87 protein-coding genes, 5 tRNA genes, 8 pseudogenes and 1 riboswitch are annotated in these 98,225 nt (G+C 50.5%); of the genes and pseudogenes, 28 read left to right on the top strand and 72 right to left on the bottom strand.

Annotated features, from left to right (window positions below):
* Positions 1-332: cupin domain-containing protein (locus G614_RS32610; protein ID WP_027641638.1), on the bottom strand; the 332-nt coding region annotated here is incomplete at its 3' end.
* Positions 333-502: 170 nt separating this feature from the next.
* Here G614_RS32610 and G614_RS27110 point away from each other — a divergent pair.
* The 3 genes and pseudogenes from G614_RS27110 to G614_RS0108585 all read left to right on the top strand — a co-directional run bounded on the left by G614_RS27110 (position 503) and on the right by G614_RS0108585 (position 2,456).
* Positions 503-1,408: pseudogene (locus G614_RS27110) on the top strand (hypothetical protein).
* Positions 1,409-1,547: 139 nt separating this feature from the next.
* Positions 1,548-2,252 (top strand): hypothetical protein, encoded by a 705-nt coding sequence (locus G614_RS0108590; RefSeq protein ID WP_022201947.1) that lies wholly within the window; start codon positions 1,548-1,550, stop codon positions 2,250-2,252.
* A gap of 15 nt (positions 2,253-2,267) precedes the next feature.
* Entirely contained in the window at positions 2,268-2,456 is a 189-nt protein-coding gene (locus G614_RS0108585; protein ID WP_027641637.1) for a hypothetical protein, read from the top strand.
* A 43-nt stretch (positions 2,457-2,499) separates the two neighbouring features.
* Here the strand turns inward: G614_RS0108585 and G614_RS0108580 are convergent, their stop codons facing one another.
* On the bottom strand, positions 2,500-3,045 hold the full coding sequence (locus tag G614_RS0108580) for a flavodoxin family protein (RefSeq protein ID WP_027641636.1): 546 nt from the start codon (positions 3,043-3,045) through the stop codon (positions 2,500-2,502).
* A 227-nt stretch (positions 3,046-3,272) separates the two neighbouring features.
* Here G614_RS0108580 and G614_RS29270 point away from each other — a divergent pair, with 227 nt between their 5' ends.
* From G614_RS29270 to G614_RS0108560, 4 genes are all read left to right on the top strand, one after another.
* The gene (locus G614_RS29270) at positions 3,273-4,193 is read left to right on the top strand and encodes a LysR family transcriptional regulator (RefSeq protein ID WP_027641635.1); all 921 of its coding nucleotides are present in this window, start codon (positions 3,273-3,275) and stop codon (positions 4,191-4,193) included.
* A gap of 179 nt (positions 4,194-4,372) precedes the next feature.
* The gene (locus tag G614_RS0108570; RefSeq protein WP_044917502.1) at positions 4,373-5,677 is read left to right on the top strand and encodes an SLC13 family permease; all 1,305 of its coding nucleotides are present in this window, start codon (positions 4,373-4,375) and stop codon (positions 5,675-5,677) included.
* Between the two features lie 71 nt (positions 5,678-5,748).
* Positions 5,749-6,717, top strand: a complete 969-nt coding sequence (locus G614_RS0108565) for an MBL fold metallo-hydrolase (RefSeq protein ID WP_027641633.1) — start codon at positions 5,749-5,751, stop codon at positions 6,715-6,717.
* 132 nt (positions 6,718-6,849) lie between these two features.
* On the top strand, positions 6,850-7,416 hold the full coding sequence (locus G614_RS0108560; protein ID WP_330366789.1) for a DUF4368 domain-containing protein: 567 nt from the start codon (positions 6,850-6,852) through the stop codon (positions 7,414-7,416).
* A gap of 657 nt (positions 7,417-8,073) precedes the next feature.
* On the opposite strand, the gene G614_RS27100 is transcribed toward G614_RS0108560, so the two are convergent.
* Positions 8,074-9,090, bottom strand: coding sequence for a sigma factor (locus G614_RS27100; RefSeq protein ID WP_330366788.1), 1,017 nt, complete (start codon positions 9,088-9,090; stop codon positions 8,074-8,076).
* 16 nt (positions 9,091-9,106) lie between these two features.
* Positions 9,107-10,210, bottom strand: a complete 1,104-nt coding sequence (locus G614_RS0108545) for a DUF6076 domain-containing protein (protein WP_027641630.1) — start codon at positions 10,208-10,210, stop codon at positions 9,107-9,109.
* Positions 10,211-10,562: 352 nt separating this feature from the next.
* On the opposite strand from G614_RS0108545, the gene G614_RS27095 reads away from it, so the two are divergent.
* The 5 genes from G614_RS27095 to G614_RS0108515 all read left to right on the top strand — a co-directional run bounded on the left by G614_RS27095 (position 10,563) and on the right by G614_RS0108515 (position 15,782).
* Positions 10,563-11,630, top strand: coding sequence for a hypothetical protein (locus tag G614_RS27095; RefSeq protein ID WP_242828039.1), 1,068 nt, complete (start codon positions 10,563-10,565; stop codon positions 11,628-11,630).
* 226 nt (positions 11,631-11,856) lie between these two features.
* Positions 11,857-13,107: a phage/plasmid primase, P4 family gene (locus tag G614_RS0108535; protein ID WP_044917509.1), complete on the top strand. Its 1,251-nt coding sequence runs from the start codon at positions 11,857-11,859 to the stop codon at positions 13,105-13,107.
* A gap of 418 nt (positions 13,108-13,525) precedes the next feature.
* Positions 13,526-13,747, top strand: coding sequence for a DUF6471 domain-containing protein (locus tag G614_RS0108525; RefSeq protein ID WP_027641628.1), 222 nt, complete (start codon positions 13,526-13,528; stop codon positions 13,745-13,747).
* Positions 13,748-13,785: 38 nt separating this feature from the next.
* Positions 13,786-14,052, top strand: a complete 267-nt coding sequence (locus G614_RS27090) for a hypothetical protein (RefSeq protein WP_044917508.1) — start codon at positions 13,786-13,788, stop codon at positions 14,050-14,052.
* An 83-nt stretch (positions 14,053-14,135) separates the two neighbouring features.
* A complete protein-coding gene (locus tag G614_RS0108515; RefSeq protein WP_242828038.1) occupies positions 14,136-15,782 on the top strand; it encodes a recombinase family protein in 1,647 nt (548 codons plus the stop codon).
* Between the two features lie 87 nt (positions 15,783-15,869).
* Here the strand turns inward: G614_RS0108515 and G614_RS0108510 are convergent.
* From G614_RS0108510 to G614_RS0108480, 7 genes and pseudogenes are all read right to left on the bottom strand, one after another.
* Positions 15,870-15,952: transfer RNA gene (locus G614_RS0108510), tRNA-Leu, on the bottom strand.
* A 170-nt stretch (positions 15,953-16,122) separates the two neighbouring features.
* On the bottom strand, positions 16,123-17,004 hold the full coding sequence (locus tag G614_RS0108505) for an aldo/keto reductase (RefSeq protein WP_027641626.1): 882 nt from the start codon (positions 17,002-17,004) through the stop codon (positions 16,123-16,125).
* A 13-nt stretch (positions 17,005-17,017) separates the two neighbouring features.
* Positions 17,018-18,022 (bottom strand): ABC transporter permease subunit, encoded by a 1,005-nt coding sequence (locus G614_RS27085; RefSeq protein ID WP_049948055.1) that lies wholly within the window; start codon positions 18,020-18,022, stop codon positions 17,018-17,020.
* A pseudogene (locus G614_RS27080) lies at positions 18,019-19,546 on the bottom strand (sugar ABC transporter ATP-binding protein). Before G614_RS27080 ends, G614_RS27085 begins: the two are co-directional and overlap by 4 nt.
* 18 nt (positions 19,547-19,564) lie before the next feature.
* Positions 19,565-20,713, bottom strand: coding sequence for a galactose ABC transporter substrate-binding protein (locus G614_RS0108490; protein WP_027641625.1), 1,149 nt, complete (start codon positions 20,711-20,713; stop codon positions 19,565-19,567).
* 25 nt (positions 20,714-20,738) lie between these two features.
* Entirely contained in the window at positions 20,739-21,596 is an 858-nt protein-coding gene (locus G614_RS0108485) for a class II fructose-bisphosphate aldolase (protein WP_027641624.1), read from the bottom strand.
* A gap of 15 nt (positions 21,597-21,611) precedes the next feature.
* The gene (locus G614_RS0108480; RefSeq protein ID WP_027641623.1) at positions 21,612-22,559 is read right to left on the bottom strand and encodes a carbohydrate kinase family protein; all 948 of its coding nucleotides are present in this window, start codon (positions 22,557-22,559) and stop codon (positions 21,612-21,614) included.
* A 205-nt stretch (positions 22,560-22,764) separates the two neighbouring features.
* Here G614_RS0108480 and G614_RS0108475 point away from each other — a divergent pair, with 205 nt between their 5' ends.
* Positions 22,765-23,514 carry a GntR family transcriptional regulator gene (locus tag G614_RS0108475; protein WP_027641622.1) on the top strand — a complete coding sequence of 250 codons (750 nt, stop codon included), beginning with the start codon at positions 22,765-22,767 and terminating at the stop codon, positions 23,512-23,514.
* A gap of 74 nt (positions 23,515-23,588) precedes the next feature.
* Here G614_RS0108475 and G614_RS0108470 read toward each other — a convergent pair whose 3' ends face one another.
* The 5 genes from G614_RS0108470 to G614_RS0108435 form a co-directional block, all read right to left on the bottom strand.
* On the bottom strand, positions 23,589-24,668 hold the full coding sequence (locus G614_RS0108470; RefSeq protein ID WP_027641621.1) for a 5'-3' exonuclease: 1,080 nt from the start codon (positions 24,666-24,668) through the stop codon (positions 23,589-23,591).
* Positions 24,669-24,847: 179 nt separating this feature from the next.
* Positions 24,848-25,378 (bottom strand): O-acetyl-ADP-ribose deacetylase, encoded by a 531-nt coding sequence (locus G614_RS0108460; RefSeq protein WP_027641620.1) that lies wholly within the window; start codon positions 25,376-25,378, stop codon positions 24,848-24,850.
* A 30-nt stretch (positions 25,379-25,408) separates the two neighbouring features.
* Entirely contained in the window at positions 25,409-25,615 is a 207-nt protein-coding gene (locus G614_RS0108455) for a hypothetical protein (RefSeq protein ID WP_002564352.1), read from the bottom strand.
* Between the two features lie 374 nt (positions 25,616-25,989).
* On the bottom strand, positions 25,990-26,484 hold the full coding sequence (locus G614_RS0108440; RefSeq protein WP_027641619.1) for a macro domain-containing protein: 495 nt from the start codon (positions 26,482-26,484) through the stop codon (positions 25,990-25,992).
* A gap of 160 nt (positions 26,485-26,644) precedes the next feature.
* The gene (locus G614_RS0108435) at positions 26,645-26,869 is read right to left on the bottom strand and encodes a helix-turn-helix domain-containing protein (RefSeq protein WP_027641618.1); all 225 of its coding nucleotides are present in this window, start codon (positions 26,867-26,869) and stop codon (positions 26,645-26,647) included.
* Positions 26,870-27,057: 188 nt separating this feature from the next.
* Here G614_RS0108435 and G614_RS0108430 point away from each other — a divergent pair, with 188 nt between their 5' ends.
* Both G614_RS0108430 and upp read left to right on the top strand, forming a co-directional pair.
* A complete protein-coding gene (locus tag G614_RS0108430; protein WP_027641617.1) occupies positions 27,058-27,882 on the top strand; it encodes a hypothetical protein in 825 nt (274 codons plus the stop codon).
* Between the two features lie 116 nt (positions 27,883-27,998).
* Positions 27,999-28,628, top strand: coding sequence for a uracil phosphoribosyltransferase (gene upp, locus G614_RS0108425; protein WP_027641616.1), 630 nt, complete (start codon positions 27,999-28,001; stop codon positions 28,626-28,628).
* 127 nt (positions 28,629-28,755) lie between these two features.
* On the opposite strand, the gene G614_RS0108420 is transcribed toward upp, so the two are convergent.
* Together G614_RS0108420 and G614_RS0108415 are read right to left on the bottom strand one after the other, a co-directional pair.
* On the bottom strand, positions 28,756-29,493 hold the full coding sequence (locus G614_RS0108420) for a UDP-N-acetylglucosamine pyrophosphorylase (RefSeq protein WP_027641615.1): 738 nt from the start codon (positions 29,491-29,493) through the stop codon (positions 28,756-28,758).
* Positions 29,494-29,496: 3 nt separating this feature from the next.
* Positions 29,497-31,563 carry a DNA topoisomerase gene (locus G614_RS0108415; protein ID WP_027641614.1) on the bottom strand — a complete coding sequence of 689 codons (2,067 nt, stop codon included), beginning with the start codon at positions 31,561-31,563 and terminating at the stop codon, positions 29,497-29,499.
* A 202-nt stretch (positions 31,564-31,765) separates the two neighbouring features.
* Here G614_RS0108415 and G614_RS0108410 point away from each other — a divergent pair, with 202 nt between their 5' ends.
* Positions 31,766-32,020 (top strand): hypothetical protein, encoded by a 255-nt coding sequence (locus tag G614_RS0108410; protein WP_027641613.1) that lies wholly within the window; start codon positions 31,766-31,768, stop codon positions 32,018-32,020.
* On the opposite strand, the gene G614_RS0108405 is transcribed toward G614_RS0108410, so the two are convergent.
* The 5 genes from G614_RS0108405 to G614_RS0108385 form a co-directional block, all read right to left on the bottom strand.
* Positions 32,007-33,071, bottom strand: a complete 1,065-nt coding sequence (locus G614_RS0108405) for an aldose epimerase family protein (protein ID WP_027641612.1) — start codon at positions 33,069-33,071, stop codon at positions 32,007-32,009. The genes G614_RS0108410 and G614_RS0108405 overlap by 14 nt on opposite strands.
* A 29-nt stretch (positions 33,072-33,100) precedes the next feature.
* Entirely contained in the window at positions 33,101-34,177 is a 1,077-nt protein-coding gene (gene asd / locus G614_RS0108400) for an aspartate-semialdehyde dehydrogenase (RefSeq protein WP_027641611.1), read from the bottom strand.
* A gap of 209 nt (positions 34,178-34,386) precedes the next feature.
* Entirely contained in the window at positions 34,387-35,112 is a 726-nt protein-coding gene (gene deoD / locus G614_RS0108395; RefSeq protein WP_027641610.1) for a purine-nucleoside phosphorylase, read from the bottom strand.
* A 17-nt stretch (positions 35,113-35,129) separates the two neighbouring features.
* Positions 35,130-37,364: a DNA gyrase/topoisomerase IV subunit A gene (locus G614_RS0108390; RefSeq protein WP_027641609.1), complete on the bottom strand. Its 2,235-nt coding sequence runs from the start codon at positions 37,362-37,364 to the stop codon at positions 35,130-35,132.
* Positions 37,365-37,382: 18 nt separating this feature from the next.
* Complete coding sequence (locus G614_RS0108385) at positions 37,383-39,302, bottom strand: DNA gyrase/topoisomerase IV subunit B (RefSeq protein WP_027641608.1); 1,920 nt, start codon at positions 39,300-39,302, stop codon at positions 37,383-37,385.
* 247 nt (positions 39,303-39,549) lie between these two features.
* Between G614_RS0108385 and G614_RS0108380 the strand changes: the two genes are divergently transcribed.
* Positions 39,550-39,620 (top strand) — tRNA-Gly (locus G614_RS0108380).
* A 186-nt stretch (positions 39,621-39,806) separates the two neighbouring features.
* Here the strand turns inward: G614_RS0108380 and G614_RS0108375 are convergent.
* From G614_RS0108375 to G614_RS0108355, 5 genes are all read right to left on the bottom strand, one after another.
* Positions 39,807-40,538 carry an amino acid ABC transporter ATP-binding protein gene (locus G614_RS0108375; protein WP_027641607.1) on the bottom strand — a complete coding sequence of 244 codons (732 nt, stop codon included), beginning with the start codon at positions 40,536-40,538 and terminating at the stop codon, positions 39,807-39,809.
* Positions 40,528-41,208, bottom strand: a complete 681-nt coding sequence (locus tag G614_RS0108370) for an amino acid ABC transporter permease (protein ID WP_027641606.1) — start codon at positions 41,206-41,208, stop codon at positions 40,528-40,530. Before G614_RS0108370 ends, G614_RS0108375 begins: the two co-directional genes overlap by 11 nt.
* 265 nt (positions 41,209-41,473) lie before the next feature.
* Entirely contained in the window at positions 41,474-42,322 is an 849-nt protein-coding gene (locus G614_RS0108365; RefSeq protein ID WP_027641605.1) for a transporter substrate-binding domain-containing protein, read from the bottom strand.
* 249 nt (positions 42,323-42,571) lie between these two features.
* Positions 42,572-44,533 (bottom strand): fructose-bisphosphatase class III, encoded by a 1,962-nt coding sequence (locus G614_RS0108360; RefSeq protein WP_027641604.1) that lies wholly within the window; start codon positions 44,531-44,533, stop codon positions 42,572-42,574.
* Between the two features lie 32 nt (positions 44,534-44,565).
* Entirely contained in the window at positions 44,566-45,813 is a 1,248-nt protein-coding gene (locus tag G614_RS0108355) for an AI-2E family transporter (RefSeq protein WP_027641603.1), read from the bottom strand.
* Positions 45,814-46,016: 203 nt separating this feature from the next.
* On the opposite strand from G614_RS0108355, the gene G614_RS0108350 reads away from it, so the two are divergent.
* Positions 46,017-46,325 carry a DUF3837 family protein gene (locus G614_RS0108350; protein WP_027641602.1) on the top strand — a complete coding sequence of 103 codons (309 nt, stop codon included), beginning with the start codon at positions 46,017-46,019 and terminating at the stop codon, positions 46,323-46,325.
* A gap of 259 nt (positions 46,326-46,584) precedes the next feature.
* On the opposite strand, the gene G614_RS33620 is transcribed toward G614_RS0108350, so the two are convergent.
* The 26 genes from G614_RS33620 to pyrH all read right to left on the bottom strand — a co-directional run bounded on the left by G614_RS33620 (position 46,585) and on the right by pyrH (position 73,450).
* Positions 46,585-46,731, bottom strand: coding sequence for a hypothetical protein (locus G614_RS33620; RefSeq protein ID WP_330366783.1), 147 nt, complete (start codon positions 46,729-46,731; stop codon positions 46,585-46,587).
* A gap of 141 nt (positions 46,732-46,872) precedes the next feature.
* A tRNA-Thr gene (locus G614_RS0108340) sits at positions 46,873-46,945 on the bottom strand.
* A 64-nt stretch (positions 46,946-47,009) separates the two neighbouring features.
* Positions 47,010-47,081, bottom strand: a tRNA-Glu gene (locus G614_RS0108335).
* 11 nt (positions 47,082-47,092) lie between these two features.
* A tRNA-Pro gene (locus G614_RS0108330) sits at positions 47,093-47,166 on the bottom strand.
* A 108-nt stretch (positions 47,167-47,274) separates the two neighbouring features.
* A complete protein-coding gene (locus G614_RS0108325; protein ID WP_027641601.1) occupies positions 47,275-47,469 on the bottom strand; it encodes a heavy-metal-associated domain-containing protein in 195 nt (64 codons plus the stop codon).
* Between the two features lie 100 nt (positions 47,470-47,569).
* The gene (locus G614_RS0108315; protein ID WP_027641600.1) at positions 47,570-48,667 is read right to left on the bottom strand and encodes a hypothetical protein; all 1,098 of its coding nucleotides are present in this window, start codon (positions 48,665-48,667) and stop codon (positions 47,570-47,572) included.
* A 38-nt stretch (positions 48,668-48,705) separates the two neighbouring features.
* On the bottom strand, positions 48,706-50,184 hold the full coding sequence (locus tag G614_RS0108310) for an MBOAT family O-acyltransferase (protein WP_027641599.1): 1,479 nt from the start codon (positions 50,182-50,184) through the stop codon (positions 48,706-48,708).
* A gap of 34 nt (positions 50,185-50,218) precedes the next feature.
* Entirely contained in the window at positions 50,219-50,524 is a 306-nt protein-coding gene (locus G614_RS0108305) for a metal-sensing transcriptional repressor (RefSeq protein WP_027641598.1), read from the bottom strand.
* 89 nt (positions 50,525-50,613) lie between these two features.
* Positions 50,614-52,947: a heavy metal translocating P-type ATPase gene (locus G614_RS27070; RefSeq protein WP_044917498.1), complete on the bottom strand. Its 2,334-nt coding sequence runs from the start codon at positions 52,945-52,947 to the stop codon at positions 50,614-50,616.
* Between the two features lie 273 nt (positions 52,948-53,220).
* On the bottom strand, positions 53,221-54,132 hold the full coding sequence (locus tag G614_RS0108295; RefSeq protein WP_027641597.1) for a TDT family transporter: 912 nt from the start codon (positions 54,130-54,132) through the stop codon (positions 53,221-53,223).
* A 12-nt stretch (positions 54,133-54,144) separates the two neighbouring features.
* On the bottom strand, positions 54,145-54,618 hold the full coding sequence (locus G614_RS0108290) for a C-GCAxxG-C-C family protein (RefSeq protein ID WP_027641596.1): 474 nt from the start codon (positions 54,616-54,618) through the stop codon (positions 54,145-54,147).
* 115 nt (positions 54,619-54,733) lie between these two features.
* Positions 54,734-55,222: a hypothetical protein gene (locus G614_RS0108285; RefSeq protein WP_027641595.1), complete on the bottom strand. Its 489-nt coding sequence runs from the start codon at positions 55,220-55,222 to the stop codon at positions 54,734-54,736.
* A gap of 2 nt (positions 55,223-55,224) precedes the next feature.
* The gene (locus G614_RS0108280) at positions 55,225-55,425 is read right to left on the bottom strand and encodes a helix-turn-helix transcriptional regulator (RefSeq protein ID WP_027641594.1); all 201 of its coding nucleotides are present in this window, start codon (positions 55,423-55,425) and stop codon (positions 55,225-55,227) included.
* 254 nt (positions 55,426-55,679) lie between these two features.
* On the bottom strand, positions 55,680-57,053 hold the full coding sequence (locus G614_RS0108275) for a sodium-dependent transporter (RefSeq protein WP_027641593.1): 1,374 nt from the start codon (positions 57,051-57,053) through the stop codon (positions 55,680-55,682).
* 127 nt (positions 57,054-57,180) lie between these two features.
* A complete protein-coding gene (locus G614_RS0108270; protein WP_027641592.1) occupies positions 57,181-58,134 on the bottom strand; it encodes an ABC transporter permease in 954 nt (317 codons plus the stop codon).
* A complete protein-coding gene (locus tag G614_RS0108265; protein ID WP_027641591.1) occupies positions 58,131-59,231 on the bottom strand; it encodes an ABC transporter permease in 1,101 nt (366 codons plus the stop codon). Before G614_RS0108265 ends, G614_RS0108270 begins: the two co-directional genes overlap by 4 nt.
* On the bottom strand, positions 59,228-60,784 hold the full coding sequence (locus tag G614_RS0108260) for an ABC transporter ATP-binding protein (protein WP_027641590.1): 1,557 nt from the start codon (positions 60,782-60,784) through the stop codon (positions 59,228-59,230). Before G614_RS0108260 ends, G614_RS0108265 begins: the two co-directional genes overlap by 4 nt.
* 177 nt (positions 60,785-60,961) lie before the next feature.
* Positions 60,962-62,164 (bottom strand): BMP family lipoprotein, encoded by a 1,203-nt coding sequence (locus G614_RS0108255; protein ID WP_027641589.1) that lies wholly within the window; start codon positions 62,162-62,164, stop codon positions 60,962-60,964.
* 191 nt (positions 62,165-62,355) lie between these two features.
* Positions 62,356-67,038 carry a PolC-type DNA polymerase III gene (locus G614_RS0108250; protein WP_027641588.1) on the bottom strand — a complete coding sequence of 1,561 codons (4,683 nt, stop codon included), beginning with the start codon at positions 67,036-67,038 and terminating at the stop codon, positions 62,356-62,358.
* A 15-nt stretch (positions 67,039-67,053) separates the two neighbouring features.
* The gene (gene ispG, locus G614_RS0108245) at positions 67,054-68,124 is read right to left on the bottom strand and encodes a flavodoxin-dependent (E)-4-hydroxy-3-methylbut-2-enyl-diphosphate synthase (RefSeq protein ID WP_027641587.1); all 1,071 of its coding nucleotides are present in this window, start codon (positions 68,122-68,124) and stop codon (positions 67,054-67,056) included.
* Between the two features lie 34 nt (positions 68,125-68,158).
* A complete protein-coding gene (rseP, locus tag G614_RS0108240) occupies positions 68,159-69,208 on the bottom strand; it encodes an RIP metalloprotease RseP (protein ID WP_027641586.1) in 1,050 nt (349 codons plus the stop codon).
* A gap of 69 nt (positions 69,209-69,277) precedes the next feature.
* The gene (dxr, locus tag G614_RS0108235; protein WP_027641585.1) at positions 69,278-70,426 is read right to left on the bottom strand and encodes a 1-deoxy-D-xylulose-5-phosphate reductoisomerase; all 1,149 of its coding nucleotides are present in this window, start codon (positions 70,424-70,426) and stop codon (positions 69,278-69,280) included.
* A 46-nt stretch (positions 70,427-70,472) separates the two neighbouring features.
* A complete protein-coding gene (locus G614_RS0108230) occupies positions 70,473-71,273 on the bottom strand; it encodes a phosphatidate cytidylyltransferase (protein WP_027641584.1) in 801 nt (266 codons plus the stop codon).
* A 21-nt stretch (positions 71,274-71,294) separates the two neighbouring features.
* On the bottom strand, positions 71,295-72,014 hold the full coding sequence (locus G614_RS0108225; RefSeq protein ID WP_027641583.1) for an isoprenyl transferase: 720 nt from the start codon (positions 72,012-72,014) through the stop codon (positions 71,295-71,297).
* A gap of 130 nt (positions 72,015-72,144) precedes the next feature.
* A complete protein-coding gene (frr, locus tag G614_RS0108220; protein WP_027641582.1) occupies positions 72,145-72,696 on the bottom strand; it encodes a ribosome recycling factor in 552 nt (183 codons plus the stop codon).
* A 52-nt stretch (positions 72,697-72,748) separates the two neighbouring features.
* Complete coding sequence (gene pyrH, locus G614_RS0108215) at positions 72,749-73,450, bottom strand: UMP kinase (RefSeq protein WP_002564426.1); 702 nt, start codon at positions 73,448-73,450, stop codon at positions 72,749-72,751.
* A gap of 201 nt (positions 73,451-73,651) precedes the next feature.
* On the opposite strand from pyrH, the gene G614_RS0108210 reads away from it, so the two are divergent.
* Positions 73,652-75,031 carry a bifunctional diguanylate cyclase/phosphodiesterase gene (locus G614_RS0108210; protein ID WP_027641581.1) on the top strand — a complete coding sequence of 460 codons (1,380 nt, stop codon included), beginning with the start codon at positions 73,652-73,654 and terminating at the stop codon, positions 75,029-75,031.
* A 191-nt stretch (positions 75,032-75,222) separates the two neighbouring features.
* Here the strand turns inward: G614_RS0108210 and G614_RS0108200 are convergent, their stop codons facing one another.
* The 7 genes from G614_RS0108200 to G614_RS0108175 all read right to left on the bottom strand — a co-directional run bounded on the left by G614_RS0108200 (position 75,223) and on the right by G614_RS0108175 (position 80,471).
* On the bottom strand, positions 75,223-76,194 hold the full coding sequence (locus tag G614_RS0108200) for a Gfo/Idh/MocA family protein (RefSeq protein ID WP_027641580.1): 972 nt from the start codon (positions 76,192-76,194) through the stop codon (positions 75,223-75,225).
* Positions 76,195-76,209: 15 nt separating this feature from the next.
* Positions 76,210-77,046 (bottom strand): mechanosensitive ion channel family protein, encoded by an 837-nt coding sequence (locus G614_RS0108195; protein WP_027641579.1) that lies wholly within the window; start codon positions 77,044-77,046, stop codon positions 76,210-76,212.
* Between the two features lie 159 nt (positions 77,047-77,205).
* Positions 77,206-77,373: a hypothetical protein gene (locus G614_RS31170; protein WP_155245033.1), complete on the bottom strand. Its 168-nt coding sequence runs from the start codon at positions 77,371-77,373 to the stop codon at positions 77,206-77,208.
* 32 nt (positions 77,374-77,405) lie between these two features.
* Entirely contained in the window at positions 77,406-78,026 is a 621-nt protein-coding gene (locus G614_RS0108185; protein ID WP_027641578.1) for a hypothetical protein, read from the bottom strand.
* Positions 78,017-78,163 carry a hypothetical protein gene (locus G614_RS32605; protein WP_242828037.1) on the bottom strand — a complete coding sequence of 49 codons (147 nt, stop codon included), beginning with the start codon at positions 78,161-78,163 and terminating at the stop codon, positions 78,017-78,019. The genes G614_RS0108185 and G614_RS32605 overlap by 10 nt, the downstream gene beginning before the upstream one ends.
* A complete protein-coding gene (locus tag G614_RS27065; RefSeq protein ID WP_242828036.1) occupies positions 78,154-78,531 on the bottom strand; it encodes a hypothetical protein in 378 nt (125 codons plus the stop codon). The genes G614_RS32605 and G614_RS27065 overlap by 10 nt, the downstream gene beginning before the upstream one ends.
* A 53-nt stretch (positions 78,532-78,584) precedes the next feature.
* Positions 78,585-80,471, bottom strand: a complete 1,887-nt coding sequence (locus G614_RS0108175) for an ABC-F family ATP-binding cassette domain-containing protein (RefSeq protein WP_027641577.1) — start codon at positions 80,469-80,471, stop codon at positions 78,585-78,587.
* Between the two features lie 209 nt (positions 80,472-80,680).
* On the opposite strand from G614_RS0108175, the gene G614_RS0108170 reads away from it, so the two are divergent.
* On the top strand, positions 80,681-81,412 hold the full coding sequence (locus G614_RS0108170) for a DUF434 domain-containing protein (protein WP_027641576.1): 732 nt from the start codon (positions 80,681-80,683) through the stop codon (positions 81,410-81,412).
* A gap of 55 nt (positions 81,413-81,467) precedes the next feature.
* Here G614_RS0108170 and G614_RS27060 read toward each other — a convergent pair whose 3' ends face one another.
* The 3 genes and pseudogenes from G614_RS27060 to G614_RS34320 form a co-directional block, all read right to left on the bottom strand.
* Positions 81,468-81,746 (bottom strand): hypothetical protein, encoded by a 279-nt coding sequence (locus G614_RS27060; protein ID WP_242828035.1) that lies wholly within the window; start codon positions 81,744-81,746, stop codon positions 81,468-81,470.
* Positions 81,747-81,884: 138 nt separating this feature from the next.
* On the bottom strand, positions 81,885-83,195 hold the full coding sequence (locus G614_RS0108160; protein ID WP_027641575.1) for a lactate racemase domain-containing protein: 1,311 nt from the start codon (positions 83,193-83,195) through the stop codon (positions 81,885-81,887).
* 293 nt (positions 83,196-83,488) lie between these two features.
* Positions 83,489-83,593 (bottom strand): annotated as a pseudogene (locus G614_RS34320) (transcriptional regulator); the annotation flags it as partial.
* 637 nt (positions 83,594-84,230) lie between these two features.
* On the opposite strand from G614_RS34320, the pseudogene G614_RS29820 reads away from it, so the two are divergent.
* From G614_RS29820 to G614_RS27045, 3 pseudogenes are all read left to right on the top strand, one after another.
* Positions 84,231-84,407 (top strand): annotated as a pseudogene (locus G614_RS29820) (DNA-binding response regulator); the annotation flags it as partial.
* Positions 84,406-84,796: pseudogene (locus tag G614_RS27050) on the top strand (ABC transporter ATP-binding protein); the annotation flags it as partial. The pseudogenes G614_RS29820 and G614_RS27050, both read left to right, overlap by 2 nt.
* 29 nt (positions 84,797-84,825) lie before the next feature.
* Positions 84,826-85,863: pseudogene (locus G614_RS27045) on the top strand (FtsX-like permease family protein); the annotation flags it as partial.
* Positions 85,864-85,871: 8 nt separating this feature from the next.
* On the opposite strand, the pseudogene G614_RS35010 reads toward G614_RS27045, so the two are convergent.
* The 6 genes and pseudogenes from G614_RS35010 to G614_RS0108110 all read right to left on the bottom strand — a co-directional run.
* Positions 85,872-85,992: pseudogene (locus G614_RS35010) on the bottom strand (GNAT family N-acetyltransferase); the annotation flags it as partial.
* A gap of 38 nt (positions 85,993-86,030) precedes the next feature.
* Entirely contained in the window at positions 86,031-87,500 is a 1,470-nt protein-coding gene (locus G614_RS0108130) for a hypothetical protein (protein WP_027641573.1), read from the bottom strand.
* Between the two features lie 4 nt (positions 87,501-87,504).
* On the bottom strand, positions 87,505-87,696 hold the full coding sequence (locus tag G614_RS32590) for a hypothetical protein (protein ID WP_027641572.1): 192 nt from the start codon (positions 87,694-87,696) through the stop codon (positions 87,505-87,507).
* Between the two features lie 169 nt (positions 87,697-87,865).
* Complete coding sequence (locus G614_RS32585) at positions 87,866-88,087, bottom strand: hypothetical protein (protein WP_242828034.1); 222 nt, start codon at positions 88,085-88,087, stop codon at positions 87,866-87,868.
* Positions 88,088-88,740: 653 nt separating this feature from the next.
* Entirely contained in the window at positions 88,741-89,718 is a 978-nt protein-coding gene (bioB, locus tag G614_RS0108115; RefSeq protein WP_027641570.1) for a biotin synthase BioB, read from the bottom strand.
* A gap of 13 nt (positions 89,719-89,731) precedes the next feature.
* Positions 89,732-90,286: a biotin transporter BioY gene (locus tag G614_RS0108110; protein WP_044917495.1), complete on the bottom strand. Its 555-nt coding sequence runs from the start codon at positions 90,284-90,286 to the stop codon at positions 89,732-89,734.
* A 239-nt stretch (positions 90,287-90,525) separates the two neighbouring features.
* Positions 90,526-90,631: riboswitch (TPP riboswitch) on the top strand.
* 217 nt (positions 90,632-90,848) lie between these two features.
* Between G614_RS0108110 and thiW the strand changes: the two genes are divergently transcribed.
* From thiW to G614_RS34315, 3 genes and pseudogenes are all read left to right on the top strand, one after another.
* Positions 90,849-91,577 carry an energy coupling factor transporter S component ThiW gene (gene thiW, locus G614_RS0108100; protein ID WP_027641568.1) on the top strand — a complete coding sequence of 243 codons (729 nt, stop codon included), beginning with the start codon at positions 90,849-90,851 and terminating at the stop codon, positions 91,575-91,577.
* Positions 91,558-92,370, top strand: coding sequence for a hydroxyethylthiazole kinase (gene thiM / locus G614_RS0108095; RefSeq protein WP_027641567.1), 813 nt, complete (start codon positions 91,558-91,560; stop codon positions 92,368-92,370). The genes thiW and thiM overlap by 20 nt, the downstream gene beginning before the upstream one ends.
* Positions 92,371-92,463: 93 nt before the next feature.
* Positions 92,464-92,646 (top strand): annotated as a pseudogene (locus tag G614_RS34315) (thiamine phosphate synthase); the annotation flags it as partial.
* A gap of 181 nt (positions 92,647-92,827) precedes the next feature.
* Here G614_RS34315 and G614_RS32570 read toward each other — a convergent pair.
* Entirely contained in the window at positions 92,828-93,169 is a 342-nt protein-coding gene (locus G614_RS32570; protein ID WP_242828033.1) for a flagellin, read from the bottom strand.
* A gap of 280 nt (positions 93,170-93,449) precedes the next feature.
* The gene (locus tag G614_RS0108075; protein WP_044917494.1) at positions 93,450-94,673 is read right to left on the bottom strand and encodes a helix-turn-helix transcriptional regulator; all 1,224 of its coding nucleotides are present in this window, start codon (positions 94,671-94,673) and stop codon (positions 93,450-93,452) included.
* Between the two features lie 198 nt (positions 94,674-94,871).
* On the opposite strand from G614_RS0108075, the gene G614_RS0108070 reads away from it, so the two are divergent.
* A complete protein-coding gene (locus G614_RS0108070) occupies positions 94,872-96,260 on the top strand; it encodes an MFS transporter (protein WP_027641565.1) in 1,389 nt (462 codons plus the stop codon).
* 4 nt (positions 96,261-96,264) lie between these two features.
* Complete coding sequence (gene uidA, locus G614_RS0108065; protein ID WP_027641564.1) at positions 96,265-98,076, top strand: beta-glucuronidase; 1,812 nt, start codon at positions 96,265-96,267, stop codon at positions 98,074-98,076.
* The last annotated feature ends 149 nt before the right edge of the window (positions 98,077-98,225 follow it).

The following is a 98,225-nucleotide window of genomic DNA, read 5'->3' as shown; positions in this document are numbered from 1 at the left end:
CGTCCCCGCCCGTGAGAATCTTCCAGAGCTGCCGCTACCCCGGATTCCATAAATTTTTGCAGGCAGAGGCGAACCGTAGGAACTGTGATGTCCAGTTTCTCCGCAATAAACTCATTGGAAAGCCTGTGGACCTCAAGAGGCGGAATGATGGTTATATCCCCCGGTTCCAGATAGTAGATGTCCTGGTTGATGAACATTTTACATTTTCCTGATAACAGATAATAAATCTCATAGTAAGAATGATAATGAGGCCGCTTCATCACAAAGCTTGAGGACCTTCTGATACGGCTGACCTGAACGCTTTTATCCTTTAAAATCATGGTGTTGCTCATACGCGGTTCTTCTCCTTCAACTTCTCCTTTATGACCGGACCGTCATGGCAAAAAAACTGTAATTTTCAGAAAATATCCCATAAAATCCGTATTATTCCATCTGTTTTTGTTATACCATAAAGCCAACCAAAGGTAAACAAGGAATTCGACAAGGAAATGGAGGAATGACCATGGCTGAAATGACCATGTTATCCATGGCTGTGATGGCTGCCAATAAAAAAAGCCGCTCCTTTTCGGAAGCAGCAGCCGGGCGGAAGGACCTGTACCTGACGGAAGGACCGGCAGAGGAAGCAGATGTCATATATCTTCCGGATTACAGCAGTCTGGATTTTAGGCAGGTCCGCGAGCTTCTGACAGTGGGAAAACACGTCCTGTTCGGAACCATGGGGGCGGCCGATGCCGGCAGCCTCAATGCGCTGGCGCAGACAGCCGCGGAACACGGCGCAGTGCTGTTGGATCATATCCACCTTGCATTCAATCCATGTATGGCATCATTAAAGACAGCGCTGACATGCCTGGGACCCATTTACCGGATCCGTCTCTATTCATGCGAATATGCCTTCTGCTGCAAGGGAGTCTGTACGGATCCTGTACGTCCCTTCACCCATATTCCTCAGGGAGGCGCATTGTTTCAGCGGGGCTACGACTGCATCTATCCCCTTGTGCATCTCTTCGGCATACCGGAACAGCTGGATATCCAGATGATATTCACGGAAAATGGAATGGATGCAGCCGGAGCTGTCAAGGGAACTCTAGGCAGCGCCCAGGTGGAGATCGTCTATTCCAAGATATCAGGAAGCCATATTCCAAGCCTTATAGAGGGAGAAGGGGGACGCCTGCTAATCCGTGATTTACGGAATTTAAGGGAAGTGACCTATTTCAACCGTTCCGGTGTGGAAAAACCGATGGTTTCTTTTTCCGAAGAGGCCTGCCGCGCCAGGGAACTGGACCGCTCCATGGCCTTTATAAAGGGAAATTGAGACTGGCGCCTCCAGCTTGCATCCTCCTTGCAGGCACTTCAAATGATGGATGAAATCCGGGGTGGTAAAAAGACGAAAGATCTTATATGTTCTTGAAAAATTTTATAAGACATTTAATGTGAATAAGGACAGTTGGGTTTAAATACTCTTCTGTCTTATTTTTAAGATTCATTTCCTATTTATGGCTATTTGTGTTACACTATATATTATTAATATGTAAGGGGGATATATTATCGTGAAAAAACTTCATTTATTTCTCGCAACTATAACAATTTCTTTGTTTTCCTGCATCACATCCTTTGCCGGTCAATGGCAACAAGACAGTTATGGATGGTGGTATCAAACTGATGATGGAACCTACCTAAATAATGGATGGAACTGGGTTGATGGAAAGTGTTATTATTTCTCTCCTGATGGATATTGCTTGCAAAACACACAAACGCCTGATGGATATATGGTGGATGAAAATGGAGCATGGGTTATTGATGGTATAGTTCAAACACAGAATCAACCCCCAATATCAGACACTTATAAAATAGGCAATCTAACTCTTTCTACACCAAATGGATTTTGGTTTTATGAACAAAAGGATACTATCTTTTGTATGTTTGCTTCATATGACCAACAAAGAGCAATAGCAGTATATTGCAGTGATATAGGCGTTGATCCACGCGCAAATAATTACAGTGAAAAATATATCGATTCTGTTCTTGACGCAGCAATGATTAATGAAGGAGGAGCATATGCGACTAAGACATATAAACAACTTTCATCTGGTGCATGGAACTGTTACGGATATTCATCTGCTGAAATTTTAAATGCGCCCGGAACATTAACAGCATATGTTCGTATGGATGGTTCATATATACAACTAATTATGATCGCTGGTAATTTATCTAATACTGATACTGATGGTCTCATGAATGTTCTCATTAAATAATATGATGGGATATAGATGATAACAAATAACAAAAACCGCGAAAACCATTGGCTTTATAGTGATAAGGAACAAGATGAACTTATCAAATGCCGGCTGACGGTTCCGGGTGCAGAAAAGGCTCTCTCTGATCTTCTAGAATCAGAGAGAGCCTTTTTATTATGGCACGGCGATATGCGTTTTGCCTTTTCTGAGAAACTTCCGTGATTCCGGTAGACATAGGGAAGAGCGGATATGGAACAAGCACCTCTCAGATCGCATCGGCCAAAGCCGCCGCTTTTTTGCAGCCGTCGGTTTTGTCGATGTCGCCCACATTCAACACGCCGGGGACGAGGACTTCGCCCACCATCTTCCACTTGTTCAACGCACACATCCGCTCCATAGGAATGCGAACGCCGTCCATGACGGACAGATTGTCTTCCTCACAGCAGCAGATCAGCGCGCACTCCTTGCCGGCGATGTCCTTGCCGCCCACCACCAGAGAGTATATGCGGTCAATGACGCCCTTGATCTGCGCCGGAATGGAATACCAATAGACCGGCATGGTGAATACCAGAACGTCCGCCTCCAGAATAGCCGGGGCGACGGTGTTGAAATCATCGTCAAACGTGCAGGCCTTGCCGGTGGAATAGCAGGTCTCGCAGGCGTGGCAGCCGCCCACCTTCTTGAATGCCGCGTCAAAGCGCGTAACGGTGTGGCCCTTGGCCTGCGCCGCCTGAATGAAAGCGTCCGTCATCGCAAAACTGTTTCCGTTTTTGCGGGGACTGCCGGTGATCACAACGATTTTCTTGCTCATGCGCGTTACCTCCTGTGTTTTGCGGGATTGACCTTTCTCCCGCCTTGCGCTATTATTATAACATAAATAGTGCGGAAAACAAGTACGCACATTAAGATGAGATACTTACCAAAAGTAATAATGTGTTACATTTTGAGAGGCTGCTTTTGAGAAAACGCAGTCTTGAATTGTTTCCGGCGTTCTTAGGCTGTCGCTTGTATGAAATCAAAGATTGGAGGAAATGCCACGTGACGATAGATGATGTCAATAGGTTCGTTGCTGTAGTTGAAACCGGCAGCATTAACAAGGCAGCGGAAAAGTTCTATCTTCCTCAGCCCGCAGTGAGCCGCAGTATCAAGCGCATGGAAGATGAATATGGGATTACCCTGTTTGAACGCTCTCAGGGAAAGAAATCCATCCTCAGCCATGAGGGCCAAATCGTCTATAACGCCGCAAAACAGATCCAATTGATCCACGAGAACCTTTCGCTGCAGCTCCAGCTTCACAAGATGCGCACGGAGAATATGATCGTTTTCGGCATGACGCAGCAGCAGGGGATTACCCTTTTCAGAGAACTGCACCAGTATTTTTACACACATGAACCCAACTATCAGCTGAATATCCGGATGGACAGGGCCCACAATCTCCATATGGGCATCCTGCATGGGGATATCGATGCGGCACTAATCAGCGTGGATCGGAAGTGTGCCGACCTCTATTACGGTGAACGCAAAGCGATGTACACGCATCTGTATCTTGCCAAGGATTCTCCGCTGATCGGAAAGCTGCAAACCAGAGAGGGATTGGACCTGCCGGTGCTGCGTATCCAGGATTTGGAGAATGAGAGCCTGATCGTTGCCCCTAAAGGCGCCGCCAGCAGAAGCTTTCTGGAATCACTCCTGACAAAGTACAACGTCCGTGTTCAGTTGATTGAGGAAGCCGATATGTATCAGCGCATGAGGCTGGCCGACCTCGGAGCGGGTACTTATGTGTTGTCAACATCCAATTCTGACATGAACAGAATCCGTATTGGTGAGCGCACCCGATTCGCCCGGCTTGATCCTGAGCAGGATGTTGGCAACTTCCGATATCTGGTCTGCCGCAATGGTTTTGAGGAATCGGAAAAATACCGTGCGCTGTGCAGGTGCTTTTCTGTCCGCAGCGGCTAAGGCAGGTAACCTATACAAAATATATATAAGTAGCGCGGGTTTTTGAGATTTGTTTTTCCTTTTTTTCATTGCTATACTGACTATAGTCAGATGGATTTCCAATGTTTTCCACTGATGGGCATGGAAAACATGGGGATCACGGACAGTTCATTACGATATAGAGAAAGGAGATCTCAAAAATGACAACGCAAATGTACATCTGTCTTGCCCTGTTTATCCTGCTGATCGCCGGCTATGTCTTCTCGTCGAAGCTGCGCATCAGCACCGGCGTCATTGCGCTGTGCGCCACTCTGCTAACCGTCTGGTTAAAACTCCTCCCCGCAAAGGCAGTTCTATCCAACTTTAGCAACTCCAACGTGCTGCTGATCGCCGGTATGTTTATCGTCTCGGCAGGATTCAACCGCACCCAGGCGGTCAACAAGGTATCCGAAGCGCTGCATAATATTTCCGGCGGAAACTTTACCATCGTCCTGGCCGGTTATCTTGCTGTTTCCTTTTTGCTGGGCAGCCTGCTTCCCAGCGCGGTGGCCGCGATTGCCATCACGGCTCCTCTGCTCGCCGCAAGCTGCTATAAGGCGAATGTCAGTCCTTCCAAGGTGATGTTCTCCCTGGGTCTGGTAGCGATAAGCGCAATGGGCGTGCTCCCCATCGGCGGCGCCGTCACTCAGTTTGCCACCCAGAACGGCTATCTGGAAAGCTACGGTTACATGGAATATCAGATGCAGCTGATCGATCCGTTTAAGGGGCGCTTCATTGGTGCGCTCATCGTCGCCATCTATGCCCTCCTGATCGGACCCAAGCTGGCGCCCGCGCAGCCGAGCGTACCGATCGCGGATGATGAGAAATCCAAGGGCGGCCCCAAGAAGGAACCCCTTGACCCTGTGCGTGAAGTGCTGGGCTATTCTCTGTTCATCCTGACAACCATCGGCCTGATGTTTGCCTCCAAGCTCGGACTGGAAGAGTGGCAGGTTGCCATGACCGGTGCTGCGCTAGTGACTGTCACCGGCGTTATCTCGCCGAAGGAAGCGACCAAGGCGATTCCCTTCCGCGTGCTGCTGATGCTGATCGCTGCCCTGACCGTGGGCAGTGCCATGGTAGAGTGCGGACTGGGCGATCTGATTGGCGATTCCATTGCCAGTGCTATGGGCGGAACGCGCAACGGCTATATTATCGGCGCCGTGTTCTTCGTAATCCCCTTCCTGCTTACTCAGGTGATGCAGAACCGAAGCGTCAAGAACATCTTCACGCCCATCGTGATCCTGACCTGCAAGTCCCTGGGCTGCAACCCAATCGGTCCCTTGCTGCTGCTTGCCTCAGCCTGCCAGGCCGGTTACCTCACGCCTAATGCCAGCGCTACCGTACCCCTGATTATGAGCGTCGGCGGCTACGATCAGAAGGATCTGTTCAAAATGGGCTGGCTGCCCGCCCTGATCATGAGCGTTGCCTCCGTAGTCGTGATCATGAGTATTTTCCCTACGTACTAAATCAACAAAACGGCTGATCTCCGGTCAATCCGGGATCAGCCGGTCTATTCTAAAAACAGGAGTGATTTGACATGAAGAAGTCTGCTGTAATCAATCGAAAAGAACTGGCCGTCAAAGATTGGAACGACCCCTCCCTTCTGTTAAAGGTGCGGTGGAGCGGCGTTAATTTTTACGAATTTGTTCTGCCCAACGGGAAGACCGTTGTGATGGACCCCTATTTTGACGATGCCGAAGACGGTCACAATGAATTCACTTATACCCCCACGGATCTACCTGCCGGAAAATGGGTGAACGGAGCCGACGTCATCGTGCTGACCCATGGCCACTTTGACCATACCGGCATGTTGGGCAGCGTGCTGGAGCGCTATCCGAAAGCTCATATTATCATCCCTGAGCATACCCTCCCCTCCGTACTGGTCGATCAGAATGTCAACTACAGCACGCATTATTTCTCTGAGGCCGGTGCCCATGACAAATTCGAGTTCCCCGGCATGGTGATGGAGACCATCCGCAGCAACCACAATCTGGGGCGCAACAAGCACACACTGGGCGGCCAGGGCGGAAACCTTTACAAAGACGCCGACGGCAATGTGGACTTTTTCAAGCTATGGAAAAGGATCTATGAGCGTGAACTCATCAATCTGAAGATCACGACCGACGAAGGGTTTACGATCCTGATCTGGAATTCCGAGATGCAGCCCGATGGAATTGGCTTTGAAAGCCGCAAGTATTTCTACCGTAATGCCAAGCCGGATCTGTTTATGTATCAGGTGGCGGGAGCCAGCTTCGGCGGCGACCGGCGCAACCCCGACTGTGCGCCTATGGGCAAGTTTATCGCGGAGGTCGAGGCCAAGACTGCCATGCCCGAGCATCAGCAGCACTTCTCTTACGACGAGCTGGATCGCATGGCCGGGCAGTTTGCGGACCACTGCAACGAGGCCGGCACCGACACCGATTTCCTGACTCCCGAGACGGGTGTGTGGTACGGCTACACAAAGGATGCCGACGGTTCGGTGAACATTTGCGTGGTTAAAAAGTGATCATAAACTGCCCACGCCAACAAATTAGCTAGTGGTTGTCTTTGCTGCCACGAGCAAACTTTCCGGATACTTAAAATTCTTGAAGCAGGTCACGCAATAAACCCCGGTTTTCGAGGGTGCCATATACTATCATTGCCCTCCTTGGTTTTCTGTGCCGATTGCGGAGCAAAGATGCGCTACTGCACTACCAAGGACTTTGAGAAGCGGCAAGATCACTTTGTGTGTGCCAACTACCGCAGCAACACCGGCAACTGCACCGCACATTTCATCCGTTCGGTAGTGTTGGAGGAAATGGTCTTACAGCACATGCAGATGGTCATCTCCTATGTGGCGAATCACGAGACGCATTTTCGAGCGGTCATGGAGAAGCATTTGAAGCTGGCGTCTGATGAAGCGATCCGGGTGAGCAAGTCCTATGAGGACGAGCAGGCGCAGCTCATGAAGGACGTAGACGCTCTTGCCACGGAGATAGCCCAGCAGGAGCAGCACGCGAACGATGTGGACCGCTTTGTTGAGCAGACAAAAAAGTATGCTGGCCTGGAAGAGCTGACACCCTACGCCCTGCATGAGATGATAAAAGCGATCTACATAGAGGCTCCGGACAAGAGCAGCGGCAAGCGGCGGCAGAGCATCCACATCTCTTATGATTTTGTGGGCTTCATTCCCATCCACGAGCTTATGAAAGAGGAAATGGCATGACCCGAAAGCCACGCCATTTCCAAAATCCGATATGATACTGTCTTATGCCCCCCGGCCGTCAATGGGGGGAATTTTCTATTTCTGCTACGATGACGTATGCGACATAGAGCTTTCTGACGCTTTAAACAAGCTTGTGTCCATCATTGCAGTCGGGCTGGCAAATGGCACAATCCGAATGAATGAATCCGTCAGGGGAGAGATCCTTGACTGGTATGTGTCACAGCCCAATTTTATACAGTTGATCTGCGGAAAGCAGATGGCGGATGCAGGTCTGCTATCATCCACAGAACATGATGATGGTGAAATGTCAACAGTCGCATAATTTAAGGTTTATTGCCAGTAATTACAAAGCTCTGTATAGCAAAAGCTTATGGGAAGTTTGAGTAGTATAACAAGCAAATGTCCGCAAAAAGTTACACATCAACATTCAATTTATTTTTTCGCCGTGATGTCCAAACTGCCAGCGGCACATGTTCAGCGCCGACTGGAGCGAAGGCATGTCGTCCCCGCTACCGTTCAAACGCAATCAGGGTTTCTTTCGGCAGCTTTCCGCTCCCACAGTTCAGCAGGAAGCGGATTGCCCTATTGGCAAAAATGTTTGTTGTCATCGTGTCCCAATCGGCCAGCCGGACGATCTCCGCCGTGCCGTTCTCAAAGTCAAATTGAATCTCGCCCCACTCGCCGTCGCAGTCTGCCTGATACTCGTAGACTGCGGCGGCGATTTTCTTTTTGCGGCTGGTTTTGGATTTTTGTTTGAGCCGGATCGCGTGAAGCGTACCGCCCTCCACAAAGGACGGTCAGCTTCTCCACTGCCCGCCGGTATGCCCTCTCCGCTCCGCTGGCAGAGCTGCCCTCAAACATCACCGCCAATTCCTCAAAGGTTTTGCGCTGAGATAATGGACTGACCCGTCCGCAGGTCATGCAGACGGCGTTGCGTTCTTCCAGCAGCCGCTGCTCCCGGTAGCTCAGTTTTCCAAATGCTGTCTGCACGGCTTTCGCCTGTATGCCGTTCCATAGGATGGTGGTATAATCCCAGGAATTGTCCCGTGTCACATCCTCGCCGGTTTCCTCTGCGTCCTCGTCCTGCATGGTGGTATAAAACGGGGTCTGACTGCGGTTGAACCGCGCCACGGCCAGGTACTGCTCTGCCGTTTCCTCAGAGCAGCCATCCTGCTCCGCATACCGGGCAACTGCCTTTTTCCTGTCGCCCGATTGGTTGTAGAGCCACGCGATGCCGCGCACATTTTTGTATTCGTCCAGCGAGGAAAAGGAGCCGCTTTCTTCCTTCATGCGGAAGTCGATCAGAGCGTTTCCGATGAAGCGGTGGGCGTAAGTAAGGAACTCCGCCCCCTTGTCCGGGTCGTAGGTTTTCAAACACTCCAGCATGGCGAGGACTATGGTTTGCTTGTAGTCCAGAAACCGCTCCGGGTCGTACCTGTCCAGCCCCTCCCGAAGCAGGAAATTTGTGACACGCCCATTCAGGCGGGGCTCGGTATGGTGCAGGAAGTATGAGAAATATCTGAGATCATCCTGCTCTATCGCCGCAACAATATAGTCATTGACGCGCTCCATACCCGGCGGCTCTGGCGTAAGCTGGTAAGCATGGCTGGCCTCAAACATGGTAAGGCCCCGGGCGTTAATCTGAAAAGGATATTTTGAAAAGTGTCCGCCCATGCCTTACCGCCTCCGCTCATTTCAAATATTTTTGTGCTTCCGCAAGAAGCGCATCCTGCGTCATTTCCGATTCATATGGGCCGTTTGCGTATGCTTGGTCGGAGATGGCGCGTTCCATCTTGTCCTTTGCCAGCCGCTTCATCAGGCTGGCAGTCTTTTCATCAAGCGTCCCCCGGCGCAGCTTCTGAATGATGGTGTTCATGCGGCGCTCATAGATTCTTTTCCACGGGTGGTCGGGGGCAAGCTCCCTCTGTGACCGGCCCCTGATGTTGCCGATCTGCCGGCATGTGCGCCCGTATTTGTCCCCAGGGGCAAGGCCGTTGCAATATTTCGTGTGCCTCGCGTCGGTGGTGAGAAACCAGTTCCCGCAGATAGGGCATTTGCGCGGCGCGTGGCCAACGCACAGCCCCTCGAATAAATCGGAGCGGAACATCCCACCAAAAGAGACATAGTGCATCCGCTTCACAAGCTGGGATATTTTTTTGCCGGGAATGGTCGCAACGGCGTACTGGACTGAAGCGTTCGCAAGAGACATCCAGCCGGGGTTTTCTGATGATAAATCAGGAGCGCCAGAAAAGAACTGACCAAAGCTGGCGGCATAGCCGTCCGGCGTTCTGTCACTCTCATGCAGCTTCTCCGCAAATGGGATCAATTCTCTTTTGAACTCTCCCAACGAGTATCCCATGTGCGCCATGACCGGCAGCACGCGCAGGAGCGTCATGGCCTTTTGGTATTCCGGCGAAACCGCTCCGGCGAGGTTCCCGGACTTTGCAAAGTCCGTTGCATTTTGCAGATAGTCCTCCGTGAAAACAGCATCCACTTTGCTTTTGACATATCCGTAATCCAGAATGGAGAACGGCGGCGTATCGCCCAGAAGCTCCACGATTTGAAATGCGGCGTCCCTCGCCGAATCCATCTGCCCCGTGTTCGCCTGTCCAAGCTGGAGCGCACCCATATATAGGTTGAGCGGCATACAGAGCCGGGACAGCTTTGCTATGACCTCATCAGAGAGATTCAGCGCGGCACAGGCCAGCGTTCCCGTCGGCATGGACTTTCCCTCATAGGTCACATTATCCTGCCAGAAATCCAGTGTCAAGAGAGTGTGTTCAATCAGATTCAAGCGCCCTGGGCCAAGGGTTTCACCCTCTGGACACCGGAGCAGGCAGAAAGTGATGCCCTGCGTCACTTTATACTGGGTTATTATCTGGCGCAAAGCACTCAGATTCTGCGGCTTCGCCGTTCTTTGTCACTCCCGAAAAATCAAAAAATGAATGACAGGAGGAAGATCAAAATGGCAAAAAGACTGACCCGGCAACGGCAGAGCCGGAAAAGACGGTGTTTACAAGGCCACGCACAACGACAGGACTTTCAACACAGAACACGCCGCCCACATTGACAGTGAGCGGATTCAGCGGAACATCTATTGGGATTGTTTCCGGGGCGCGACCTATCCGGCACAGCAGGACGGCGAGGTGTCCTTTGAGGATGTGGAACGGGCGTTTTATCTGAACCGCTACTCGGATTATCTGGACGGGCAGCATGAGCGGAACGCGAAACGCCGACACTCTGAGCGTGACCGGAGCGTGGATGATCTGCTGGGGGATAAACGCTTCTGCCCGGAGGAGACCATTTACCAGATCGGGACGATGGAGGATTCCGTTCCCCCGGATGTGCTTCTGGAGATTGTCGGGGAATTTATGGTGGAGATGGATCGGCGGTTTGGGGAGCACGTCCATGTGATCGATTGGGCGCTCCATCTGGACGAGGCCACGCCCCATATCCATGAACGCCACGTTTTCGACTATGTGAACCGATACGGCGAGGTTGAACCAAAACAGGAAAAGGCGCTGGAGGCGCTCGGCTTTGAACTGCCCGACCCCGAGAAAAAACAGGGGCGCACCAACAACCGCAAGATGGTTTTTGACGCCGCCTGCCGTGTGATGCTTTTCGACATCTGCAAAAAGCATGGCCTGACGCTGGAGGAAGAACCTGACCCCGGCAACCGGGGACGCAGCTATCTGGAGAAGAACGACTATATTATTCGGAAGCAGAAAAAGGTGATCGAGGAACAATCAGCGGCGATTGAGGAAAAATCGCAGGAGCTGGAATCTGTCTCCCTCCGGCTGGAAGATGCCGAAGCGTTGATTGATGAAGTTACGGAGATCGCCTATGACAAGGCGGTGGAGCTTGTGACCGATGCTGTCCGGGCAGAGACACAGCTCCGGGATGAAAAGGCCATTGCCGATTACAAGGAGTGGTGCCTGTCCCCGGAGCGGAGCTATAACCAAACGCAGAAAAACCTGATCGCCAAAGTCTTGGGGAAGGCGCAGGAGCTGATCCGCAAATCGGCGCAGAAGGTGCTGGACAGGGTGCGGGCGGTTTTGAAAAAGCCGGAGGTCAGGACTGCCGCCACAGCAGAAATCAGAAAACAGGCGCGGGAATCCATTCTGGCAAGGCTGAAACAGGATCGGGCTGGGATTGCGAGACGGGATGCGGAACGTCAGGCTGCTCCCCACAAGAAGCACGATGTGGATCGGTAAAGACGGCGGTGGGAATTTCGGCAGCTGCTGCCGAAATTCCCGCTGTCACGTTTTTTGAATCGGGGCTGTCATGCAATCAGCCTGTTTTTTTCAGATTTCCCCATAACCCATACAGAGGGACGCGCAAAACCTCCCTACTACGATTTGAAAGAAGGTGCGAACACTGACACAGGAAATTTATCACGAGGGCTGCCCGGACTGGTTTGACGGGGAACGCATTGACGAGATGATGTTCTGCCAGGACTTCCTGACAAAACACCCTATGAAGTGCGTCCGTGACCGGCTGTTCACCGTGGACGGCGCGGTGGAGGACGAGCGGCAGGTCGGCCAGCTTATTCTGCGGGAGATCAGCGGCTATGTGACCACCGGCCTTGCCAAGCGGGTGGCCAATCTGCTGGCAAGCGTCAAGCTGCTGGCCTACTCGCCGCCGCTCCCCATTGAGACAGACCGCATCCATGTTGCCAACGGGACTTACTTCGTGGACGGGCGGTTCTCCCCGGAGAAGGACTTTTGCAGCAACCGGCTGGCCGTTGCCTACCGCCCCGACGCGCCATCGCCGGAGCGGTGGCTTCGGTTCCTGTCGGAGCTGCTCTACCCGGAGGACATCCCCACCTTGCAGGAATACCTGGGCTACTGCCTGCTCCCCACCACCAGAGGCCAGAAGATGCTGATGCTGATCGGCAAGGGCGGCGAGGGAAAGAGCCGGATCGGGCTGGTGATGCGCTCCATCTTTGGGGACAGCATGAACACCACCAGCATCCAGAAGGTGGAGAACAACCGGTTCAGCCACGCCGATCTGGAGGGCAAGCTCCTGATGGTGGACGATGACATGGATATGAGCGCCCTGCCCAAGACCAACTATATCAAATCTATCGTGACCTCGGAATGCAAAATGGACATGGAGCGCAAGGGCGTCCAGAGCTACCAGAGCCAGCTCTATGTGCGGTTCCTCTGCTTCGGCAACGGGGCCCTGACCGCCCTCCATGACCGGTCCGACGGCTTCTTCCGCCGCCAGATCGTGCTGACGACAAAGGACAAACCGGCAGGAAGGGCGGACGACCCGTTCCTGTCGGACAAGCTGATTGCGGAACGGGAGGGCATCTTCCTCTGGTGTCTGGAGGGGCTTCGCCGCCTGCTGGCAAACAACTACCGCTTCACCATCAGCGACCGGGCCAGAGAGAACATCTCCGTCGTGGTCATGGAGGCCAACAACATCGTGGACTTCCTGACATCAACCGGCTATGTTCAGTTCAAGGCGGACGGCGAGGCCGCTACCCGTGACCTCTACGCCGCCTATAAGGTCTGGTGCGAGGACAACGCGGAGAACCCGCTTTCACCCAAGAGCTTCTCCGGCTTCCTCGCCCAGAACGCCGACGCCTATCGGCTGGAGGCCACCAACAACGTGTATATCGGCAGCGGCAAGAGGTGCCGGGGCTATGTGGGCATCCAGGTCCTGGCAAGACCGATGGCGTTATGAAAAGAGAAATGGAATCATCCGTACATGCGTACACGGGTACACAGAGCGCGGTACGGATGTACGGACGTACAGATGAAATTTAAGTCCTGTTTATTTTATCCTCCGGCGTTGGAGAGGCTCAAAACCGGGGACGGAAAATCGGGGCTTGTGCTTTCCGTGAAAAAGTTCGCCGCAGGGCATACCGGCTGCACCCTTTCGTGATTTACGGAATTGTGCAGCCGGTTTCTTATCTGGCGATCATCCATGCTGTTCCGGCTGTAATCACACGGAACGGTGAAACCGATCCCTGCCGGTTATGGACAGGACATCGCCTGAGAAAATCTGAGCGGCTGTACGCGCCGCTTTGAATTTCATCCGGCAGCAACGCCAGTTCGCTGACCGGGAAACAGACTATATCAGAAAGTGAGGCATGAAAACAATGAAATCCAATTTGAGGAACGAGATCAGGGCGTACATCGTGCGCCAAGGCATGACCATGCAGGAGGTTGTTGACCTTCTCTCTGACGAGTACGGATGGAGCGGCAGCGTGTCCAACCTTTCAAACAAGCTCCAGCGGGAATCCCTGCGGTATACGGAGGCTGTGCAGCTTGCCAACGCGCTGGGCTACGACATCCAATGGGTCAGGAGGAAAGACGGTTGATACAGGAAACAACAAATCTTATAAATGACGGAGGTACTATGGAGAAAAATTTTGAGCTGCTGACATTTGAGGAACTTCTGAAGCTGCCCATCGACATTGAGAGCTGCTTCGACCCCATCTTCGACCCGCCTTTGTATATGCTGGAGGAATGGCGGAGGATGCGGGAAAAGGAAAACCCGTTCCACGGCTACGTGGAGCGGAAGATCGGCAACACATGGTATGTGATTGAGACGGAGTGCGTCGGGAATGAGCCGCTTGCGGGCAAGGTGAGGCGGCTCATTTTTTCGGATAAGGAGGCGGTCTGATGGTGACAAACGAAAAAAGTTATGTTAATATGGAGCCATGCACTATGGGACTGTCAGCTGACCAACACGTAAAGGAGGACGTTATGTTGGATCAGCAAAAAATCACCATTCTGTACTGCCGCCTCAGTAACGAGGATGCGATGGATGGGGAGTCGAATTCGATACAGAACCAAAGGGAGCTATTAACCAGATACGCTCAGGATCATGGCTACACAAACATCAAAGTGCTGGTGGACGACGGTTATACGGGTACAAACTTCAACCGCCCAGCCGTCAAGGAAGGGTTGGAGCTTGTCAAGCAAGGAGAAGTGGGCTGTTGGATCGTAAAGGATATGTCCAGATTTGGCAGGGATTACCTGACTGTCGGGCAGTACACAGAAATCATTTTTCCCAGCTACGACGTGCGCTTCATCGCCGTCAATGACGGTGTGGACAGCAACCGGGGCGACAACGAGGGCATCACCGCGATAAGAAATTTATTCAACGAGTGGTATCCACGGGATACCAGCAAGAAGGTACGGGTCAGCCTGCGGCAGCGAGGCACCAGCGGCAAGCACATGGGCAAGCCGCCCTATGGCTACCGCCGCGACCCGGAGGACAAGGAACAGTGGATACCGGACGAGGACGCCGCGCCGGTGGTGAAGCGGATCTTTGACCTGACCGTCGCGGGGAAAGGCCCCAGCCAGATTGCCCGCATACTGGAGCGGGACGGAGTGCTGACCGCGAGGGCGCTGTACGCCAAGCGGAAGGGAAAGCCGCTGCCCGACCAGCCGTACCATTGGGGCGAGCAGTCCATTGTCGGGATTCTGGAGCGGATGGAGTACACCGGCTGCGTCTGCAACTTCAAGACCTATTCCAAGTCCTACAAGCTGAAGAAGCGTATCCCCAACAAACAGGAAGATATGTTCATTCTGCCGGATACGCAGGAGGCTATCGTATCGCGGGAGCAATGGGACAGGGTGCAGGAGCTGCGGCAGAACAAACGCCGCCCCACGAAAGCGGAACGGCAGGGATTTTTCGCCGGGCTGCTCTACTGCGCGGACTGCGGGAGCAAGCTGCACTTCGCCACAAGCAAGAGCTTTGAGGGAAAGCAGGACCACTATGTATGCGCAAAGTACAAGAGTGGCCGCGGCACCTGTTCGGCGCACTATATCCGGGAAGAAGTGCTGCGGGACGCCGTGCTGGAGCGTATCCGCGCCGTCAACGAGTATATCCGGGAGGATGCCGAGAGCTTTCAGGAGGAATGGCTCCAATGCCGCCGCGCCGATCAGGAGCGGGGCATCCGTGAGGATAAGAAGCGACTGGCACAGGCGAAGAAACGCCTTGCAGACCTCGATGTGCTAATCTCCCGCTGCTATGAGGATTCCGTTCTCGGAAACCTGAGCATGGAGCGGTACAAGAAAATGTCGGCGGACTATGAGGCGGAGCAGGAACGGTTAAAGCTCGAAATTGAAGTTACGGAAGAATGGGTGCAGCAACAGGAGGAAATGGATACCAACCTCGACAGCTTTATCGCGCTGACGGAAAAATATGTGGACGTGCCGGAGCTGACGCAGACGATTGTGAATGAGTATATCAAGAAGATCGTCGTCTTTCCCCCGGACAAGTCCGACGGCAAGCGCAGGCAGAAGATAAAGATTTACTTCAACTTTCTGGACGAGTTTGAAATCCCCGCTCTTGAGCAGTCTGTCACCCTTGAACAGACCTACGGACGCAGAAAGACGGCGTGACACATCGTCACGCCGCCCTCTGCGGCAAAATAGTTACTTGTCACTATTAGTCCTTGATTTTACGTGGTTTTCACGGTTCCAATTTGATGCCGGCAGCGGGACTTGAACCCGCACGCGGTTACCCGCAACAGATTTTGAGTCTGCATCGTCTGCCATTCCGACACGCCGGCTTACAACGCTGATTATTTTATCACAGGATACATATTTTGGCAAGTGTTTTTTGAAAACCTTTGCCATTTTTCTTCAATATTTACTTCAACGTCCATGTGGCCGGACGGCTGGCAAAAGACTGTTAAGGCAGGTATCTGCCCGCCCTTAACAGTCCCTCCGGCCTGTTGTCTTATCTGATTGCCTGCTGGCCGCTGGCCTTATATATTTCGTACCATTCATAGTGCTCCAGACGGATATCCAGGGCCTTAATGGCCGTATCCAGCCTGTCCAGCCTGTTGCTTCCTGAGATAGGGACCGCCCCTGCCGGATGATACATAATCCACGCGTATATGATGGCAGACGGGTCCACGTCATGCTTCTCGGCGATTATGTTTATGGTTTTCATGGCTGCGGCGCACAGACTGTCGCTGGCGTCAAACATTCTTCCCCCTGCCAGAGGCGACCATATCATGGGATGGATTCCGGATGCAGTCAGGTCATCCATCATTCCGGAATTAAAATGTTCAAAGCACACCGGGTTCCACTCAATCTGGTTCGTTACCAGCTGCCCGTTTACAGCTTTGTTAAGACCGTTGAATTTATGAGGGTCAAAGTTGGAGACGCCCATCTCCCCGATTTTTCCTTCCTGCTTAAGCTCTGTCAATGCCTTCGCCGTGGACTCAAAATCAATGCAGGGGTCCTCCCTGTGAATCAGATACAGGTCCAGATGGTCTGTGTGAAGCCGCTTCAGGCTCTCCTCACAGGACTGTTTTACCCTATCATATCTTGTATCATAATATCCAAATCCGCCCTCTTTGAAAATGCCGGTTTTTGATACCAGCTGGATTTTGTTCCTAATGGAGCGATCCTGTTCAAAAGCCTGCCCCATCAGCGTTTCACAGAGCGTGTCTCCGTAGATTTCCGCTGTGTCAAAGGTGGTGACCCCTCTCTCAATGCATTCATTCATGAATCGGGCCAGTTCTTCTGCGGACCAATTCCAGCCATCCAGCCTCCAGAATCCCTGAACCACGGCTGACAATGACAGCCCTTCTGACAATTTAACTTTTTTCACCTTGTTCCTCCTGTTAAGAATTTTTTCTCATATCCAGAGCCACTGCACTGCATATGATAAGTCCCTTTACAATCAGCTGCCAGTTGGAGTTAACGCCTATATAGGCAAGTCCATAGCTGATGAAGGTAAAAATCAGCACACCGATGATGACGCCGGATACCTTTCCCACTCCTCCGCTCAGAGATACGCCTCCCACCACACAGGAGGATATGGCATCAAATTCATATGCATTTCCATAGGCCGAGTTGGCGCCTCCGGTCCTGGCCACTTCCAGGATACCGGCCAGCCCCACAAACATGGATTCAATGATAAACACGGCGATGATCACCTTGCCGACATTGATGCCGGATACCTTGGCTGCTTCCGGGTTGCCTCCCACGATATATATGTTCTTCCCGAACACGGTCTTGTTGAGCAGAAACCATACCCCCACAATGGCAATGATGGCGATGACCACCAAAAAGGAAATCTGGCCAAATACCTTAAAGCTGCTGAGCACGGTCAGAGCATCCCTTATGCCTCCGATGGGCTGGGAATTGTTGGGCTTCTTTGCAAAGTACAGACAGTTAATGCCGTAAATAATGGTGCTCATGCCGAATGTGGCGATAAAAGGCGCCATCTTAAGCTTTGCAATCATAAAGCCGTTGACAGCTCCAATCACGGCAACCAGGGCCAGCGTCATGATAACCGGAATGATGATGGGAAGTTCAGGCAGGCCCGGCCAGAACTTGTTGGAGTAGTCGGCCATCTGGGACAGGGACGCCACCATGACGGCTGCCAGGCCCACCTGACGGCCGCCGGAAAGGTCTGTTCCGCCTAAGAGCAGGGCAAACATCAGACCCAGCGCACATATCATTTTAACGGCAGACTGGGTCAATATGTCTGTCAATACTCTTATCTGCAGAAAAGAAGGTTCGATTATGATGATTCCTATAATCATGAATACCAGCACGATGATAAGAGCTTTATCCATCATGATATTTTTTATGTCTTTTGCTGTCAACTCCTTTATTTTCATACTGACACTCCTTCTTTCGTTTTATCATCAAACTGGGTGGCATACCTCATCACCTCAATCTGGGTAGCCTCCTTCTTGCCAAGGATACCTGTCTGCTTTCCGGCGCACATAATCATGATACGGTCCGACATTCCCAACAACTCCGGCATCTCAGAGGAAACCATAATGATCGCCTTTCCCTTTTTTACCAAATCCTGCATGATCCTGTAAATCTCATATTTAGCGCCCACATCCACGCCCCTGGTAGGTTCGTCCAGCATAATGACATCGCAGTTTGCCAGCAGCCATCTGCCAATCAGCACCTTCTGCTGATTCCCTCCCGACAGGTTCTTGATAAGCGTTTTTGTCCCAGCCATGCGGACATCCAGATCCGTGCACACCTTGTCAACACTGGGGGACAGTTTTTTCGTATGGATGTATCCAAGGACATTGCCTGTCAGTTTCTTATAGGCAACCGCCAGGGTGTTATCCCAGACTGACAGCATGGGAATGATTCCCGTTGCCCTGCGCTCTTCCGTCAGAAGGGCGAATCCGTTTCGTATGGCATCCTGAGGCGAATGGTTGACCACTGTTTTTCCATTGACAGTCAGTTCCCCGCTTGCGATTCTGCGCAGGCCGAATATGGCTTCTATCAGCTCTGTCCTCTGTGCCCCCACCAGTCCGCCTATGCCCAGTATCTCTCCCTTATGCAGGTCGAAGGATACGTTTTTAAAGGAACGCGGGTCTGCGCTGGTAAAGTTCTCTACCCGCAGCATCACCTCATCTGTTCTCACGTCCCCGCACACAGGAAAACGCTCATCCATCTTTCTTCCCACCATCTGCCCGATTAACTGGTCTATGGTAATGTCCTTTATATCCCATGTGCCAATGTACTGGCCGTCCCTCATCACCGTTATCTCGTCCGCTATCTCAAATATCTCCTCCAGCTTGTGGGATATATAGATAATGGAGCGCCCTTCCTTCCTAAGCTTGCCAATGATTTTGAAAAGGTGCTGTGTCTCCGCCACGGTCAGCGAGGAAGTGGGCTCGTCCATAATGATGATTTTTGCATTATATGAAACAGCCTTTGCTATCTCAATTGCCTGCATCTGTGAAACGGAGAGATTCTTTGCAAAGGTTGTCACGTCTATATCAAAATCCAAATCCCGAAGCAGGTTCCTGGTCTTTTCCATCATCTGGTTTTCATCCACCACAATGCCTTTTGTCTGGAACCTGCCCGCCCATATATTGTCCACCACATTCCGGCAAGGAACCGGGTTCAGCTCCTGGTGAATCATGGAAATGCCGCTTTTCAGCGCATCGTTAGGGTCTTTGATATCCATGACCTGTCTCGATTTCAATGGTCCCGCTGTCCGGATGATACAGGCCGAACAGACACTTCATCAAAGTGGATTTGCCGGCCCCGTTCTCGCCAATCAACGCATGTACACTTCCAGGCTTCACCGCAAGCTTAATATTGTCAAGAGCTTTTACTCCGGGGAAGGATTTAGACATATTTGATATCTTCAGTCTGTACTCTTCCATCTGCTTCCTCCAGATTCCTTATTCGGATTGGGCCACTGCCAGCATATCCTCCAGGGTTGCGCTTAAATTGCTTTCATCCACAATCACATACGGTACCCATACATACTTTCCATCAACCGTGCAGTCCACGCCTGCCACGTCCTCTGTGATTTCCGTTCCTGCATGTACTGCCTTAATCACATTGATGATGGCGTCAGACTGGCTCTTTCTGTCATTCAGCACAGTGCCCAGAAGGGAACCTGCCTTCATTGCCTCCAGGGCGTCAATATTGGCATCGATACCCACGATTGGTACAAACTTTTCAGCATCCCCTGAATTGTAGCCATTGTTGATACATGCCTGTACAGCGCCCATGGCCATGGAATCATTGTTGCAGAGGACGCCTTCAATCCCGTCGATTCCGTAAGCGGTAATCCATGCATTCATCTTGTCCAGCGCCTGAGCCTGGTCCCAGTTGGCGGTATCACAGGCAAGAATCTCATAATCGATTCCGTTCTTTTCCAGGGTCTCTTTATACGCATCCGTGCGCAGCGTCACATCCTGCTGTCCGATTTCACCCTGCAGGATGACCAGCTGAAGTTTGCCGTCCCCGTTTTTATCCGCAATGTCTTTTTTGTCATTCCAGTAGTTAATCAGCGCCTGGGCGCACATTTCCCCTGACTGCTTGGCCTGGGCTCCCACATACCAGATGTTGTCGTACCGTTTCATGGTATCTTCCATGGGCTCCATGTTGAAGAATACAGCCGGCACACCGTCGGCATCGCATTTCTTCATCATATTCTCAATGCTCTCCCTGTCAGGCGCGCATATGGCAACCACATCCGTCTTTTTGCTCAGGGCCACCTCTAATTTGGAATTGGCCGTGGATACGTCATTTGCAGCGTCCTGCATATCCAGGGTGATACCGCCCAGCTTCTCAGCCTCATTCTGCATGATAATGCGGAATCCGCTCTGGAACTGGTCGTCAAAGGCCCTCCAGATAACCGTGGCCTTCATCTCTGCCTGGGCCTCTCCCTGCTGGGCTGTGCTCTCTGTATTCCCGGCTGCTTCACTGCCTGAAGGCGCAGCCACCTTAGTCTCCCCCTGACCCCCGGAGCAAGCCGTTAATGTTCCCATCATCACTGCTGCTGTCAACCCACATACGATTCTGTTCATGCTTTTCTTCATAAGTCTTCTTCTCCTTTTTGATATATTAATCCATCAGTGCAAATTCTCTCATTTTCCCCTTAATGAACTCTCTGGCGCAGGCCTGTGAATTGACAAACATGCCCGTGTTATACTTGAAGTCCGGCTTCTGCTTCATATCCTCAAAGGAATTGGCAACCGCAATCAATACATCTGTGGCAATATTGATTTTCCTGATGCCGTTGCGGATTGCCTCCTGCACCTGCTCCTTGGGTGTTCCCGAACCGCCGTGAAGTACAATAGGAACGTCCACCACATCGTGTATCTTTTTAAGCCTTTCAATGTTCAGATGGGGAGCCGCCACATATACGCCGTGCTGCGTCCCGATGCTGACAGCGATGCAGTCAATGCCTGTGCGCTCCACAAATTCCCTTGCCTGCTCCGGGTCTGTCTGGGCAGATTCAGGGTCACCTTCCACCTTAAAGTTTCCTTCCTCTCCCACCAGCTTGCCCAGCTCTCCTTCCACCGTAATTCCGTAACAGTGGGCATAATCAACTACCTTTTTGGTCAGGGCCACGTTTTCCTCAAACGGCAGGGATGAGCCGTCAATCATGACAGAGGAGTATCCGGCCTGTATGGCCTGTACGCATTCCTCATATGTACGGCAGTGGTCCAGATGAAGGGCAACAGGTACGTTACAGCCAGCTGCCTTCATGGCTCTTTTAACGGTATCAACAGTCCCCTCAAAACCGCCCATCAAATCGCAGCAGTCCGTACCCGTGATAAAGATTACCGGAATATCCAACTCCGTACCTGCCTGGATTGCTGCCAAAGCAGTTTCATAGGATACAGTCACATATGCACCATAGGCAATGTTCCTCTCCTCAGCCATCTCCAAAATGTCTTTCATCGGTGATAATTTCATAAGCCTTTTCTCCTTTTATTTTTGATTTTTATGGTGATTGTATAAATACAACTCGTCTTCATAGGGCAGTATGCCGCCGGCCGCCCCCATATGCTGGACACTGTGGGAAGCAACTGAACATCCGAATCCCGCACTTTCAAAAAATGACAGTCCGCTCACCAGACCGGCCATCAGCCCGGCCATAAAGGAATCGCCTGCCCCCGTGGTATCCACGGCCCGAATTCCTTTCGGACATTCTATATACCTCTCCTCGGAAAAATCCGTGACATAGCATCCCTTTGAACCAAGCTTGATTCCAAAATATGTAAGACCCATAGGCTTAAGGGCGCTGCTGATTTCCGGGATCTCCCGGCATCCGGTTATGGCCGATGCCTCCTCGTAGCTTGGGAAAAAAACATCTGTATAGGGCAGGACCTCCTTAAACATATTCATCCAGCAATTGCAGACTGCCCTCTGGTTAAAGGCCGCATCCATGACCGTCATCCTGCCATGTGCCTTGGCCCGTCTCAGGAGCCTGGCAAGGCCTCCCTGGTTCATCCGGTTAAAGCTGCATGCAGAACCAATGTAGACCATATCCGCTCTCTCAATGGCTTTCTCCGGCAGGTCCCTGTCATCCACCTGGTCAAAAATCGATACATCTGACAGGAAATGCCTCTCCCCATTTTCCTCAATCAGCGCAAAACTGGATGCCGTAGCATAAACCGGATCCGTTACCACATGGGAAACATCAATTCCCAGTTTCCTGCATTGGTCCAGAATAAACCTTCCATTCAGGTCATCTCCCACCCGTCCCGCCATTACGGCAGGAATGCCCAGGCGTGACAGTCCGATGGCTGTGTTAAGCGCGTCCCCGCCGCAGGCCTGTACTGGTTTCTCTATCATGGTGCAGTCCCTGCTTAATACATCCCGGTCCACTGGCCTTAAAAGGGTATCGCACACCATCATTCCAAAACTAAGCACCACCTTTTAAACCACCCCTCCTTCATCCATATGTCCGTACATACATATAATTGCACAATGTCTTATATTTGTCAAGTACTTATGGTAAAATTATAATAAAATGTTATTTTTTCAAATTTTCCCTTGCATTTTCCACAACATGCTTTACAATATAATTGATGTTTCGTTTGTACATACATATGTATCTAAACTGAAAGGATTTTAAATTATGACCATGTTTACCAAAGAAATAAATAAAGATGTGCCCATCCCCCTTTATTACCAGTTGAAAAATATCATCAAAACAGACATTGAGAACGGAACTTTAAAGACAGGGGATACCATCCCCACTGAAATGGAAATCATGAGCCACTACAACATCAGTCGTTTTACGGTGCGCCAGGCCATCTCAGAGCTGGTAAATGAAGGTTACCTGGTCAGGAAAACCAGCAAAGGCACCTTTGTCACGGAGCCTAATAAAAAGACCAGCTTCATCAAGTCCTTTGAACCATTCCACCAGCAAATCCAGGAGCTGGGCAAGACACCCCATACAGAGCTGTTAGACATGTCCGTCATGACGCCGGACGATCGGATCAGGGAACTTCTGTGTCTTGGAGCCAATGACAAGGTCATCTCCCTGTTCAGACGGCGTTTTGCGGATGCAACGCCTGTGGTGACAATCCAGAACTACCTTCCCTACAACCTCTGTCACTTTGTGCTGAGCCATGACTTTAAGGACGTTTCACTGTATAATCTCTTTATGTCACGTCCGGAAACCTGCATTGATAACACCCGCACCATTGTTTCCGCCGAGACAGCCACCCCTGAGGATGTTAAGCTGCTGGAGGTAAAGCCCGGCAGTCCCATGCTTTGTTTCAGTAACATTTCCACCACCAGCGACGGAACCATAATTGACTATGCCTATGCCCATTACCGTGGGGATATGAATAAGTTTGAAATTAACGAAAGCCCCAAATAATCCGTCTGCCATATCGCCACATAAAAACAGCGGGACCGGAATGCATATCATCCGGTCCCGCTGCTGCGCTTTCCCTATTCACCTTTCCCAAACACAGAAGCAATCTTAATATCCAGCTTCCCGCACCACTCCCTAAGCACATCCTCCTTGCAGAAGGACACGGAAAAATCCTCCAGTTCAAGGTCCAGAGGTATGTCTGTCTTAATGGTGGCCAATTCCTTAGACAGCCTGGCGGCTGCTTCCCCGCACAGTTCCCCTTCCTCCCCTGTTTTGGTCAGGGATTTGTAGGGGGAACGGCTGATTCCCAGGCTGTTCTTCCAGAAGTCCTGCAGCTTTTTAAGCTGCTTCTTATCCTGCTCCGCCTCATGTATCACCTCATAAATATTCTCCACGGTGCCGTATTCACCCAGCAAAAGAGGGGCCGCGCTGGCAACGCCCCTGACTCCCGGGATATTGTCCGAGGTGTCGCCCCGGATTCCCTTCAGGTCCGTAATCTGCTCCGGCCACACTCCCTCCTCGGAATACACGGTCTCAGCCGTAAACTCAAAGGTCTTTTCCGGCAGGTTCACCGATGCCTTATCCAGGCCGTAAAGCCCGTAATACTTGTCGTAGAGCTCCTCCGTCTTCTCCTGTCTGGCCTGGACCATCCAGGCCCTTACATTGTACTCATCGCTCACAAGCTGCAGATAATCATGGTCCTTGGTCATCACCACCATGGGTACCTGCTCCCTGAATTTATGGACAAGGCTTCCAGCATAGTCATCCGCCTCATACCGGTCGCTGTAGAGCACCTTAAAGCCTGCTTCCTCCAGAATCCGCTCCATCAGCACGAACTGCTGCTTAAGGGGCTCCGGTGTTCTGCTTCTGGTACCCTTATACTCAGGATACAGTTCCCTGCGGAAGGTATCCCTTGTCTTGTCAAACACAAATGCCACGTAGGCCGGCTGCTGCTTTTTCAGCAGGGAAGCAACGGCCTTCAGTACCCCCATGATGCCGTTGGTATAGGTCCCGTCTGATGCGTGGAGTATTTTTCCGTAATGCTTTTCCTTCTCCTCGTCGGTCTTGGCGAACATGATTTCCCTGGGTAACACTGCATAGTAACAGGTTGACAGCAGGGATGAGCCGTCAACAATCACGAATTTTCTTTCTGACATCCTGATTCCATCTCTTTCTTACGTATTCTGTCATTGTGCGGGGCATTATCCTTACCTGCGGTGATGCCTGTCCCAGATTCCGGCAAACAGCAGGGCGGCTACAATGAATACCAGCACTATCAATCGTTCCGTCTGTCCCATATGGCTCCTCCTTCCGGAGACACGACTGTAACGGGAAGTCACAGTTTCCTCAAAACAGTATCATACACCAGTTTTGTCCTGGCGTCAAAGAGAACCCACAGAATCTGTTCCAGTTCACCCGGATGCTCTGCCACAAATTTCCTGGCAGTTCCTATGGCGGTTTCTGCTGCCAGCTCCACCGGGAAATGGTATATGCCGGTGGAGACAGAGGGAAACGCAATCCGCTTCACCCCATTTTCCAGGGCCAGCAAAAGGGAATTCCTGTAGCAGGAGGAAAGCTTCTCCTGCTCACCGCATGTCCCGCCGTTCCACACAGGACCCACGGTGTGGATGATGTACCGGCATTCCAGGTTGTAAGCCTTTGTAATCTTGGCCTGTCCTGTCTTACATCCGCCTAACATCCTGCATTCATGCAGCAGTTCCTTTCCCGCGGCCCTGTGGATTGCCCCGTCCACCCCTCCTCCTCCAAGGAGGGATGAGTTGGCCGCATTGACAATTGCATCCATTCCGGTTATCTTCGTTATATCACCTAATACAGTACCTATGACTGTGTTGTTTTCATTCTTCATAGCTGGCCTCCTCTGATTTCTTTCCTTTAATTATACCATATAACCCCTCAGTCCTGACAGCAGTAATTCACCGATTTTCCCCGCCCCGCTGTCAGCCGCAAAGGTATGGACCAGGCTGGCCTTATCCCTGCCAAGGATGTTCTCCAGCTCTGCAAAGGAAAGCAGGCCTTTGAGATACAGCTTTACGATTTCCATGGGTCCGCTTCCGATTTCCGCCACCAGCTCTAAATGTGTCATGCTTTACCTTCTTTCTGCCTTTTTCAACCTTCCATTAAAAATGCCGGCCTAATAATATATGTAGGCATTTTCCAGAATATTCCTGTTGGCAGCCATATAAATCCTTTGAAATCATGAGAATCTTTCGCTTTCCCTATGGTAAAATTAATCATTCCATTAAAAAAAGTCAGCTTTTTGTAAGAAACATTACGCTTCATTACATTTCACTGACTTTCGTTGCAATTCATCCTGAACTATGGTATATTCACATCAGGTCAGAAATGACGCTAGCCCGGCAGCTTCCACAGCCCCATGTTGTGGAAGCACCGGGCTCCCCCCAAGAATCTTTATCTGAAGAACCCTATCTGAAAAATCTTCATTCGTACCGCTTTTCATCATTCTTCGTATTTCCAGATTTGTACCTCACCAGAATATCCCTCAAACGTACGTTTAATAATATCCTCCACAACATTCCAGTCGCCGCCCGCGCTGCCGCATCCTATCTTATAGGGAAATGCCACTGTTTCGTTTTTGTCCCTGGCTTCCAAAAAGCTCCGGATTTCTCCCATGGCTCTTTCCAATGCATCATAGTCGGTATAGACCATCTTTTTCCTGCCGTAATCATCCTGTCCGTACAGATTGCCAATCAGAAACCAGCGTCCGTCCTTTTCCACAGGCTGGGCAGACACCCGTCCCAGCAGCTTGGAGGTATCCCCGTTTTCCTTTTCAATCCACTGCTTCGTAATCCGTTTATAGGTCTTCTCCACCTCGGGAAACAGCTTCTTAACCTGTCCTGCGATTCCATAGCCGAATGCGCCCTGGCAGTTCACCTGGTGGCACAGAATATCTGCCTTTGAATCAAATATGCTGCCATTGTAATACTGAATCATAAGTTCCTCCTCTATCCTATGTTATCTACTGTATTTCTTATGTTATCTACTGTATTTCTTATGTTATCTACTGTATTTCTTACTCCACATCCACGATTTTTCGCTTCTGTGATTTTCCTGCACAAAACGCACGGTATCTTTCATGATGCTGTCCGCCTGTTTATATCATGTCCCGATTCTCCGTCCGGCCCAGCAGATAGTCCACGGAACAGCCGAAATAGTCCGCCAGCTTTACCAGTGAAACCGCGTTTGGCACGCTCCTTCCGTTTTTCCAGTCGCTGATGTTTCCCATGGATACATCCAGCTCCCTGGATACCTGGCTGGTGCTGCCCTTCCGCCTGATTTCCACAAACAGATTCTTCAAGTCAATCCTGTACTGTACCACATTCCATTCCCCCAATTCCAGTAAAAAGTTGTGTCGAATCTATCATAAATGCCGGGAAGAAAATTGTAAATGAAAATATACACAAAAGTCCTTCAATAATTTGTAAGTATTTCTTCAAATTCCGTCCATGAATATCATGTATAATAGTTACAATTAGGGTATTGCCCGGTATACAAAGGAGGATTGTTATGGATACAAACAAGAAAATATTGATAGGAGCCATTGGCGCTGCCGTTGTCATCGGCGGCGTTGCCATTGGCCTCATACTCAGCAAGACGCCGGAAAAGGCAGACCTGTCCACCATACATACGCAAGCAGCCACGGAAGCTCCCAAGGAGTCCCTTCCCGCCACCACCCAGGCCCCGGAGACTGATGAGACCACAGAGGCCCAGGAGGGCGCTGCTTCCAGTGTTTCCGCTTCCATCGAGACCTATACATCCGGAAAGATATCCATCCAGTATCCTGCGGTGGACCAGCTGGACAGCGCCTCAAAGAAGGACAAAATTAATGAATTGTTAAAGACCAACGCCCTGTCCGTCATAAAGGCCAATGACATCGACGAGGCAAACGATACCCTGGACATCAAGTGCAAGGTGATTTCCGTGGACCGCAAACGTCTCACCGCCACTTACACCGGCACTCTGTCCGCAAAAGGAGCCGCCCATCCGGTTAATCTGTTTTATTCCAACACAGTCAATCTGCTTCAGGCCCAGAACCTGGGACTGGATGATTTTACCGACGCCTACACAATGGCCGGATATGTGCTCAGCGACGATGTGAAGTTTTCAGGCATTTCCTCTGATGTGGAGGCCCAGGTCCTGAGCTACCTCTCTTCCATGGATTTGGATTCCCTGACCGCTGTCTTTAACAGCGCGGATTTCCCTCTGTCGTCAGAGACTCAGTGGCCTGAATCCTTCAGCTATGAAAAACAGGGAACCATCTACTTCTCACTGCCTGTTCCCCATGCCCTGGGAGACTATGTGCTGGTTGCATTTGACCCCACCACCAAATAGTCCTTTTACCGGGATTTGTCTTGTGCCGATTTTAAGACAAGGTCCGGGGTTGATATCATAAGATATTTGATATATAATTATCATTAATTCTAATAGATAAAGGAGCAGCAAAACTTATGGATAACGTAATGGTATTTGACCACCCTTTGATTCAGCACAAGATTTCCATTTTGCGCAATAAAGCCACCGGAACCAATGAATTCCGCGCCCTCATAGAGGAAATTGCCATGCTGATGGGCTATGAGGCCCTCCGTGACCTTCCTCTGGAGGATGTGGAGGTGGAGACACCCATCGAGACATGCATGACTCCCATGATTGCCGGACGCAAGCTGGCCGTAGTTCCGATTCTCAGGGCGGGACTTGGCATGGTAAACGGCATCCTGGCCCTGGTTCCCAGCGCAAAGGTAGGTCATATCGGTTTATACAGGGACGAAGTCACACACGAACCTCATGAATATTACTGCAAGCTTCCAAACCCCATTGAAGAGCGTACCATCATCGTCACAGATCCCATGCTGGCTACTGGCGGATCCGGCGTTTCAGCCGTTGACTTCATCAAGGAACACGGCGGGAAGAAAATCAAATTCATGGCTATCATAGCTGCTCCGGAAGGCCTTAAGCGTCTCCATAACGCCCATCCCGATGTACAGATTTACGTGGGACATCTGGACCGCTGCCTGAATGAGAACGCCTATATCTGCCCCGGACTGGGAGATGCCGGAGACCGTATCTTCGGAACAAAATAACAGGAAATATTACCGGGATATTAAACGCATAAACCGGAAGCCGTTCACTGCATATCGCAAGTCCGGCTTCCGTTTTTTATATGTTCTCTGTCTGTTCCGTCTTTTTATTCTGTCAGTACTGTCTGGCTTATTTTACTACCTTAAGCCCACCCTTTCCCTTCTCAGGTACTTCCTGCTCTGCTTCCACTTCCCTGGCCTCTTTTACAACGATGTTGTCCTGGCCCTTGTAAATGGAGTCAGGGGGAACACATCCACGTACGCTGGACAGCGGGTATACATTGGAATTACGTCCAATGACAGTTCCCGGATTCAGTACGCTGTTGCAGCCAATCTCAGCGTGGTCGCCCAGGATGGCGCCGAATTTCCTGCGTCCTGTCTCCACATCCCCGTCCTCAGCATGAACCTTTACAAGACCCTTGTCAGCCTTCACATTGGAAGTCACTGCGCCGGCTCCCATATGTGCCTTATAGCCCAGGATGGAATCGCCCACATAGTTGAAATGAGGCACCTGCGCCTCGTCAAAGATGATGGAGTTCTTGATTTCACAGGAATTGCCGATGACAACGTGCTGTCCAAGGATAACGCTTCCCCTTAAAAAGGCGCCGTTGCGTATCTGTACCTTTGGTCCGATAATCATAGGTCCGCCCATGGCAGTGGTGGGAGCCATCTGTGCTGTCTTGTGAATCCAGATATTCTTTCCAATCTTCTTGTATTCGTTCTCCGGAAGGCTGGCACCCAGACTTTCGATGAAGCCATTGATGTCACCCAGAACTTCCCATGGATACTCATGGCCCTCAAACAGCTTTTCTGCGATTGTATGGCTTGTGTCTAACAGTTCTTTGATTTTCATCTGTTCCAGTTTCATAAATTAATTCTCCTTTTTTGTTTTATAGAATGCGGCTGCCGCGTCAAAATAACCTCTCATATTGTACTGGTTATTCATGCGGATGACATTGACTGTCCTGCCGGCAACAAAACGATTCAGCTTTTCCATATACTCATCTGAGGTTATGGACCCCTCCGCAACATAGGTGAGTCCCTTTTCCCAGCTGGCTGTCAGCTCCGGATTCAGAAGCTGGCGGATGGACTGGTCCACCACGTCATAGACCATTTCCCCTAAAAGGGATGGCGTAATAACCTGGGTCTTCTTGTTCAGGTTCAGATACTTGATATTAAACAGTTTCTTAAGTATCTCAGCCCTGGTAGCACTGGTGCCTATGCCGCTGCCCTTAATCTGGGCCCGCAGCTCCTCGTCCTCTATGAGCTGGCCCGCATTTTCCATGGCCAGAATCATGGAACCGGAGGTATAGCGCTTGGGAGGCGATGTCTCGCCTTCCTTTATGTTCAGCTCCACCAAAGTAAGTATATCATTTTTTTTCAATTCTGCAAGTATCTGGAGCAATACTGTCCTGTCAACTTTTGGAGAAATGGCGTTTTGGGCACCGTCTTTTGCCTCATCCCTTGCCTCGTCAAAGGACTCCTCCACCCCGTTCTTATTTGCCAGGTTCACATCTGCTACCTTGAGATATCCCGGTTCGGACAGAACCTTAAAATTAGCAAAAAAATGTTCCTTCAGGCGCTCCAGCTCCAGGCTGTATTTCTGATAAACCGCCGGAGGATAAAATATGCTTAAAAACCTTCTGCATATGACCTGATACACCTTTTCAGACAAAGGCGGAAGTCCCCTCAGGTTTCCAAGTCCCTGGCCGGTGGGGACGATGGCATAGTGGTCCGTTATCTGCTTGTCATTGACATAACGTGTCTTGGCAATTCCCTTATAGGAGCCCATATTCAGCACCTCATCCGCAAATGCCGCCATGGGCGCGTAATTCTTAAGGCCGCCGATATTCTTTTGAATCTCTTTGGACACTGCCGTGGACAGGACCCTGGCATCGGTTCTGGGGTAGGTGACCATCTTCTTCTCATACAGCTCCTGCACCACCTTAAGTGTCTCATCCGGGCTGATTTTAAACATCTTGGAACAGTCGTTCTGAAGCTCCGCCAGATTGTAGAGAAGGGGCGGATTCTTGGTCTCCTTTTTCTTCTCCTTGGAGAGCACAGTGGCTGTGAGAGGCGGCTCTTCCGTCAATAAGACTGCCAGCCCCTCTGCCTGCTGCCTGTCCTTAAAGCCGTTGTCCTTATACAGATAGGGGGTTCCGAAATAACGGGAACCTTCCACTGCCTTCCACTCCGCCTCAAAGGGAACCGGCTGGCCGTCCTTGCCTGCCGCCTCAAAGGAGCCAATGACCCTGTAAAAGGGGGTCTTCACAAAACCGCGTATTTCCCGTTCCCTGCGCACAACCATTCCCATGACACAGGTCATGACCCTGCCCACGGACAGAACCGTAAACTTGGTTCCCAGATAATTTGACAGGGCAGGTCCGTATTTGAGGGTCAGCACCCTGGAAAAATTAATTCCCATGAGGTAGTCCTCCTTGGCCCTTAAATAGGCGGAGTCAGACAGGTTGTCATACTCTGTCTCATCTCTGGCCTCGCGGATTCCCCTCAATATCTCTTCCTCTGTCTGGGAGTCAATCCACACCCTTTTCTGCTTCTTATCCTTTACCCCGGCCATCTGGGCCACCAGGCGGTATATGTACTCTCCCTCGCGTCCCGAGTCCGTACACACATAGATGGTATCGATATCGGGCCGGTTCAAAAGACCCTTGACGATTTCAAACTGCTTGGATACATTGCTTATGACTTCGTACTTGAATTCCTTTGGAAGGAATGGCAGTGTCTGAAGGCTCCAGCGCTTAAACTTCATGTCGTAGGCTTCCGGATAACTCATGGTCACCAGATGCCCCACGCACCACGTCACCACTGCCTGCTCAGACTCTATATACCCGTCGCCCCGCCGTCCCCGTATCTTAAGCGCTTCGGCAAACTGCTGGGCCACACTGGGCTTTTCTGCTATGTATAATGATTTTGACATCCAATCCCTCATTTACTTTCTTCATACGCGCCATCCCCCGGATTTGTCCGGCAGATTTCCATGGCGGCAGGGCGCATATTATAATAGTATACCATTAAATTCCCTTTGCCGCAATCAAAAAAACCATGAAGCGCCAACTATGGCAGAACCCTCATGGTTTTCCTGCATAAACTACTATAACGACATTCCAGAGGTGACTTCCATGCCTGGAAGCTGGCAGTATCAGCCTTATCTCACCACATATGATTCATTCATATTTTACAATGCAATCGGGGAACATCCCGATTACTTCTACCGGCCCATAGCCGTGGCAAAACAGGTGGTAAACGGGACCAACTACCGGTTCATGACCATAGCCGAACCGGAGCAGTCAGATCTGACTCCCCATTTTGCCATCGTGGAAATCTATCAGCCCCTTGAAGGCAGGGCCTATGCAACTAAATTTACGCCTGTTTAGCCAAAAATTTATAGACGGTCCTGGTGCTGTACTCGTCCCCTGCTTTCAGTAAGGGGGACGGGAACTGGGGCTTATGGACCGCGTCCGGATAATACTGGGTCTCAAAGCAGAACGCGTGGCGGTAATCATAGCGGGCTCCGCCCTTACCCGGCATCTCATCCTGCAGGAAATTAGCTGTATAAAACTGGATTCCGGGCAGGTCCGTATAGCATTCCAGCACGCGGCCGCTGGCCGGGTCCATGGCCTTTGCAGCCAGGGCCAGTTCTCCTTCTTCCTTATCCAGCACCCAGTTGTGGTCATATCCTTTTCCGAATACAAGGGCCTCAAAATCAGCGCCTATATCCCGTCCAATAGCCTTCATCTCTGTAAAGTCCATGGGAGTGCCTGCCACAGGAGCAATCTCTCCCGTAGGAATGGAGACCTCGTCCGCCGGTGTATAGCGGGACGCGTTAAGCCACACCTCCTGCTTCATCACATCGCCGCTGTCATGTCCTGCCAGGTTAAAATAGCTGTGGTTGGTGAAATTGGCAACCGTATCCTTATCGCAGGCCATATGATAATCCAGCACAAGACTGTCCTCGTCTGTCAGGGTATAGCTCACCGTAATCCTGGCATTGCCCGGATATCCCTGGTCTCCGTCCGGACTCTCCAGATAAAAGTCCAGCCTGCTGCCTGCCTCTGTCTCTGAGGACCTGCAGTCCCAAACCCTGTCGTGGTACAGGTCAGGCCCGCTGTGAAGGTTGTTGGGGCCGTTATTGGCCTCCAGCTTATAATCCTTACCGTCAATGGTGATGACGGCCCCGCCAATCCGGTTGGCATTGCGGCCAATGGGCGCACCGAAGTGGGCAGGATTCCTGCGGTAGCTGTCCAAATCATCGTATCCCAGCACCACATCCGCCATGTTCCCGTCCTTATCAGGCACCACCATGGAGACCCACACGCCTCCCAGAGTGATGAACGAGGCGGATACCCCATTCTTATTGGTCAGTGTATACTTGTAAACCTCTGTACCGTCGGGCATTTTCCCGAATGAATTTTTCTCAATTGCCATGATTTTCTTCACCCCTTCTCCATGCAGTACTAAATATATCCCCTGGCTGTCAAAAGCTCTGCGCAGAGTACGGCTCCGCCTGCCGCTCCTCTTACCGTGTTGTGGGACAAACCGATGAATTTATAATCATACACAGTGTCCTCCCTCAGACGGCCCACGGAAATTCCCATTCCCCTCTCAAAGTCCACGTCTGCCGTTACCTGGGGACGGTTATCCTCCTCAAGGTACTGGATGAACTGTGCCGGGGCGCTGGGAAGCTTAAGCTCCTGGGGAACTCCCTTAAACTCCCTGAGTTTCTGAATCAGCTGTTCCTTTGTCACCTTTTTCCTGAACTTCACAAATACGGCAGCCGTGTGGCCGTTCAGTACCGGTACCCTTACGCACTGGCAGGTGATGACAGGACTTTTTGCCTTGACTATAACGCCGTCCTCAATGGTTCCCCAGAGACGAAGGGGTTCCTGCTCGCTCTTTTCTTCCTCGCCGCCGATATAGGGGATGATGTTGCCTTCCATCTCCGGCCAGTCCTTAAATGTCTTTCCCGCGCCGGAAATAGCCTGATATGTAGTGGCCACCACCTCGTACGGCTCAAATTCCTTCCATGCTGTCAGCACCGGCGCATAGCTCTGGATGGAGCAGTTGGGCTTTACCGCAATAAATCCCCTCTCTGTCCCAAGTCTCTTCTTCTGGAAGGGGATCACGTCAAAATGCTCAGGATTGATCTCCGGCACTACCATGGGAACATCCGGCGTCCAGCGGTGGGCGCTGTTGTTGGATACCACAGGCGTCTCTGTCTTGGCGTATGCCTCCTCGATGGCCTTGATTTCATCCTTTGTCATGTCCACGGCGCTGAATACAAAATCAACTCCCGCCGCAGCCTTCTCCACCTCATTTACATTCATCACAACCAGCTTTTTTACAGCCTCCGGCATGGGGGTAGTCATCTTCCAGCGGTCTCCCACAGCTTCCTCATACGTTTTGCCGGCAGAGCGCGGGCTGGCAGCCACTGTCACTACCTCGAACCACGGATGGTTCTCTAAAAGGGCGATGAAACGCTGCCCTACCATGCCTGTTGCGCCTAATATTCCAACCTTCAGCTTCTTTTCCATAAATCATTCTCCTCATTATCCTGATTTTCCCGCCCTCCGGAACTGTCACTGAACTGTTATGGAACTGTTACATTGAATCCACGGTACGGCGAATCTTTCCCTATCCTATACCAAACAACGGAAAAAATCAAGATTTATTCGCTAGAAAAATACATTTGTGCGTATCACAAAGACATTTCCATTTTTTTGTATGCAACACCACCATTGCATCAGGAAACCAGGGACAATGCCACCTCCATCATCTGGGTAAAGCTGGTCTCCCTTTCCATGGCAGAGGTGGCTTCCCCGGTGACCATGGAATCCGATATGGTCAGCACGGCCAGGGCATTGACACCGGCCGCGGCCGCGTTGGCATAGAGGGCCGCCGCTTCCATCTCCACGGCCAGGACTCCCATGTCCGCCCAGGTCATTCCTCCCTGCACCTGTTTGGGCGGGGCATAGAACATGTCTGAGCTGAGCACATTGCCCACATGGAAGGACAGTCCCCGCTCCCTGGCAGCGGCCACGGCCCGCTCCAACAGGCCGTAGCTGCACACCGGCGAGTAATCGCCCGGCAGTCCGAACAGGCGCACAAAATTGCTGGTGGTGCAGGCCCCCATGGCAAACACCATGTCACGCACATGGACATCCGGCATCAGGGCCCCGGCCGTGCCCACCCGTATCAGGTTCTTACAGCCGTAAAAGTGGATCAGCTCATAGGAATAGATGCCGATGGAGGGACACCCCATCCCGGTGCCCATGACAGATACCGGCCTGCCCTTATAGGTTCCCGTGTATCCAAGCATGTTCCTGGTCCCGTTAAACTGCTTCACATCCTCCAGAAAATGCTCCGCGATATACTTTGCCCTCAGGGGGTCTCCCGGAAGCAGGATTGTCTCGGCGATTTCTCCTTTTTCAGCCCCGATATGGGGCGTGGGTGTATTAGATGATGACATGGCGTATACCTCCTTTTCTACAGCCGCACTTTGCTGCCTTTCCCGTCCCTCTTAGCCAGTTTCAGACGGTTTAAATGGACTTCCTTACCTTTGTAATCCACAATGGGATTCTCACCAATCAGATACAGCTTCTCCAGCTCCTCATTCTTGGACAGCCGGATGCCTCTGACGCCTCTGGATGCCTTTTTTAGCATGGATATTTCCTCCAGGGCAAACCGCAGGAACACGCCTCCTGTTGTCTGGATCACCACCTCGGTCTCGCCCTCCACCGGTATCACGGCCGCCAGTTCATCCCCATCCTGGAGCTTGGTGGCTGCCACCACCCGGTTATTGGTCTCAAATTCCTCCGCAGGCACCTGCTTTACCATGGCCATCCTAGTGGCGAATACAAATATCCTGCCCTTCATGTTCTCCGCGCTGGTCAGGTAAACAATGGTATCCTTGGCGCCGTCGAATTTACTCAGATTTTCAATGGGCGTTCCCTTATCCCTCAGCTTGCCGGCCGGCACATCCATGGCCTTAATCTGGTACAGGCTGCCGCTGGCCGCAAAGAGACAGATTTTGTCCGTGTTCAGACATTTCACCACATGTACCTGCTCATTGTCCACGGTTTCCCGGTTCCGATCATAGGTGGACTTATCTAACAGCTTGCAGTATCCGAACCGGTCCATCACAAAGACCGTCTCCTGGACAGCCACAGCGCTCTCATCGTACACTGCCTCAGGTCCGTCCTCAATCAGGGTGCGCCTGGGGGTGGCGAACTCAGCCTTGATGGCCGCCAGATCTTCCTTGATGACACGGTCCATCTGGACCCTGCTTCCCAGGATTTTCTTATACTCCGCAATCTTCCTTAGGGTTTCCTTGTGCTCCTTTTCCAGGGCCAGGATTTCCAATCCGATTAACTTATAGAGCCGCATTTCCAGAATAGCGGATGCCTGGCGCTCCGTAAAGGAAAGCTTCTTTGCGTCCTCCTCGAAACCCGGCACCTTGAAATGGATGTTGGTAACATCGCCTGTGGTCAGACACGCCCTGGCATCCTTTAAGTTTTTGGATCCCCTCAGGATGGCTATGATCAGGTCAATACAGTCGCAGGCCGCAATAAGTCCTTCCTGTACTTCCTTTTTATCCATTTCCTTCTGGAGAAGGACATTGTATTTGCGCTCCGTGTTCTCATACTGAAAGTTGAGGAAATTTCTCAGGATTCCCTTCAGGTTCAGAGTTTCAGGGCGGCCGTCCGCAATGGCCAGCATATTGACCCCAAAGGTATCCTCCAGCTTTGTCTTCTTATAGAGGATATTTTTTATCTTGTCAATATCCGCATCCTTGCGCAGCTCCAGCACGATGCGGATACCCTCTTTGTTGGACTGGTTGGAGATATCCACCACGTCCGTCAGCTTCTTGCTCTCCACCAGATCGGCCACATCCACCAGAAACTTATTGATTCCGGCGCCAATCATGGTATAGGGAATCTCTGAGATAATCAGCTTATCCTTGTCCGCCTTGCGCTTTCCAAGCTCCACCTCGAACTTGCCCCTGAGCTTGATTTTGCCCATGCCTGTCTCGTAAACTTGCGGCAGCTCGCTCTTATTGGCAATGACGCCGCCAGTGGGAAAATCCGGCCCCGGCATAAACTCCATCAGCTCCTGTGTGGTCACCTCCGGATTATCAATATACGCCTGGACCGCGTCCACCACCTCGCCCAGGTTGTGGGGCGGAATGCTTGTGCTCATGCCCACGGCAATGCCCTCCGCCCCGTTAATCAGCAGGTTTGGGACCCTGACGGGAAGCACCTCCGGTTCCTTTTCCGTCTCGTCGTAGTTGGGCACAAAATTCACGGTTTTATCCAGATCCTTTAAATAGACCTCCTCCGCAAACTTCTCCAGACGCGCCTCCGTATAACGCATGGCGGCTGCCCCGTCTCCTTCTATGGAGCCGAAGTTGCCGTGTCCGTCCACCAGGGCCATGCCCTTCTTGAAATTCTGGCTCATGACCACCAATGTCTCGTAAATGGAGCTGTCGCCGTGGGGATGGTACTTACCCATGGTATCGCCCACGATACGCGCCGATTTCCTGTGGGGCTTATCGTGGTCCAGATGGAGCTCCCTCATATCATAGAGGACCCGGCGCTGTACCGGTTTTAAGCCGTCCCTCGCATCAGGGATAGCCCTTGCAGTGATGACGCTCATGGAATAGTTCATGTAGCTTCTCTGCATTTCCTCACTGTATTCAGTCCGTAATATCTTTTCAGCCATGTTCTAATTGTCTCCTGTCTATGCGTCAATCTCCGCCTCGTCCGCGTGCTCATAAATGAACTGGCGGCGCGGTCCCACCTCGGTGCCCATGAGCATCTCTGTTATCTCCGTAGCCATCCTTGCATCCTCTATCTCCACCCGCTTAAGAACCCGGCGCTCCGGGTCCAGAGTGGTCTCCCACAGCTGTTCCGCGTCCATCTCACCCAGACCTTTATAGCGCTGCAGCGTAAAGTCGCCGGTATGGGTCTTCCTGTAACGCTCCAGCTCCTTTTCATCGTACAGATACTGTTCCTCCCCCCGCTTAGGGATCACCTTAAACAGGGGCGGCATGGCAATATACACATGACCGTCATAAATCAGTTCCGGCATAAAGCGGTAAAGGAAGGTGAGAAGCAGGGTGTCGATGTGGCTGCCGTCCACATCGGCATCGGTCATCAGGATGATTTTGTCATAGCGCAGCTTGGTGATGTCAAAGTCATTGCCGTATCCTTCTGAGAAACCGCAGCCAAAGGTATTGATCATGGTCTTGATTTCCGCATTGGCCAGGACCTTATCCATGGACGCCTTCTCAACGTTGAGGATTTTTCCCCTGATGGGCAGGATGGCCTGGTACTGGCGGTTCCTGGCAGTCTTGGCAGAGCCGCCGGCGGAATCCCCCTCTACAATGAATATCTCACACCTGGAGGCATCCCGGCTCTCGCAGTTTGCCAGCTTACCGTTGCTGTCAAAGGAAAATTTGGACTTGGTCAGCATGTTGGTCTTGGCCTTTTCCTCGGCCCGGCGAATCTTGGCTGATTTTTCCGCACAGCCAATGACTCCCTTTAACACCTCCACATTGCGGTCAAAGTAAAGCTGCAGCTCGTCCCCTGTCACCGTGAAAACGGCCTTGGTAGCGTCGGCGCTGGCCAGCTTTGTCTTTGTCTGTCCCTCAAAGATGGGGTCGGGATGCTTTACCGCGATAACGGCCGTCATGCCGTTCCTGGTATCGGCTCCCGTAAAGTTGGTGTCCTTATCCTTTAAAATGCCGATTTCCCTGGCATAGCTGTTAATCAGCGCCGTGAATTTGGTCTTGAAGCCAGCCAGATGGGTGCCGCCCTCCTGGGTAAAGATGTTGTTGCAGAAGCCCAGTATGTTCTCCTCAAATGTATCCACGAACTGGATGGCGGCCTCCACCTCCACCTTGTCCACGGTCCCTTTAAAGTAAATGGGGTCGTGTACCGGCGTCTTGCCGGAGTTCAGCTCCCGCACATAGGCAACAATGCCCTCCGGCTCATGGAAGGCCACCTTCTCCCCCTCTCCGGGCCGCTTGTTCTCATAATAAAGGGTCAGATTGGGATTTAAGTATGCAGTCTCGTGCAGGCGGCTCTTGAGCCATTCCGCTTTGAAGCGGGTTTTCTCAAATATATCGCCGTCAGGCAGGAAATTGATACAGGTACCGGTCTCCCGCGTCTTTCCAATCACAGGGAGAAGTCCGTTCTCCAGCTTGATGACAGGACGCCCCTTTTCATATTCATCGTGATAGATGAAGCCGTCCCTGTAAACCTTAAGGTCCATATGGGCCGACAGGGCATTAACTACGGAGGAACCCACACCGTGAAGTCCTCCGCTGGTCTTATAAGCGTCGTTATCGAATTTACCGCCTGCATGAAGGGTGGACAGTACGATTCTTGCGGCTGATATGCCCTTTTTGTGAAGCCCGACCGGAATACCGCGTCCGTTATCACGGACCGTACAGGAACCGTCGGCTTCCAATGTCACCCACACACTGCTGCAGAATCCGGCCAGGTGCTCATCCACCGCATTATCAATGATTTCATAAATCAGATGGTTTAACCCCTTGGAGCCCACACCTCCTATATACATACCAGGACGCTTACGGACCGCCTCCAATCCTTCCAGCACCGTAATACTGTCCGCGTTATATTGTTCCTTTGCCATTCTATTCCTCCATATTGCCATGTACAGATGCGTACATATGTTTCGTCTTATAGTATTAAACCATATTTAAATTGTTTTGGCAAGTTCCGGCCATGAGAAATTCCCGTATGCATGCGGATTCCCTTCTGTTTTCGGGATAATACCCGGACCCAATTCATGGAAATACATAGAAATTATTATGGAATTTTACAAAAATAAGAAAATACACTTGAATTTTCCAAAATACATGATATAATATCAGTGTTGTGCAGATGTAGTTCATCGGTAGAACACCAGCTTCCCAAGCTGGGGAGGCGGGTTCGATTCCCGTCATCTGCTCTTAAGGCCTTGCGTGTGCAGGGCTTTTTTGTTGTCCTGAATATGTGTTTTTATCTTCTGCTTTTTTCTTTCCCCAAAACAATAACAGGCCGCCCGGTCCGCTGTGACTGGGTGGCCTGTTATTATTATAATCCTTCTTCTCATTTTTTGCTTTTTCTATTCTTATCCCTCAAGAAATCCGGCTCTTTACAGCACCTTATCCAGAAAGCTCCTGGTCCGTTCCTCCCTGGGATTTCCAAACACTTCATCCGGGGTCCCTTCCTCTACAATGTAGCCGTCATCCATGAACACCACCCGGTCCGCCACCTCCCTGGCAAATCCCATCTCATGGGTAACCACCACCATGGTCATGCCGTCGGCTGCCAGCTGCTTCATGACCTCCAGCACCTCTCCTACCATCTCAGGATCCAGGGCGGATGTGGGCTCGTCAAACAGCATAATGTCCGGATTCATGGCAAGGGAGCGCGCGATGGCCACCCTCTGCTTCTGTCCGCCGGAGAGCTGTCCCGGATAGGCGTCCGCCTTGTCCGCCAGCCCCACGCGGGCCAGCAGCTCAAGGGCCTTCCTGCCGGCTTCCTCTTTTCCCATAAGCTTTAATTCCGTGGGAGCTAACGTAATGTTCTCCTTCACCGTGAGATGAGGGAACAGGTTGAAATGCTGGAACACCATTCCGATGTTTTCCCGCACTTTATTAATGTTGGTGTTAGGGTCGGATATGGGATGGCCGTCCACCACCACATGGCCGGATGTAATCTTCTCAAGTCGGTTCATACACCGCAGAAACGTACTTTTGCCGGAACCGGAGGGGCCTATCATACATACAACTTCCCCCTCTCTTATCTCTATACTGATGTCCTTAAGGACTTCCAGCTTTCCGAAATTCTTTTTCAGGTTATGTACTGAAATCTTATTTTCCATAGGACACTCTCCTCTCCACATACTTGGCAATCCTGGACAGAATCGTGCAGACTACCAGATAAAACAGGGCCACGCAGATCCAGATGGGCATAACCATGGAAGCGGAATTGGCCGCAATAATCTTGCCGTTCTGGGTCAGCTCCCTGGGTCCGATGACAGACACAAGGGATGTGTCCTTCAGGGAGATGATGAACTGGTTGATGATGGAGGGCAGCATGGTCCTGAATGCCTGGGGCAGGATTACCTTGCGCATGGCCTTGCCGTAGGAAAGTCCCAGGCTTCTTGCCGCCTCCATCTGGCCCTTGTCAACAGCCTCGATGCCTCCGCGGATAATTTCCGCCATATAGGCACCAGCGTTAAGGCTCAGGGCCACGCAGCCCGCCGTAAACGCGCCGCCTATATTGCTCCACTGGAAACCATATGGCTTCAGGACGCTTCCCACACCGTACATCATAATCATGACCTGTACCAGCAGGGGCGTGCCACGTATAATGTCAATATAGACATCGGAAATGAGTTTTAATATCTTAAAATCCGAGACCTTGAACAGGCCGAAAATAACACCCAGAACCGTGGCGCAGAGCAGAGATATCACGGTCATCTGCAGGGTGATTCCCAGAGCCTTAAAAAATGATGGGTAATACTGTGTTATGATGTTTACAATCTGCATACTATCATCCTTTTCTAATTATTCGTTGACGTGCGTCATTCCAGGGATATCCTTCCATGCCCATGGAACGTTATAGCCAAATTTAAAGCACTTAAGCAAAACCGCTATGGCCTTAGTGTAATTGCTTTAAATTCATCCATAACCCGCCGGCATTGAAAAGACGGCATTAACGCCGTATGTAAAAGCACCGGCATTGAGGCGCCGGCCCTGCATTCAGCAGGAACCGGCGTCTGGCAGCACTGCCTGGGGTTTTGTCCGGCAGTCCTTATTTTGCAATGTAAGTATTCAATATCTCATCGTATCTGCCGCTTGCCTTGATGTTCTCCAGTCCCTTGTTGAACATCTCCACCAGCTCCGGATTAGCGCCCTTTAAGGTTGCGAAACCATAGGAGGAACCCTTCTCCATGGGTGTGGGAAGTGTGAGGCCCAGTCCCCTGGAGATCTCATAGCCGATAACAGGATAATCCTCAAAGCAGGCAACTGCCTCTCCTGCCAGAACGGCCTGATACATATCAGATGAGCTCTCGTACTGTGTTACCTCAAAACCATACTGCTCCGCAATGGACTCCGCAAAGGTGCAGCCCTCTGTACCAATCTTGGCAGCCACCTTCTGGTCCTTTAACTGGTCATAGGAGGTGATATCGGAATCAGCCAGGACAGCCATGCCTACGCCGGAATCATAGTAGGGCTCTGAGAAGTCATATTTCTGCACCCTCTCATCCGTGATGGACATGCCTGCAATCACGCCGTCGCACTCACCGGCCTCCAGGGCAGTCACTGCCGCGGAGAATCCCACCGGAACAACCTCATATTCAAAGCCCTGGTCCTGGGCAATTGCCTGTAAGATATCCAGGTCAATACCTACCAGCTCTCCCTTCTCATTCTCAAACTCAAAGGGGGCAAAGGTAGTGTCTGTGTTGATGATGTACTTCTTGCCTGAGGCAGCCGCGCTGGTCTCCCCGTCAGCTGCTGTGTCAGCCGCCGTGGTATCTGCTTTTGCCGCAGTCTCTGCTGCCGTTGTGCCGGCTGCTGTAGTCTCCGCCGGCTTGGAGCCGCATCCCGCCACAGTGAATGCCATGATGGCAGCCATGGATAACGCCATAAATTTCTTCATAATTACTTCCTCCTCTACTGTTCTAAATAAAATAAGGGTGACTTTAATACATCCTGTCTCCCTTGACCTGTGATGCGCCTGCATCATTTTAACTACTATATCACAAAGATATGTCAAAGTCAACTTGTTGTGGCAGTTACAATCTAAAAATTGTACCATTTTCACAAAAGCAGGACCGCACTGTCCTTATGCACAATGCGGCCCCTTATATGCCAGACCTTTCCTGCCTTATCTTCGGACCGTATCCCCCTATCTCACAGGAAAACGCTCCACAATCGCGCCTGTATGATAGGCCTCCAAAAGCATTTCAAGGTCTTTAATCTTTGTCTTAAGCTGTTTGCCCACATCCGTGTCTCCCACCAGCTTCCGGCTGGACACACGTTTTACAATGGTGCTCTCCGAGTGTATGTCGCTCTCCTTCTCAATTGCGGCCTCCGTGGACTCAAAGGGCTCGTGGGCCGCCAAAATCAGCCCGTAGGAATTATAGATCAGTGTATATCCTGCGATTCCCGTCTCTTTCTGGTAGGCCCTGGAAAAGCCGCCGTCAATAACCAGCACCTTTCCGCCGCATTTTACAGGATTCTCCCCGTTCTTGGACTTGACCGGCACATGGCCGTTGACAATATGGCCCTCCTGGGGAGACAGGCCGAATTCCTCCAGGATGCGGCCCACCGTATCCTCATCCTCCAGCATGCAGTAATACGGATTCTTTTCCTCCCTGTGTGTCTCCTTGTCCGCCAGAAAATAGCGCTCAAAGGTAGCCATCTTATCCTTGCCGAACAAAGGCGAATCCTGATGAAGCCAGATATACCAGCATATATCCCTGCCCCTTGCCCGCTCCACCGGGTCCACTGCCATGAACGCCTTTCTCACATAACCGTCCAGGCACTCATAGAGGCTTTTTCCCTTATATTTCTGTCCGTATATGTCCACCTCTTTAAAGCTGCCGTCCCTGTTTAAGGGGATACAGCCATGATACAGAAGGTTTCCGTTATATACCTTGTAAAGGCTCCCCTTTGCCAGCAGGAAGCGCATATGCTGCTGAAGCTTTTCACAATTCTGAAACGCGGCCGCAAGGCGTTCCATGATAGCGTTCTCCTCCGCTGTAAGCCTGTAAGGGTCTGCCGGGTCAATGGTGGGAAAATGGCTGTCCAGCATCTCCCGCTCGCCGCCTTCCAGCAGTATGGTCCCCCTGTCCAAATTAATGCGGTGCAGCAGATTCCGGCCATCCAGGCAGAATTCCTGATGTTCCTTTATGATTTGGCCCTCCACCTTGAACTGGATAATGGATATGGCCTTGTGCATCCTGATATTCAGTTCCGTCTCACTGGGGCTGCATGCGTTGGCCCCCTTAAGCTGAAAGCAGGCGCATGGATCGCTTCCATAGGTGTCCAGAGCAAAGGTTGCCAGAGGCAGCAGATTAATGCCGTAACCGTCCTCCAGGATATCCAGATTGCCATATCTGGCACAGATGCGGATTACATTTGCAATACATCCCTTCTGACCGGCAGCCGCACCCATCCACAGCACATCATGGTTCCCCCACTGGATATCCAGGGAATGATAGGTCATCAGCTTGTCCATAATCATGTGGGGCCCCGGACCCCTGTCATATATATCCCCCAGTATATGTAAATGGTCCACAATAAGGCGCTGAATCAGTTCACAGAGAGCCACGATGAACTCCCCTGCCCTTCCTACACGGATAATGGTCTGTATGATGGCATTGTAATAAGACTCCTTGTCCCTCACATCCACCTTTTCCGTAATCAGCTCCTCAATCACATAGGCAAACTCCTGGGGCAGGGCCTTTCGCACCTTGGACCTGGTGTATTTGCTGGCAGCGCGCTTGCTCACCTCGATAAGGCGGTACAGGGTAATCTTGTACCAGTCCTCCTTGTTCTTTACATGTTCCAGTATCTGGGCCATCTTCTCCCTGGGATAATAAATCAGGGTGGCCAGAGTCTGCTTGTCCTGGCTGCTCAGGGTGTTGCCGAACACGTCGTTTACCTTGCGCCGCACAGCCCCCGAACCGTTTCGCAGCACATGGGAAAACGCCTCGTACTCACCGTGGATATCCGTGAGGAAATGTTCCGTCCCCTTGGGCAGGTTCAGGATTGCCTCCAGATTAATCACCTCTGTGGAAGCGGCTGCTATGGTTGGATATAATTCCGCAAGCCGTTCCAGATACCTTGTCTGCATATCACTCATTGCTTTCCTCCCTCAATGCTTATATGTTGTTTTTACTCCTCCCTGTCCCTGTCAACATAATGCTTATTTTCTTCATCAATATAATCCAGGCTCAGATAATCCTCTGTCCTGGCAGATAAATCCTTCTTCCTCAGCGCGCCGCTCACATAGGTGGCAGTCAGTCTGTAAATGACCGCAAACAAGGGCACCGCAATAATCATTCCCACAAATCCGAACAGGCCGCCGAACAGCAGGATGGAAAACAGTACCCAGAAGCTGGGAAGTCCCGTGGAATCCCCCAGGATTTTAGGTCCCAGGATATTGCCGTCAAACTGCTGGAGCACCAGGATGAAGATAAGGAAATACATGCATTTCATAGGGCTTACCAGCAGGATGAGAAATGCGCTGGGCACGGCTCCGATAAAGGGGCCGAAAAAGGGAATCACGTTGGTCACTCCGATAATCACGCTGACCAAAAGCACATAAGGCATCTTTAAAAACTGCATGGCAAAAAAGCACATGATACCAATAATCAGAGAATCCAACAGCTTTCCGGTTATAAAACCTCCGAATACGGAGTGGGCAAAACGCACCTCGCTCACCAGCCGGTTGGCGTCCTTAAGCTTTAGCAGGCTGTAGACTATCTTCTTGCTCTGGGCGGACAGGGTGTCCTTAATATTGAGAAAATATACCATGACGATGACGCCAATCAGTATGTTCTTGACAACGGTAACCACGCTTAAGAGGCCGGTGGAAAGCTCACCGATGATTTTAGACATATTGGGCACCAGGTCCGTGGTCAGCCAGTTCTGGAACTCCGTGGCCGCCTGCTCATAAAATGGCATGATAGTCTGTTCAATGGTGGGATTGTCCTCAAACATCTTCATGAGCCAGAGGCTCAGGTTATTGATATTCTCCCCCAGGCTCTCCTGGAGGCCGATGATACTGGTATAAATCTGCGGAATCACCATCCAGAACAATCCGCAGACAATGGCAATGAGCAGCAGCAGGCTCACCAGTGTCCCGGCCGCCTTTGCCAGGCTGTCTGCCGTGTGTCCGTCCTTAATACAGCGTTTCAGTTTTTCTGCGGTATAGGCCCTGGTCTTGTTATAGATGGGAAGCATCAGATAGGCCAGCACCGCCCCGTAAATAATGGGCATCAGTATGGACACGATTTTTCCCACGGCCCTTGATACGATTTCGAACCGGGACAGGAAAAATCCAAAGGCAACGCTGCAGGCAACCACGGATAACGCAGTGGTTCCCCAGTATATATAATTTTTAAATCTTGGGTTTTTCATACATCTTTACTCCTATGTCTAAAGTATTCCGTCATTTCGGCAAGTCATTCACCCATATATCATATCATAAGCTGAAACTAACAGCAATTAGGTTTTAAATTACAGTGTCTGTTCCGAGAGGATTTTCACGAAATCTTAACAGGGAGGACAAAGCAGGATTTTTGTGGTATGATATTCCTATCTTTGAAAAGAGGTGTTGAGACATGTCTTATATCATAAAAATGGCCCTGGACATCAAAGCCCGTTTTGAGCCTCCGGCTCCCATGACCTCCCCGTTAGAAGCCTACTGTGCCATCGGAACCATTGCCAGGGCAATGAAGCTGGGGATGCCGGAGCGAAGGGATACGCTCTTTGAGATGCGCGACCAGCTGGATGAGGATCTGGGGGGCAATGAGCCTGAGGACAGCCGGATAGCCAAGATACACGCCATCCTTAAAGGCTTCATACGAAATGAGGATACCACGGACCAGATGATGGAGTACGTAACATACGGCTATGAAAATGAGAGGTGACACGAATGAGAGGTGACACGATGGAACATAAAGTGGCCAACGGCCCTGCCGTACTGGGATATGCCCTTAAGCCGGCTTCCATGTTCCCATGCCGTTAAGATACTTATGGATTAACGATACTACTCTCCCATTTTTGATACTTCGTGACAGCACTTCAATCAGCTTACTCTGGCACACGGTATCGAAGAACTTTTCCAAGTCCATGTCTACCACGTACACATATCCGTCATTCACATTTGTCTGGCATTGTTTTAGGGCGTCATCCCAGTTTTCTGAACTCGCCTTTTGGTTCTTTGGGTATCTCTACCCTCCGGACTGGGTTGGGTTTATATTTCCCTTCCTTTATCTGACCGATTAGTTGCTCTTGGTTCTCTCTGAGAAGCGGTAGAAGTTCATCCACGTTCATCCCATCGCCCCCGCCTGCTCCTTTGTTCGATTTTACTTTCTTATAGGCTTTAGGCGGATTAGGTTTCACCCATTAGAAACGTACGCCGCAAGGCGCATAAGAAAAAGAAAAACCCTTGCAGACACAAGGGTTTTTCAATCAAGCCACTGGCCGGACTCGAACCGGCGACCCACGCATTACGAATGCGTTGCGCTACCAACTGCGCTACAGTGGCATCCGAGCAATTGCCATTCCTTTGATGCAACAAGGCTGCTGCCTAAGCAACAGCCTTGCCATCATGACCTGACCGGGAATCGAACCCGGGTTTACGCCGTGAGAGGGCGTCGTCTTAGCCGCTTGACCATCAGGCCTTAAAGGTAAATCGAGGCGACGTGATTCGAACACGCGGCCTCTGCGTCCCGAACGCAGCGCTCTACCAAACTGAGCCACGCCTCGATACCTTTGGTAGTATAATACATTTATTCCAGAAAGTCAACCATAAATTGTCAAAGTTTTTAAAATAATTATGATAATTTCCGAAACCCCCCAGTTACAGGTTCTGTACTACACTTCTACTGCGGTAAATCCAAGGTCGTCTAAAATCTCCACAGCCTTGGCCTCACAGTCCGTATCCCCGTCAATGGTCACTGTCTTGACGGACAATTCCACGGTATTCTTAATACCTGCTCCGTCCAGTCCCTTCTTAATACGATTCACACATCCATCGCACATCATTTCCTCGCACTTATAAGTTTTCATATTCATTCTCCTTTTCTGTTATTATATTAACAGGCCTTCCCTGCCCTCTGACGGCAGGGACGCCACCCTGTCCGCCTGTCATGATTTCCTTAGAAGTTCATCATTCATAGATACTGTCATAATCATAGTTTGCATAAAAATCCGTGATTCTATCAAAATAGCGGTCCACATTATCGTCTGTAAGCATATGCTCTCCTGCCGCCATCCATTCCAGCAGCTGATCACCGATGTCCTCCGAGTAGTGAATCACATCCATATAGTGGTCCAGATTGCAGGTAATGTCAAACTGATCGTCAAACGCAAAGAGACGGATATTTCTGCACTCCAGCAGCATACGGGCCATGAGGCGGTATCCCTCCATCTGCCGTTCAAACTCCCCTTTTACCATCAGCTCGCTGTCCCACCAGCTGATGCTGTAGGGCGGAATAAAGTAGTAAAAGGTGACCTGGGGATTGGCCCTCGCCGTGGCCAGCACATTCTGCTCCAGATTCTCCATGACCATACGGCTGTCTTCTTCGGTAAAAGGGGCTGTTTCATTTTTCTGCGGCTCCCGCTCATATGTCTTTAAGACAGCCTCCCTGCCCCAGTCCCGCTCCGGTGCCCAGTGCATGTATTCGTCAAAGGTGGTGGTCTGCTCACCTGCCCTTGTCCTGGCAAAGACGCCCGGAATGGTACCGAATATCACTTCCTTGTTAAAAATATAATTCACATCATTGAAGGGGTTTCCATCCGTCAGATAAGCCGGGGAAGGGGCTGCCGGATTCCACTGGTCCTTTGGATAAAACAGGAAGCTCCTGTCCAGGCTCCTGCACACCACCCTTACTTGGGGGTTATAGGCAAGGGCCCGGCCCACAGCCTGGTCCACCTCCTTATAATATCCTCCCGCATATGGTATTTTGACAGATGTCACGCCGAAGAGGCTGTCAAACCGGCTGGCCTTGAAATTCTCCATCATGGATGTTCCTGTAAGCACTGCGTCGTATGTAAAATTGCGGCTGATACCGTCATTCTGGTACCGTTCGCTGTCAATGGGATATGCCAGCTGTCCAAGGGGCTTGTGGTAGTGGAAAAAAGGGTCCACGCAGACCACCAGTCCGCCCAGCATAACCAGCATGGCCAGTACGGCTCCCATGGTAAACCACAGCCATCTGCCATACCCCATGTTTTCTGTCCCATTTTCCTGCTTTTGTGTCTCCAATATAATCTCTCCTAGCTGTTTATTCAAAATAAGCCTTATTAAAATTCAAAATAAATGAAGCCGGATATTCCTGCCAGAGACAGGACCGACCAGACCAGAAGGACGGCTGTTCCCGCTCCCCTGAGAAAGGTGGGGCGAAGCTCTGTCTCGCCCATATTCCTGGCGTTCATCACCAGGCAAAGCACGATTCCATACAGCCCCAGCACTGTAAATACCCGGTGTTCTGTCAGCCAGAGCGGCAGTTCCACCATCTTAAAGCTGTCCATGAAGGACGGATTAATCTGCATGTTTCCAAAATCCAGCAGCCGTTTAAAAAACAGCTTTGCCTGGGATATGCTCTCTGACCGGAATATGACCCAGGTCAGGTTGACAAAAAGAAACGTGACCATCCACTGGAAGGCCGTGTGCAGCTTCTCCCACTGCCGTTTAAAGGCACGGTTAAGGACCTGGGCAGCACCGTGAAGCGCCCCCCACAGGATAAAGGTCCAGGCAGCGCCGTGCCAGAAACCGCTTACCAGGAATACCGCCATAATATTGATATAGGTGCGCAAATTTCCCTTCCTGCTTCCTCCCAGAGGAAAATAGATATATTTTCTGAGGAAACGGGTCAGGGTCATGTGCCAGCGCTTCCAGAATTCCACCGGAGACAGCGCCTTATAGGGGGAATTAAAATTAAGGGGCAGTTCCAGGTTAAACATCCTGGAAATTCCCATAGCCATGTCACAGTAACCGCTGAAATCAAAATACAGCTGGAAGGTGTAGGCCAGCATGACCAGGAACGCATCCGTGGAGCTGAGAATCTCCACCTGGGCATACCCCCAGTTTACCGGTCCCGCGAAAAACTCCGCCAGGATGACCTTCTTAAACAGTCCCACGGCCAGTATCATCAGTCCCTGGGCCATATTCCGGGAATCCGCCTTCAGGCGTGAAGGGTCCTTAAGCTGTGGGATAAACTCCCCGTGCAGGAGAATCGGTCCCATGGCTATCTTGGGAAAATACACGGTAAACAGGAAATAATCCCAAAAACTGTAATCTCCTGTCTCCATGCGGAAGGAGTCAACCAGCCACGCAATCTGCTGGAAGGTAAAAAAGCTGATTCCCACAGGAAGGAGAAGCCTTGTAAAGGCAATGTCCTTTCCCAGAAACGCGTTCAGGTTCTCTATAAAGAAATTCGTGTATTTAAAGTAAAAAAGCAGGGCCAGATTGGCGAATATGCCAAATATCAGAAACATCCTCCTGCCAGGCCTGCCGCCCGTCTTGCCATCCGCCTTGCCATCCCCTTTGCCTGTCTCCTTATTTTCTTTCCCTGCCAGCATCCTGGAAACAGCCCAGTTAAACACCGCGCTTCCCACAAGAAGTCCCAGATACCATGGATTCGCGTACGCGAAAAATACCAGGGACATGGCGGCCAAAAATCCTCTTGCCCATGTATGGCGCTTCATCCGGCACAGCCCTAAATATCCTGCCAGCACAGCCGGAAGGAACAATAATAAAAATAAATATGAATTAAACTGCATGTATCTTTCCGTTTCCTTTATCTCAGGTTTCCTGTTATTTCATCATCTTCTGCAGAGTCCTGCAAAGCTCCTCCACCGTGGCATCGCTGTCGCCGCGGCGGATATCATCCACCACGCAGGTCTTGATATGGCGCTCCAGAAGCACCTTGTTAAAGCTGTTGAGCGCTGCCTGGACCGCTGCCACCTGGGTGATGATGTCCACGCAGTAGCGCTCATCCTCCACCATGGACTTGATGCCTCTTATCTGTCCCTCTATCCGGTTCAGCCGGTTCATGAGACCGCGTTCTTCCGACACTTCCCTGTGTTTATGGCGGCAGGTGCAGCCTTCTTCCTTATTCATGTATTCCTCTCCTTTTTACCTTCCTGTTCCCCCTGGGAACCGCCCCTATCCGGGACACGGACGGATACCCGCAGGTGTTTTCAGACACACTACAGCTTCAGATTCCTGAGTCTCAGGGCATTTCCCACCACGCACACTGAGCTAAGAGACATCGCAAATCCTCCCAGCATGGGGCTTAAAAGCGGGCCTCCCAACAGGTACAGCACTCCGGCTGCCACCGGGATGCCCAATGAGTTGTAGAAAAATGCCCAGAACAGATTCTGCTTTATATTGCGGATGGTTGCCTTGCTCAATTTGACAGCCCTGTAGACATCCATCAGGTCAGACTTCATCAGCACCACATCCCCGGACTCCAGGGCAATATCGCTGCCGTTTCCAACGGCGCAGCCCACGTCCGCCTGGACCAGTGCAGGTGCATCGTTGATGCCGTCACCTACCATCATAACTGTTTTTCCCTCATTCTGCAACCGTTTTACGACCTGGGCCTTGTCTTCCGGAAGCACCTCAGCCACTACCTGGTCCACATGGGCCAGCTTACCGATGTACTGGGCCGTTTTCTCATTATCGCCTGTGACCATGTAGACGGCCACACCCAGACCCTTTATCTTTTCCACTGCCTCCACGCTGGTTTCCTTGATGGTATCGGCCACGCACACGATTCCGGCCAGCCGGCCGTCAATCACCACATACATGGGGGTCTTTCCTGTATTGGCGTACTCTGAGGCTGTCTTTTCCGTATCCTGGGATACAGGCACATGCAGGTGGTCCAGGAGACGCCGGTTACCCACCGCCACCTTCCATCCCTTCCAGGTTGTGATGATGCCTGCCCCGGTGATGCTCTCAAATGCTTCGGGCATCGCCAGCTCCATCTGCTTCTCCCTGGCAGCCTGCACAATGGCCTGGCCCAGGGGATGTTCCGACATCTGTTCACAGGAAGCAGCGATTCCCAAAAGATGCTCCTTTTTCTCATCGTCAGAAGCCTGAGGTTCCCTGGTGCTGTCCTTGGAAGCTTTGCCCTCCGGCTTCCACACCTGTTCCACCACAGTGCCGCTGATCACATTTACATCCGTCACCTTGGGTTTTCCCTCTGTGATGGTTCCTGTCTTATCCAGTATGACGGCATCCACCTTATGACAAATCTCCAGGGCCTCACCGCTCTTAATCAGTATGCCGTGTCCGGCTCCAACCCCGGTTCCCACCATGATGGCCGTGGGAGTGGCAAGCCCCAGCGCACATGGGCAGGCAATGACCAGGACGGCCACGAATATGGTCAGCACAAAGGAAAGTTCCTTTCCTCCGAAAATCCACCACAGCAGGGCCGCCACCAGGGCGATTCCCATGACAGCGGGAACAAAGTATCCGGCCACCTTATCCGCCAGCTTGGAGATAGGGGCCTTCTTGCCCTGGGCATCCTCAATCATCTTAATGATTTTGGACAGGGTGGTATCGCTTCCCACATGGGTCACTTTCACTTCCATGGCCCCATTGTAATTCATGCTTCCACCAATCACGCTGTCCCCCGGCTGTTTCTCCACAGGGATGCTCTCCCCGGTAAGCATGGATTCGTCCACGCTGCTGCTGCCCTGTACAAGTATACCATCCAAAGGTATCCGGCTGCCCGGCTTTATGAGGATATGCTGTCCCACAGCCACCAGGGAAGTCTCCACTTCCCGCTCCGTGCCGTTCTCATAGAGAAGGGCTGTGTCCGGCGCCAGCTCCATGAGCTTGCGTATAGCCTCGGATGTCTTTCCCTTGCTGCGACTCTCCATGAACTTGCCCAGCATTACCAGGGTGACCACCACTGCCGCTGACTCATAATACAGCTGGTGGGCCTTCATGTGATCTCCCGGAATGCCCAGGGTCATCACAAGGCTGTAGATAAATGCGCTTCCCGTACCAATGGCCACCAGGGAATCCATGTTGGGATTGCCCTTAAGCAGGGAACGGATGCCCACCAGATAGAACTTACGTCCGCAAATAAGGACCGGTACGGTCAGTATGAGCTGGGCCAGGGCAAAATTAAGCGGATTCTTATCCATCTGCATGAACGCCGGCAAAGGCAGGGTAAAGGGCAGCATATGCCCCATGGAAATGTACAGCAAAGGCACCGCAAAACAGATGGCTGTAATCACCCTGCGCTTCACAGCCTCTAACTGTTCCTCCTGCTGCTTCCATTCCTCTTCTTCCTTTTTCTTGTTCTGTTCTTCCTCCACAATCAGACTGGCGGAAAAACCCGCCTTAGATACCTTCTCACAGATCATTTCAGGCGTCACCCGACTCTCGTCATAGGTAACCACCATGCGGTTGGTCGTCAGGTTCACATTACTGCTCTCCACACCGTTTAACTTTCTCGTAACACGCTCCACTGCGCTGCTGCATGCGGCGCAGGACATTCCGTCTATATGATATTGCTGCGTGATCATATGTTTCACTCCTTCCTTATACCCCACCTGGGTATATTGCAATTATAGACCACTAACTGCATATTGTCAATAGGCAGTATACCCCGGAATGAAAATCTTTACTATTTTTACTAATAAAAAACAGACATATGCACGATGAGGATAATCTTGTATCCTTCAGTGCATCTGCCTGTTTACCTATCTGTTTATCTATCTGTTTCCATTTATATCAGGAAAGCTCTGGCCTGTGGGTTCCTTTCTGCCCAATCCGTATTTCAAATCCAGCCCCGGCTGTCAATGCCCCCGGCCCAGCACAGCCATACCATACCTCACCAGCGCATAGATGGTAAGGACGGCTGCTATGATGGTTTCCCCGTCCACAGCGTATGACAGGGCAGGCACTGGATGCCCCATATTGCCAAGACAGGCCATGGCCATCTTAAGCCCAATGGCTGTGATGACAAATGGGAAAGTGAATGCTGCATAACTGGGATAAAACTTCATCTTCAGGTATGCCGGCGTCTTTATAAGCACTGCAATGTAAATGACTGAGCTGAGAATCAGCATAAACAGGACCAGCCCCAGTGACTTTGGCTGCACGGACTGGATATATCCGGCCAGACAAAGGCTGACAGGCGCCGTATAGATGCAAAACAGCGGCTGTGCCGGTTCCGGAACCTGCTTAAAGTTCACATAGCGGTATGTAACCAATGCCAACAGTATAAGGGCTGCCGCAAAGCCGAACCAGAAGGCTGCTGTTCCCACTGCCAGTTTATCAAAGGCCGGAGCCGTGACGCCGGCCACTGCGATTCCCACATAAACAATATAATAGCTGGCAAATACCTGCTGCATTTTAAGGTGAATCAAGAATCTGGCTGTAAAATACACTATGAGGGCAATGTGCAGCCCAATGCCGGCATACCAGATTATCACGGCGCTGCTTCCCATGAAGGGCTTGGCATATCCTGCCAGAAGCATGACTGCCATGGAAAAGGTTCCTGAAACACTGGCCATGATGGGATTCTTCATGTCCTCAGCAAACTGCCCGGGGTATAATAAGATTTTGACCACAATCAGAATCCCCAGAATCAGGGATACAGCCCCGCACAGAAGGCGAACTCCTTCAGAATAAGGCTGGAGCAGATTTCCCAGGGCAGCCATGCCCAGCATGACGCCTGTGGCCGGAAGAGGTATTTTCTTTATCATCAGCGTACGCTCCTATTCGTCAATATTCGTAAGTCCCTTTTCCCTTATAATCATCTCGGCTACCTTGCCTGCCACCAGACCCGTAAAATGGATACACTGTTCCTTATGCTCCCCAGCTCCCATGTCAAATTCCTTTGTGAGAATCCGGCAGCACAGCGCATTCTTACCGTTGGCCTCCTTGAACCAGTCGTGAAGCTCCTTGGACAGGGCCAAAGTCTGTTCCACCTGGGGATCCTTCTGGACCGTGCGGCCGAATACAAGACCAATGGCCATGACGCCGCCAGACACGGCTCCGCACAGGCACTTGGAGCGCCCGATTCCAATGGGGAATCCGGATGCCATGGCAATGACCTCCTCCGGTACATCCATCTCAAAATTGCTGCGGATGGAACAGACAACTGCCTCTGAACAGAAGAAACCTCCGCGGAATAAATCTTCTACATCCTTTGCTATTTTGGCCACACTCACTTCTTTCTTTAAATTCATGTTTACCCTCCTTTAAGATTTTCTCTTTTGTTCCTTCATTTTACATGAATCGACGTGGTGTGTCCCATTGTTTTTAATGATACAAAACCATATGCAATAGAGAAATGCAATGTCCTTACATGGCCTTCTCCAAAAGCCGTTTGAACACCAATAAAAGTACTGCAAAAAGTGCCGCCACGAATATCAGTGTCTTTGCCACTGTCATGCTGATGAACCCGCTTACCAGGACGCCTATATAGAGCATGAACATCATGGTATATCCTGTATAGGCCCAGCACCGCAGACCCAGCATACGGTTTCTCTCATCGGTCTCATATATTCTGCGTTTCTCTTTAAGCTCCGGATTCCTCAGATACTGCAGGTTGCGGATAATGGATATGATACCTGCTGCAGCCAGGCCAAAGCCGGTCCCGACGTAAAATTCCGGCATGAATTCCCGGTATCCCTGCTCCAGATACATCGCCATGGCACGGTTCCTGACTGCAAAGGACAGCCCTATGGCCGCTGCGCCCAACAGGATAAAACATATCCCAAACACAATCCTGTTCCTGCACCTCTTCTCAAAATCAATGGGGTTTTCAATAAATAACTGATTCAGCCACATATTCACTCCTCCTCTTCAAATAAAAATATATCCTCTATGCTCTTTCCGAAAAATCTTGAAATCCTAAAAGCCAGCTGCAGGGAAGCATTGTACTTCCCGTTTTCAAGGGATATTATGGTCTGCCTGGTCACGCCCAGAGCTAAAGCCAGCTCCTCCTGGGTGACCTTGTTCTGTTTCCTTAGTTCCTGTATCCTGGTCTTCAATCACACCACCCTTTCCTCTTTTCGTATTGACCTTAAATCTTCTCTGCTTTTTGTCATCGCCTGCTCCGCCTTTTTTAGTACAGTTTGCTTTACATTTTTAGTATAGTCCGCTTTACACAAAATGTCAAGGTTATTTTACATTTTTTTTAATCCATTGCAAAAGCCTGCAGGCAAAAAGCCGCCCCCGGGGATTCCGGTTACAGGGAATCCCCAGGGGCAGATCTTTGCATTCATTATGATTTATCAAAAAACTCTTAATTACCCATGAACTTGGAGGCATATCCCTGAATGAATATGATAAGTACAATCAAAGGCAGGATATAGCTCACATAAATCCTGGCCCATGCAGGAAAATGAATTCCCTCGCCTTCATTGGCCTCTGCCATAAATTTCTTAAAGCCCCATCCATAACGGCTGGTGCAAAACAGCAGATAAAGCATGCTGCCGATAGGCAGAAGGTTGTTGCTGAGGATGAAATCCTCCAGATCCAGAACCGTACTTCCCTCTCCCAGTGGAGCAAAGCCGCTCCAGAGATTAAAGCCCAGCACGCATGGAACAGACAGAATGATGATGGCGGCTATGTTGCAGAGGACCGCCTTCTTAAGGGTGCAACCCGTCAAATCCGTTGCAAAGGAAATGATGTTCTGGAACACCGCAATGATGGTGGAAAAAGCCGCAAAGGACATGAACAGGAAAAACAGTGTCCCCCAGATTCTGCCGCCTGCCATATGGTTAAATACATTGGGCAAGGTAATGAAAATCAGGGACGGCCCTGCTGTGGACTCAATGTTGTAGGCAAAGCAGGCCGGGAATATGATGAGTCCGGCCATGAAAGCCACCAGGGTGTCCAGCAGGGTGACGCTGACCGCTTCCCCTGTCAGCGTTCTCTCCTTGCCGATATAGCTTCCGAAGATTGCCAGGGCCCCGATACCGATGCTCAGGGTGAAAAAGGATTGTCCCAGGGCAGCGAACACGGCTTCGCCGATACCCGCCTCCGCCATTTTCTCAAAGTCAGGCTTCAGATAAAACTCCAGCCCGGGACCGCCTCCCGGCAAAACCATGGAATGTACGGCCAGCACTACCATCAGCACCAGCAGACACACCATCATAACCTTTGTAATACGCTCCACGCCCTTCTGAAGACCCATGGCGCAGACCCCAAAGCACAGGAGGACCACGATGACCATGAACCCTCCCATCAGTGCGGGATTAGCCAGCATACTGCCGAATTCACCGGCCACTGCCTCTGAATCCATGCCGCCAAAATCCCCCTTAAGGGTCTTGAAGAAATAAAGCATCATCCATCCGCCCACTGTTGTGTAGAACATCATCAGAATATAGTTGCCTGCCATGGCAATGTACTTGGTCAGATGCCATTTGCTTCCCTTTGGCTCCAGCAGGTCAAAGGACAAGGCAGCGCTTTTCCGGCTGGCCCTTCCCACTGCAAATTCCATAACTACGATGGGAAGTCCCAGTATCAGCAGGAACACCAGGTATACCAGCACAAAAGCGGCCCCTCCGTATTCGCCTACTATATAAGGGAACCGCCACACATTGCCCAGACCAATGGCGCATCCTGCGCTTATAAGGATGAAGCCCAGCCTTGACGAGAATTTTTCGCGTTCCATCTATATATCCCCCGATTCGTAAATATATCATGAGTTACCGGCCTTTTCAGACAGCCGGACTCAATAAAAGAGCCCTTAATCCTAAGGACTCTTTCATATACTACCATATTATTGAATAAATATCAACCTATCTCTGTCCTTTGTCATAGGGAACGCCGGAGGCCCTGGGAGCCTGGGAGTTCCTGGATGTAAACACAAGGACAATCAGGGTGGCCAGATAGGGTATCATCTTGTACACATAGCTTGGAATCCCTGTTGCCGCCAGGAACGGTATGCCGGAATAGGCTGCCGCCACCGCCTTCATGAGACCGAAGAACAGGGAGGCCCACATGATTTTCACCGGCTTCCACTGTCCGAAGATAAGGACCGCCAGGGCCAGGAATCCATATCCGGCCACATCCGCGTTAAAGTTAGTGGATGTGGGCACCACGAACACCAGCCCCCCTAAACCGCCCAGGACCCCGGATATCAGGACGCCTGCATACTGCATGCGGCTGACATTGATTCCCGCTGCGTCTGCTGCCTGGGGATGCTCGCCGCAGGAGCGCAGCCTCAGGCCGAACCTGGTCCGGTAAAGCACCACGGTGGACAGAATCAAAATGACGACGCCCAGATACGTGGTTATGTATGTGTTCTGGAATAACAAGGGGCCGAAAAACGGGATATTTCCCAGCAGGGGAACGGATTCAATCCGGAAGGTATTGCTGAACTGAATCTGCTGCACTCCCTGGATGACCCTGGCCACAAATATGGCAAAGGCCGGGGCAAACATGTTGAGGGCGGTTCCGCTGATGGTCTGGTTTGCCTTCATGTTGATGGATGCGTAGGCATGGAAAAAGGCAAAGACAGCTCCTGTGGCCGTGGATATAAGGATGGCCAGAATCAGCTGCATCTGTCCGCTCATCCTGCCTCCAGTCATGTTCAGGAACAGGATGCCCGTAAAGGCTCCCATGGTCATGATTCCCTCCAGAGCAATGTTGACTACGCCGCTCCGCTCGGAAAACATGCCTCCCAGGGCCACAATCATCAGGGGAATGGTAAAAAGCATGGTCTGCTGGAATATAAAATAAATCACACTCATGTCTGGCCGCCTCCTTTCTCCCGTTTTCGGTTCATCCGGGTCAGGATGGTCTTCACTATCAGGGCAAAGGCGCTGAAATAAATGATTACCGCCACAATGATGTCAATGATTTCCGTGGAGAATTCAAAGAGCTGCAGGTAAAATCCCCCGGCTGTCAGATAAGCGATGAACAGCCCGGAAAACAGAACCCCGATAGGATGGCTCAGTCCCAGCAGCGCCACGGAGATACCGGTAAAGCCTTCCGGCGCAAGCACATCCTTTATCTCAATGTGCTTGCCGGTACCTGCCAGGTAGAGAAGCCCCCCTGCCATGCCTGCTATGGCTCCTGCTATAACCATGCTCATGATAATGTTCCTTTTCTCATTGATGCCCGCGTACCTGCTGGCGTCCCTGTTAAAGCCCACCGCCTTAAGCTCATAGCCAAAGGTGGTCTTATTGAGGATAACCCATATGAGCAGCACGGCAGCAATGGCCAGAAGGATTCCGCCGCCCACGCTGGACTCCGGAAACAGCTTATCCATTCCCATCTTGGGGATCTGCGCAGTGGCAGCCACATTCCTGGATTCATTGCGCAGGTTGTTAAAGAGAGGCTTGTAGCTCTTTACAATCCAGTTCACCATATACATGCCGATATAGTTCATCATGATGGAGGCAATGACCTCATTCACATTAAAGCAGGCTTTCAGAAACCCTGGGACAATTCCCCACAGAGCCCCGCCCAGAATAGCTGCCAGCAGGGCCACGGCCCACTGAATCCTCCCAAGCCCGGTCCACATAATTCCCACATAGACAGCCGCAAAGGCACCCACGATGAACTGCCCCGGCGTACCGATATTGAACAGGCCCGTCTTAAAGGCAAAGCCAACGGAAAGGCCGGTCAGTATGATGGGGGTTGCATAGTAAAACACCTGTCCCACGCCCTTCAGACCGTGGGTAAAGGCTCCTGTCAGGATAGTTACAAATCCCGGCAGTGCCTGGGACGGATTGCATATCAGGAGTATGACGAATCCTACCAGCAGTCCGATGACAATGGCAAACACCGATGACAGCACACCTACATAATCCCTTTTTCTCCCTGTCCTGTTGTTTAGGCTCACGACGTCTCACCTGCCTTTCCTTTTGGCTCCTGGCGTTTGGAGCCAGCCATGTATAGACCCAGCTCCTTTACCGTCACTTCCCGCGGATTCAAGTCAGCCACAATGGTTCCCTCAAACATGACCAGGATTCTGTCGCTGAGATTCATCACCTCGTCCAATTCCAGGGATATGAGCAGAATGGCCGTGCCCGCGTCCCTCTGCTTCACCAGTTCCCTGTGGATGTACTCGATGGCGCCCACATCCAGCCCTCTGGTGGGCTGGACCGCCAGCAGGATGTCATGGTCCCTGGATATCTCCCTTGCCACGATTGCCTTCTGCTGGTTGCCTCCGGACATGCTGCGCGTGATTGTATCCGCTCCCTCGCCGCTTCGTATATCAAAGTCCTCAATCAGCCTGTTGGCATACTTATAAATCTCCTCATTCTTAAGGAAACCCCAGTGCTGGAACCCAGGCTCAAAATACTGCTGCAGCACCAGGTTATAGGCCAGGTTATAATCCAGCACCAGGCCATGCTTGTGCCGGTCCTCCGGTATATGGCTGAGCCCATGGGTATTGCGGGTGCGTATGCTCTTTTTTGTCACATCCCGGCCGTTTATCAGGATTCTTCCCCCGGCGGTTTCCCCCAGGCCGGTAACGGCGTTCACCAGCTCCGTCTGTCCGTTGCCGTCAATTCCGGCAATGCAGACAATCTCACCGCTCCTTACCTGAAAGCTCACGTCATTTACCACCAGCTTGGAATGTCCTTCCATATGGGATTTTACAGAAACATGCTCTGCCTCCAGCACAGTCCTGCCCGGCGCTGCCGGAGTCTTTTCAACAGACAGGCTCACCTTGCGGCCCACCATCATCTCCGACATTTCCTCCTTGGTGATGGAAGCCACATCCACGGTGCCTATGTATTTTCCCCGCCGCAGAACAGAACACCGGTCTGACACTGCCTTGATTTCATCCAGCTTGTGGGTGATGAAAAGAATGGACTTGCCCTCTGCCACCAGACTTCTCATGATTTCCATGAGCTCGTCGATTTCCTGGGGCGTCAGCACCGCTGTGGGCTCGTCAAATATCATGATTTCATTGTCCCGGTAGAGCATCTTAAGTATCTCCACCCGCTGCTGCATCCCCACCGTGATATCCTGAATCAGCGCGTCCGGGTCAATGTACAGGCCGTAGCGCTCGCTGAGCTCCACCACCTTCTTCCTGGCATTGTCCATCTTCAGGAAGCCATGACTGACCGTCTCCATGCCCAGTACTATGTTCTGGAGCACAGTAAAATTATGTACCAGCTTGAAATGCTGGTGCACCATACCGATTCCAAGGGCATTGGCATCCAGTGGCCCCTTAATCTTCACTTCCCGGCCCCTGACCTTTATGATTCCCTTCTCCGGCTGATAAAGGCCGAACAGAACGCTCATCAGCGTGGATTTCCCGGCACCGTTCTCACCTAACAGTGCATGGATTTCCCCCTTTTTCAGCTGAAGGGTGATGTTGTCGTTGGCAATGATACCGGGAAATTCTTTTGTAATGCCTAACATCTCAATAATGTAATCATCCATACGGTTCCCCCTCATATAAAACCGTCCCGGCAGCATACTCCGGCAGCCCCCGCCGCCCGGCGGGATGAGGCGTACCGGTATAACGGCAGGGTGCCGGACATGCCGGCACCCTCTGTGTCATGACTATCTGCCGCAGGTCATTTCAGGCCCTTGTACAGCCCGTATTTCTGCCAGTCCCTACTCCACAAAGGCAACCTTTGTATTGGCCAAATCGGTCAAATCCTTCGTTGGGTCATTATTGTCCGCCGAGAACTGCACCAGCGTAATCTCTCCGTCAGCCAGTTTCTTGTAAATGGCATCATACTGCTCCTGAGAAAACTTCCTAAACTTGGAGGTATCCATGGGAAGTCCCACGCCGTTGTTGGCAACGGTGAACACGGATGTCCTGCCTCCCGGGAAGCTGCCGTCATAGAAATCCTTGACCCCGTCATACACGGAGTTGGAAAGAAGCTTCATGGCAGACGTGATGACTGTCTCGGATTCAGCACTCTGGTCCACATCCACGCCAATTACCTTTGCGTCCTTTTCCTGCGCGGCCGCCATCACGGAATTGCCTACCGCGCCGCCGCATCCGAAGATTACCTCTGTGCCGTTCTGATACCAGGAGGCAGCCATGGACTGCGCCTCCGGTGTGGCTGAAAATGCGCCTGTGTAATTATACATGATTTCCAGGTCCGTAACTGCGTCCTCCTCAGCGGCAAACGCTGCGCCCTGGACAAAACCATATCCGAAACGAATAACTGCCGGCACTGCCATGCCCCCCATGAATCCAAGCTTCGTGTATCCGTCCTTTACAGCCGCATAGCCTGCCAGGAAACCTGCCTGGTCCTCCTGGAACAGAATGGGCATTACATTATCATTTGTCTTATAATTGTAATCTGCATCATGGGGCTCCCCGTCCAGCAGGATGAAGTGCACATCCGGGTACTTGTCCTGAGCCATGTAGATGGGTTCCTCAAACAGGTATCCGGGGCATACTACCAGCTTAGCACCTCCCTCAATGGCCAGGCCGATGGTTTCCAAAAAGGAATCCGTAGTGCCTTCCTGGGGCTGGTAATATTTATAGGAGATGCTGTTCTCATCCGCATACTTCTTAAGGCCCTCCCATGCGCCCTGGTTAAAGGACTTATCGTCTATGGTCCCCAGGTCGGTGACCAGGGCAAGCTCATAGCCTTCGGAGCCTCCCTTGGACGAGGCTGTCTTTGCGGCATCTCCTTCCTCTGCCTTGGACTCTTCCTTTGCTTCTGATTTGCTGTCTGAAACCGGAGCCTCTGTTTCTGCGGGTGCGGCCTTGGTGTCTGTTCCTGATGACCCTGAGCAGGCTGTCAGGGAACCGGCCATGACCGCTGCCAGGGCAAGTGCCAGTATCCGTTTTTTCATAAGCATAATTCCTCCTCTTCAAATATGATTGTGTAACATCTAAGTACAACTCTAACTTATCATAGATTACAATTTATTACAACCTTTTCGCCGTATTTTTGTCATACTCGTCAAAAATTGCTTTCTGCCTGTCACACTTTGTGGGAGATTTGGCCCAAGTGAACGCGGCGTAGCGGGCTACGTTAAGTTTCCTATAAATCAAACAGGGATAACTGATTGGATTTTGGAAGGTCCTTGAGCAGCCCCAGGTCCGACATAAGGGAGCAGAGGGTGCCGTTTACCTTGGAACGGGTGCTGAAATCCTCGATGGACAGGAAAGGTCCGTCCTTGACCGCATCCACCACAGCCTCAGCAGCCTTCTCACCCAGGCCGTCGATGCTGCTGAGGGAAGGCATCAGCTTGCCGTCTATGATTTGGAAATGCCGTGCCTTGGCCCGGTAGATATCAATGGGCGTAAAATCAAAGCCTCTTGCATACATTTCCTGTACAATACGCATGTCCCTCAGGGTATCCTGTTCCTTCTTGGACAGGGTGTCCGCCCTTTTCTTATAATCAGCCAGATAGTATTCCAGCTTATCCCTTCCCTGGCACATGATTTCATAGGAAAACGCGCTGGCGCGGATACTGAAGAATGCGGCGTAATAGGCCAGGGGATAAAATATCTTACAGTAAGCAATGCGCCATGCCATCATAACGTAGGCAGCCGCATGGGCCTTTGGGAACATGTACTTGATTTTCTTGCAGGACCAGATATACCAGTCCGGAACACCGTGGGCCTTCATCTCCTCCTCCCACTCCGGCTTTAATCCCTTTCCCTTTCGCACGCTCTCCATGATGGTGAAGGAAAGTCCCTGCTCCAATCCCTGGGCAATCAGGTAAATCATGATGTCGTCCCGGGTACAGATGGCTGTCTGAATGGTGGCCTTTCCCTCCTGAATCAGTGTCTGGGCATTGCCCAGCCACACATCCGTACCATGGGCCAGACCGGCGATACGCACCAGGTCGGAAAAATACTTGGGCTTGGTGTCAAGAAGCATCTGCATGGCAAAGTCCGTACCGAACTCAGGCACGCCCAGGGCGCCCAGGGGACAGCCGCCGATATCGTCCGGCATGATTCCAAGGGCAGATGTGTCCTGGAACAGGCTCATGACCTCCCGGCTGTCCAGTGGAATATCCTTTACAGGGTCAATGCCAATCAGATCCTGAAGCATACGAATCATGGTGGGATCATCGTGTCCCAGTATATCCAGCTTCAGCAGGTTGTGGTCAATGGAATGGTAGTCAAAATGGGTAGTGACCGTGGAGGTGGTCATATCGTTTGCAGGGTGCTGCACCGGGGTAAAGGAATAGATTTCCTCACCCAGGGGAAGCACGATAATGCCTCCGGGGTGCTGTCCTGTTGTCCTTCTCACTCCCACGCAGCCCTGCACGATGCGGTTAATCTCACAGTTTCGCTTCCTGGTTCCCCTTTCCTCGTAGTATTTCTTCACATATCCAAAAGCCGTCTTATCCGCCAGGGTGCCGATGGTTCCCGCGCGGAAGGTCTGTCCCTTTCCAAAGATAACCTCCGTATAATCATGGGCCTTACTCTGGTATTCGCCGGAGAAGTTAAGGTCGATATCCGGCTCCTTGTCTCCCTTGAATCCCAGGAATGTCTCAAAGGGGATGTCAAACCCATCCTTTTCCAGGGGTGTTCCGCACACAGGGCATTCCCTGTCCGGCATATCGCATCCGGCCATACCGGAGAACTGCTTCACTTCTTCGGAATCAAAATCATAGTAACGGCACTTGGGGCAATGGTAATGGGGGCTCAGCGGGTTTACCTCAGTGATACCGGACATGGTGGCCACGAAGGAGGAGCCTACGGAACCACGGGACCCCACCAGATATCCGTCCTCATTGGACTTCCACACCAGCTTCTGGGCAATGATGTACATAACCGCGAACCCGTTGGTGATAATGGAATGAAGCTCCCGCTCCAGGCGGTCCACTACGATTTTAGGCAGGTCCTCCCCGTACATCTCATGGGCCCTGTCATAACATATTTTGGTCAGCGTCTTATCGGAATCCTCGATGACAGGAGGACACTTGTCCGGCCGCACCGGGGCAATCTTATCACACATGTCGGCAATCTTCCTGGTGTTGGTGATCACCACCTCGTGGGCCTTATCCGGTCCCAGGTAGGAAAATTCCTCCAGCATCTCCTCTGTTGTCCTCAGATACAGGGGAGCCTGGTCGTCCGAGTCCTTAAATCCCTGGCCTGCCATGATGATTCTGCGGTATACCTCGTCCTGGGGGTCCAGGAAGTGGACGTCGCAGGTGGCGCAGACAAGCTTGTTAAACTGCATTCCCAGTTCCACTATCTTTTTATTAATATCAATCAAATCCTCCTGGGACTTAACCGTGCTCTTCTCGTCCCGAAGCATAAACGCGTTGTTTCCCAGAGGCTGGATTTCCAGGTAATCGTAGAAATTCACAAGCCTGGCAATCTCCGTATCCGGCGCGCCGCGAAGCAGGGCCTGATACAATTCCCCGGCCTCGCAGGCTGAACCGATGATCAGTCCCTCCCGGTATTTCTCCAGCAGGCTTTTGGGAATTCTGGGCCTTCTGGCATAGTACTCCAGGTGGGACCAGCTCACCAGACGGTACATGTTCACACGCCCGATGTCGTTCTTGGCCAGAATGATGACATGGTGGGTGGGCAGCTTGCGTATGGTATCCGTGTCCATGGTGCTGAGGGCATTGAGCTGGTCTAAATCATTTACATCCCGGTCCCGCAGCATCTTCACAAAGGCCGCAAATATCTCCGCCGTGGCTCCTGCGTCGTCCACCGCCCTGTGGTGGTTCTGGAGCGATATATTCAGGGCCTTGGCAACAGTGTCCAGCTTAAAACGGTTCAGATTGGGCAGAAGAAGCCTAGCTATGGCAACGGTGTCCAGCACTGTGGGGTTGAAAGGCAGCTCCAGTTCCTCCGCAAAATGGTGTATAAATCCCACATCGAAGCCTGCATTGTGGGCTACAAGAACCGCATCCCCCACAAACTCCAGAAATTGCGGCAAAATTACGTCGATTTTTGGGTATGAAAGCACCATGGAATCGTTGATGCCTGTCAGCTTCTCTATGTCAAAGGGAATGGGCACGTCCGGATTCACAAAGGATGAGAATTTATCCGTAATCCTGCCGTCCACCACCTTCACTGCGCCAATCTCAATGATTTTGTTCTTCTTAGGGCTGAAGCCTGTTGTCTCGATATCGAATACCACAAAGGTATCCTCAAAATCCTGGCCTCTGGAATTCTCTACCAGCTGTTTGGTATCGTCCACCAGGTATCCCTCCACCCCATAGAGGATTTTAAAGGTATCCCCCTTGTCCAGGGCATGGTTGGCATCCGGGAAGGCCTGGACACAGCCATGGTCCGTGACAGCCACGGCAGGCATGCCCCACTGCCTGGCCCTCTTGATGATGCTTTTCACCTCGGATACGCCGTCCATATCGCTCATCTTGGTATGGCAGTGCAGCTCCACACGTTTCTCCAGGCTGGAATCCATGCGCTTGCTGGTAAAATCGTCCGCTTTCTTGATTCCCACGATGGATCCAAGTGTCAGCTCACCGTCAAATTTGTCAATGGTGGTGACGCCCTTCACCTTTATGAACATGCCCGGCTTGATAACGGATTTTACATCGTCAAATATCTCCGGACGGATAAACATTTTTACCGTAATGGTATCCGTAAAATCCGACACATCAAAGGTAAGAATGAATTTGCCGCTTCGAAGCTCCCGGTTCTCACAGGTCAGTACCTTTCCTCTTAAGGTAACCTCACCGATTTCCCCGTCGATCTTCTCAATCTCCACGGGCTCGTCCTCAAAGTCCCGTCCGTAGAGCACATCCGGGTTGTTGGAACGCTTGACCGAGTATTTCCTGTCGTCGCCAAAGCCGCTGTCCTTATCCCTTCCCCAGCCCTTGCGCCCTTTGCCAGGCTGAGGCTTAACTCCCTTAAAGCCCTGCTTCTGGCCGCTGCCCTGGCCTGACTGGCCCGGTTGGCCTGGCTGGGCCGCGCTGCCGGATGAGCCAGGCGCGCCTGACTGGCTCCCGTTGTCTCCCGGTGCGCCCCCGTCTCCCACGTCCCCGGAGGCAGCCTGGGCCATAAGCGCATCCCACGGAGCGCCCTCCGGTCCCTGGCCGGCGTCAAAAAAGGAATCCTGGTCTGACTTGCCGCCCTTTCCCGCCAGCAGCTCCTGGCCTTCCAGTACCTGGGCGGAGAAGGAGGCTCCCATTGCTTCCAGCTCTTCCTTGTGGTTCTGCCAGTATATGGCCTGGGCCTCCCGCTCCATCTTAAGCTCAATCTGTTTTCTGCGGTCGCTGCCCTGAGGCTCCACATAGGCAAAGCGCACCTCCACAGGCAGTCCGCACCGCTCTGCAAAGACCTTCTCTATGACGCGCTTTAACTCCCCTGTCCTGTCCCGGTTCACCATGGTGTCCTCCACGGTTAAAACCATGATATCCTCCTTCTCAAATGTAATCCGGGCTTTGCGGAACATGGTGTACTCGATGATGCTGTAATTTTTAAGTTCCAGAAGAAGACTGTCCTTATATACATCCAAAAGCTTTTTGGGCGTATACTGGTCTGACAGCCTGTATTTTTCCTGAATCTTGATGACCACCTGCTTATCAGGGAACAGCTGGTCCCTGATGCCCCGCTCCAGGTCGTATATATTCTGTTTATGTATCAGCCTTGCGCTCTTTAAATAAATGCGGATAGAGCTTCTATCCCTGGTGGTGGTCACCTTCTCCACCTGGGCCAGGCCTAAAAGCTCCTTCAGGGATTCCGCTATATTGAGGGTTGGAAATACTTCCAGAAAATTCTTTGCCATATATCCGTCTTCCTTCTATGCCTGGCGTTCCCGGCTCATGGCCAGCAGTTCTTCCCGCAGTACTGCCAGAAGCTCAGACTCAGGCACCTTGCGGATGATTTCGCCCCTTCGTATCAGCAGGCCTTCGCCCACGCCGCCTGCGATGCCGATGTCCGCCTCCCTGGCTTCACCGGGTCCGTTGACAACACAGCCCATGACAGCCACCTTCACATCCAAATCGTCAAACTCCGTCACCATGTTCTCCACCTGGTTTGCCAGGCCAATCAGATCAATCCGCGTACGCCCGCAGGTGGGACAGGACACCACCTCAATGCCGCCCTTTCTCAGTCCCAGGGTCCGCAGAATCAGCTTGGCGCTCTTTATCTCCTCCACCGGTTCTCCGGTCAGCGACACACGGATGGTATCCCCGATGCCCTCATGAAGGATGATACCCAGCCCCACTGAGGACTTGATGTTGCCGGACATCAGGGTGCCGGACTCCGTGATTCCCACATGGAGAGGATAATGGGTCTGCATGGCAATCAGCTCATGGGCCTTTACGCACATGAGCACATCCGAGGATTTGATGCTGATGACCAGATTGTCATAACCCATATCCTCGATGAGCTTCACCTTATCCAGTGCGCTCTCCACGATGCCTTCCGCTGTTACGCCCCCGTATTTTTCCAGCAGCGGCTTCTCCAGGGAGCCGCTGTTGACACCCACGCGGATGGGCACCCCGTATTCCCTTGCCCGGTCCACCACTGCCTGCACCTTGTGTCGGTCACCGATGTTGCCGGGATTGATGCGGATTTTGTCCGCCCCGTTCTCCATGGCGGCAATGGCCAGACGGTAATCAAAGTGGATGTCTGCCACCAGCGGAATATGAATCTCCTTTTTGATGTCAGCCAGCGCTGAGGCGGCTTCCATGGTAGGCACCGCCACGCGGATAATGTCGCAGCCGGCCTGCTCCAGCCTGCGGATCTGAGCCACCGTGGCCCGCACATCCTCGGTCTTTGTATTGCACATGGACTGAATCAGGACAGGGTTTCCCCCGCCGATGACCCGGTCCCCAATCTGAATCACTTTTGTATCTTTCCTGGTCATATATACCTCTCTTTTCTGATATGAAACAAAGCCGTTAAAATAATTTCCGGACATCGTTAAACAGGATAAGCACCATAAGGGCCAGAAGGACCATCATTCCCGCCATGTGGACCATGCCCTCCTTTTCCTTGTCAATGGGCTTTCCCCTTACGGCCTCTATAACGAGGAACACAAGGCGCCCGCCGTCCAGAGCCGGAATGGGCAGCAGGTTCATGACGCCCAGGTTGGCGCTTAAGAGTATGGTAAAATTAATCAGCATGAGCACCACGGCCGACAGGCCATAGGGCGCTGTTTCATCCACCGTGGTGTCAATGGCGTTCACAATCCCCACCGGACCGCTGATATCGTTGACAGACACCATGCCGTGGAACATCATGTAAAAGGTGTCAAACACATAGTGAATCCAGTACTGTACCTCATAGGCGCTGTGTACCAGAAGCTGCCCTATGTTCTCCACCGTGTTGGGGACCGGGTTAAACTGGACCCCCATCATATACTGGTTGTTCTCCGCGGAAAAGACAGGCTTCAGCTCTGTGCTGAAGCGTTCCGTCCCTCCCCCTTCTTCCGTCCTCTCCCAGGTGACCTTAAGAGATTTCTGCGGGTGGGTGAACAGGTACCAGTTTATGTCCCTGTAGGAATGGACCTTTCTGCCGTTTACGGATTTAATCACATCGCCGGCCTCCATGCCGGCAGCCTGGGCCGGATATCCGTCCACAACCCCTGCCAGGCGGGTGGTGTCATACCCCGTAATGCCGATGAGCACCATGGAAAGACCGAAGGCCAGGATAAAATTAAACACAGGCCCGGCTGCCACCACGGAAATCCTGGCCCATACGGACTTGTTGTTAAACGCGCTTTCGTCTGTTATCCCCTCGTCTTCCCCCAGCATCATGCAGGAGCCGCCAAACGGCAGTATCTTAAAGGAATACCGGGTGCCGCCCTTTTCAAAGCTGAACAGCCTTGGCCCCATGCCAAGGGAAAATTCAATGACACCTATCCCATTTAACTTTGCAAACAAAAAGTGGCCGAATTCGTGAATCATGATAATGATTCCCAGCATCAGCATCGCAATAATCAAGCTCATCCGGCTCTCACCTGTCCATCCGGCGCACCGCCGCCCTTTTTTGTGCGCAGCGTGCGCCTCCTTTCTGTCTTAATTCCATTTTGATTTTATATAGTCGTATGTTTCCTGTTCTGCCTCCAGAATCTGCGCCACATCCGGGGAGGGCTTCACACAGTGATGCTCCATGGCTCCCTCAATCATATCCACGATGGTGAGGTAGTTGATTTTTTTCTCAAGGAACATGGCAACTGCCATCTCGTTGGCCGCGTTGAACACCGTTGGCAGGGTACCTCCCCTGCGTCCCGCCTCATAGGCCAGCTTAAGGCCCCTGAATGTCTCCATATTCGGCACCTCAAAGGCAATCTGCGCAAGCTTCGCGAAATCCAGCCGGTCTCCCGGAAGGAAACGGCGCTCCGGATAATAGAGCGCATACTGAATCGGCAGCTTCATATCGGGTGTGCCTAACTGGGCTATGACGGCCCCATCCTCAAATTCAACCATGGAGTGGATGATGCTGGCCGGCTGTACCACCACCTGAACCTGGTCCATCTCCACCCCGAACAGCCAGTGGGCCTCCATGACCTCCAGCCCCTTGTTGACCATAGTGGAGGAGTCTATGGTGATTTTATGCCCCATGGACCAGTTGGGATGCTTTAACGCGTCCTCCAGCCGGACCTTTTCCAGCTGCTCCCTGGTAAATCCGCGGAACGGACCGCCTGAGGCAGTGAGCAGTATCTTGCGAAGGGGATTGCCGGCCGCGCCCTGTAAGCACTGAAATATGGCAGAGTGCTCCGAATCCACCGGCAGCAGCTTCACGCCCTTTTCCCTGGCAAGGGGCATGATGATATGACCGGCAGTCACCAGGGTTTCCTTGTTGGCCAGGGCAATATCCTTCCCGGCTTCCATGGCTGCAATGGTGGGACGAATTCCAATCATCCCCACCACGGCCGTCACCACCAGGTCTGCTTCCGGCGACCTGGCTGCCTCCATCAGTCCCTCCATGCCGCTTGCCACCTTCACATCCAGGTCAGCTACCGCGGCCCGCAGTTCCTTTGCCTTCTCTTCATCCCAGAGACAGGCCAGCCTGGGCTTAAACTCACGGATTTGTTCCTCCATCAGCTTTACATTGCTGCCGGCGGCAAGGGCTGTCACCTGGATATCCTTATTGTATCTCACCACTTCCAATGTCTGGGTGCCGATGGAACCCGTGGAACCCAGAATTGTAATCTTCTTCATCATAACTTATATTCTCCCTATCCTGAAGAAATACTCAAAAAGCCCATCCTTATTTTAAAAATGTGAGGGCAAAATAAATGGCGGGGGCCGTGAATATCATACTGTCAAACCGGTCCAGGATACCTCCGTGGCCCGGAATCAGATGGCCGTAATCCTTTATATTGTGGTTTCTCTTAATAGCGGAAGCCGCCAAATCTCCTATCTGGGAAATAACTGCCGCAATGGCGCAGGCAATGGCGCAGGCCGCCTGGGGATTATCAAGCTCCGCCATGTTGCCTCCGAAAAGGGATGCGTAGATAAAGCCCAGAAGGGCCGCGCCGGCCACGCCTCCCACAGCCCCCTCTATGGATTTCTTGGGGCTCAGGACAGGGGCCAGCTTATGCCTGCCCAAAAGCATGCCTGTACAGTAGGCAAAGGTATCGCAGCCCCATGAGCTTAAAAATATAAGCCACACCAGGTATGCCCCGTCGTTCATAACCCTTGTCTGGTACAGGAATGACAGCATGATGGGCACATAGCATACGCCAAAGAACGCGCCCGTCACCTCCTCTGTCTTATACTCAGGGAAGGTAAGCACATAAAGGGCCATCATCGCCATCAGGCAGGCGATAATCATAAGCGTCACATAGCGCTGTCCCTCAAACCACAAAAGTCCATAATAGGAGCAGGCCGTCACATAGCCCACAACAGCCAGGGAACGCCGCTGCATTCCCAGAGCCCTGTAAAGCTCAAATAAACCGATGATGGATATAAGGGCCGTAACGGCATACAGCAGGATTCCTCCCTGCCCAACAATGACAATGGACAGAAGCACCAGTATGATACCGCTGATTAACCGGGTCGTAAACATGGCCTTCTCCTTTCCCTCTCCTTACTTTACAGCGCCGAACCGCCGCTCTCTCTTATTATACTGCACTATGGCTTTTTCTAATTCCTCCTGGCCAAAATCCGGCCAAAGACAATCCGTCACCACGATTTCCGTGTAAGCCAGCTGCCACAGCAGGTAATTGGACAGCCTCAGCTCTCCGCTTGTGCGGATTAAAAGGTCCGGGTCCGGCATTCCTGCCGTATCCAGATAGGATGCAAACAGAGCTTCGTCCACCTGGTCCGGGTCCGCCTTTCCCTGGGCGCAGTCCCTGGCCAGCCTGGCGGCCGCCCTGCGGATCTCGTCCCTGCCTCCGTAATTCACTGCAATGACAAAGGTAAGCCCTGTGTTATCCTGTGTCTCTGACTCCAGCCGGTTGATGCCTTCTATGATATCCCTGTCAAAGCGGCTTCTGTCGCCAATCATCTTTACCCGTACATTATTGGCAGACGCAATCTTTAAAAGCCGCACCATATAGTAGCGGAACAGCTGCATCAGCGCCCCCACTTCCTCCGCGGAACGTTTCCAGTTCTCGGTGGAGAACCCATAGACAGTCAGATACCTGATTCCCATTCTGGCTGCAATCTCAACGGTTTTCTCCACGGTGACACAGCCTTCCTTGTGCCCCATGGTGCGGGGAAGCCCACGTTTTTTGGCCCAGCGGCCATTTCCGTCCAGTATCAGGGCCACGTGCTCCGGTATAATCATATCCTTATCTAATGCCATTCTTTTTCTGCCTTTCTTGTCTAAATGTAACTTTCCCAAATAATATCTTTATCATGTTATATCTTTCCGGAATCAAAAACAAATTAAGAGGCAGGAGTCACTCCTGCCTCCCATATTCATTTATCACGGATTACACGGTCATGATTTCCTTGGTCTTTTCTTCCACTGCCTTGTCAACCTTCTCCACCATCTTATCCGTAAGCTTCTGCATCTTCTCTGTCATCTGGGTCAGATCATCCTCAGAAATATCCCCTGCCTTCTCTGCCTTCTTAAAGGCCTCGTTTGCGTCACGGCGGATATTGCGCAGGGCTACCTTTGCGTTGTCGCCCTTTTTCTTTACATCCTTGGAAACTTCCCTTCTGCGCTCCTCTGTCATCTCAGGGAACACCAGACGGATACAGTTTCCGTCGTTGGTGGGATTGATGCCCAGCTCAGATGTGAGGATGGCTTTCTCAATTGGCTTAAGAAGGCTCTTCTCCCATGGCTGAATCACAATCATGCGGGCTTCCGGAACAGAAACATTGCCAACCTGCTGGAGGGGTGTAGGCGTGCCGTAATAGTCCACCTTAATCTTGTCCAGCACATGGGGATTGGCACGTCCTGCGCGGATGGTGCCGTAATCAGACAGCAATACATCCAGTGTCTTATTCATCTTGTCCTCATAAACTTTTAATTCTTCCATAAGTTCCTCCTGTTAATGCAGCCTTCCCTGCTGCTTAATAATGTTCGCTTTATTACGCAGTAACGATGGTCCCGTTAATCCGGCCCTGCATGGCGTTTGCAATCCCGTCCTTCTCATTGAGACTGAACACCGCCATGGGCATCTTATGCTCCATACACATAATAGACGCAGTCAAATCCACCACAGCCAGCTGCCTGTCAATGACTTCCTGTATGGAAATGGTGTCATACTTCTTTGCCTCTGGGTTCAGCTTTGGATCGCTGTCATACACTCCGTCAATGGCCTTGGCTAACAGGATGCAGTCGGCTTCCATCTCAATGGCCCTGAGGGCAATTCCCGTATCCGTGGAAAAATAGGGATGTCCTGTCCCGCCTGCAAAGAATACTACCATGCCCTTTTCAAAATACTTATTCGCCCTGTCCTTGGAAAACAGCTTGGTCATGGAGCCGCACTCGAAGGGCGTAAGAATCTGCGTCATCATGCCTGCATTTCTGAAAATCTCAGAAACATAAATACAGTTCATAACAGTGGCCAGCATACCAATCTGGTCTGCCTTGGTCCTGTCAATGGCCTCACTGGTACGGCCTCTCCAGAAATTACCCCCGCCAATGACGATTCCCACCTGTATACCTGCATCTACAGAGAGCTTTACCTGCCTGGCAACTTCCTTCACCGTGTCCTCGTCAAACCCGGTTTTCTTAGGGCCTGCAAGGGCCTCTCCGCTTAACTTTAAGAATACACGTTTCATCTTCATAAAGGTTTTATCTCCTTGTTGCAATATCTGTGGCTATTATAGCATAGTTAAGTCAATTTGCAAAGAAAAAGAAATTATTTATCATTTTTTCCATTTCGTCTAACATTTCATAAATAAAAATTGAGATTTTCTGGCTTTTATATTATAATAAAGGAAATGCGATTGCAGACAACCGCTTACATGACAAAGGAGGAAACAATCATGAGTTTGTTTCACCATAAAAAAGAAAAAGGGGCAGCAGAGCTTCCGCCTTCACCGCCCGTCTTTACCCCGACTGAACCGGATGCTGCCAGCGAGGGCCGCGCAGCCTGCATGAACAGGCTGGAATCCGTACTGGGCACCCCCTCGTCCAAGGGTGTGGTTCTAAAGCTCTATCTGGAGAATTTCAAGAGTCTGAATAAGACGTTCGGATATGATTACTGTGAGGACCTTCTGTCCCAGATAAAAAGCTATTTGATGGAAGTGGCTGAGGGCAATATCTACCGTTACATAGGCGTGGAATTCATTATCATATTGGAACAGTTATCAGAAGGGCAGGCTTGTGACCTGGCTGATGAGATTCTGGAACGCTTCGGAAATGTTTGGAAAATACGCGGCGTGGACTGTCTGTGTTCCGCACAGATAGGCCTCTGCTCCTATCCCGGTCATGCAACCAACACGGATGAGCTGCTTAAGCGCCTGGACCTGGCTGTGTCGGCTTCCTCCGACTGCGGACCGAACCAGATGGCTGTATATGACAGCAGCATGCATACCCAGTTCGTCCGCCGCCAGGCTGTTGCCATGTACCTTCAGACAGCCCTGGAAAAGAATGAGCTGGAAGTCCGCTACCGTCCCACCTATAACCTGAAGGAAGGCCGTTTTACAAGGGCTGATTCCTACATGAGAATCTTCATTCAGGGCATCGGACTGGTGGGCGCCGCTGAGTTTATGTCCATAGCAGAGGATTCCGGTCAGATTAGGGCCATTGGATACTACGCCCTGGACCATGCCGGAAAATGCATAAGCCAACTGATGAATACCGGAAGGGTATTTGACTCCATCTGTATCCCTGTTTCGCCGGTGCTTCTGGTTCAGGAAGATTTCCTGGAGCAGGTCACAAAGGTCCTTGAGACCTACCGGATACCCAAAGGCAAGCTGGCCCTGGAGGTAGATGACAGCGCCCTGTCCAATGTATATCTGAATGTAAACATCACCATGCAGGAACTCTCCGACATGGGTGTGGAGCTGGTGCTCAACAACTTCGGCTCCGGATGCGCTCCTGTCAGCAGTATCCTGGACCTTCCCATCAACACAGTGAAGCTGGAGCGCATGTTTGTATGGCAGCTGGAGACCAATCCCAAATCGGCTTCCATAGCAGGCGGCCTGATTCAGATTGCCAGGGAACTGGGCATCCATATCATCGCGGAGGGCGTGGAGACAGAGAACCAGCTGAATGCCCTGAACAGCTATCAGTGCGAGTATCAGCAGGGCTTCTACTACGCTCCCACCATGGAGCAGGATGTACTCATAAAGGTCATGGGAACTACCCTGGATGAGTCCAGAGTTACTATTGAGGAAGAGAAGCTCAAGATGAAGATGTAAAACCAGAAAAAATAACAGAAAATATCAGAAAACGCAGGTTTCGTTTAGAGCGGTTCCTGCGTTTTCTGTATTGTTATCATTTTCAAATATCAAATTACGGCTTCCACTGGGCATAAATGGATTCATTGATTTCTCTTCCTATGTTGGTATAGACATGATTTCCGTAATTTTTCATAATTTCCGGTGATTTTTTACTTCTCCGTCGGATAAACCAATCCCCACTGTCTGCGAAGCTCATCCATCCATCCCATCATCCGCAGCGTTTCCTCATGAGGCATTTCAGGGCACTCCAAAGCTCCCTCTTCAATCGCCCGCAGGCAGGCCTCCACCTCATATTCATACCCGCTGATCTGCTTAGGGGTATCGTAGGATGCAATCATATTCCTGGAGCGGTCATAGACCCTGATACCCTCACAGTTGTTGATGTTCTCCACTTCAATGAATCCATTGTCACCATAGATGATGCCCCGGCGGTCGCTGAGTCCCATTGCGCTGCTGCATAGAACGGCCATCCTGCCATCCTTATAGGTGATGGTGATGCTGTTCTGAGCGTCCACACCGGTCTCCGTCATCACCGCGGTACCGGTGATAGAATCCACCTCATCCCCAAACACCATGGACGCAAAATTGAGCGGGTAAATTCCCACATCCAAAAGGGCTCCTCCTGCCAGCTCAGGGCGCATGATACGCTCTTTTCCGCTGATGATATAGCCCAGGTTGGCCGTAAGCATATAGGGCCTGCCTATAACGCCGCTTAGCAGCACGTCGTCCAGGGTTTTCCTCATGGGCATATACCGGGTCCAGATAGCCTCTGTCAGAAGCAGCTTCTTTTCCCTGGCCAGTTCAAGCACTTCCCTGGCCTGTGACTCATTGACCGTAAAGGACTTTTCGCACAGTACATGCTTTCCGTGGTTCAGGCATAATTTAATATGCTCATAATGGTGCGAATGAGGCGTGGCAATGTATACAAGCTCTACCCCGGCATCCTCCACCAGTTCCTTATAAGAGCCATAGGCTTTCTCAAAACCATACTTTTGTGCAAATTCAGCTGCCCTCCCGTAGTCCCTGGCAGCCACCGCATAATTTTGTGCGCAGTCCATCTCTTTGATGGTATCTGCCATGGTACCGGCAATTGACCCGGCTCCAATAATACCTACCTTCATATTAGTAACCCTCCTTTATCCCTGTATTATTCCATTTTCTTCCAATTCTTTTCCTGCATTTCCGGTAACCACATGGACATGCCTGTATGGAATGGAAATACCCACGGCATCGAAATTTTTCTTAATGAGCCGGCGTATGTCGCTGCAGGCAGTGAAATTGTCATCAATGTTCTTGGTCCAGACCGTGGATTTAAGGATGATTCCGTCATCCCCCAGTTCCTTTACCGCCACATTGACCTTATTTCCCTCTGACGGGTCCGGACGGATGTCCACCACCAGCGGATAGGAGGCAATGGTTTCCCGCATTACTTCGATTGCCTGTTCCAGGTTGCTTTCATAGCTGATCGAGACTTCCATGTAATTGCCTATATAATCATTGTTATAGTTGCTGTTTTCCACAATTGCCTTATTGATGACACTGTTGGGAATAATCATGCGGCTGTTGTGGTAGGTCCGGATTACGGTATGGCGCACTGTCATATCCTCCACGATTCCGGAGATACCCAAACTGCTTATATTCACTTTCTCGCCCAGATTAAAGGGGCGGGACCAGCTGAGCATGACGCCGCTTATGACGTCCGCCAGAACCTGCTGCGCCGCAAAACCAACGATAGCTACTAACAGAGAGGAGCTGGTAAGCAGTGTAGCGCTCAGCGCCTTTGTGGTATTGAAAAGTCCGCTGATACAGATAAAAGCTATGATTGTCAGCACGACCTTTGACATGCTCCGGAGGAACTTAATATGAATCTGTTCCTTCCGCTTCAGAATCATCCCGAATATCTTGTTGAGCGCGAACATTCCCCCGCTCCAGAATACAACAATTACCGCTATCTTAATCAATAAAATCTGCATTCAAATATATCCTTTCATAATTATGTCGTTCCTATTAAGCCGTTCCTTCTACGTACCATGCATGTTATGTACCACGTACTGCAATAGTAGTCTACCATACCGCCCCGTTTATTGCAATCTCCATATTCTGAACGTCTCCCTTGTCCGTATCTCTAACCCCTATCCCTTTTCTACATTCCTCTTTCCCTGCCGCCTCTCTCCGCCATCCTTAATCTCCATGATTACCTCCCTGTTCAGCCCCGTTCCCGCGAGTACCCGCTTAATGAAAGCAGCCTGCTTCCGGTCCACCCTTGCATAGAGACTTCTGACCCTCAGTGCTCCCAACATTTTATCCCTGTATTCCCTCAGAGAGTCATCCTTCAGCAGGTATTCAGATAGGGCAGGCGGTCCCAGGAATTCTCCTGTATGAGAAGGAGTATCAGGTATCTTCTGACATATATGGAATACGGGCATTTTCCCGCAGTCTCATCGGATCCCCTCCATTTTTCCTGTTCCCCGTAAAGCAGTCCGGCCCCTGGATGTATCTCATTTTTCCTGATGCACACATAAGCTGCCTTGGATATACAGGGTCTGGTATCAAGAAGATACTTCCAGTAGATTCCTTCTCCTTCTGCCCCCATCAGCATACCTGCGGTTTCCAGGGCGCTTCTGACCACCTTTTCAGATTCGTGTTCCAAAAACGGAAAAACAAGGTCCGTCAGTCCATGCCTGTCGTCCAGCTCCCTTCCCTGCTCCCCGATTCCCAAAACAGCTGTCACCGGGTCAGGATCCTTCAGATGTTTCTCATAGAACGCAAGGACATCCAGCTGGCTGTGTTTTCTAACTATGTAGGCAGCCAGATCCCGCATGCCGTAATTGACATCCAGCAGCAAATTCTCCACGCCCGGCCAGGCGCATTTGAGGACATGGTATTTATACTCCAGGGCCTTTCGCCTGATACAGGAACTGCGGTGCAGCAAATAACAGTCAATCATTTCCATGGAACACTGGCAGAGGGCACTGACAGGGAACCTGCCTCCTGGTCCAGCCGTTCCCCCATGATTTCCCCAATGTGTTCCACGGTCCGGTCATCCCTTCTCCCGGAGCGTTTTACCTTATCCAGGGCCATCATGGCCATAAACAATTCATCCAGGGGACATATCTCCAGGCAGGCTGATACTGCCCGGGCAGCAGACAGGCCTGGCGGTAATAGCCGTTGGGATGAAAGCTTCCCAGAGCCAATACCCAGAAGTAATCCCTATCTGACCGGAACCAGTCCTTTTTCTCCCTTATATTCAGTTTTTTCCAGTCAATGCTCCATTCCATGGAGGTATACTGCCGGAAATGTTCGCTGAGCCGTATCACCTGCCTCATGGTTATATGCTCTGCACAGTACACCTGGGAAAGACTGGACATATCCATTTTTTCCAGTCTGGATATGGCTTGGGACAGCTTCGCATGATATGCCCTTTTCAGCCGTTCCTTCTCGTATTTTTCCCAAAACATGGAAAACCTCCCTTCTGCCTGACAAAGAATTCCTTATCCTGCATTGCCCCTGACTATAGAACCTCCATCTCCTGAGCCTTATCCAGCCATTCCATACAGGCCCTGTGCCATTCCTCCCAGGCCTGTTTCAGGCGCAGGCACTGGTTCTCATATTCATCCATCCGATCCCAGACTCCGCCATTCCAGTACTCTCCGGATCCCTGCCATATGGCCTTAAGATCCCTCACCTGTTCTGTCAGATATTCCACCGCATTCCCGGCAGGCTCCAGACGTTCGGCCGCCAGGCGCATGTTCCATTCCCGGTATGCCTCATCCTCCGGTATTTCCCTTAACCGGTGGCGTTCTGCCTTTGGCACTGCGCGCATACCCGCTATCAGCGCCTGCTCCTCTGCTTTTATCTGTGCTGCCATGGAACCGCCCTGGTTCTCCCTGGCCTTCCGCTCCAGATAATGCTCATATCCAAAGGGATAATACATCACGGATTGATGTTCAAATATCATCACCGCATCTGCCACCTGCCGGATAAAATACCTGTCATGGGACACAAACAGAATAGTCCCCTTATAGGCCCGGAATGCGGATTCCAGCGTTTCCTTTGCCCGGATATCCATATGGTTGGTGGGCTCGTCCAGAACCAGGAAATTGGGACGGCTCTGCAAAAGCTCTGCCAGCACCAGCCTTGCCTTCTCTCCGCCGGAAAGAGAGCTGACCTTCTTCTGCGCGTCCCTTCCACCAAACAGATATGCGCCAAGGATGCTTCTGGCCGCCTTCTCTGTCAGGGCAGGAAATTGGGCCGTAAAATGCTCCAGAACGGTCTGCTCCGACTGGATGGCCCCGCTGTGCTGGTCGAAATACCCAATGGTGGTCTGATTTCCGAGGGAATAGATCCCTTCCAGAGGGGGCAGGAAACCGGCTATGGTCTTTAAAAACGTGGTCTTACCCGCTCCATTTGGTCCCAAAAGAGCAATCTTCTGTCCGCGCCGTATACGCATGGTAATTTCAAGCAGCGGTCTTTCATATCCGATTTTCAGGTGTTCTGAAGTGAATACCCACTTGCTGCCAGGCAGCAGAGGATTAATCTCACCCGTAAAGATATGAACGTCATCCTCCTGAGGTTTTTCCACACGCTCCATGTGGTCCATTGTCTTCCGCTTTGCCCTGGCAAATGCAGCCTTATTTGGTTTGTGCTTAAAGCGTTCCACAAGACTTTCCAGGCGGGCCAGCTCCTCCTGCTGGCGCTCATATGCCTTTTTTTGAAGCTGAATCTGTTTCAGCTTTTCTTCCCGGTAATGGGTATAATTGCCCGGATACCGTCTCAATACTTTTCCGGACAGCTCATAGACAACATCCGCAGCCTGGTCCAGGAAAAAGCGGTCGTGGGAAACCATTACCACCGCGTTTTTGTAATGTTTCATATACTGTTCCAGCCACCCGGCTGTCTCCATATCCAGATGGTTGGTGGGCTCGTCCAAGAGCAGTATATCCGGCTTTTCAAGGAGCAGGCGTATTAAGGCTATCTTGGTCTGTTCCCCGCCGGAAAACTGGCTTATCCGCTTTTTCTTATCTTCCTTTGGAAATCCGAAACCGGTAAAGAGAGTGTCGTACTCACGCTCGTATTCAAAGCGTTCCCTCTCAAAGGTATCCCGGCAGGGACATGCCTCCAGAAGTTCCTCCTCCACGGTCCTGTTCCCATCCTTAAATGCCTGCTGGGAAAGCATCCCAACTGTGAGCCGGCGTGAACATCGTATTCCCGCCCCTTCGCGTCTGTCATCCCGGTCCAGAGAAAGTTCCCCTGCCACAAGTTTTAACAGGGTGGTCTTGCCTGCTCCGTTCTTACCCACCACTGCTATCTTTTCATTGCCGCGAATCTCAAAATCAATGTGGGAGAGAATCAGCTCGCCGCCCACTGATACGGTTCCGTTTGAAATTTGGTATAACATGACTGTGTCCTCTGTCTGTGATAATATATTTTTTATCTTTCTGGTGATATGATTTTCCTGTACTTTTCCTGCCATGCTTCTATCTGGCTGTTATCTGTATTATATCATGCCGCGCCCGATTGTAGTATAAAATACTTTAGATTGTAATTCCTTTCCAATTATCTTATACTATAAACAGTTTGTATCAACTGCCAAAAAGGAGAACACACATGGAACAGGTCAGACGCGGTTATGTGCCGGAGGATGAGGCGTTTTTTTACAGGGAGGACAGCCTGGAGAAGCTGTGCCAGGCACAAAGGGACCTTCTATACCTGATTGAACGGGGATACCCCATGAAAAATGCCTCTGTATTTACAGGAAATCACTATCTGCTGTCCGAACGGCAGCGCCTGGCGCTGGTCCGGGCAACCTCCTCCCGCCAGGCAATCGCCTTACGCAGGAAGCGGGAAGTCATTGGTCCTGTTCCGGGAAAGGAAGCGCACATAGACGGCTTCAATATTATCATCACTCTGGAAATCGCCCTTTCAGGCTCCACGCTCCTTAGGTGTATGGATGGCACAATCCGGGATTTGGCAGGGCTTCGCGGAACATACCGAATCATCGGCAAGACCCATGAGGCCATCCGCCTTCTGCTGTGCCGGCTGAAGGAGCTGGAGGCTGAAAGAGCTGTATTTTATCTGGACAGCCCTGTGTCAAATTCAGGACGGCTGAAGGGCCTGATTCTGGAAACAGCCCAGAAAGAAGCCATGGATTGCCAGGTACACCTGGTCCCCAATGCAGATTCGGTCCTCAAAGAAAGGGAATATGTCATCACCAGCGATGCCATTATTCTGGACCGCTGCAAAAGCTGGCTGAATCTCCTTCCCGGCCTTCTGTCATCTTCCCTTCCCGGACTGCGCTTTGTGGATTTGACCATGCAGGGCCCAGAGACCATGTCTTGATTCAAAAAAGAGAGGTCAGGCAAGCCTTCCTCTCTTTGTCCGTAATATCAGCTGGTTATTTCTTTTTATCTCTGTCATTGAATGATTTAAGGACCATCTGTGCCGGATAACAATAGGCATAAATACAGCTTTTCATAAGCTCCTGCTCCTGCTGGTTCTTACATACGCTGAGAATCATCTCTTTCTCATCCGCCTGCAGGTATGCTTCCTCGCTGTTGCCTCCGATTTCCCGGATCTCCTTATAAATCCGATATTTCCTGTAGTAATCCAGACCGCCGAAATACTTTGCCTTAACCGGCTCAGGTACAATGTTCAGTTTATACCTGTCAGACATCCTCACAGTTTTCCCTGGTGCTGTTCAAATCAGGCATGCAATACAAATAGTCCATATAGAACCCCTTCTTAAGTAAACAAATTCTGATAATTTTATGACAGATTTTTCCTTTGTATGCAAGGGGTTTTTTAAGCCGCATTAAGGCAGCATTGGCGTAATCAGATTCTCCTGCGGGTCAAACCGCAGTTCTTCAGGTTCCGACACAGCTGTCACTCCTTTGTATCTTCCCCTTACCACATCCTCATAGTATGCCTGTGAAAGCATGATCTCTCCCACATGCAGCGTATTCTTTATTCTTACTATCCGGCAATTGTCCCGGTCAATCTGGTTAGCCGTGCGGATACATGCCTGGATTGCCTCCTTGTCCGTGGCAACCACCGGCGGCATCATGCCGGAGCGTAGTACTGTGCTGGTAAAGCAGTTGGGATAAATCACTTCCGGATCCAGCTTTTCATAGAGCCTGGCGGTAATGATGTCCGCCAATCCCATTCCATTGGCATTGCCGTGGGAACAGTCTGTCAGATCCAGGAAACAGGTTCGTTTTACCTTTAGTCCCCCCTTGCCAAACTCCGTTGACCAGGTCCCGGAAATATTAGGGTCCACTCCGGTGCCGCTGAAGTTTTTCCCCATCTCATTAACCACCAGAACATCTGCTTCTCCCACCAGGATACTGGGCATGTTGGAAAACGCGGTTTTCAGAAGTTCCGGCTCCCTGTCCATGATTTCTTCCCTGGGAATGGCTTCTATTATGGATGTCTCATCGTATGCATTTTCCACACAGGGAATGGCAAACAGAATATTGGAACGGTCCAGCGCCACCCGGGCATTGGCCGGCAGGTTCCTGGCCATGTTTCCAAGGCCGTCGCTGTGAACGCTCTCCGCGCCCATCTGCTTTCCCAGTCCCACCACCATCATTTTGCACACACCGCTCTCATAGGGACCGCGGAAGGCATTGTGTGGTTTGATACGGCAGGAAATGATGATTCCGTCAGCTTCATGGGCATATTTATCCTGATACACGGGCTTTCCATATTGGGAATATCCCAGGAGTACGGTTTCCATGGAAGATTTAATGGGACATCCCATGGATTCCTCTGTTATATCATACCCTGCCAGAAGCTCCTTCTGTCCCTCTGCCAGGGCTCCTCCATGACTTCCCATGGCCGGTACAATGAAGGGATGTGCTCCCTTTTCCTTGCAGAAATCCACAATTGATCTGGTAATCACATTCACGTTTGCCACTCCCCGGCTTCCTGCCGTAACAGCAACGGTCATCCCCGGCTTAATGGTCTCTCCAATCCCCGGCTTTGACAGTTCCCTGTACACAACCGCCGGAATATCCTCAGGAGCAATCTTTGCATCGGCAAACGACTGCTTTGCGTGAAACATTTTCGGAATACTTATGCCATCTAACAGGCGTGAAACATTTCCTCCCTTTACAAACTTCATTTCACCCACCTCTCTTCCTTTCCTTTAATTGTAAGGATGTGGAATCATGAAGTCAAATTACTCATATTAATTGTTACTCTCAATTTAACTTATAGTTTATATTCTATCGTTTGGCCGCATTGCGCTCTGTTCAACACCCCTGGAAACAGGAATTTTTCTACTCCATTCTCCATATCTGTCTTATTGACAAAGTCCATGTGATATAATTTCTCCCAATGGTTCTTATTTCAGCGTTCTTGGGATCAAGCACCCAGCCCAGCACCCAAATGCATTGTCTGAACACACAGACCCTACTCAATGGTTAAAAATTCTGCTGATGAACAATCTGCTTTTTTCTTTTTTGCTGCTGTCTCCTTTGCCCAATCGAAATCTTTTTTTGTAACAAAGTCTGGTAATCGACGACTCAGCCCGTCCGGCCAAGTTGTCCGGCATGAGGATGAGGAACTGGTTCAGGGCATTGAACATGATCGTGGGGACATAGTCCACACAGAGCCGGAGCCTCGCATGAATGCCCAGGTCCGGCTTCGCTGGTACTGTGAGGCTCACCTTATTCGCCTTAACCCCGGCCTCCAATTTCTATCGGATGCCGGACTCTTATTTCCGAAAAAATTCCATTAACACTGCACCAGAAAAGAGGTATACTCTATTACATAATGAAGATGATGGCATGTGGCAGTTCCTATGCGGAGAAGTACACCAAACAGATGACGCGATGACTTCCTGTTTATGGGTTCGGCCCGTAATCCAAAGAGAAAAGCGCTGTCCTCATGCTCCCTCTCTCTTGTTGATTTTATTCGGCTTACCGTATACAATTAGATAAACGATATTTGAGAGGGCATGAATTTAAGATGTTAAAATACATTTCCACACCGGAAGCAGCGAAAAAACGGAACATTTCAGAAAGACGGGCACAGAATTCATATGGAGAAAACCGCATACCCGGTACGGCAAGGTTCAGCCGTATGCGGCTGATAATGAAAGACGCAGAAAAGCCGATTGACGGCGGGACAATAAAGGAAAGGAACAGGATAACAGATGAAAAGACTTTTTTTACTGGAAGATGATTTGAGCTTAATCAGCGGGCTTTCTTTTGCTGTAAAAAAGCAGGGATATGAAATAGAAGCTGCCCGTACCACACTGGAAGCTGATACCTTATGGACAAATGGAACATACGATTTGGCTATTCTGGACGTATCGCTCCCCGATGGTTCCCACGTCCGGTAAAGTAATGATTGGCGGCAAAGATATCTTTTCCATGAGCGACCGCAAACTTACCATTTTCCGCCGAAGAAATATTGGTTTCATCTTTCAGGCGTTCAACCTTATCCCCGAACTGACAGTTGAGCAGAATATCATCTTTCCGGTGCTGCTTGATTATCAGAAACCTGACGAACGGTATTTAGAAGAACTGCTTGCAATACTTAATCTGAAAGAACGCCGCAATCACTTGCCGAGCCAGTTATCCGGCGGGCAGCAGCAGCGCGTCGCAATCGGACGCGCCCGGTGATTCTTGCTGACGAGCCAACCGGAAATCTATTATGATCACTCATAGCCGCAGCATTACGCAAACCTCAGACAGGGTATTGCAGGTATCGGACTGAGTACTTACCGATTTGGGGAGGTGCCGCCAATGAAAAGCTACCTTAGCCTTATCCCGATTTCCGCAAAGGTTCGGAGACGGCAAAACGTCATGACACTTTTATGTATCGTATTTGCTGTCTTTCTGGTAACGGCTGTTTTCAGTATGGCGGATATGGGTGTCAAAATGGAGCAGACCAGATTGTTAGAGAAACATGGCAGTCTGACGCTACAGGACCTGCTTAATAATACAATGGCGCAAACACTTTTTCTGGCAGCAGCTGTATTATTCGTGTTGATATTGACAGCGGCCGTATTGATGATTTCAAGCAGCATAAACAGTAATGTCGCTCAAAGGACAAAGTTCTTCGGAATGATGCGCTGTCTTGGAATGAGCCGGCAGCAAATTATCCGTTTTGTGAGATTAGAAGCCCTGAACTGGTGTAAGACTGCTATTCCTGTAGGCGTTGCGCTTGGAATTGTAGTCACATGGTACCTGTGCGCTGCTCTGCGGTTTATTGTCGGCGAAGAATTCTCCAACATTCCTCTTTTTGGCATCAGCATGGCCGGCATTATCAGCGGAATCGTTGTGGGTATCGTTACGGTATTACTTGCCGCAGGAGCCCCCGCAAAACGGGCTGCAAAAGTATCTCCTGTTACAGCAGTTTCAGGTAATTCACAAAGTGAGGGAAACGCACACCGTACAGTAAATACACACCTGTTCAAAGTTGAGACAGCGCTTGGCATTCATCATGCACTATCAGCAACAAAAAACCTACTACTTATGACGGGTTCATTCGCTCTAGCATTATTTTATTCTTGGGTTTTTCTGTATATTATCGTAAACAGTATTTCCATGAGCGTATCCTCAAGAATAAGATCATACGGAGCAATGCGGGCGGTTGGGATGGACGGACATCAGATTACTAAAATGATTGCTGCCGAAGCGTTTACCTATGCTTTATCCGGCGGCATTGTGGGCTGTGCAGTCGGTTTGCTGATTTACAAGCTGCTCTATGACATTCTCATAATTGCTCACTTCAGCTATGCTGTTTGGAGTTTACCGGCTACCCTCTTACTGATAATCCTTATGTAATATTAATTTTTTATTTGGTAGGATTGAAGGCTCCTCTGACACCCATTTTTTCATAGAATGTTCCAGTCCCGGCTGTGCGCCAAAATATAGCATAGTTGGTGTATTGTTCTTGGCAAGTTGGAGTTAAAGTAATATTCATTACAAAATTATTGCAATAATTTTTATGAAAATATCGCATCTATCTCAGAGGACTTTACAGCCCTCCTCATATGGGCACTTCTCATCAATTTTTTATAGTCAGTTTCATCTCCTCTATCCCTTGCATCCTGTAACAGAAGTATAAAAAACGAAGTCAGATCTTCCTTACACTCACCGACTGCAAGCCTGGCAATTTCAATAGCTTTATTATAATCTGAATCTCTATAATAATCTATCACAATCTCATACGCTTCCTTCTGCTTTCCAAGATGTTTTTCAAAATACTCAGCGCACTTTCTCTCTTCTCCAAGTTCTCTGTACAACTTTGCCGCATCACTGCCAAGATACCCGCTCCCGGCATTCATCATAATTTCAGCACGCTTCAGGTTCTCTTCTCTGGTAGCGCAGATCGCCTCAGCCAAATCATGCATGGGATCATAAACACCATAGTAATCAAAGAAATCGTTATCGTAGATTTCTTTAAGAATCTTTTCTTTCATTTCCCATGGTTCCATATCAAAGCCACCACGCTTAATCAATGCTTCTACAATATTCCATATTTCTTCTATCTCCATCTGATCATCAATATAAGGCTCATTCATCAGAGCACGAATCAGTCCCTTGATCTGCGACCAGGTACCTCTTAAGAAGGATTCCTTCGGTTTTTGCTTCTTTTCTCCGATAATTCCGAAATATTCAATCAACTCCTTTATACGCCTCATGCGCTCCTGAGCACGGTACTGTCCCCAATAATACTCATCCTGCCTGCTCTTTTCATCATAATCCTTCCGCACAGCCTCCAGATCTTTTTCCAGCATATTCTTTATATCACCCAGCAGCGGCTCCCTGGCGGTCAATGTGATACAGGTATATGGCTTACAATCCCTAAACAATTCCATCTCAAAGGCTGATGTGATCTTCCTGGCTGCTTCTTTTCCAACCTTCGCTGATTTTCTGCATGCTTCAATATAATCCCGAAGCACGTCTTCCCGATCTATGGATAGCATTCCTTCCCTTACAGCCTGTGCAAGATCAAGGAACTCATCTTCACAGGCATCATCGGTATCCGGATGGTTTTCTATGGTAAATTGCAGCCCCATCAGTTCATCCAAAATCTCAAATGCCTGTTCATATTCTTCCAGAATAACCAGATCATGACATCCGTGAAACACCGATGACAGAAAAATCATAGCTCCGGACGGATCATGAAAATCATGTTCCCAGTCATCATGAAAATGTCCGTAATCATCAAATTCCACATAATGAGTTTCATACTCTACAACGATATCACCATCTTTTACCTTTTCACAAAACTCGTCAATTTCCGTTCTCTCCGGCATATTTATAACCTTCTTCGTCCCGCAGATACTCTTGTAAATATCCTCCTGCTTCCACTCAGGTGTAATCTTTGCCTGGGAAATAATCCATTCATCCTTTTCTTTCTCAGACATGAGCTTCAACCGTTTTTGTATTTTATCAATAAAATGATCCATTTTTCTATTCCTCCTCAAGGGCAATCCCCAACAATTCTGATGCTACCTGGACTGATTTAATCCTCATCAAATTATCCCTGGCATCTTCCTTGCCGAGGAGATTCATTCCACCATGCCAAACAAGCTCATCATCTATGACGGCAAAGTACTCTGCCACTTCTTCTTTTATGATTACCCGAATACCGTTTTCCTGCATGGTATCAATAAGTCTCTGACAAAACTCCGGACTGCCATAAGCAATATTCTGCGGTTCTGTTGTTATGACGGTAACCTTGCAGCCGGCTTCCTGTCTTGCTTACACAAGGTATATAAACCGTTCTTTCTTATTCCTGGTAATCTCCGGACTTGACACAATAATCTGCTTCTCAGATTCTACTATATGATTCTACTATATCCTGTTCAAACACATCCGTATAGCTGCCGCTGTCATAAATTGCATTTACGTTCTGCTTTGCCAAAATACCATTTGTGATCAGTTCAAAGCCTATTCTTTTGTATGTACGAAGTCTCTTGGCATACATATTGTCAAAAACTCGGATATGGGAATCAATATAGTTGCAGAACCGGCATGCTGGCATTCGTCCCAATTAGCCAAATCCGGTCAATAATGCCATCGACATCAGGGTCGGAGTATATTTTTTCATATTCTCGGCGCATCTTTAATGCCTGCTGTGCGGAGTAAAGCAGAATTGAATCTATATCATTCTTTCTCTCTATTCCAAACTCCAATCCGACATTTTTTTAAAGGACAATAAAAAATCTCTTTCCCCCACGGCATTATCACACTCAATAATCTGTCAGTATATCAGAGAACTTAAATGGGCCATCATCCGTTATTTCTATTTCCCATTCATTGATAGGACAGACATGAAAGCCGCATCGTTTTGTATAGAATGATATGTTTTCAGTTTTGTCCGCAGGGGTAACTAATGAAATCCACATGGGTGCCGGACTTGACGGGGAATTTGAAGGACTGAATGAGACACTCCAGCATAGGATTTCCCCAGTCAAACACAGTTTTAGACAGTTCCACTGAGCCTTCCGGGATGCCGCCCCAATAGGGGCTGTCATTGTTCAGCGAATGCGAGAGTTCAATCCACCGGCAGCTTTTCAGCCGGTTCAGTTCTTCCTAAAGTTTATACATAGCTCTTACCTCCTGATTATTTGGCTTGATGGACTTATTATACTTACATCCACCGAAAATCACAACTGCTTTCTCGGATGCGATCTGTTCCACCTCTTATTTCTGATAGTCTGGTGTGACATCTCTTCCGAGCCTTTGCAGCATCTGCTTATCGCTGCGGATTGTTGCGCAGGCAGCCGTGGTCAGCATGTTACCAGTAATTGAAGCGGACGCACCTGCCTTGAAAGCCAGCTCGCCGTCATTTGTCAGTAGCACTCGTCCGGCCGCAAGGCGGATATTGGCTTCCGGATTGATGTACCGGAAAAATGCAATGGTCCTCAAAATCTCTTCTTCCGTCAGCTGCGGCTGATTTTCCAGTGGTGTGCCGGGAATCGGCATCAGGGCATTGATTGGAATGGAATCAATGCCGAGTTCAGCCAGACTGACCGCCATGTCCAGCCGATCCTCCCAGTTTTCGCCCATGCCAATGATACCGCCGGAACAGGCACACATTCCCTCTGCTTTGACCATTTTCAAAGTCTCTATCTTCTGCTCGTAGGTATGTGTCGTACAGATATTCGGGAAATTGCGCCGTGAAGTTTCAATATTATGGTGATAACTGGTCACCCCCGCTTCATGGAGCTGATGTAGCTGCTCCGCAGTCAGAAATCCCATGGATGCACAAAGATCGATTTTGCACTCCTTATGCATGGTTTCAAACGCATGGATCGCTTTCTGAAAGTCCGCACCGGTCAGTATACGGCCGGCAGTCACGATGGAGAAGCGGTCCACGCCTTCATTTTCATGCATTCTGCAAGCCTCCACAATGGTTTCCTCCGGAAGAAAATCATACACTTCACAGTTTGTGTGGTGGTGTGCGGACTGTGCACAATATTTGCAGTCTTCCGGACAACGGCCGCTACGGCCATTGATGATGGAGCAAAGATCTACCTTCTTGCCGATAAAATAAGCGCGGATCCGATCTGCTCCTTCACAAAGTTCTTTTATATCACAGGTCAGAAACATATTCAGGTCATCCTGCCGATTGATGCGGCGGCCTGCAATGATCTCATCTGCCAATTTAACCATATTCATATGGAGTACCTCCTTAATTCTGTGCTGGCAACAGATTTGATTTTGTCAACGCCGCACGAACTCTTTGGCCAAGCGTGGCTGCAGCCAGAATCTTTGCAAGATCAACAAGTATAAAAGGAAATACACAAACAGTCAATGCGTACCACACCCCACACTGCATCTGCAAAACAAACCAGATGGTGCCAAAGAAATAATCAACCAACGTGGCAGCAATCATGCCAAGAATTGTGATGACTGTATTTCCCTTGCTCTTTTCCATAACAAAGCCGCAGATCAGCGCCATAATAATAAAGCCGATCAGATAACCACCGGTCGGACCGACAAGCTTTCCGGGACCGCCAGTATAACCAGAAAAGACAGGCATTCCCATCGCACCTAAAAGCAGATAGACAACGTAACTGCTCGCGGCGCCCCTCATGCCAAGCACGTAGACGGCCAGATAAATGACAAAATTCGTAAAGGAAATCGGAATCGGTCCGATCTGGATGGACATAGGACCAAGCACACACATCAATGTGGTCATCAGTGCACAGGTGGCCAGTTGATAAATCGTTGAGCTTTTTTTCATAACACACTCCTCCAATTCTTTTTTCACACATTAGAATACACACTTGTTCTTCATTTGTCAACCAAAATATATATGATGGTTTACATTTATTGGTAGCATCTCATGTGCAGAGCAGTTGGAGCACTTTGTAATGGGTCTTTCCCGTCATCATGATTTTTATTGTTAATTATTGTTAATTTAGCTCTAAAAAAAAATTTCCCTTGCAATCTCACCCAGTCAGGCGTATAATACGACCATCAACTTAACAGACGGGAGCTTGTATTACAGGCTGAGAGGAAGGTATGACCTTCGACCGATAACCTGATTTGGATAATGCCAACGTAGGGATGCCGATATTGTTTTTTGCGGAAGTTACCCGGATCAGGGATAGCTTCCGTTTTGTATTTTCTGAAAGAAAGGATGTGGATGACCTATCCCGGGTGGTTACGGGCAGATAGAAGGGGAGCGCCTTGTGTCTTGTAATTTGCGATGGGAACCCGTGTTTCGGGGTGAGAGGAGAAAATGGATTCTCGACCGAGCGAAGCATGCTGCTTCGTATCAAATATGAAAAGAGGCAATATAAATGAAAAACTCAAAAAGTATTCTGAAGTTGACCATGCTCTCTATGCTCATTGCGCTCGGCGTTGTTATTTCACCGGTCCTTCGTGTCGAGGGTATGTGTCCCATGGCGCATTTCATCAACATTGTCTGCTCGGTCTTTCTGGGTCCATGGTACTCTTTGCTTTGCGCGACCCTGATTGGCATTATCCGTATGGCTACCATGGGCATTCCACCTCTCGCACTCACCGGCGCAATTTTCGGTGCATTCCTGTCCGGTGTCTTTTACCGCCTGTCCAGGGGCAAAATCGTCTGTGCTGTTGTGGGTGAGATTATCGGCACCGGTATTATCGGCGCCATCATCTCCTACCCTGTCATGACACTACTGTGGGGCAAGGAGGGACTGAGCTGGCTGTTTTATGTACCCTCCTTTATCTGCGGCACTCTGATTGGCGGCAGCATCGCCTATGTATTCCTGCGCAAATTCGCTGCCAATGGTATGTTGGCCGAGATTCAGTCCAGGCTGGATTCCCGAAGCTACACAGACAAGAGTACTGTTCTCTCCGATGCGCTGACCATCGCAGCATTCGGCGCAATTCTCTTTGTTGTGATCGAGCTTGCTTCAAACATTTTTGAGCTGACAAGTCCCATTTGGGGACCACTTTCCTATGTGGCCCTGGCTGTGTGTGTGGCTGCGGCAATGATTTACTATATCGTCAGGAAGGTGAAAACAAATGCTACAAAACATTCATGATATACGAAACCGTGTAAAGGAGCTTCATCCTCTGATCCACTGCATCACCAATCCCATCTCCATTAACCAGTGTGCCAATGCGGTCCTTGCCATCAACGCCCGGCCCATCATGGCAGAGCACCCGAAAGAGGTTAAGGAGATCACAGACACATCCAGAGCCCTGATGCTCAATCTTGGAAATATCACCGATGCACGAATGGCTTCCATGCGGATTTCTGCACAGGCGGCAAAAAACAGGCAGATTCCCATCCTTCTGGATGCAGTGGGAATTGCCTGCTCGAGGATGCGCCGGGACTATGCCTGTGAACTGTTAAAGACTGCTATGCCCACGGTTATTAAGGGAAACTACTCTGAGATCAATGCCTTGTACCACGAGGCCTATCGTTCTTCCGGTGTTGATGCGGATGCAGCACTGGATGTGCAGATGCTGGACCGGGTTGCTGTCAGATTGGCGCGTGCCTACCATACGGTCATTCTTGCCAGCGGAAAGATGGATATCGTTACGGACGGTACACGCCTGGTCCATATCAAAAACGGTACACCGCAGCTATCCGGTATTACCGGTACGGGCTGTATGCTCGGTGCGCTGGCTGCGTCCTATCTGTCTGCCAAGCCTGACATGGATGCTGCGATTACCGCCTGTGCCATGATGGGCATCTGCGGCCAGCTCTCCGAGACAAGCCGAGGCTCCGGCAGCTTTATGGTGAATCTGATGGATACGCTTTCTGCCGTGACGGACGCAGATATGGAACAATACTTGGATATGGAGGAAATCGAAATTGAAAGACTTTGATACCAGCCTGTACTTCATTACTGGCAGCACAGGATTCAGTGAAGAGGAATTTCTGAAAAGAACGGAGGCAGCGCTTCAGGGCGGCGTTACTTTTTGCAGATTCGGGAAAAGGAAAAATCCACCCGCGAATACCTTTCTCTCGCCCGAAAGGTACACGGGTTGAGTCAACGCTACGGCATTCCCCTGATCATCGACGACCGGCTGGGTATCACAATGGCTGTTGACGCTGAGGGCGTCCATCTGGGCCGGAGCGACATGCCCATTGATCTTGCCAGAAGTATCTTAGGAGAAAACAAGATCATCGGTGCAACAACAAAAACGGTGGAGCAAGGCATTCCCATTGCAGGAATCTGTCTCCGTCTTATCAAGAAGAAGCTCCTTGCTTCCTATGTAAAACCGGGCCACATCCAGGGTCTCTGTCTCTGCGGCGCCAATCTGCAGGGTAATCTCATTATTTTTATCCGGGGGTGTCCAGCCAGCCGGGATATTGACAGCCTGAGAAAAGGAGGGGAACTCCACCGAAATCCGTGGAACCGATGCGGTCGATCTCCGCCAGCAGTTCCTTCCGCTCCATTTCCAGATTCTCCCTGGCCGCTGTGTGGTAGGTTTCGTTGGCCGCCTCCACCGCCAATGTTTGCATGCGGTGGAGCATGTCATGAACTTCCGCCAGCGCACCCTCACCTACATTAGTAAGACTGATCCCGTCGTCAATGTTGCTCATAGCCTGATTCAAACCGTTGATGCGGCTGCGCATGGACTCTGAAATAGCCAAGCCCGCCGCGTCGTCCCCGGCTCTCACAATCCGATACCCGGAGGACAGCTTTTCCAGAGATTTCTTTCACTTTCCCTTCGCGATCCCCTGGTTGCGGGATGCGTTCATGGACGGCAGATTGTTCTGTATCTGCATAATAAATCACCTTCCTTCATTGCCCGTCATTTCTTATAACGCCCATTTTTGTCTTCTTATAAGCCACGCCTTCTATATTTGCCTTCTTCTCTCGTTTACTAAAATGCTCCTTTTGCTGCTTCATCCTCGCTTTTCATATTCATTCGCAGAACAGGATCGCGGAAATCCCCAATTAAAATGGCTGTTTGATCATTTCCCGATACTGGGTTGGTGTCATGCCTTTTTTACGGCGGAAGATCTTGGTGAAGTAACTCAAATCAGGGATGCCGCAGGCAGAAGCGATTTCCTGAACCGGTTCGCTGGTGGTATTCAGCAGGTAAATGGCATGGCTGATTCGGCGATCTGTCACAAAATCAGTGAGTGTTGTGCCGGTTTCCCGCTTAAAAAGAGTGGAAAGGTAACTCTTATGTACAGAAAGCTGGTCTGACAGTGCGCTCAGGCTCAGGTCGTCTTTGAGGTTTAGACAGATGAAATCAACCGCTTTCTGAATCAGCGGAGAGTAGGACCGTGTGGAGCGATTCTGAACCAGAAGACTGTATTTGTAAACCATTTCTCCCTGAATGGCATTCAGGCGGGACATGTTGTGCATGGTTTCCAACTGGATGGCAAAACGGGAGGAAAGCTCGTCCAAGTAGACTGGATGAACCCTGCCATACTGGGCTGCTTTCCGGCATAATGTATTGAAAATAATGAGATAATTCTTTTTGTCACGGATGGTGTCGGCAAGCCGCTGCTCCAGACCATAAGAATCCATCTGATTCAAGCATTCTTTTGCAGCAGCATAATCTCCCCGGGAAATGGCTTCCATCAGATTCTGCTCGCCTTGATACCGCTGTTCGATGCTTTTGGACACTTCATGATTTTGCCCCAGAGAATCAATGGTATCATATTGCAGAGGCGGCGTTCCTTTCCATTCCTGGGTTAGAATACGGTAAGGTCCGTCATAAAGGCGGTTGCAAAGACAGATAAGCATGCTTCGCATACAGCTTTTGTCCCGAAGCACCGGAAGCGAGGTATGGTATTGGGACAAAAAAGAAAAATGAGTGTCAGGGATCTGCAGCTGTTCCGTCAGGGACCGCACAAGGCCGAGGGTGGCATCTTCTGTGGCGAAAGGGCCAATGAAAAGCACCCGCTTCTGTCCGGCATTTGGAACTGGGATGCACAGATAATGACACCAGAACAGGTCCTTGATAAAATAAACAAGATGCTTTTCATGAAAGTGTTCTTCAGGCTGAAAAAATGTGGATGCCACATCTTCATCGTATTTGAGGAGTGTGTGGCGAAGATTTAAGTCAAAGGCATCGTCCCAGGGATAGGGTGCGTCAATCAGCCGCGTATGGATACGCATTTCTTCAAAAAAATTTCTGACAAAGTCCAATAATTCATTCTGCTCCATAAAAGCCTCCTGTTTGCTGCAAAACACCAATTAGTAGAATATTTATATATATTAGTATAATATACGCTTTAAACAAAAACAATCTAAATATTATATTATAAATAACAAATATTATTATGGATAAAAGCGGTAAAAAAACGTAAACTGAGTCACAGATAAAAGAATTGACAAGCAATCGACAAGAATCAGGAGGGTGACATGAAAAGTCAGAAAACAAGAGAAATTCCCTTTGGAATGAGGGACCGTCTGGGATACATGTTTGGTGATTTTGGAAATGATTTTACATTTTTACTTTCATCCATGTTCCTTATGAAATTTTACACAGATGTTATGGGTGTATCGGCGGCCCTGGTAGGCGCCATGATGATGATCGCCAGAATCGTGGATGCATTTACGGATGTGACCATGGGACAGATCTGCGACAGAAGCCGGCCGGGTAAAAAAGGAAAATTCACTCCGTGGCTGCGTCGGATGTGCGGCCCTGTGGCATTGGCTTCCTTCTTAATGTATGCTGTGTGGTTTAAGGACATGCCCATGGGCTTTAAGGTATTCTGGATGTTCTTTACATATCTGCTCTGGGGCAGCATCTGCTATACGGGAATCAATATTCCATACGGTTCCATGGCATCTGCCATTACTGCGGATCCGAAAGAAAGAACTTCCCTTTCCAGTTTCCGCACCATCGGGGCAACGCTGGCCAATACGGTAATCGGTGTGGTTCTCCCGCTGATCGTTTACTATGAGGATGCTCAGGGAAATACGATTTTTTCCGGTGAACGAATGATGATTGCAGCTCTGCTTTGCTCCATTGGAGCGGTGATCTGTTACCTGCTTTGCTACCATATGACAACAGAACGTGTAAAATTGGAAAAAACGACAGAGAAGTTTTCTTTTGGGGAACTGATTCGTACAACGGTTTCCAACCGGGCCCTGGTGGGAATTGTGGCAGCAGCTCTTCTTCTTTTACTGGCGCAGCTGACACTGGCTGGTATGGGCAATTACATATATCCGAATTATTTTGGCAACCGTGAAGCAATGTCTACCGCAAACCTGGGTACGACCATCATTACACTGGCTCTCTCTATGGTGATCGTAAAAATTTCCGGAAAATACGGAAGAAAGGAACTCGCCGGAGCCGGAGCAGTGGTCGGAGCTGTTGCCCTGATTGCTGCATTTATTCTGCACACAGACAATGTCTGGGTTTTCGTAGGATTGTATCTGGTATCTTCTTTAGGTACTGCTATTTTTAACCTGGTATGCTGGGCAATGATTACCGACGTTATAGATGATGCGGAAGTTCGCACCGGAAAACGGTCTGACGGAACCATTTATGCAGTCTATTCCTTTGCAAGAAAATTAGGACAGGCAGCTTCCTCCGGATTGACTGGCGGTTTGCTGACCTTAGTAGGCTACTCTGCAGTCACAACCTTTGATCCGAAGGTGGTTGACGGAATTTACAATATTACCTGTCTGGTACCCGCGGCGGGATTCCTTCTGCTGGCGCTGGCATTAAAATTCCTCTATCCGCTGGATAGAAAGAAAGTAGAAGAAAATACAAGAATTTTGAAAGAAAAGAGAGGAGAATAAACGTATGCTGTACCCTGTATTAACATCATCCCGATTATTAAGTGACCTGAGTGGAGTTTGGGATTTCAAACTGGATCACGGAAAAGGCTTTGAGGAGGAATGGTTCCAGAAGCCATTAGAGAATCCCATGACGATGCCGGTTCCGGCTGCTTACAATGACCTGAAAGAAGGGATTGACTTCAGAGATCACTATGGATGGGTATTTTATCAGAGAACCTTTTCCGTACCGGAATTTATGAAGGATCAGAGAGTAATGCTCCGTTTTGACGCAGTTGCTCATGAAGCGAAGATTTATGTGAATGGAGACCTGATCTGTACCCATAAAGGCGGATTCCTTCCATTTGAGGTGGAGATCACGGATCTGGCCGGAAAGGGAGAATGTCTGCTGACCGTAGCTGTAAACAACATCATTGATTATACCACACTGCCGGTAGGCGGAAAAAACAATATTTTAAGCGGCGGACTGCCTGGATTTGAGTCCAAGGGACCTCAGAAACCAGTGAATAATCCAAACTTTGACTTCTTTAACTACTGCGGTATCATTCGTCCGGTAAGAATTTACACCACACCAAAGTCTTACATCAGCGACATTACCGTAACAGCAGAAGTAAACGGAGCAAATGCAGCTCTGAATTACAAGATTGATACCATAGGAACCGGGGAATGTCTGGTAGAGGTATTTGACCGGGAAGGCAATAAAGTGACAGAAGCAGCCGGATGCGAAGGTGTATTAAAGATTGAACAAGTTAAACTGTGGCAGCCGTTAAATGCTTATCTTTATGATATCCGCGTGACCTTTGGCGAAGACGTTTATACACTTCCATATGGCGTCCGTACGGTTCGCATTGACGGAACAAAATTCCTGATCAATGAAAAACCATTTTATTTCAAAGGATATGGCAAACATGAGGATACCTTCCCGAATGGCCGCGGCATCAATCTGCCGATGAATACCAAAGACATTTCCCTGATGAAATGGCAGGGAGCCAACAGTTTCCGCACCAGCCATTATCCGTACAGCGAGGAAATGATGCGGCTGTGCGATCAGGAGGGGATCGTTGTCATTGACGAGACCACAGCAGTGGGTGTGAACCTGGAATTTGGCGGCGGCGCTAACTTCAATGGTCAGAAGATCAGCACCTTTGATAAAGAACATGGCGTGCAGACACAGGAACACCACAAAGAAGTGATCCGTGACCTGATCGCAAGGGATAAAAATCATGCCTGTGTAGTGATGTGGAGCATTGCAAATGAACCGGATTCTTATTCTGAGGGAGCTTATGAATATTTCGCACCTCTGTACGAACTGGCTCGCAGCCTGGATCCGCAGAAACGCCCATGTACTCTGGTCAGTGTCCAGATGGGCGGCGGTCCTGCAACGGATGTATCCGCAAAACTCAGTGATGTGATCTGCTTAAACCGCTACTATGGCTGGTATTTCGGAGCACCGGATCTGCAGGGACCGGAACTGGCCCTTCGTGAAGAACTGGATCAGTGGGCAGAATATGGTCTTCCGGTTATTTTCACAGAATACGGTGCAGATACAGTCATGGGATTCCATGATACAACTCCGGTGATGTATACTGAGGAATATCAGGTGGATTACTACAAGATGAATCACAGAGTATTCGATGACTACGATTTTGTTGTGGGAGAACAGGCATGGAACTTTGCAGACTTTGCAACCAGCCAGGGGCTTCTCCGTGTACAGGGCAACAAGAAAGGGTTATTCACCAGGGATAGAAAACCGAAACTGGCTGCCCATTACTTCAAAGAAAGATGGCATCAGATTCCGGATTTTGAATATAAGAAATAATAAAATGGTGGGGGCGCTGGGGTTTGTCAAGTTAAATGTGTAAGTTTTTCTAAAAATATTTCAGAGAGAGATCTGAGGGGATGGGGGAGAGTCCATGAGCCTGGTTATCAGGATACTTTTAGAGGGTTCTTCTCCACCTTTGTTTTAGG

Source organism: [Clostridium] clostridioforme AGR2157 (assembly GCF_000424325.1).
Taxonomy (GTDB): Bacteria; Bacillota; Clostridia; order Lachnospirales; family Lachnospiraceae; genus Enterocloster; species Enterocloster clostridioformis_A.
The sequence above is the reverse complement of the archived record's forward strand: the minus strand, read 5'-3'. Positions and strand labels throughout refer to the sequence as shown.

What these genes read in the sequence shown, in the direction of transcription:
- G614_RS0108585 (WP_027641637.1), top strand. Translation starts at nt 2,268, where the DNA reads ATGATAACAAATAACAAAAACCGCGAAAACCATTGGCTTTATAGTGAT.
- G614_RS0108580 (WP_027641636.1), bottom strand. Translation starts at nt 3,045, where the DNA reads ATGAGCAAGAAAATCGTTGTGATCACCGGCAGTCCCCGCAAAAACGGA.
- G614_RS0108570 (WP_044917502.1), top strand. Translation starts at nt 4,373, where the DNA reads ATGACAACGCAAATGTACATCTGTCTTGCCCTGTTTATCCTGCTGATC.
- G614_RS0108565 (WP_027641633.1), top strand. Translation starts at nt 5,749, where the DNA reads ATGAAGAAGTCTGCTGTAATCAATCGAAAAGAACTGGCCGTCAAAGAT.
- G614_RS27100 (WP_330366788.1), bottom strand. Translation starts at nt 9,090, where the DNA reads ATGGGCGGACACTTTTCAAAATATCCTTTTCAGATTAACGCCCGGGGC.
- G614_RS0108535 (WP_044917509.1), top strand. Translation starts at nt 11,857, where the DNA reads ATGATGTTCTGCCAGGACTTCCTGACAAAACACCCTATGAAGTGCGTC.
- G614_RS0108525 (WP_027641628.1), top strand. Translation starts at nt 13,526, where the DNA reads ATGAAATCCAATTTGAGGAACGAGATCAGGGCGTACATCGTGCGCCAA.
- G614_RS27090 (WP_044917508.1), top strand. Translation starts at nt 13,786, where the DNA reads ATGGAGAAAAATTTTGAGCTGCTGACATTTGAGGAACTTCTGAAGCTG.
- G614_RS0108515 (WP_242828038.1), top strand. Translation starts at nt 14,136, where the DNA reads ATGTTGGATCAGCAAAAAATCACCATTCTGTACTGCCGCCTCAGTAAC.
- G614_RS27085 (WP_049948055.1), bottom strand. Translation starts at nt 18,022, where the DNA reads ATGAAAATAAAGGAGTTGACAGCAAAAGACATAAAAAATATCATGATG.
- G614_RS0108490 (WP_027641625.1), bottom strand. Translation starts at nt 20,713, where the DNA reads ATGAAGAAAAGCATGAACAGAATCGTATGTGGGTTGACAGCAGCAGTG.
- G614_RS0108485 (WP_027641624.1), bottom strand. Translation starts at nt 21,596, where the DNA reads ATGAAATTATCACCGATGAAAGACATTTTGGAGATGGCTGAGGAGAGG.
- G614_RS0108475 (WP_027641622.1), top strand. Translation starts at nt 22,765, where the DNA reads ATGACCATGTTTACCAAAGAAATAAATAAAGATGTGCCCATCCCCCTT.
- G614_RS0108470 (WP_027641621.1), bottom strand. Translation starts at nt 24,668, where the DNA reads ATGTCAGAAAGAAAATTCGTGATTGTTGACGGCTCATCCCTGCTGTCA.
- G614_RS0108460 (WP_027641620.1), bottom strand. Translation starts at nt 25,378, where the DNA reads ATGAAGAATGAAAACAACACAGTCATAGGTACTGTATTAGGTGATATA.
- G614_RS0108455 (WP_002564352.1), bottom strand. Translation starts at nt 25,615, where the DNA reads ATGACACATTTAGAGCTGGTGGCGGAAATCGGAAGCGGACCCATGGAA.
- G614_RS0108440 (WP_027641619.1), bottom strand. Translation starts at nt 26,484, where the DNA reads ATGATTCAGTATTACAATGGCAGCATATTTGATTCAAAGGCAGATATT.
- G614_RS0108430 (WP_027641617.1), top strand. Translation starts at nt 27,058, where the DNA reads ATGGATACAAACAAGAAAATATTGATAGGAGCCATTGGCGCTGCCGTT.
- upp (WP_027641616.1), top strand. Translation starts at nt 27,999, where the DNA reads ATGGATAACGTAATGGTATTTGACCACCCTTTGATTCAGCACAAGATT.
- G614_RS0108420 (WP_027641615.1), bottom strand. Translation starts at nt 29,493, where the DNA reads ATGAAACTGGAACAGATGAAAATCAAAGAACTGTTAGACACAAGCCAT.
- G614_RS0108415 (WP_027641614.1), bottom strand. Translation starts at nt 31,563, where the DNA reads ATGTCAAAATCATTATACATAGCAGAAAAGCCCAGTGTGGCCCAGCAG.
- G614_RS0108410 (WP_027641613.1), top strand. Translation starts at nt 31,766, where the DNA reads ATGCCTGGAAGCTGGCAGTATCAGCCTTATCTCACCACATATGATTCA.
- G614_RS0108405 (WP_027641612.1), bottom strand. Translation starts at nt 33,071, where the DNA reads ATGGCAATTGAGAAAAATTCATTCGGGAAAATGCCCGACGGTACAGAG.
- asd (WP_027641611.1), bottom strand. Translation starts at nt 34,177, where the DNA reads ATGGAAAAGAAGCTGAAGGTTGGAATATTAGGCGCAACAGGCATGGTA.
- deoD (WP_027641610.1), bottom strand. Translation starts at nt 35,112, where the DNA reads ATGTCATCATCTAATACACCCACGCCCCATATCGGGGCTGAAAAAGGA.
- G614_RS0108390 (WP_027641609.1), bottom strand. Translation starts at nt 37,364, where the DNA reads ATGGCTGAAAAGATATTACGGACTGAATACAGTGAGGAAATGCAGAGA.
- G614_RS0108385 (WP_027641608.1), bottom strand. Translation starts at nt 39,302, where the DNA reads ATGGCAAAGGAACAATATAACGCGGACAGTATTACGGTGCTGGAAGGA.
- G614_RS0108375 (WP_027641607.1), bottom strand. Translation starts at nt 40,538, where the DNA reads ATGGAAAATAAGATTTCAGTACATAACCTGAAAAAGAATTTCGGAAAG.
- G614_RS0108370 (WP_027641606.1), bottom strand. Translation starts at nt 41,208, where the DNA reads ATGCAGATTGTAAACATCATAACACAGTATTACCCATCATTTTTTAAG.
- G614_RS0108365 (WP_027641605.1), bottom strand. Translation starts at nt 42,322, where the DNA reads ATGAAGAAATTTATGGCGTTATCCATGGCTGCCATCATGGCATTCACT.
- G614_RS0108360 (WP_027641604.1), bottom strand. Translation starts at nt 44,533, where the DNA reads ATGAGTGATATGCAGACAAGGTATCTGGAACGGCTTGCGGAATTATAT.
- G614_RS0108355 (WP_027641603.1), bottom strand. Translation starts at nt 45,813, where the DNA reads ATGAAAAACCCAAGATTTAAAAATTATATATACTGGGGAACCACTGCG.
- G614_RS0108350 (WP_027641602.1), top strand. Translation starts at nt 46,017, where the DNA reads ATGTCTTATATCATAAAAATGGCCCTGGACATCAAAGCCCGTTTTGAG.
- G614_RS33620 (WP_330366783.1), bottom strand. Translation starts at nt 46,731, where the DNA reads ATGAACGTGGATGAACTTCTACCGCTTCTCAGAGAGAACCAAGAGCAA.
- G614_RS0108325 (WP_027641601.1), bottom strand. Translation starts at nt 47,469, where the DNA reads ATGAAAACTTATAAGTGCGAGGAAATGATGTGCGATGGATGTGTGAAT.
- G614_RS0108310 (WP_027641599.1), bottom strand. Translation starts at nt 50,184, where the DNA reads ATGCAGTTTAATTCATATTTATTTTTATTATTGTTCCTTCCGGCTGTG.
- G614_RS0108305 (WP_027641598.1), bottom strand. Translation starts at nt 50,524, where the DNA reads ATGAATAAGGAAGAAGGCTGCACCTGCCGCCATAAACACAGGGAAGTG.
- G614_RS27070 (WP_044917498.1), bottom strand. Translation starts at nt 52,947, where the DNA reads ATGATCACGCAGCAATATCATATAGACGGAATGTCCTGCGCCGCATGC.
- G614_RS0108295 (WP_027641597.1), bottom strand. Translation starts at nt 54,132, where the DNA reads ATGATAAAGAAAATACCTCTTCCGGCCACAGGCGTCATGCTGGGCATG.
- G614_RS0108290 (WP_027641596.1), bottom strand. Translation starts at nt 54,618, where the DNA reads ATGAATTTAAAGAAAGAAGTGAGTGTGGCCAAAATAGCAAAGGATGTA.
- G614_RS0108285 (WP_027641595.1), bottom strand. Translation starts at nt 55,222, where the DNA reads ATGTGGCTGAATCAGTTATTTATTGAAAACCCCATTGATTTTGAGAAG.
- G614_RS0108275 (WP_027641593.1), bottom strand. Translation starts at nt 57,053, where the DNA reads ATGGAACGCGAAAAATTCTCGTCAAGGCTGGGCTTCATCCTTATAAGC.
- G614_RS0108270 (WP_027641592.1), bottom strand. Translation starts at nt 58,134, where the DNA reads ATGAGTGTGATTTATTTTATATTCCAGCAGACCATGCTTTTTACCATT.
- G614_RS0108260 (WP_027641590.1), bottom strand. Translation starts at nt 60,784, where the DNA reads ATGGATGATTACATTATTGAGATGTTAGGCATTACAAAAGAATTTCCC.
- G614_RS0108255 (WP_027641589.1), bottom strand. Translation starts at nt 62,164, where the DNA reads ATGAAAAAACGGATACTGGCACTTGCCCTGGCAGCGGTCATGGCCGGT.
- G614_RS0108250 (WP_027641588.1), bottom strand. Translation starts at nt 67,038, where the DNA reads ATGGCAAAGAATTTTCTGGAAGTATTTCCAACCCTCAATATAGCGGAA.
- ispG (WP_027641587.1), bottom strand. Translation starts at nt 68,124, where the DNA reads ATGACCAGGAAAGATACAAAAGTGATTCAGATTGGGGACCGGGTCATC.
- rseP (WP_027641586.1), bottom strand. Translation starts at nt 69,208, where the DNA reads ATGAGCTTGATTATTGCGATGCTGATGCTGGGAATCATTATCATGATT.
- dxr (WP_027641585.1), bottom strand. Translation starts at nt 70,426, where the DNA reads ATGATGAAGAAGATTACAATTCTGGGTTCCACGGGTTCCATCGGCACC.
- G614_RS0108230 (WP_027641584.1), bottom strand. Translation starts at nt 71,273, where the DNA reads ATGTTTACGACCCGGTTAATCAGCGGTATCATACTGGTGCTTCTGTCC.
- G614_RS0108225 (WP_027641583.1), bottom strand. Translation starts at nt 72,014, where the DNA reads ATGGCATTAGATAAGGATATGATTATACCGGAGCACGTGGCCCTGATA.
- frr (WP_027641582.1), bottom strand. Translation starts at nt 72,696, where the DNA reads ATGGAAGAATTAAAAGTTTATGAGGACAAGATGAATAAGACACTGGAT.
- pyrH (WP_002564426.1), bottom strand. Translation starts at nt 73,450, where the DNA reads ATGAAGATGAAACGTGTATTCTTAAAGTTAAGCGGAGAGGCCCTTGCA.
- G614_RS0108210 (WP_027641581.1), top strand. Translation starts at nt 73,652, where the DNA reads ATGAGTTTGTTTCACCATAAAAAAGAAAAAGGGGCAGCAGAGCTTCCG.
- G614_RS0108200 (WP_027641580.1), bottom strand. Translation starts at nt 76,194, where the DNA reads ATGAAGGTAGGTATTATTGGAGCCGGGTCAATTGCCGGTACCATGGCA.
- G614_RS0108195 (WP_027641579.1), bottom strand. Translation starts at nt 77,046, where the DNA reads ATGCAGATTTTATTGATTAAGATAGCGGTAATTGTTGTATTCTGGAGC.
- G614_RS31170 (WP_155245033.1), bottom strand. Translation starts at nt 77,373, where the DNA reads ATGTTGGGAGCACTGAGGGTCAGAAGTCTCTATGCAAGGGTGGACCGG.
- G614_RS0108185 (WP_027641578.1), bottom strand. Translation starts at nt 78,026, where the DNA reads ATGGAAATGATTGACTGTTATTTGCTGCACCGCAGTTCCTGTATCAGG.
- G614_RS32605 (WP_242828037.1), bottom strand. Translation starts at nt 78,163, where the DNA reads ATGGCCATGATGGCCCTGGATAAGGTAAAACGCTCCGGGAGAAGGGAT.
- G614_RS27065 (WP_242828036.1), bottom strand. Translation starts at nt 78,531, where the DNA reads ATGTTTTGGGAAAAATACGAGAAGGAACGGCTGAAAAGGGCATATCAT.
- G614_RS0108175 (WP_027641577.1), bottom strand. Translation starts at nt 80,471, where the DNA reads ATGTTATACCAAATTTCAAACGGAACCGTATCAGTGGGCGGCGAGCTG.
- G614_RS0108170 (WP_027641576.1), top strand. Translation starts at nt 80,681, where the DNA reads ATGGAACAGGTCAGACGCGGTTATGTGCCGGAGGATGAGGCGTTTTTT.
- G614_RS27060 (WP_242828035.1), bottom strand. Translation starts at nt 81,746, where the DNA reads ATGTCTGACAGGTATAAACTGAACATTGTACCTGAGCCGGTTAAGGCA.
- G614_RS0108160 (WP_027641575.1), bottom strand. Translation starts at nt 83,195, where the DNA reads ATGAAGTTTGTAAAGGGAGGAAATGTTTCACGCCTGTTAGATGGCATA.
- G614_RS0108130 (WP_027641573.1), bottom strand. Translation starts at nt 87,500, where the DNA reads ATGGATCATTTTATTGATAAAATACAAAAACGGTTGAAGCTCATGTCT.
- G614_RS32590 (WP_027641572.1), bottom strand. Translation starts at nt 87,696, where the DNA reads ATGCAGGAAAACGGTATTCGGGTAATCATAAAAGAAGAAGTGGCAGAG.
- bioB (WP_027641570.1), bottom strand. Translation starts at nt 89,718, where the DNA reads ATGAATATGGTTAAATTGGCAGATGAGATCATTGCAGGCCGCCGCATC.
- G614_RS0108110 (WP_044917495.1), bottom strand. Translation starts at nt 90,286, where the DNA reads ATGAAAAAAAGCTCAACGATTTATCAACTGGCCACCTGTGCACTGATG.
- thiW (WP_027641568.1), top strand. Translation starts at nt 90,849, where the DNA reads ATGAAAAACTCAAAAAGTATTCTGAAGTTGACCATGCTCTCTATGCTC.
- thiM (WP_027641567.1), top strand. Translation starts at nt 91,558, where the DNA reads ATGCTACAAAACATTCATGATATACGAAACCGTGTAAAGGAGCTTCAT.
- G614_RS0108075 (WP_044917494.1), bottom strand. Translation starts at nt 94,673, where the DNA reads ATGGAGCAGAATGAATTATTGGACTTTGTCAGAAATTTTTTTGAAGAA.
- G614_RS0108070 (WP_027641565.1), top strand. Translation starts at nt 94,872, where the DNA reads ATGAAAAGTCAGAAAACAAGAGAAATTCCCTTTGGAATGAGGGACCGT.
- uidA (WP_027641564.1), top strand. Translation starts at nt 96,265, where the DNA reads ATGCTGTACCCTGTATTAACATCATCCCGATTATTAAGTGACCTGAGT.